Raw genomic sequence first — 113330 nt, forward strand, 5'->3', positions numbered from 1 at the left:
CGAGACCGCGGTGTTCGAAGGCCTCACCGAGGATGTGCGCAATCTGATTTACCGCCGTGTTCAACAGCGTGGAGAAGCTACGCTCCTCCCCCGGCTTGGAGTCACGCACGAGGATTAAGAAACCATCGGTCTCCTCCTCCACGTACGTCAGCAGTGCCACCACGCCCTGCTCGATGCGCTGGCGCCACGAACCCGTCTGCAGTGATTCCGTGACGACCTTCTCCAGTGCCACGAGCTCACGGTCGATGACGACGGCGTACAGGCCTTCCTTGCCGCCGAAGTGCTCATAGACCACCGGCTTGGACACGCCGGCGCGCGCGGCGATGTCTTCCACGCTGGCACCATCGAAGCCGCGTTCCGCGAAGGCCGCGCGCCCAATGGAGATCAACTGCTCTCGGCGCTCACGCCCGGTCATCCTTTGTCGAACCATGCCTTCTACTGTATCTCCCCCACCGGACATCGCCCTCACCAGCCAAGAGCGCCGGCAGCAACGCGAAGGTCGGCCACCTGTTTAGGTCTCGTGTGCACCCGTCAGGTAACATGTCCCCCAGCGCTCACTACAGTGTGCGCAGTTTCCCCATGGTGTAATCGGCAACACTACGGTTTTTGGTACCGTCATTCTAGGTTCGAGTCCTGGTGGGGAAGCCAATTCGCACAGCCCGTCTACCTGTTTCCATGCAGGTGGCGGGTTCTTGCGCTGGCGATACTTCGGAACCTGTGGAAACCGCTCCGGGCACTTACAGACCAACAGGTAATCGCAGATGTAGCGCGCCGCATCAATAATATACTCGCCCACTGAGCAGAAACCTTTGACCACGTGGTCGAACGTGAAGATATCCCGTATCTTGACCCCCATGTCCGGTGCCTCTGTTTCACTGCAGGATGAGGATGACAGTGCTGTCCGCGAGCTTGACCACGAGCCGGACAAATTCGCTGCCGACTCGTCACTGAACAAGCAGGAAGAACGAGAAAATCGAGGAGAGGATACCAGTGACTACCCCCGACCAAGTCGCTATGTACCCCACCCAAGATGGTAAAGCACACGTAAGACTCCAACTAAAAGACAACGACGCCTAGCTCACCCAGAAGCAGATGGCCGATCTCTTCGACGTCACCACAGCTTCCGTCTCGCACCATATTCAGTCAATCACACGCTCAGGCGAATTAGGTGCAGAAGCTACTTTCAAACAACTTTTGAAAGTACCAGGTCAAACCAGGTCCGTTAATCACTACAACCTAAACATGATTCTCGCCGTTGGCTACCGCGTACGAAGTCCACGCGGCTCGCAATTTAGAAAATGGGCCACAGAAGTTCTACGGGAATACCTCACCAAAGGCTTTGCCATCGACGCTCAAAAACTCAAAAACGATGGTGCTGACACCCACTTCGACGAATTACTTGAAACCATTCGAGAGATTCGGGTCTCCGAACGCCAATTTTTCCGCAAAATCTGTGACGTCATAGCCGCAACCAGCGCTGACTACCAGGAAAAGAAATCATTTAAAGAAGTCCAACAATTCTTCGCAGGGATTCAAAACAGACTCCACTTCGCCCCCACGGCCGAACCGCAGCAGAGCTAATCTGGGAACGCGCAGACCACACTAAGCCATACGCCGGGCTCACGACGTGGGGCGGAGAATCGCCCCCACAAAAGCGACATGGGCATTGCGAAAAACTTCCTTAACGAAGACGAAGCTAGGCGTATGCGCAGGCTCACCACAATGTATTTGGACTATGCAGAAGACCAAGCCGAGATGGGAAAACCATGCTCTTGAAGGATTGGGTGGAAAAACGGAAGCCTGGCTCATCTTCAACGAACGCGAAGTCCTCAAAGGATATGGGAAGAGGAAACACGAGCAGGCAGTACACAAAGCCGAGGAAGAATGGGATGCTTACCAACCCCAACTCGATTCTAAGGTCAACGAAATAGACATGAAAGCTCTAGAAGCCGAAATCAAGACCTTGAAACGGGGTGAGGATTAAATTGATTAATCGGGCACTCCTAAGACACATGATCATCACGCGGTGGCAGTCGCCCGAGAGGTGATCGAGAAGCAGGTTAAGCGGCGTAAAGATCATAGTCCGAAAGCACTATTGCGGACCGAGCAGCGAGGCGGGCAGCTGCGCGCCCCGGGCACCGTACATGGTTCGACGGTGCGATGACACGTATGGAGAAAAGCGAAGGAACATATCGAGAAAGCGCTGGACGAGAGCCTTCGGGGGCTGCGTGGAACTGACCGTATTGCGCAAGTGATAGGTTCAAATCCCGCGAGAACCTATTTACGTTTTCTGCGGCCACGCCGAAAACCCCTAATTTCGGCTCTCCGCGCGATCGATGCCACCTGCGCCGCAGTGTAATTCAGGGGCGCTACACCTGCTCGCGGAAGCACCCACCCGCGCCAATACGCCGTAACTGCCAGGCCAAAGCCCACGAAGGGCGAGACGATCATACCGAGGGCAAACTTATCGAAGTGTGCGAAGGAAGCCATCACGATTCCGGTAAGTACCGCCGGCACGGCATACAGCGGGCTGCCGCCAAAGACCGAGGGAATCTGCCCGGAAGCAACATCGCGCACCATTCCGCCACCCACTGCGGTCAGAACACCTAAGAAGACGCAGGCAATAAATGGCATATCGTAGGCCAGCGCCTTCACGCAGCCAGTCGTGCACCACACACCCAAGATGACAGCATCCGCGTGCTCAAGGAAGATCTCCCAGACCTTGCCTTTTAGATCCATCAAGAAAGCAATAAGCGCACCCACGCATGCCAGAGTGAGATACCACGGATCAGAGATAGCGGCTGCTGGGCCATGAGAGATCAGCATGTCACGGATCATGCCGCCAGCCAGCGCCGAAAAGAGCGCCAGAAAGACGAAACCAATAATGTCGAATTCCCTACGGCGTGCAATGGTGCCACCAATAATGCCGTTGAGCACCACACCGATGAGGTCAAAGACCTGGTACAGGGAATGGATGAGCGGGTCGACGTCCTGAATCACAGATACTGACCCTAGCGCACTACTCACATAACGATAGTGAATTTGTTGCAGTTCATTATTGCTACCCCCGTGCCGCCTCAAAGTGCCTTACTCAGGCGCCCTTGACGGCCACCGTTTCCAAAAGTGCAGACCTGGAAGTGCATTCACGCAGGTGGGCGTCGTGAAGCGCCAACGCACTGCTTGTCGACGACCAGCAGATCTGCACTTCCAGGTCTGCACTTTTGCAAACATCGAAACCGTCTACACCGCTAGCAGGCCGTGCCTACGAGAGAATCGTGAACGGTTAGGCCTTCGCCTCCGGCGTCGCATAGGGGCTGCGGGAGGAGTCCACCACTTGGCCGGCATGTGCGGAGTGGGCGGTGGCGGTTTGGTCGAAGACTAAGGCGGCGGGTTTGACGCGCACGTCGGGCTTCTCGCCTTTGTTGACCATGACGTACTGCCCCATCATTCCCTCGTCCTCATGCAGCAGCATGTGGCAGTGGTACATGTACGGGATGGTCTTATCCGGGAAGTGACCGAACTCCACCAGCAGGCGTGCGGTGACCTTCGGCGGAAGGTTGACAATGTCTTTCCAGCCGGAGTTGAACACATCCATCTTCTCGTCGCCGTCCCACTCCAGAACCTTGAAGCGGGCGTTGTGGATATGGAAGTTGTGCGGCCAGTCAGAGTTCTCATTGGTCACGGTCCAGATTTCCGGGGCTTCGTGATCGATGACGGTATCCACACGTGCCATGTCCATCTGCTCACCGTTGATCATGAAGGTGTTGAGCACGAACTCGCGCTCTTCAAGCCCCTCCGTGGACGGGGTCTCCGCCGCGGCGGGGTCAAGGGTTGCCGGCAGGGCGGGTGGTTCCGAGGCGTTTTCCGCCGGCCCGGAAATGGTGAGCAGGTCGAAGGAATCTTGGAAGCCGAAGTCGGCCGCGTCCTTGTCCTTGGGCACCCCAAAATTATCCTTGCGCGGCACCGAGCGCAGCTGGACTTCCTTGCCGGGCTCCAAGTCCACGATGATTTCGGCGCGCTCGCCGGGGCCGAGGAAGAGGGAGTCGACTTCCACGGGGGCGTCGAGAAGCCCCGTGTCCGTGGCGATGACGTGGAAGGGACCGTTGCTGAGCTCCAGTGTGTAGAAGCGCATCGAAGCACCGTTGAGCAGGCGCAAGCGAACCCGGCGCGTGGTGGCGTCGAAGCGCGCATTGGTGATGCCGTTGACCAGAGGCGTGGTGCCCAGAAGGCCCAGAGTGTTATCGCTCTTTTCATCAATCTGGCCATCGTCGGTGAACTTGGCATCCATGATGACTACCGGGATGTCGTCCACACCGTAGTCCTGCGGCAGGTCCAGGTCATCGGCCACATCGTCACCGATGAGGAACATGCCCGCCAGCCCGCGGTAGGCATGCGTGGCCGTGGCCATGTGCGGGTGCGGGTGGTACCACAGCGTGGCCGCGGGCTGGATGATCTCCCACTCGGGCTTCCAGGTCTTGCCCACCTCAATCGGTGAGTGCGGGCCGCCATCCGAATAGGCCGGAAGCTTCATGCCGTGCCAGTGCACCGTGGTCATCTCAATGAGGTCGTTGGTGATTTCCGCGCGGACTTTCTCGCCCCGCCGAGCCCGCAGAGTGGGGCCCAAGAAGGCGCCGTTGAAGCCCCACGTCCGCGTGCGGTCGTTGCCGGGGAGGATCTCCGAGTAGCCGTCCTGGGCGGTGAGTTTGAATACGCGCGTGCCGTCGACGACCTCCCCTTCCTCCACGGGCGGGATGGGCAGGGCACGCGGCTCGCCGTCGTAGCCCAGCGGCTCCGGTTGATTCTTCGACCCCGAAGTGGAGCAGGCGCTCAACCCCATCACGGCGGCACCGGCAACAGTCAGCACGGAACCCTGGACAAAAATACGGCGGGATACTGTAGGGCGAGCGGAGATAGACATGCCTCCCAGGATAGAGATCAGGTGAACCTTAGACCCCGGATTGGAGCGAGCCGGGCTTAAGATCACAGTCATGGCTTCGCGTTCAGCATCTCCCCACGGCTCCTCACCGTCCGAAGAGTCCGCCAATGCCCGCCGCTTCGTCTGGTCGAATGGCCTGCAGGGAGTGGGCGATCAATTGCTCTCCGGAAAGACGGTCCTACCCTGGCTGTTTAGCGTGGCCGGGGTGCCGGGCTTCTTCACGGGCCTACTGGTCCCCTTGCGCGAGTCCGGCTCCATGCTCCCGCAGGCGGCGCTGACCCCGTGGGTGGTGTCCCATCCAGCACGCAAACGCCTGTGGGTGCTGGGCTCGGTGGGCCAGGGTCTGTGCGCGGCGATCATCGCGGCGGCTGCGGTGCTTGTCGACGGCCCCCTCCTCGGCCTCATCGTCTGCCTCGCCCTGGCAGCTCTCGCCGTGCTGCGCGCGCTGTGTTCGCTGACCGGCAAAGACGTGCAGGGCCGCACCATCTCCAAGGGCCACCGCGGAGTAGTGACCGGCCGGGCCACGCAGCTCGGCGGCGCGGTCACCTTGATTACCGGTGGCATCCTCGCCGTGCTGGGCGAGCTCCCGCGCTGGGGTTTGGCGGCGTTGCTGGCCATCGGTGCGGCCACGTGGTTCTTGGCGGCAGCAGTCTTCCGCACCATCGAGGAGCCGGCGCCGGATGACGCCGGTCAGAAAGGCCTGAACCGCAGCTGGTGGACGGATACCTGGAAGCTATACACCCAGGATTCCCGCTTCCGCAGCTTCGTCAACGTTCGTGCCCTGCTTTTGGTGTCTGCCCTGTCCACCTCCTTTATCGTGGTGCTTTCGCAGAGCATCGGTTCGCAGGCTTTGAGCGGGCTCGGCGGCTTCGTCTTGGCCTCGGGCTTGGCCAGCCTCGTGGGTGGCCGTGTATCCGGCGTGCTCTCGGATAAGTCCTCCCGCTTGGTCATGTCCTGGGGTGCGGGTGCCGCAGCGATCATCCTGCTGGGCATCGTCGCGTGTGCCGCGTGGGCGCCGGCAGCGGTAAGCATGTGGGCATTGCCTCTCGGTTTCTTCCTGGTCAACCTGGCGCACACTGCCATTCGCGTGGCGCGCAAGACCTATGTGGTGGACATGGCTGGCGAAGACAAGCGCACCCGCTACGTCGGGGCTGCAAACACCATGATGGGTGTCATTCTCCTCGTGATTGGCGGCATCTCCGCCGTGATCGCGCTGGCTGGTCCCTCGGCAGCCATTCTGTTCTTGGCCTGCATCGGTCTGCTCGGCGCCTGGCGTGCCCGGGCACTTCCGGAGGTCTCACGCGAAAAATAGAACGCAGGCGTTATGATGAAAAAAGTAAGTCCTGACATCCCCAATCACAGGAGAAGCACACACTCGTGGCTGAAGTAACGAACTGCGCCGCCATCGTCCTTGCCGCAGGCGCAGGTACCCGCATGAAATCCTCAACCCAAAAGACGTTGCATGAGATTGGCGGGAGGTCACTTCTCGGCCACGCCCTCCACGCAGCCGCTGGCTTGAACCCGGAGCACCTCGTGGTCGTCGTGGGCCACCAGCGCGACCAGGTCTCCCCTGCCGTCGATGCCATCTCCGAGGAGCTGGACTGCGAGGTCTCCCAGGCCGTCCAGGAAGAGCAGAACGGTACCGGTCACGCCGTCCAGTGCGGCCTGAGTGCGTTGCCTGACTTCGACGGCACCGTCATCGTGACCAACGGTGACGTTCCGCTTCTGCGCCCGGAGACACTGCGCCAGCTGCACGAGACCCACACCGGCCAAGGCAACGCCGTGACCGTGCTGTCCATGCCCCTGGAGGATCCCACCGGTTACGGCCGCGTGCTGCGCGCCGAGGATGGATCGGTCACCGCCATCGTGGAGCAAAAGGATGCCTCCGAGGAGCAGCGCGCGGTGCGCGAGGTCAACTCCGGCGTTTTTGCTTTCGATGGAGCCGTGCTTCGCGACGCCTTGACGAAGCTCAACTCCGACAACGCCCAGGGCGAGCTTTACATCACCGATGTGCTGGAGATCGCCCGCGAGGGAGGCCACCGCGTCGGCGCGCACGTTGCTGTCGATCCGGAGGAGCTCTCCGGTGTGAATGACCGCGTGCAGTTGGCCGCGGCCGGTCGCATTCTCAACCGCCGTGTGGTCGAGGAAGCCATGCGCGGCGGCGCCACCATCGTCGATCCCGATACCACTTGGATCGGCGTCAACGTGACCATTGGCCAGGACGTTGTCATTCACCCCAATACCCAGCTGTGGGGTGCGACAACCATCGCCGATGGTGCTGAGGTGGGCCCCGACACCACCCTGACCAATATGCAGGTGGGCGCTGGCGCCAGCGTGGTGCGCACACACGGCTTCGACTCCGTCATCGGCACCAACGCTCAGGTGGGCCCGTTTACCTACATCCGCCCGGGCGTCATCGTGGGTGAAGAGGGCAAGCTGGGCGGCTTCGTCGAGGCGAAGAAGGCGCAGATTGGCCGCGGCACCAAGGTGCCGCACCTGACCTACATCGGCGATGCCACCGTGGGTGATTACTCGAATATCGGTGCCTCTTCCGTCTTCGTCAACTACGACGGCGTCAACAAGCACCACACCACCATCGGCAGCCACGTGCGCACCGGATCGGACACCATGTTCATCGCCCCCGTCACCGTCGGTGATGGCGCCTACTCCGGTGCGGGTACAGTAATTAAGGACGACGTTCCCCCGGGAGCGCTCGCGGTCTCCGGCGGCAAGCAGCGCAACATCGAAGGTTGGGTGCAAAAGAAGCGTCCGGGCACGCCGGCAGCGGAAGCCGCCGACAAGGCACAGGACGCCCAGGCTGACGATCAGACCACTAACTAACGACAAGTAAAGGGATATCTACTGATGACTGGCAAGGTTACCGGCAGCAGCAAGAACATGATGCTCTTCACCGGGCGCGCTCACCCGGCGTTGGCTGAGGCTGTGGCCAAGGAGCTCAAGACCGATCTGGTTCCGACCACCGCCCGCGATTTCGCCAACGGTGAGATCTTCATTCGCTTCGAGGAGTCCGTCCGTGGTGCTGACTGCTTCGTGATGCAGTCCCACACCCAGCCGCTCAACAAGTGGCTGGTAGAGCAGCTCATCATGATTGATGCGCTCAAGCGCGGCTCTGCTAAGCGCATCACCGCCATCCTGCCCTTCTACCCGTACGCGCGCCAGGACAAGAAGCACCTCGGCCGCGAGCCTATCTCCGCCCGCCTAGTGGCGGACCTGCTCGCCGCTGCCGGTGCCGACCGCATCGTGTCCGTGGATCTGCACACCGACCAGATTCAGGGCTTCTTCGATGGCCCGGTCGACCACATGCACGCCATGCCGATCCTGACCGACTACATCAAGTCCAAGTACCCGATGGACAACTTGGCCGTGGTCTCCCCCGATGCCGGCCGCGTGAAGGTGGCAGAGAAGTGGGCACACGAGTTGGGCGATGCCCCACTCTCCTTCGTCCACAAGACCCGCTCTAACACCGAAGCCAACAAGACGGTGTCCAACCGCGTCGTCGGTGACGTCGAGGGCAAGGACTGCATCCTGCTCGATGACATGATTGACACCGGTGGCACCATCGCGGGCGCGGTCCGCGTACTGGAGGAGGCCGGCGCCAAGTCCGTGGTTATTGCCTGTACCCACGGTGTCTTCTCCGACCCGGCTCGCGAGCGCCTGTCCGAGTGCGGCGCTGTCGAGGTCATCACCACCGATACCCTGCCGCAGTCCACCGAGGGCTGGGACAACCTCACTGTGCTGTCCATCGCCCCGCTGCTGGCTCGCACCATCCACGAGATTTTCGAGAACGGTTCTGTGACCACGCTGTTTGAGACTCACTAGATTTGGTTCTGCGACGACGCTGCTGCTAAAATCTTGTGCGTCTCGGCGAGGGAGAAATCCGTTATCGACGCGATAGCACAAGTTAAGCAGTGAATCTTGTATTAAGCCTGCGATGACTCGTCCAAGACGTCCATCGGCAGGCTTTTGTCGTATCTACACGGTTCTTCATGAGCCCTTGCCGCACAACGATACTTTAAGGAGATTTACTTATGGCTTCTGAGCGCCCCGTATTGAAGGCTGAAGTCCGTTCTGAGTTTGGCAAGGGCTTCGCTCGCCGTCTGCGCGCTGCAGGCAAGATCCCGGGCGTTGTCTACGGCCACGCCGTCGACGTTCTGCACTTCGCCGTTGACCGCCTGGAAATGACCGCACTGGTCCGTAACCACGGCGTCAACGCCGTGTTCGAGCTGGAGCTCGAGGGCGAGCAGCACCTGGTCATGGTCAAGCACGTCGACCAGAACGTCCTGACCTTCAACATCGACCACATCGACCTGCTCTCCATTAAGCGTGGCGAGAAGGTTGAGGTCGAGGTTCCGGTTGTCCTCGAGGGCGAGCCGGCTCCGGGCCTCATGTCCATCCAGGATGCCGACGTCCTCCTGGTCGAGGCAGACGTGCTCAACATTCCGGAGGAGATCGCCGTGTCCATCGAGGGTCTCGAGGATGGCACCGTGGTCACCGCTGGCGACATCACCCTGCCGGAGGGCACCACCCTCGTGGCCGAGGAAGACACCGTCATCGTCTCCATCTCCGAGCCGCAGGTTGATGAGGAGCTCGAGGCTGCCGCTGAGGCTGCCGAGGACGGCGGCGCTGAGGCTGGCGCCGAGTCCGCAGACGAGGGCGCCGCCGAGGAGAAGGCCGACGAGGAGTAAAACTCCCCTCTCCTTATCACTCCTCATTCTCTAGCGCACCGCTGCCTGCATTCTTTCTCACTCCCTCCCCTACATACCGAGGGGGTGAGCGTGCAGGTGGCGGTGCGCTCTTGTGTCTTCACCCCAGCGGCTTAGAATGGCTGCGTGACTTCTTCTCCTTTTCTCGTCGTTGGCCTAGGAAACCCCGGGCCGAAGTACGCCGGAACTCGCCACAACATCGGCTTTGACGTGGCTGATGAACTAGCCCACGAGCTATTCGCTTCCTTTTCCGTTCACAAAAAGACAAACACGGATGTCGCCGAAGCGCGACGTGGCGATACCAAAGTGATCGTCGCCAAGCCGCGCTGCTTCATGAACTTGTCCGGCGGTCCCATCAAGGCACTCGCCCAATACTTCAATGTTCCTCATGATCACATCATCGTGATCCACGATGAATTGGAGCTCGACTTCGCCACCATCAAGCGACGCCTCGGCGGCGGGGACCACGGCCATAACGGCCTGCGCTCCACCACGAAGTCCCTGGGCACCAAGGATTATCAGCGGCTTTCAGTAGGCATCGGCCGCCCGCCCGGCCGTATGGATCCGGCCGCATTCGTGCTCAAGCCGTGGACTAAGCAGGAGGCCCACGAGATTCCCATCATCTGTGCCGATGCCGTCGATGAGATTCTTCGCGCGTTAGACTAGCCGCCATGAAGCTCGCTACTCTCCGCACCAGTTTTGGTACTTGCGCTATCCGCATCGACGGCCCCAACGTGGGCACCGAGCTGGATTATGAGGACGTCGGAGAATTGCTCGCCAGCCCCGATTGGAGCAAGGCCGCGCAGCTGTCCGGCGAGCCTGTGGTTTTCAACGATGCCGACCTAGCCCCCGTCATCCCGAACCCGGGAAAGATTATCTGCGTTGGCGTCAACTACGCCAAGCATGCCCGGGAGATGGGGCGCGAACTTCCCACACAGCCCACACTCTTCATCAAGTTCCCGGAGGCCCTGACCGGGCCCTTCGACGACGTTTATGTCCCGGCCTATGCCACGAAGAAGCTGGACTACGAAGGAGAGCTCGCCGTGGTCATGGGACGCCGCGCGCACCAGGTGAGCACGAAAGATGCGCTGGATTACGTGGCCGGCTATGCCATCATGAACGACTACACCCTGCGGGATTATCAGCGCGCCACCACGCAGTTCCACGCCGGCAAATCCTTCTACCGCACCGCCGGCTTCGGGCCGTGGTTGACCACGGCTGATGAATGGGCCCCGGGCAAGGCCGCGCGGCTCACCACGACCGTCGACGGCGACGTGCGCCAAGACGACAACACCGATGACCTCATCTTCTCCGTGGCCGAGCTCATCGCCTTCTGCTCCTCCCTCTACCCTCTCAATCCGGGCGATGTCATTGCCACCGGCACTCCGGAAGGTGTGGGCTTCGCGCGTGGTGAGGAGGCGCTGCTGGGCGACGGCTCCCGCACCCGCATCAGCATCGAAGGGCTCGGGGCAATTGAGAACACCACGCGCTTCGGTGAGCCCCCTGCTGCCGGTGGCTGCGGCGAAGGCTGCACCTGTCACGGCCGTTAACATTCAGCCATATCCAGGCTCTTCAGCGAGCACGCTCTGATTTCGATACGGTGGGACACCACATTTCCCCTGATTGACTGAGGAGGATGAGCCTCGATGACTCTTCATTCCCGTTTCACCGCCGCCGGCATCGCACTCTGCGCCAGCACCGCGCTGGTGGGGTGCTCGTCGGATAAGGAGGCCGAGCCCGCCCCGACGCCGACTCCCGCGCCGGTGGAAACCGTGACGGAAACGGCCACAGCGACGGGCACGGATGCTGGCGACGATGACCGTGATGACGACCACGACGATGATGACGCTCAGCAGCCTGCCGGCACGGCTGGTGCCGGGGCCACCGGCAACGCAGAGGGCTCCGGCATGCTCAGCGGCGATGAAGCATTTGAGAAAGCCTTAGCCCACGCCGGCGTTGATGCCCGGGCCGTCACCGAAAAGGAAGTCGACTACGACGATGGTGATGACGGCAAGGGCCCGCACTGGTAGATCGAGTTCAAGGCCAACGGCCAGGAACACGAGCTCGATGTCGACGCCGCCAGCGGCGCGGTGATGCAACACGAGGTTGACTGATCGCCAGTCTGATCCCCAGCTCCATCCCACACACATCTCTAACCCCTGCGGTTAGGCATTTCCCCAGCTAAGAGGTAAATTTAAAGGTATGAGTTCACAGTCTAAGAAGTCTGCCACCAAGCCGCCGAAGCTAGACAAGCAAGCCTATGAGGACGAGCTCAAGCGCCTCCAAGCAGAGCTCGTCGAGATGCAGCAGTGGGTCGTTGAGACCGGCGCCCGCGTGGTCATTATCATGGAAGGCCGCGACGCCGCCGGCAAGGGTTCCGCCATCAAGCGCATTACGCAGTACCTGAACCCGCGTACCTGCCGCATCGAAGCTCTGCCCAAGCCGACTGACCGTGAGGCGGGCCAGTGGTATTTCCAGCGCTACATTGAGAAGCTGCCCACCGCCGGCGAGATCGTCATCTTCGACCGTTCCTGGTACAACCGCGCCGGCGTGGAGCGTGTCATGGGCTTCTGTTCCCAGCAAGAATACGTGCGCTTCCTTCACCAGGCTCCGCTGCTGGAGCACATGCTCATCGAGGATGGCGTCATCCTTCTTAAGTACTGGTTCTCCGTTTCTGATGAGGAGCAGCTCGCACGCTTTAAGTCCCGCCGCAACGATCCGCTGCGCCGCTGGAAGCTCTCCCCCATGGACTTGCAGTCCATTACCCGTTGGGAAGACTACTCGCGTGCCAAGGATGAAATGTTCGTCCACACCGATACCCCGTCCTCCCCGTGGTACACCGTGGAATCCGAGGACAAGAAGCGCTCGCGCATCAACGTGATCAACCACATCCTCAAGATGGTTCCGTACCAGCACGTAGAGCAGGATGTTCCTGAGATCCCAGATCGCCCCGAGCTCGAGGCCGAATACGTACGCCCGCCGCGCAATGAATTTGCCTACGTACCAGATGTCGCAGCCGATTTGGAGCGCGACAAGGTCAACGGCAACGGCTCCGGCAAGAAGCAGGGAAAGAAAAAGAAGGGCAAGAAGGACAAGAAAAAGAAGTAGTACTTTCGGCATGTACTACCATGGCCGTCTATGAGCTCTTCCCGCACCGCGCGTACCTTCCTGTCCTCGGTGCATTTGGGGGACGCGCTACTCGCAGGAGTCGCGGGGCTCGTAGCGGCCTTTTATTGTGCCTTGGCGTTTTCCTCTTCCGGAACGGTGGAAGTACTCGAGGCTCTCTTGTCGCTGCTGTTCATACCGTTCTTCCTCGTGTGGCGCTCGAGGCCAATCGTGAGCGCAACAGGATTCCTAGTTCTGCTCCTGGCCTGGGCTGTCATATGGATGAACCAGCTCCCCACCAATAGCGGCCTCACCCCGTGGGCGCTGACCGCCCCCATGGCCGTGTACACCACCTCGCGGTACATCACCCAGAAGCTGGTTCCGCGGGTGGTCCTCCTCATCACCGCACTCGGTACCTTTATCTCCCCCTTCATGTGGCGCATCGACACTGAGACTTACCTTCTGCGCTATGAGGTAGACACACCCTTCCTTGCCATGGTGGTGGCCCATTGGGCAGTGCTGGGCAGCACGTATTTCATCGCTGCCCGGTATTTTGACCGTGATCGCCAACGGGAGATACTAGCCCGCGAGCGCTTCCACCAGGCACAAGAAGAAGAACGCCTCCTCATTGCACGGGAACTGCACGATGTCCTTGCCCATTCCCTCACCCTGATTAAGGTTCAGGCTAATGCAGGCATCATTGCAGCGACTGCGGACTCCGGCGCGGCTGAAGAAGCACTTCTTTCGATCCGCGATAATGCGGATACCGCCCTGCGCGAGGTTCGCGGAATCGTCGCTGCCTTGCGCTCACCCCGACCCACGGCTCTGGAGCCTGCTCAACAACTTGAGCACATCGAAGGAATCCTCGAAGGCTTCCGCGCTGCTGGGCTGAAAGTCGACGCAAACCTCCCAGCTGAATACGCCGTGCCGTCGTTGGTGCAGATGGCATTGGTGCGCATTACCACGGAGGGCTTGACGAATGCTCTGCGCCATCAGGGCGTCGGCACGCATGTCGTGGTTGAGCTTGTACTTGATGACGCCGCCGCGCTCACCCTCACCTCCACCAATCCTCATCCCACGCCAAGCAACGTCGCGGGCAGCGGCGTGGGCTTAGTCGGAGTGGCGGAACGAGCTCGTTCGCTTGGCGGTCGCCTCGACTATTCCGGCGATGCTCATTCCTTTTCCTTGCACGCACAGATACCGATGAAGGAGACCAAGGATGCCACACAGCAGATCTAGAATCCGCGTCTTATTGGCCGATGATCAAGCAATGCTGCTCTCAGCGTTGTCTACCATCCTCACTGCGCAAGAAGACATCGAGGTCGCGGCAACCGCTGCCACTGGGGCGGACGCCGTGACAGCAGCACTAAGCCACCACATTGATGTGGCTATCCTCGACATTCGCATGCCCGGCATGGACGGCATCGGAGCGGCTCAAGCCATACTCGAGCGCAAGCCCGAGTGCCGCATCATCATGCTCACCACATTCAATGATGAAGAACTCGTGGCGCGGTCCATCTCCGCTGGCGCCCACGGCTTCCTGCTGAAGGATGCCGACCCAGAGGTTCTTGTGACCGCCGTTCGCAACGTGGCGCAAGGAGAATCGGTGCTGGCCGCCGGGGTAACCGGCCCAGTGCTGGAGGCTTATCGCTCGGCGCTGACGCGCGAAAACCTCAGCGCCCAGGAACGCCAAGGACTCAGTCTTGTAACACGCCGCGAGATGGAAGTGCTTTCGCTCATCGCGCGTGGTGCTACAAATGCGGAGATAGCCGCCGACATGGTCATCGCAGAAACCACGGTGAAAACTCACGTCTCCGCGCTCATGTCTAAACTCGCCGCACGTGACCGAGTGGCCCTCGTTCTCTTAGCGCAGCGTGCTGGGGTTGCCTAAGCTCCTACCACGGTAGGAGGTCTGCTCGCTGAAGACCATCATGCAGGCGGATTCCTTTATGATGAGCCCCGGCGATACTGCATTTTATGAATTGCGATATCTCTTTTGAGCACATCTCGAAGTCTTTTGGTCGGCAACGAGTCCTCGATGATGTTTCCTTCCGCATCTCCCCGGGCCGCGTGCATGCGCTCCTCGGGCGCAACGGGGCAGGAAAATCGACGCTCTTTTCCATCCTCTTAGGTCTCCTGCCGCCTGACTCAGGCTCCATCAACGTGGCGGGCCAACCTTGGAACCGCAATGTGCTTCGCCGCATTGGTGCCTCAGTGAACGGGCCAGCCTTTTATGGCCATCTTTCTGCCTCGGCGAATCTTCGCGTTCACGCTCGACTTCTGGGCCTTCCTGATTCCGAGATTGACCGGGTTCTCTCCATCGCTGGGCTCAACGGCGTTGGCTCCAAGAAGGCGAAATCCTTTTCCACTGGTATGAAGGCCCGCCTGGCGTTAGCACAAGCTCTCCTCGGCGATCCAGAGGTACTTGTTCTTGATGAGCCCCAGAATGGCCTCGATCCCCAAGGCATCAAGGAATTGCGAGAGCTACTACAACAACTAGCCGCAGCTGGGCACACCGTTATCGTCAGCTCCCACCAACTTGGAGAGGTCCTGCACCTTGCCCATGACATCACCGTCTTGGCCGAGGGCACGATTCGCTATTCCGGTTCCCTGCACGAGCTAGCTCCACGTGGTCAGTTGGAGGAGGAATTCTTCCGACTTACCTCACCTGGCCACCCCTCCCAAGCGCCTACCAACCGGGGAGGAGAGTCACGTGCCTAAGCACACTACTGATCCTCGCCCGAGTTACCTTTCAGCAGAACTACTGCGCAGCCGTGGAAGCACCTTACAGTGGTTGCCTTTACTTGCTCTACCGCTGGTCATCATGACGGTGATCTTTTCATCTATGGCATCGGTGCACAGTGATGCCACAGGCGTCTTGGCTTGGCAATCCTTATTTGTTACCGGCATGTACGCCCCACTTGTTGCGCTATTCGCTGCGGTCCCAGAACACCGTGAGGCCGTTACCCGCAGCGGCGGGACGCAGTGGAGAAACCTCAACCCGCGTCGGGAGAACGCTGTCCGGCTTCTCGGCGTCATTGCCAGCATTGCGCTCTTCCACATGCTGAACTTTGGTGGTTCCTGGCTCGCTGTCGCCATCCAGGGGCGCGAGAACCACGAGCTTATCCTCGTCGCCGGGCTTTATTCTTTCCTTGGTGCACTTGGCATTGCCGGGCTTTCCGCTGCCTGTGCCCGCCGACTGGGCTTCGCCTTTACACTGGTTGCTGCGGCCTTGTGGCAAATGCTCAGCATCCTTCCGAGCACTGTTGAATCAGGCAAGTGGTGGGCCTTTCCCCCAGCATGGCCGCAACGACTGCTTTTACGCGCATTGCGTATTCACCAGAACTCGGTGCCTCTTGAACCACACGACCCACTTCTAAGCAGCAGTCCACTACCGGCTTTCATATTGTGCGTCATCCTCGCCGTGCTCGGAGCATTAGCCGCAGTCTACACGCCGCGACGATACCAGCCAATGTTCTCGCTGCGACACCGTTTCACGCGTTCTACAAAAGCCCAGGCTGACGCCGACGTGGCTGATACCACCGTGGAAAAAGCCCAAGTATGGCAGCCTACGAACCACCCACGTGCGGCGGCACAGTCCTCGCTGTGGTCTACGCTGCTAGGACTCCACCGTGCAGCTTTTAGCCCAGCGGTGTTCTCTTGCCTGATGCTCAGCATTCTGGCGCTAGGCTTTGTCGCCCTGCTCTATCCCGCTAACTACGTCGAAGGTTTCTTTTACTTCTTTCTGCTGCCGGTCGGCGCAGGTATTTTGCCTGTCCTCGTATGGCCGCGCATGTCAGATTCGTGGCCGCTGGTGTATATGGAAACACGGTTCGGCACATCCGGAATCCTCATGTGGTTTTTGTCCGTCATCGTGGCGGTTTGCGCTGCCGCATGCCTGACCAGTGCACTCGCAGGTGGCGATATCGCTGCCCAGCTTCTGGCTTTCCCCCTGGCGGTTGGGGTGGGCTTTGTCATCGCGGCCGTATCACTCATACTGGTGATTCGCCTCGGCATCGTGAGTGCTATCGCCCTCACAATCGTAGGGACGATCGTCTCCATCACGTTAGGCGGCGATGTCTTGGCAGAAACCGGCCTATGGATCCTTGCCTTCCCCGCCTGGCCTTTGGTTGCGCACTCACCTTTGCGCTATGCCGTCGCTGTGATGTTGGCCGCAGTGCTCGGTGTGGCTGCAACATTGCGCGCACGGCATTTACTCCATACTCGAGCGCTATCTTCCCGCTAAACCGACCAATCTGACGAAAGTCGCCCGGATTTTTCAATCTCAGCCCCTACTTTTGGCAAATCGGGCAGTTGCGTGTTTGAAACATCCTGGCAAAGCTAGGTCGCAAACCAGAGCAGGCCCTCAAAACAGCAACACCGCCCGCGCCATGCAGCGCGGGCGGTGTTCTTGTTCTAGCTCTTAGAGTTCAGAGACGTCAACGCGCTTCGGGTAGACCACCGGGCGGGCACCGGCCATGTCCTCGACGATGCGGATGACCTGGTTGGAGTAGCCGAACTCATTGTCGTACCACACGTAAAGCACGAGGTGCTTGCCGGAGGAGATGGTGGCGAGACCATCGACCACACCGGCGTGGGTGGAACCAACGAAGTCAGAGGACACAACTTCCGGAGAAGCGATGTAGGAGATCTGCTGGCGCAAGTCAGAGTGCAGGGACACGTTGCGCAGGAAGTCATTGACCTCGTCGCGGTCAGCTTCCTTCTCCAGCTCGAGGTTGAGCACAGCCATGGACACGTCCGGGGTGGGAACGCGGATGGCGTTACCGGTGAGCTTGCCCTCGAACTCCGGCAGAGCCTTGGACACGGCCTTGGCTGCACCGGTTTCCGTGAGCACCATGTTCAGGCCAGCTGCGCGACCGCGGCGGTCACCCTTGTGGAAGTTATCGATGAGGTTCTGGTCGTTGGTGAAGGAGTGTGCGGTCTCCACATGGCCATGAACCACGCCGTAGCGGTCGTTGATGACCTTGAGCACCGGGGTGATGCCGTTGGTGGTGCAGGATGCGGCGGAGAGGATCTGGTCGGAGTCCTCGATGTCGCCGTGGTTGATGCCGTAGACAATGTTCTTCAGATCGCCCTTGCCCGGAGCGGTGAGCAGCACGCGAGCCACACCCTTGGACTGCAGGTGCTGGGACAGTCCCTCACGGTCGCGCCACACACCGGTGTTGTCGACGACGATGGCGTTGTCGATGCCGTACTTGGTGTAGTCAATGTCCGCCGGGTCATTGGCATAAACCATCTGAATCTTGGTGCCGTTGGCCCAGATGACCTCGTTCTCCTCGTCAACAGCGATGGTGCCATTGAAGGCACCGTGGACGGAGTCACGGCGCAGGAGGGAGGCGCGCTTGAAGATGTCAATGTCACCCTTCTTGCGCACGACGATAGCGCGCAGGCGCACGCCGCCGTAGGCAGCCTCGCGGGCGATGAGGATGCGAGCCAAGAGGCGGCCGATGCGACCGAAGCCGTAGAGAACGACGTCGGTGGACTCCTTATCCACACCGGCGCCGACGAGATCCACGAGGGTCTCCTCGAGGTAGTTGCGCAGGTTATCGGAGCCGGACTCTTCGAAGCCGGTAGCCAGGCGGCCAAGGTCAATGGAAGCGGTGCCCAGGTTCATCGAGCACAGTTCCTTCACAATCGGCAGGGTCTCTGCGGTGGAAAGCTCGCGCTCAGCAATGCGGCGGGCGTAGCGGTGCGCCTTGATGATGTCGATGTCGGTCACGCCGATGAGCAGGCGGCCGTAGATAGAGGTGACAACGTTATTGTTGCGGTGCAGCTGGTGGATGAGCGGGATCATCTCTTGGGCCAGCTCCAGGCGCTCGTTCCAATCCTCGTGCCCAATGTGCGCGTTCGAAGTCACGTGCTTTGTATCCTTTACTCGTCAAAAAGGGTGTAAAACTCTGTCCATCCGTAAATATTAACCGTTATTCATGCCCGTTTGGGTGTAGTTGAGCGAGGATCTCCGCCACACTACCCCCGCCAAGTTTCATTACATCGACACCTACGAGGCAATAGTCCACGTCCGCGTCAAGCTGGGCGCGACGAGGTTTCAGTAGCGCGTTGAGGTAGGGGTAGACCAAAGGCAGGTCCGGGTGTGCCCGCGTGTAGGCGGTCTCCAGCCCGCGGGCGTAGCGCCCAGAGAACGCGCGGGTGGACACCGTCTGGCCACCGCGACGCAGAAGGCCACGGTTGTGTTCACTCGTTCCCGCCTCCTCGGAGAGCAGGAAGGCGGAACCACAGCTGACTGCTTTTACCCCCGGCCAGGCCAGGGCCGTGGCAACATCTTCCGCCGTGCGCAGACCACCCGCGGCAATGAGCGGAAGGTCCGTGACCTGGTGGACCGCCGCGACGAGTTCCTCGAGAGGGCGCTGATCGGGTTCCGCACTCGGGTCCCACACACCACGGTGCCCGCCAGCTTCAGGGCCCTGCACGCACAACACATCGATGCCGCGGGCGGCCGCGGCCTGCGCCTCCTCGGGGTTGGTGACCGTGGTCCACGCCTCTGCCCCAGCGTCATGGATGCGCGCGACCTCGTCCTCGCTAAAGACGCCGAACATCGACCAGAGCACTGCTGCCTCACCCTCCAGCGCGGCGTCGAGCTTGTCCTGCCAGCCGAAGTTGAGGGAGACGTCGCCAAGCACGGCGCCCTCTTCGGCGGCGAGGGACCGTGCAGCCGCGAGTTCCGTTTCGGTCAGCGCGCGCTGCGGGTGAAAGATATTGACCCCGAAGCGCGTACCGGCACACGCAGCGATGGCCTCCCGCGCGGCGTCGACGGAGCACGTCCCCAGCCCCAGCGCGCTGAAGGAACCAGCGGCGTCGGCGGCGGCGACTAACTCAGGCGTGGTGGGCCCGCCCGCCATCGGGGCAGGTAGGACAGGGCAAGTGATAGTCTCAAGAAGTTGACTCATGGTTACCCAGCCTAAAGAAAACCATCAAGGGAGTAGTTGTGTCTGCCATCCGTGACTTTTTCACCCGCCGCTTTGGCCGCGCCGGCGAAGCACCGAATAAGAAAACACAGAAGGCCGCCGCCTCCGGACTTAATCCCTCGGATTTAAGCGCCGAGTGGCTCATCGTGGGTTTGGGTAATCCCGGCGCGAAATACGCCGCGACCCGCCACAATGTGGGGTACATGGCCGTGGATGATCTCCTCGCCGAATCTGGTGACATGCTCGAGCCTGTCACCGGACACCAACTCAGCGCGGCGCAGCTCGAGCTCGGAGGCACGAAGGTCGTAGCGCTGCGCTCACACACCTACATGAACCTCTCTGGCGATCCCATCGCCCCGTTGGCCACGCTGCTGGGCGTTGCGGCAGAGAACATCATCGTCATCCACGATGAGCTCGACCTGCCCGCCGGCAAGGTGCGTATTAAGAAGGGCGGCAACGAAAACGGCCACAACGGCCTTAAGTCACTGAGCGAGCGCTTGGGCACGCGCGATTACCTGCGCGTGCGCATCGGTATCGGGCGCCCACCCAAGGGTGGTTCCATCCCGGATTGGGTGCTCGCGCCTGTCGACGCCAGCGCTGAGCTCGATTCCACCATCGCCACCGCCGCCGAGGCCGCCCGCCTCATCGTGACAGAGGGACTCAGCAAGGCCCAGCAGGAGATCCATTCCCGGGCGAAATAAACCCCGGCGCAGCGGCGCTCAACGCCCTACACTGTCCAAGTATGAGCCGCGCGAGCAAGAACCTGCCTTCTAGTCATGACCCTCGAACAATTGTCATTACCGGTGCTTCGAGCGGGGTGGGCGCGGCCGCTGCCCGCATCCTTCACCAGCGCCGCCCGCAGGATTCGCTCGTGCTCGTGGGCCGGAACCCGGAAAAGACGCAGGCCGTAGCCGAAGAAATTGGTGCGGCCTTTCACGTGGCCAACTACGAGTCTTTGGGCCAAGTTCGCCGTCTCGCGGAAGAGCTAAGCCAGTACCCACAGATTGATGCCTTGGGCAATAACGCCGGCGGCATGTTCGACGGCCCCTTCGCCACCGCCGATGGCTTCGAGCGCACCTGGCAGATCAACGTCGTGGCTCCTTTTCTTCTGACCTCTTTATTGCGCGATACCCTGCGGGCCAGCGATGCCACCGTGGTGCAGACCGCCTCTTTGGCCAACGTCCTGTATTCCGCTTTCGATCCCGGTGACCCAAACACCTTTGAAAAATTCACCGCGGAGCGCGCTTACGGCAACGCCAAGTTGGGCGATATTCTTCTGACCCGCTACCTCGACTCGCATGGTCTGACCTCCGTGGCCTTCCACCCGGGCATTTTGAATACTGGCTTCGGGCATAACTCAACGAGTAGGACAAGCAAGCTCTATTCGACCACTGCGGCTCAATACGTCTTAGGCAAGGCGGACAAGGGCGGGGAGAACTTGGCCTACTTCCTCAGCGGCACCCCAGGCATCCATTTCGAATCCGGCGAGTACTACAACCAGAAGCGCAAGCCAGGCCTGCAGCGGCCGATTGCGAAGAAGCTCTCCGTGGCCCGGCGCGTCTTTGATGATCTGGGCCGCCAGCTCAATGTGGAGTGGTAGCAGCCAGCGGCTAAACTAGCCCGCATGAGTATTGCCTCCGAAGCTTCCCGCCGCCGCACATTCGCCGTCATCGCCCACCCGGATGCTGGTAAGTCCACGCTGACGGAGGCGCTGGCGCTGCACGCGCACGTCATCAACGAAGCCGGCGCGGTGCACGGCAAGGGCAACCGCAAGTCCACGGTCTCTGACTGGATGGAGATGGAGAAGGAGCGCGGCATTTCCGTGGCCTCCTCCGCGCTGCAGTTCGAGTACGCGCCCGAGGGCCACGAGGGCGAGCCCTACATGATCAACCTGGTGGACACCCCGGGCCACGCGGACTTCTCGGAGGATACCTACCGCGTGCTCACGGCGGTGGACGCTGCCGTCATGCTTATCGACGCCGCCAAGGGCCTCGAGCCGCAGACCCTCAAGCTCTTCCGCGTGTGTAAGGCCCGCGGCCTGCCGATCGTCACGGTGATAAACAAGTGGGACCGCGTGGGACGGGAACCGCTGGAGCTTGTCGACGAAATCGTCAACGAAATCCAGCTGCAGCCCACCCCGCTGTACTGGCCGGTAGGTATCGCCGGCGACTTCCGCGGCTTGGCCCACATCAACGATGACGGCGAGGCCGATGAGTACGTGCACTTCCTGCGCACCGCCGGTGGTTCCACCATCGCCCCGGAGGAGCACTACGCGCCTGAGGATGCAGCCGCGAAAGAAGAGGACGCTTGGGAGACGGCCGTGGAGGAAGCAGAGCTGCTGGCTGCCGATGGCGCCCTGCACGACCAGGAGCTCTTCGAGCAATGCGTGACCTCCCCGCTCATCTTCGCCTCTGCGATGCTGAACTTCGGCGTGCACCAGATTCTGGATACGCTGTGCGCCATCGCCCCGGCTCCGCGCTCCCGCGATTCGGATCCGCAGGCCATTGAAGCGGCCACCTCCGCCATCGACGAGGTACGTGAGGTTACTGACGACTTTGCGGGCGTCATCTTCAAGGTGCAGGCGGGCATGGACCGCAAGCACCGCGATAACTTGGCCTTTATGCGCGTGGTCTCCGGTGAGTTTGAGCGCGGCATGCAGGTCAACCACGCCCAATCCGGCCGCAGCTTCTCCACCAAGTATGCGCTGACGGTCTTCGGCCGCACGCGTGACACCGTGGACACGGCTTACCCGGGTGACATCGTGGGCTTGGTCAACGCCGGTTCCTTGGCTCCCGGTGACACGATTTACACAGGCAAGAAGGTACAGTTCAAGCCCATGCCGCAGTTCGCGCCGGAGTCCTTCCGCATCCTACGCGCGAAGTCTTTGGGTGATTACAAGGCATTCCGCAAGGGCTTGGACCAGCTGGCTGCGGAGGGCGTGGTCCAGATTCTGCGCAACGATACGCGTGGCGATGCCGCCCCAGTCATGGCCGCGGTGGGCCCCATGCAGTTCGAGGTCATGCAGGCTCGCATGGAGGTCGAGTACAACGTGGAGACCATCACCGAGCCCATCCCCTACTCCGTGGCGCGCCGCACCGACGCCGAATCCGCGCCCGAGTTGGGCCGCCAGCGCGGCGTGGAGATCTTCACCCGCACCGACGGCGAGCTCATCGCGCTCTTTGGTGATAAGTGGAAGCTGGCCTTCATTGAGAAGGAGCACCCGGAGCTGACCATCGAAACCCTCGTGGCGGATTAGGCACAGCGTTTCCCTTAACTGCTGAGGAATTCCTTCCACGCCGGCCATTCCGCATAGGTCTGCGCGCGCCCGGCTTCATAGTTCGCGCGCAGCTTAGTCACCGAGCGCTCGGTCGAAGCCACCTGCATATCCTCTGGGAAGAAAAGCTGTGCACGCCCCTCCTTTTCCAGCTCCAGAAGCCGCTCCTTGGAGGCGTTGTACCGGGGCGGCCGGGCAATCATTGACTCCGCCACGGCAGGGTACTTTCGGAAGATTCGTCGCAGCGCCGCGGGCCGCCCTACCTCAGGCCGCACGTAGCCACGCGGTTTCGAGCCAAGGAACAAGAACTTTTCAAAGCCGGCCTTCTCCGCCTGCTCGATGAGGATGCCACCGGATTCCCCCATCGCACCGTCGACGTACGGTGCGCCATCGATAACACGCATCGGCATGATCAGCGGCAACGTCGAAGACGCGCGAACGCGCACCATCAGGTCCTCTTGTGTCTTTATGTCATTGCGCCCCCAGTACACGCTCTCCCCGGTATCGGCGCGCGCGGCGGAAATACACATCTGCGCCGGGTTGGCCTGAAATGCTTCCCAGTCAAAGGGCATGTCCTGATCGGCGGCCTTCTCATAGATGAACTCCGCATTGAAGTAGCCGCTACCGCGCAGCAGCGAACCCAGGCCACCGAAGCTGGGGTTCTTGGCAAAATCCACGAAGGATTCTTCCGAGCGGCTCACGTCGCGGGAGAGGAAGTTCACGGTGTGTGAAGAGCCCGCGGAAACACCTCCAACCCAGCCAAATTCCACCTCCTCCTTTAGGAGCTTGACGATGCACGCGGCGGTATAGGAATTGCGCATGCCGCCGCCTTCAATGACGAGTGCTGTATCTTTCGCGTCAATCACAGTGCCCGATGGTACCCCCGCGCTAGGATCGCGCCATGGGATTGTTTTCTGCGGTTAAGAATGCCGTCGACAAGCTTGGCGGCTCCAGCACTGTCCGTTTGGCCTCCCCGGATCCCCACGCCGTCGAGGTTTCTTTCGATCATCTTTCCCGTGCACACTGCGAGCGGTCTCATCATCCTGGTTACCTCCCCTGCCGGTGCGCAGGTGCTCAGTGAGGTGGCGCGCTCCGGCGAGCCCGCGCAGTTGCGTGGCCCTCAGACCACGGTGCATCTCTCCCCCACGACTAGAGAACAGCGTCCCGTCCACGACCCCAAGAAGGGATGGGCCATCCCGTTGTCGCTTGCAGAAAGAGAGACGCTGTCCCAACTCAACGCCGAGCCCGGCGATTATGAAATATCCGAGTCACTCGCTGTGTCCGTCGAACTCACCCCTGAAGAAAGCTAAGCCAGACATGCTCATCCTCCCCTTCCAAGGGCACACGCCCCGCATCCACCGCAGCGCCTGGATTGCACCGAATGCCACCATCATCGGTGACGTCACCATCGGGCCCGATTCTTCCGTGTTCTATGGCAGCGTGCTGCGCGGGGATGTTGGTGCCATTCGCCTTGGCGCCCGCGTCAATATCCAGGACAACTGCGTCATCCACGTCGAAACCACTGCGCCGTGTGTGCTGGAGGATGACGTCACCGTGGGCCACATGGCCATGCTCCACGGCACGCGGGTGGGCGCGGGCACGCTGGTTGGAATGAAGTCTTCTTTGCTTTCCGGCTCCACCGTGGGCACAGGCTCTCTCATCGCCGCCGGCGCGGTGGTGCTCGAGGGCCAAAACATTCCCGCCGGCGCCCTAGCCGCCGGGGTGCCCGCCAAGGTGCGCCGTGCGTTGAGCCCTGAGGAATCCGCCGCCTTCATCCCGCACGCCGCGCGCTACGTCGACATTGCTAAGAATCAGGCGCCGCTTGGCGACGCCCTCCCCCTCGACGACGTCCTCTACGACTAGCACCGCAACTGCCGTTGTTGACAAAACTCCCGAGCCCGCCGCAAAAACTGACCAGAACTTTGGCAACTAGGGCAGTTCACTTTTGAACTCTTGCCCACCAGCCGGCTCGTTATAGAAGAGCAACGAGACCCATCACCACCAGGAAGGCGGCCACTCCGTAGCCGCTCCAAAGCGCAACCGCTGCGGAGTTCTCCCGCGCCCACGCGAAGGCGCGTCCGGCCCAGGAGTCTGGCTTCGCCCGCACAAGCGCGATGAAAAGCCCGCACACCGTGGGCAAGGACAGCGCAAAGGTGGCGTAGAAGAAGAGGCCACCGTATTTAACGGTGTTGCTGAAATCCCCGGCAGCAAGGTGCATCAGCCCATAAAAGAAGGGTACGGAGGTCAAGGACTGGATAACACCCATGGCGTAGCCCACCACGACAGTCTTGGCCGAGGGCGTGCGCAGTGGGCCGAGGAGTTTCTGCACCATGTCATTGGGTTCGCCCTTGGAGCGCCAGGCCAGAAGGCCCAGCCCCAGGCCGATGACCACTAGACCCCAACCAAGCAGCGGTGATTCCAGCGCGGCGGCCACCTTGTCCTGGATACCGACGAAGACGAACATCACCACAGCAGCGGCGGTGAGCACACCGATCCAGTCACCGACGATGACGAGGGCCGCGATCTTGCGGTAGCTCCCCCGCGGAAGCATGATGCCGATGGCCACCAGGATTCCGATGAGAAGCGCGTTGACGGAATCGGCGAAGGCATTCAGCACGGCTTCAAGCATGCGGGCTAGTCTACAGGCTCTTAGAGAACATTCATCTACTGTTTACCCCGCGCGCCCCCGACGCAGGCAAGCAAACGGTATGTTCGAAAAAGTGTGCCACGTAACGCACCCCAAACTTACGCGTGTCAACATAGACTAGGCCCCTGCTGGTACAGCACGTTTTGACCCCGACCCAAGAAGTGGAGAGACAAAAATGAAGGTAGCGATTCTCGGCGGAGACGGCTTCTGCGGTTGGCCCGCTTCCCTCTATCTCTCCGACCAAGGCCACGAGGTCATCATCGTGGATAACCTCTCCCGGCGTGCCATCGATGAGGAGTTGGGCGCGGAATCCTTAACACCCATCGCCTCCATTGAGGAGCGCCTGTCCGCGTGGACCGAGGTCTCCGGCAAGACCATCGGCTTCCGTAACCTCGACGTGGCCCAGGACTACGACGGCTTGCTGGAGTTCCTGAATACCGAACGCCCGGATGCGGTGGTGCACTTCGCTGAGCAGCGCGCCGCCCCCTATTCCATGAAGAATTCGCGCACCAAACGCTACACGGTGGATAACAACACCAACGCCACCCACAACTTGCTCGCCGCCATCGTGGAATCTGAGCAAGATATCCACGTCGCCCACTTGGGCACCATGGGTGTCTACGGCTACGGCACCGCCGGTATGAAGATTCCGGAGGGCTACCTGGATGTGCAGGTGGATGCGGGCGAGAATGGCGTCGTCAAGCAGCAAATCCTCTACCCCTCCAACCCGGGCTCGGTCTACCACATGACGAAGGTCCTGGACCAGCACCTGTTTGCCTACTACGCCAAGAATGATGAGCTGCGCATCACCGACCTACACCAGGGCATCATCTGGGGCACGCACACTGAGCAGACCCAGAAGGACGAGCGCCTCATTAACCGCTTTGATTATGACGGTGACTACGGAACGGTGCTCAACCGCTTCCTCATTCAGGCCGGCATTGGTTATCCGCTGACCGTCCACGGCACCGGCGGACAGACCCGCGCCTTTATTCACATTCGTGACATGGTGCGCTGCATCGAGCTAGCCCTGCAGAATCCGCCGGCACGCGGGGAGCGCGTCAAGATCATCAACCAGATGACCGAAACCCACCGCGTGCGTGACCTGGCAGAACTACTGGCGAAGATCTCTGGTGCGGAAGTGGCTTATGTGCCGAACCCGCGCAAGGAATCCGCAGAGAATGAACTCCACGTCACCAACGACACGTTCCTCGAGCTCGGCCTGGAGCCGACCACTTTGTCGGAGGGGTTGCTCCACGAGGTGGAGGAAGTCGCGCGTAAGTACGCCGACCGTGTTGACCGCTCCAAGATTCCAGCCCAGTCGCTGTGGACGCGCCAGCAGCACGCTGGTGTTCCCGAAGCCTTGGCCAACGGCGCGGACGCTGCGGAGGCTTAAACCTTCGTGCGCATCGCTATCGTTACCGAGGTCTTCCTGCCCAAGATCGACGGCGTGGTCACCCGCCTGACGCGCACGCTGGACCAGCTGGCCGCGATGGGCCATGAGGTGCGGATTTTTGCCACAGGCAAGGCCCCTGACACCTATGCCGGCTTCGAGGTCACCCGCATCCCCAGTTTGTCGCTGTGGGTCTACCCGGAGATTAAATTCGGTTTGCCCTCGTGGAAATTCTTCAAGGAAATCCGGGATTTCGATCCCGATGTCATCCACGCGGTCAATCCCATTTGGACCGCGGCCCTCGGCGTCTTTGCCGCGCAGCGCGATGCCGTACCGCTGGTAGCCAGCTTCCACACCAATGTCCCCGAGTACGTTGAAGCGCTGGGGATTGGGTGGACTAGGCCGCTGACCGAAGCCGCGCTGAAGTATCTGCACAACCAGGCTGCGGTGAACCTGTGCACCTCCGGCCCCATGGTGGATAAGGCTCGGATGATGGGGATCCGCAACGTGCAGCTGTGGCCCAAGGCTGTTGATACGCAGACCTATCACCCCAGTCGCGCCACGGAACAGATGCGCGAGCGCCTGACCGACGGTAACCCGGATTCCCCGTTGGTGACCTATATCGGCCGCGTCTCCAAGGAGAAGGACTTGGAACGCCTCGATCACGTGATGGAACTGGTGAGGGCACAGCTTAGCGACGCCCGCCTGGCCATCGTCGGCGATGGCCCCGCCTTGGAGGAGCTCAAGTCCAACTTCGATCCTGCGCACACCGTATTCACGGGCTACCTCTCCGGCGAGGAGCTCGCCGCCGCCTTCGCCGTGGGGGATGTCTTCCTCTTCCCCTCCGCCACAGAGACCTTGGGACTCGTGGCTCTCGAGTCCTTCGCCTCTGGGGTTCCGGTCATCGGCACGAATGCCGGCGGCATCCCCTTCGTTATCGAAGAAGGCGTCACAGGACATCTCATCGAGCCCGACGCTGACGACACCGCGTGGGCCAGCGCCGCTCTCGGCCTCCTGCGTGATTCCTCCCGCCGGGCGCAGATGGGACAGGCCGCCCGCCGCGAAGCTGAAAAACATTCCTGGGTAGAATCCACCCAAGCCCTCCTTCAGGCCTACGAGGAGGCCATCGAGCACCCCTTCCGCAGGAATACAAACTAGTCAAGGAGACCCATGGATTCAGCCCAGAACCTGTACTCCGCTGGCGCCTTTATCCAAGCCGGCATCGACGCCACGTTTGCCTCACGCCTAGGCGTCGTTCGCGACGTCGAGGTGAATTTCATTCCCACCGATTCCGTATCAGCAGCCTCGGAGGAAGGGCAGCCAGACCTGGATCAGCGCGCCGTCGTGCGTTTTAGCACTGATTCCGGGGTCTATGATTTCGATGGACTGCGTCTTGCCACCATCCACAACGGGGAGCTTCGCTGGGCCACCGGCATGGCAGAGCACGCACCGCAGCCGGAATTCCACGGGCCACAACCTGACTCTGCCCTGCTGCGCGGCTTGGCACGACGGCTGGTGGGCGACCGGCCTGTTGTCCGCGTCCCACAGGGCGATGGCGAAGCATTGGTCGCCGTCGATTTCGCGGAGATTAACCCGGATCCTCGGGTGAGCATCCTGGCCGGAATTGAGCACTCAGGGGACGTCGCCGGTGGGGTCGACGAGCGCCTAGCCACCGCCGAGTTGTCCTCCTACCTGGGCATTCTGCAGAGCCACGCGGAAAATCTCGCGCTTTTCCACGGCTCCCGGATCGTAGGTCTCCCCCAGGCCCCGGGCCGCGTTGGGCTCAGCGCGCGCGAGGTGTTGGCCGACGCCCACTTCCTCGCCACCGAGCACAACTTCTTCTTGGAGGCCCGCTTCCCCAACCTGTGGGCGGACCTTGATCCTGTTACGTCGCGGACCGTGGTGAACTCCGATTACGGCTCGCTCACGGTGCCCGCGCACCTCATCGCGACGATCGACGCCTCCACGAACGCCTTCACCTGGGCCTGGGCAGATGAGCTGTCCAGCTCCATGTCCGCCCAAGCAGCGGCGAACCTGCGCCGCTTCGGATATGACCAGGCTATCCCCGAGTTGATTCGGGCCCGCGTGTCCATCACTGAGGCACGCTCTGCACGCTTGCCACAGCTGGCCATGCCAGTTCTGGGCCTGTGGACCTTGCTGCCAGTGCAGCTTCCCGACGGCCGCCAAGGCCTCGCGCTGTCCGATGCCCCCGCGTTCCACCTCCCCGCACCGACTCCGGCGGCCACGCAAGCCACCCTCAACGTTGCGGTGCCGGCAGGCGTGGACGAGCAGCGGGCGCGCGCTGCCTACCACCGGGCGCGCCCCCTATAAGTGCTCGGACAGCGCTGAGTGCGTGAGCGGCTGGGAGCGTTAGGAGTTCAGCACGGCGCGGAACTCCTCGACGTCAACCTCCTCTGTGGTGGCCGGGTTAAACGCTGCGTCCTGGGTCTTGTCCACTAGTACCGCGCGCACGCCCTCAGAAAAGTCGGGACGGCGGTACATGTGCATGCCCAGCTTGAGTTCCAAAAGGAGGGCCTCGCGAATGTCGTCGACACCGGCCTCTGCCTCATAAAGCTCGTTAGCCGCGATAATGGCAGCTGGGCACGCCCCTGCCATAAGGCGGCGGACCTCACCGGCAATGAGCGGGCGCTTGTCCAGCTCCGCGGAGATTTCCTCCCACGTTGGCAGGGCAAACGTCTCCTCCAGGTCCTTGGCCACCTGCTCCAGCGGGGCGGGCTCTTCGGGTGCGGGCAGGGCGAGGTCCTCCAGCGCGGCATCAATACCGCGCTCAATGGCGGCCTCAATCAGCTCGTGTGCATCCTTGACAACGTGGGTTGCCACGCCAGTCCACAACATGTCTGCGGCATACATGCGGTATCCACTAAGACCCCAGAACTTGGCCAAGCCCGGTGAGGCGATACCGCGGGTGCCCACCATGCGCTGGGCCGCATAGGCCACACCGACGTCGGTGACATAGCCGATGTTCATCTCCGGCATCGAGGCGAAGGCCTTTTCCGTCACCACGCGGTGCGAGCCGTGCAGGGAAATGCCCAATCCACCGCCCATGACAACACCGTCGATGACGGCGATATAGGGCTTCGGGAACTCTGCGATATCACCGTTAGTGAGGTACTCGCTGGCGAAGAAGGCATCGACCTCCTCCAGCTTGCCTTCCGCGATTCCCTCCCGCGCGTGACGCACATCGCCGCCCGCGCAAAATGCCTTAGGGCTATTGGAGTAAATCAGGACCTGCTCAATCTCATCGTCCTGCGCCCACGTTTCGAGGGAGCGGCGGATGATATCGATCATGTCCGGGGTCAACGAGTTCAGGGCCTTCGGCCGATTGAGTTCGAGGACTCCGGTATGGTTGCGGACGGAAACGAGTACTGGATCAGTCGTAGTCATGCGCACCAGTGTTCCATATCACACATGTTTCAGCCACCTGTTTTTGAGGCTGGTTTTAACATCGACCCCTGCTTCTAAACCCAACCTTCAGATTGGTGTGAATTTCTTGCTCCCACAGCTTGTTGCTCTTGACATGGACGGCACCCTCCTCGATGCCCACGGTCAGCTGCCCGCAGACTTTTCAGAGCTTGAGGAGCTCGCCACTGCCCGCGGCTGCGAGCTGGTTCCGGCCTCGGGACGCCAGCTGGCCACCCTACAAGACATGTTCCCAAAGGGTGGCACATTCATTGCCGAGAACGGCTCGGTGATTTTGCGCGGCAGCGAGATCATCGCCACCTTCCCGCTGCAGGAAGAAACCGTGCGCGCGGCGCGCGAGGCCGCAGCCTCCATCAGCGAGGCACACACCGTCGTTCTCTGTTCTCCGGAGACCGCCTACGTGGCGCGGGATGTCACGCAGGCAGCACGCGCGGAGATTTCCAAGTATTACAAGGCGGTCACGTGGGTCGACGACTTGGACGACGTCCCCAATAGCGACATCATCAAGATCGCCATCTTCTGCGAATCCGGTTCCGAGGCTCACCTCTACGAGCCGATTCGTCGCGCCGTACCGGAGGACAACGTGGCGGTATCGGGCAAGGTCTGGCTCGATGTCATGGCCCGCGGCGTGGATAAAGGCGCAGCCTTGCTCAAGCTCGCTGAACTTGCCAACGTTCCAATCACCGCCACCGTGGCCTTCGGTGACTACCTCAATGACCTCGAAATGCTGCGTGCCGCTGGGACGGCTATCGCCATGGACAACGCGCATCCGAAGCTGAAGGAAATAGCGGATATTATCGCGCCTGCCAATACCGACAATGGTGTGAGCACGGTGCTGCGCCAGCTTCTGCGCACCTAACACGCTCCCAGGAAACCTTCCCGATTCTCTGCCACCACCCGAGTAGGATTACCCCGGTTCCCTAGACCCCCGATCCCTTACGTGTGGAGTGTTCAGTGAAGAAGTTCCTGCGATCCCCTGGGCCCCGTGTCCCTCGTCGGGCCACGGACACCTCCCTTGAGCTGGACCCGGGGTCCCTCCCCAAGGCATCCGCTGTGCGCAAGGCCAAGCTGCACAAAGCCCGCGAGGCCGCCGAGGAAACCCCCTCGCCGCGCCGCCGCCCGCTCCCGCGCGCTACGCGGCCACAGCGTATTCAATCTACCCGGCCGCAGTGCGACGAACAGCCCCGTCCGGCTCAGCCTGTCGAGCGGATCGCCAAGGCCGCTTCGCAGCCCCCAGCTCAGCCCACACCCGCCGAGAGTTCCCCCGAACCACGGCCTGAGAATGAGATATCGCGCGCCTTGGCGCGGCGCTCGCAGCCCGTCGGCACACCGACGAGCAAGCAGCTCAAAACACCACGCCCCTCCCGGGAACAGCGCCAAGCCGCGCGACAGGACAACACGAAGGGCGCTGACACTCCAGCGGTGCCAAAGGAATCTGCCACCGTCACGCGCCAGCGTCGCGCGCGCCTGCGCCCGGTACCGGGCTTGGATGGGCTGCGCGGTCTCGCGGTCTTGGCGGTCGTGCTCTACCACTTCTTCGGGGATCTGCTCCCCGGCGGATACCTCGGCGTGGATATGTTCTTTGTCCTCTCCGGCTTCCTCATTACCTCGCTGCTCGTGCGCGAATTCGCCGTGAGCGGGCGCATCAGCCTCACCGACTTCTGGGTCCGGCGCTTCCGGCGTATCCTTCCGGCTGCGCTCGTCGTCTTATGCCTGTGCACGGCCCTCGTCGCCATGATTGGCGGGGACCTCGCCGTGGGGATCCGGGAACAATTCTTGGGGACCTTCTTCTTCGTCAACAACTGGACCCAGATCGCCACCAGCCAGACCTACTTTGCACCCAATGAGGTGCAAGTCTTTGCCCACTACTGGTCCCTAGCGGTTGAGGAGCAATTCTACCTCCTGTGGCCCCTACTGATGTTTGGAGCTTTTGCTCTGTCGCGGCGCCAGCCCAAGCGCCTGCCCATCGCGCTTTCTCTTGTCCTCGCCGCCGCCTCCGCTGCCGCGATGGCGCTGCTGTTCACTCCGGGCGAAGACCCCACACGTGTTTATTACGGCACCGATACCCATGCCTTCGGCCTCCTCATCGGTGCGCTGTTATCCCTTCTACTCACCTCGACGTCTAAGGAGGCAAAGGCGGACTCGTGGGCGTCGACAAGCATGGGTGCTCTCGCCGGCACCGTCGGAGCCCTCGCCCTGGTTGGTTACCTGGCGCAGCTGGTGTGGATGGGCGCGGACCTTGAGTTCACCTACCGCGGCGGCCTGGTCCTCACCAGCCTCCTCGGCGCGGCAATGATCTGGGGCGTGGTGCGTGAGACCGGACCGCTCACATGGCTCTTCCGCACCCGGGTGATGCGGTGGCTGGGCCAGCGCTCCTTCTCGCTCTACCTGTGGCATTGGCCGGTGGTGATGATCCTCCGCGAGCTGTCTGATGCCCCGGCGTGGCTGCTGGGACTACTCGCGCTTCCCGTGTCCTGCCTGTTGGCTGAGGTGACGTATCAGTTCGTGGAAAACCCCTTCCGCCGCGCCGGATATGTCGCCACGTGGCGCACCTATTGGGCTTCGCGCCCCACGGTGGCCGAGATGAAAGACGGTTTCGGCAAGGCCATGTGGCCTGCCGTGCCCGCCATGGTGATCCTCTCGGCGCTGGGCGTGGCCTATGGGCTGGTCACGTCACAGGACCAGACCGAGCTCGAGCGAGAATTGGAGCGCATGTCCCATGCCAATGAGCAGGCAGCGGCATCGGCCCCGGCAACACCAACAGAGACCAAGAAGCCTCCAGAAAAGCGCGCACTGCCTGCGGGCACGGCGATCAATGCGGTGGGTGATTCGGTCATGCTTGCTTCCTCCGAAGCCCTCAACGAGCGTTTCCCGGGGATTCTCATCGACGCGGAGGTGTCCCGCCAGTATGCCGAGGCGATTGCGGAAATCCGGCAGCTGAAGGAGTCCGGGCAGCTACGCTCCACCGTCTTTGTGGGGCTGGGCACGAACGGACCGGCGGCAGACGGCGAGATAGACGAGCTCCTCACCATTCTCGGTTCCGATCGCACGGTCATCCTCGTCGTGCCCTACGGCGAGCGCGACTGGATGGGGCAGGCGCGCGCAGAGATTATCGAGGCTGCAAAGGAGCACGACAACGTCTACGTGGCCGACTGGTGCGGCAGGGCCCAAGAGAACCCGTCGCTGCTGTACGACGACGGCGTGCACCCACAGGCCGAGGGCGCAGCGCTGTATGTGCAGGCGCTTTCCGACGCCCTCGAGCAGTACTCCCGCGGAGAAAAATCCATCACCACGGGCTGCTCGCTCTAGCCTTCGGCCGCTCTCGAATCAGCTGCTCTCCAATCAGGGCAGTGCGCTAGCAGCATTGTCCCAGCAGCACTGCCAAAGTTGACAAAGTTCTGGCCAGATCCTGCGGCGGGAGCACATGTTTTGGCAACTCGGGCAGTTGACAGGATTCGCCTCTAGGCCCGAGCACATAGAAAACGGCCGGGGATGTGCCTCCCCGGCCGTTTTCTATGTGCCGATGCTTGTGCGCTTCCGGTGTTACTGAAAGCTGCTCAATCTCCTAGACGGAAAATTCAGCCATCTTATCCCATTGCGTTTTACCTGGGATGTGAGTATTGATGATGTCCGGCGTCTCCACCAGGTACTTCGGCAGCTCCTCGCAGGAGCGCTTGAAGTGCTCAGTGTTGACGTGGTCAACGTCGGTGCCGTCCTTGTAGGACTCGAGGAGCAGGAAGCGCTGCTTGTCTTCCGGATCGCGGAACCACTTGAAGTCGATGCAGCCGGGCTCAGCCTGGCAGGCCTTGGTGTACCAGTCGATCTCGTCGAGGAAGGTCTCGGCGTACTCGGGCTTGACGTGGAACTGTACGTTGATCAAAATCATGGGCCCCACTGTAACCTTCTCCACGAAAACGTGCAGAAGGCCCCGCCAATGGCTGAACTGAGGTAGCCATATTCCAGCAGGGCCTTATAAAGAGCCTCTCGGGAGGATTATTTGTTGAAGAAGTACTCCGCCACGTAGACGTAGGTTCCGTCAAAAGCTTGGGCGACGCCGAAGCCGGTGCCATCCGTCTTGGTCACGGGCACGTCGCGGTTGAGCCAGTCCACGCGCTCCTTGGCCTCAGATTCGGTGAGCTTGTAAATGTTGCCGCTGCCCTCCTCCAGGTGGGTCAGCCCATCGCCTGCGTTGTCGTGGAAGGTGACCTTGCCAGCTGCTGCCTGGTTTGCCCACTCCTGCGCGATGTTCTTGGCGTTGGCATCCTCGTGGTGGCCCTGCTTGAGCAGGTGGGCGTGGGTAGCACCAACGAGTTCGCCGGCGACGGACGGGGTCGGCTTCTTAATGAAGCCCGGCAACTGGACATTAAACTGCTTCGCCAGGTCATAGGCCTGCGCAGGCAGCTCGATCTCTAAAGAGTTGACCTGCTCAACGGCCTGGGAAGACAGCTGGTTTACGTCCTGCAGCTGTGCGGAAGAGGAGTTAACCGGGGCGGCCTGGGCAGCGGACACCGACAGAGCAGTGGTGAGGGTAGCTGCCACGGCGGCGGTGGCGGACATGCGGGAAACACGACGGAAAGAATTCATGCCTTCCACCGTGCCACAAAAATGCTTCGGCGGAAAAAGACTTCCCGCTCATGTGGGATTTTCGATACCACTTTGTTATCACTTGCCGGTGGCTGCATGCCGACATGGAAGAATAGCCAAGGCTGGCTTTAGTATGGATTTTTTAACGAGTATCCGAAAGGTGATCACTGTTGCTGGACGTCTTAACCGGTTTCGCCATCATTTTTGTGGTTATCGGCGTGGGCTTCATCATGGCTCGGCGCGGCGTTATCGGCGAAGGTGAGGCGCGCCTGCAATTCAATCGCACGGCGTTCTGGGCGGCGACCCCAGCGCTGATCTTTTCCAGCGTGGCCACCTCTGATACTGCGGCCTTTGCCTCGCCGGTTGTCGCTGTTATCGCGATAGCTTCGGTCGCCACGATGGCCTTGTATTGGGTGCTGAGCGCGTTATTCTTCCGGCGCAGTGGAGCGGAAACCATGGCCGGCGCAGCCGCAGCCAGCTACTACAACTCTGTGAACATCGGGCTGCCGATCGCCACTTATGTCATCGGTGATGCCACTTTTGTGGTGCCCGCGCTGGTGCTGCAAATGGCAGTCCTCTCGCCCTTCATCATTGCCGGCCTCAACGCCCAGGGAACAAGCCTGCGTTCGATTTTAAGTTCCGTGGTCTCAGGGTTGACAGCCCCAGTGGTCATCGCGGCGATCGCCGGCTTCATCGTGTCCGCCGCAGGCTGGCACGTCCCCGACGTCATTATGGCTCCGCTCGAGATCCTTGGTGGTGCCTCCATCCCGATGATCCTGATGAGCTTTGGCGCCTCACTCACCGGCGACGGGCTGTTAGCCGTTGACCGCCTGCCGACGATTACCGCCACGGTTCTCAAGCTCATTGCTATGCCGGCGATTGCGCTGGCGGCCGGCTTGGCGTTGGGGCTGAGCGGCAACGAGCTCTACACAGCGCTGATCTTGGCCGCGCTTCCGACCGCACAGAACGTCTACAACTATGCCGCGACCTACCAGTCGGGAGAAACGGTGGCGCGCGATACGGTCTTCCTCACCACCTTCCTCTCGCTGCCGGCGATGCTGGGCATCGCGGCTCTCTTCGGGTAGGGCTGGGCCTACCCCTCGAGCTTCTCCCCCAACTCCAGCCATTCCATTTCTAGCTCTTCGCGCTCAGAGGCAATGGCCTTGAGCTCGGAGTCGAGCTTCGCTAGCTCACCGCTGTCCCCCTCACCTGAGGACATCTTCTCTGCAGCCACCGCCATCTTTTCGTTCAGCTTCGCCGTCTTATCGTCGAGCTTGCCCATCTTGCGCTCCAGCGCATTCATCTTCTTGGTCAGCTCGCGCTCTTCCTGGGAGCTCAACCGCTTGGCCGGGGCGGCATCCGCGCTCTGCTCGTCAGAGTTCTTGGAGGCTTCTCCTAAATCAAGGACGCCGCGGGCGGTGGCGGCCTCCATCTCCTGACGGCGGCGCAGGTATTCCTCGATTCCGCCCGGCAGGTTGGTGAGCTTGCCATCCCCAAACAGCGCATAGGTGTTATCCGCGATGCGCTCGATGAGGTAGCGGTCGTGCGAGATGACCACCAAGGTGCCCGGCCACGAGTCCAGAAGAGACTCCAGCTCCTGGAGAGTATCGATGTCGAGGTCGTTCGTGGGCTCGTCGAGAAGCAGCACGTTTGGCTCCGCCATAAGCACGCGGGTCAGCTGCAGACGGCGGCGCTCACCGCCGGAGAGGTCGCCGACCGGCGTGCGCTGGCGCTTGGCGGAAAAACCCAGGCGCTCCGCGAGCTGGGACGCGGACAGTTCCTTCTTGCCTAGGTGAACGTAGGTGGCGACGTCTTCGACGGCGTCGAGAAGCCGGCGCTCCGGATCCAGATCATCGAGCTCCTGGCGCAGCCAGCCCAGGCGCACCGTCTTGCCCTCGATGCGCTTGCCAGCGGCAAGCTCGACTTCACCAGCAAGGGCGCGCAGCAGCGTGGTCTTGCCCGAACCGTTAACACCAACGAGGCCGATGCGCTCGCCCGGCGCCAAGCGCCAGGTGAGGTGATCCACGAGCGTGCGACCGTCCGGGGTTGTGACCTTTGCGTCCTCGAGCTCAATGACGACTCGTCCCTGGCGCTGCTTGGAAAAGGCCATGAGCTCGACCTTGTCGCGCGGTGCGGGGACGTCGGCGATGAGTGCCTCGGCTGCCTCGATGCGATAGCGCGGCTTCGAGGTACGCGCCGGCGCTCCGCGACGCAGCCACGCCAGCTCCTTGCGGGCCAAGTTCTGCCGGCGCTGCTCAATAGCATCGGCTTGGCGGGCGCGCTCGGCGCGGGCAAAGGTCCAGTCGTTATAGCCACCCTCGTAGGCATCGACGACACCGTCGTGCACCTCCCAGGTAGTGGTGGCCACGGTGTCGAGGAACCAGCGGTCGTGCGTGACGACGACGACCGCTAGCTTGCGCGAAAGCAGGTGGCTGGCCAGCCATTGCACACCTTCGACGTCGAGGTGGTTGGTCGGCTCATCGAGCACCACGATGTCGAGGTCTTGAACGAGTGCGGCAGCCAGGTTGACGCGGCGGCGCTCACCACCGGAGAGCGAGCCCACAGGGGTGTCTAGCCCTAGGTCAACAATGCCGAGGCCGCCGAGGACATCGCGCACCTTCGCGTTGGATGCCCACTCGAAAGTCTCCAAGCCCAACGGCTCAATGATGGCTTGGGCGATGGTGAGCGATTCTTCTAATTCAAAGCGCTGGGTCACCACCGCCATGCGCAATTCCGAGTTGTGGGACACGCGGCCCGAGTCTGGGGATTCGATACCGGTGAGAACTTCCAGCAGCGTCGTTTTGCCGCCGCCGTTGACGCCGACGATGCCGATGCGATCACCGGTTTGCACGCCGAGGGAGACCCCGTCCAGCAGGGTCTTAAGCCCAAAGGACTTGGTTACGTTTTCAAGGTTAATGAGGTTCGCCATATCGAGTGTTCATCTTAGTGCCTCGGCGCGGTTACCCCCGCACCATTACCTTTATTGCTATTGATTTTCACTTCCAATACTCTGGCGCACTATGAAAAAAGAACGTCTCGCCCTGTGCGCCGCACTTTCCGCCACGATCCTCACCATGTCCGCTTGCTCCTCCCCTGACAGCGAGGAATCCACGTCGCCCTCCAGCGCTGAAGCCTCCCACGCGCATGCCGAGCACGACGATGACCATGATGGGGAGCACAGCCATGACGGCTTCGAAGCCGCGGAAGGTGAGACTGAGGTAGCTGAGCTGCCAAACCGTATCCTTCTTTCCCACAAAAACGGCCTCACCACGCTCGACGGCGAAACCGGTGAGGTCATCGAGAGCGAAGATCTGAAAGCATTCCTCCGTCTAAGCGATGCCGGCGATAACCGCCACATCATGGTGACCAAGGGCGATAGCTTCCTCACCTTCGACACGGGGCGCATCACCAAGCCCCACGGCGACCACAAGCACTACTACGCGGCGCAGCCGCAGCTTCTCAGCGCAGCCATCGACGCACCGCACGCCGGTCACGTGGTTCACCACGACGGCTTTACCGCGCTCTTCTCCGACGGCGATGGTGTGGCACGGATTTACAAGACCGAGGACATCGGCAAGGAAGACGCCAAGCCCGTCAACACCGTCGAGACAGGCGCTGCGCACCACGGTGTGGCCGTCCCGCTGAAAGACGGCTCCGTGGTCACCACGAAGGGCACGGAAGACGAGCGCCACACCATCCAGCACCTCGACAAGTCCGGCAAGGTCCTTGCGGAAACCACTGAGTGTCCTGGCGTCCACGGCGAAGCTGCCGCCGGCAACGGTTCCCTTTTCTTCGGCTGCGAGGATGGGCCCGTCGTCTTCGACGGCACCGAATTCCACAAGATCGACGTCTCCGCTTACGCGGGCAAGGACGGATACCAGCGCTCCGGCAATTCTGCGGGTTCGGAGGAATCCAACATCATCTTGGCAGACAACAAGACCGACAAGGATGTCGACTTCGAGCGTCCCACCTCAGTGACCCTCATCAATACGGAGGACTACTCTGCCAAGAAGGTTGAACTGGGCGAATCCTATTGGTTCCGCTCGTTGGCCCGCGGTCCCCTGGGCGAGGCCTTAGTCCTCACGACCGACGGCAAGCTCAACGTCATCGACCCGGATTCCGGCGAGGTAACAAAGAAGATTGACGCTATCTCCCCGTGGAAGGAAAACGAGGAGTGGCAGCAGCCGGGTCCGATCCTCAAGGCGGCAAACGGCTATGCCTACGTCACCGATGCGAACAAGCAAGAACTGGTGGTCCTTGACCTCCTCGGTGACCAGGAGCCGCAGCGCTACAAGCTCGACTTCAAGCCCGTGGAGATGGCCGTCCTCTAAGGACCGCTACCTACAGCGCTGGCGCTAGACCAGCGTTGCTCCGGTTGCGGGGCCTGCGGTCACCAGGCCACGGGTTCCGCGGTTATCGGCGCAGACCTGGGCCACCACTTCCTGTGCGGTCTCCTCGTCCTCGCAGAGGAAGGCACAGGTAGGCCCAGACCCGGAAACGATGCCCTTGAGGGCGCCGGCGGCCTCACCGGTGTCGAGAATCTTGCGTAAGTCCGGACGCAAAGAGAGTGCTGCCGGCTGGAGGTCATTGTGCATCACCGCGGCAAGCTCGTGGGGGTTGCCGCCGACGAGGGCTTGGCCCACGGCTTCCGTGTCCAAGTGCGGTGTGCTTCCACGGCCGGCAGCGCGCAGCTCATCCAGCTTGCGGAAGACAGTGGGTGTGGACAAACCCTCCGCATTGGTGATGATTGCCCAGATATAGCGCCCGCGCGAGAGCATCGGGGTCAAGAGTTCGCCGCGCCCGCGCCCCAAGGCGGTGCCGCCCATGAGGGTAAAAGGCACGTCGGAGCCCAGTTCCGCGGCGAGTTCGTAGAGCTTCTCCATGCTGAGGGCTTCACGGCCGAATTCGGTGCTCAAAGCTTGGTTGGCCAAAAGCAAGGCGGCCGCGGCATCAGCGGAGCCACCGGCCATGCCCCCGGCGGCGGGGATGTTCTTTTCCATCGTGAGCGTGCCGGCAGCTGGCAACATGAGGTTGTGAGCCACCAGCTCTACCGCGCGCCACGCCAGATTCTCGGTTGACGCCGGCACACCCTTCGCGTGGTTGCCGGTGACCACCACGCTGCTTTCCTCGCCCCAGCGGTAGCTAATGCGGTCATGCACGTCGAGGGACTGGAAGACCGTAGCCAGCTCATGGAAACCATCCGCGCGTGCCTCCCCCACCCCCAGGTGCAGGTTGACCTTGGCGTGGGCGCGCGCCTGCCAGATCTGCGGGGAGTCGTCTCCTGTCCTACTCATGAGGCTTCCGCCAATCGGACGAAGTCCTCCACGCCCAGCTTCTCACCGCGCAGGCGCGGATCGATATCCGCCGCGCGCAGCGCTTCCTCGGCTGCTGCGGCGGAACCATAGAAACCTGCCAGGGCGGCGCGAAGTGTCTTGCGGCGTTGCGCAAAGGCGGCGTCGATCAGCGCGAACAGACGCGGGCGCAGTGACTCGTCGAAGGGGCGGGTGCAGTCGATGCGCACCAACCCTGACTCAATCTTAGGTGCCGGCCAAAACACGTTCTTGCCAATCGTGCCGGCCTGGCGAACCGGTCCATAGAAGGATGCTTTCACGCTGGGGATGCCATAGACCTTGCTGCCCGGCGCGGCGGCGAGGCGCTCAGCTACTTCCAGCTGCACCATGACCAGGACACGACGAATGGATGGATAGACCTCCAGCAGGTGGAGCAGCACCGGCACCGCCACGTTATAGGGCAAGTTAGCTACCAAGGCGGTCGGCTCCCCCAACTCCCCTGCCTCAACGGTGAGTGCGTCCTTCTCCACCACGGTGAGGCGATCCGCAAAGTTGGCTGCCCGCGCCGCCACGGTATCTGGGAGCTTGCCTGCCAGGCGCGGGTCAATCTCCACGGCCGTCACGTGCTCGACTTCACCCAGTAGTCCCAAGGTCAGCGAACCCAAACCAGGGCCGACCTCCACCACGCGGTCCTCCGGTTGCAGGTCCGCGGCAGCCACGATGCGCCGGATGGTGTTGGGATCATGCAGAAAGTTCTGGCCCAGCTTCTTTGTCGGCGTCACGTCGAGCTCAGCGGCGAGCTCGCGGATCTCCACCGGGCCCAGCAAGTGGGGTTGTGTCATGTCATCCAGACTAATACGCAGGGCGCTGAAGCTTTAGCGCAGGCCGAGCTTCGAGGTGCAGGCGGGCCATGCGCCCCAGCCCTGTGCGGCCTGAACCTTCTGGGCCACGGCGATCTGCTGCTCGCGGGAGGCCTGCCAGGCCTGCGGGGCGTACTCGGTGCCGCCAAAGGCAGCCCAGGTCGACGGGGTGAACTGCAGGCCGCCGGAGAAACCGTTACCGGTGTTGATGGACCAGTTACCGGTGGCCTCACACTGTGCCAAGGCATCCCATACGGAGCCCTCAGCAACGGCCGGTGCGGTGGACTTCGGCTTGGTACCGCGCGCGATGACTGCGGCGACGGCCTCGGTGCGCACGTCTTCCTTGATGATGTCGTTGGACTCTTCCGCACCGTTGACCTTCACAATCTTGCGGGTCACGGTGCGCGAGCCTGGGGTGCCCTCCTCGCGGACTTCCTCAGTGCCTTCTTCCAGCTCCGGGTCATCAACGTAGGTAGCTGGTGCGTCGAAGTCCTCCGTCTTCTCCTCTTCGGAGATGTCCACGCGGTCCACGGTGATGGCCGTGCCGGCCTTGACGGGAGCGTCAAGGTCCGGCGACACGCGGTCATCCTTGCCCACGGTGATACCGCGGGCTTCTAGCACGTCCTTCACGGTCTTAGCCGCAACGCTGGCGTAGGACACAGAGCCACCGTCAGAGAGCTTAATGATCTTCGGGGATACCACCTCAAGGTTCATTCCCTCAGTCAGAACCTCATCATCCTCGACGGTCTTGGAACCGGAGGTGATAGCAGCGCCTGGGACGATGCCGTCGAGGCCGCCCAGCAGGTCAGACACGGTGAGGTCAGTGGAGGACATCTTCGTCTCCACGCCATCGATGGTCACCGCAACCGGCTTGGCGGTGCGAACGGTAATCAAGTCACCATCGGAGACCTGCTCAGAAAGCGCCGGGTAGACAACGTCCTCCCCGCCAACGCTCACACCTGCGGCCTCGAGAGCCGCGTTAACATCGCCGGCGAAGGTAGCCAGCTGGGTGGTCTCACCGTTGATGTCGAGCGTGATGTCCTTCTGAGAACCGACGGCAACGACACCACCCACAGCCAACGTGCCGAGCACACCGCCGGTGGCCATGCGCAGTGGCAGGGAGCGGGAGTTGTTGATTCGCTTGATCTGCTTCTTCGGGGACATAAACCTTTACTCGTCTCTGCGTTGCTTCGTGCCCAGAGAGGTCTTTGAACTCTCCTCAGCACCTGACGTGGCGTGCGAATGCACGCCAGCCGGCAACATCAAGGCCGGACTAACTTTGGATAACGATACGGTAACAGAGCGTAACGATCGAGACGTTCTCACACGCCGCCACCACTGGCAACACACTCGTCACACCAAACACGCGCGCCACCGTTGAGCAGCACCTTTGCTTTGAGTGAAGATCATCACACTCCGAAGACCTCGGCGAAGGTTTCAGCCACCTCTGCGGCCAAGTCCTCCACTTCTTGGCCGCGCGCCTGCGCCACGCAGCGGTACGTATGACCAATCAACGAAGGTTCATTACGCGCACCACGGAAGGGCTCCGGGGTCATGTACGGCGCGTCCGTCTCAATGAGCAGCTGCCCGGCTGGCGCGAGCGCTGCGGCTTGGCGCATCTCCTCGTTGCGCTTGAACGTCACGTTGCCGGCGAAGGACAAAACGTAGCCACGCTCCAGAGCCTCCTTGGCCACATCAAGTGGCGAGGAGAAACAGTGCAGCATGACCTTCGGCGCCTCAGCGCACTCCCCCAGCACGCGCATGAGATCCTCATCGGCCTCGCGGTTGTGGATCATCAGCGTCTTGCCCACCTTCGCTGCCAACTCGGCGTGCCAGTGAAGCGCTTCCTCCTGGACGTCAAGCGGCGCAGTTCGTTCCGGCTCATGATAAATCCAGTAGGTATCCAGACCCGTTTCCCCGATGGCCACGCAGCGCGGGTCCGCAGCCATTTCGCTCAGGCGCGCACGGGCGGCCTCGTCGAGTTCATGCGCCTTGGTGGGATGAATAGCGCAGGCCGCGTACACGTTGTCGAATTCCTGCGCCGCGGCCAAAGCCTTCTCCGCCTCCGCTAGGCCATCGCCCACGGTGACGATGCGCTCAACACCTGCGGCACGGGCACGCTCAACGAGGTCGGCGTCAGCGTCGCGGCAAGAGGCGAGGTGCGTGTGGGCGTCGATAAGCTGGCTCAAACCTTCGGCGGGAACGGGCATGGGGCGTGGCTTCTTCTTAGACATGGCTGCGAGTGTAGTCTTGCGCGCATGATAATCCGTGAAGCGACGGACGCCGACGTCCCCGCAATGACCGCCACCTTAAACTGGGCCATCCGGGAGACCCACTTCATCTTTCGCAGCGAACCCGCCACAGTGGAAGAGCGCACCGAGTATCTCCACCAGCTGCGCCGCGAAGCCTGTCCTTGTTTCGTGGCTTTCGATGACGATGGCGCGTACTTGGGCTGGGCACTCTACCGCCCCTACCGCGATCCTAAGGTGTGGCTGGGCTGCTACGAGACGACGATCTACGTTGATCCCACCGCCCACGGCCGCGGGGTAGGCACGCGCTTGCTCGATGCAGTCGTTCAGCATGCCCGCGAGGCGGAGCAGGTCCATACGCTGCTGGCACTCATCGTGGCGGACAACGTCGCATCCATCAAGTTGCATGAGAAGTTCGGCTTTGCCACTGTAGGAACGTTAAAAGAAGTCAGCCGCAAAGCTGGGCGCTGGATAGACCTCACCCACTTGCAACTCATGGTTTAAGGAACATCATGCACGTACGTCCCGCAGAGCTTGCCGACGCCCCCGCAATCGCCGCCATCTATAATGCCGCCTCCGCCGCGAAGCCGGCCACCAACCTAGTCACGTGGCAGGAGTCCGTCGAGGACCGCGAAAAGTGGCTCGCACAGATGGAGGAGGAAGGTTTTCCCGTCTATGTGGCGGTGAACGATGACGAAATCATTGGCTGGGCCGCCTACTTCCAGTTTGTCACCCCAGCTATCTACTACGGCACGGCGGAGGATTCCATCTATATTGCGGAGTCCGCACGGGGCAAGGGCGTGGGCAGCGAGCTCATGGACACGCTCATGGACCACGCGAAGGAAAATGACTACGTGGAGACGATGATTACCTACATCGTGGACACCAACGAGTCCTCCATTGCCCTGCACAAGAAGTTCGGGTTCGTGGAAACCGGCCGCATGCCCAATATCCACACCAAGGACGGCGTGCGCCTCGGGCTGGTGCACCTGCAGCGCGACTTCGACCGCTCCTAAAGCGGTTTGATGGCCACTAACTCAGGGAGGCGCGTGCCAGCCGCCCCACCACCAGTGACGGCACTGCCATTGTTGCCAAAGATCTGGCCAGATCCCGCGGCGAGGCGAGAAACTTTGGCAACAACGGCGACTTCGGCTTGAGCAACTCACCCTGCGCTACGCGGTCACAGACGGCAAACGCGTTAAGCCGGCGCTGCCTGAAGCGGCACAATATCGTCCAGCTCGGCAAGAATTTTGTCCTCTGCGACATCCAAGTCGTAATGGGTCTGCAACCCCAGCCAGAACTGTGGGGACATTCCAAAAAACTTGGCAAGGCGAAGAGCCGTATCGGCGGTAATAGCCCGCTTTCCGTGGACGATTTCGTTAATACGTCGAGGCGGGACCCCTATCGAAACAGCGAGCTTGTGCTGGGTAATCCCCATTTCCTTAAGAAAATCTTCCATCAGGATTTCACCTGGGTGCACTGGGGGGAGCTTTTTAGTGGTAGTCAACGATCTCAACCTCCTCTGGCCCTAAAGCGGTCCACCGGAAGCAGATCCGCCATTGGTCATTGATACGAATACTATATTGACCCCGCCGATCGCCCTTCAACGCTTCGAGCCTATTCCCCGGAGGAATCCGAAGCTCATCTAGCCTCTGCACATAGCCCAATTGCCTCAGTTTGCGAAGAGCTACCGAGTGAATACGTGAATCTATCGAGGACACCCTCTCTCGATTCCATAAGCGCTCTGTATCCCTATCCGCGAACGACTGAATCATAAATGCACCATACCCCCCATAACGCGACACGTCAATAACGCGAGGCGTTAACTCTAACTAACGCTGCAATACAAAAGTTACCGCAACTAAGGAGGACCCCGCTAGGCAGCGAGCTCGTCATCAATGTAGACCCGCCTGGTCGCGCGCAAACCCGCCATCAGCATGCAAAGGCTGAGCACCATCAGCGCAATCAGGACGGCCGTCCAGTTACCGGTAGCGCCGCGCACAACGCCCACGAAAAGCGGCAACAGCCCCGCCAAGATGTAGCCGCCTGGCTGGACGAAACCAGAAAGGCGCGCGGTCGTCAGCGCACTCCGAGTGCGGGCGGTGAGCAGCGCCAGCGCCAGCGGGAAGCACATACCGCCGATCCCCATCAGGCAGGCCCAGGCGAGCGGGGCGACGTCGGCAGCCACAAGGACCCCACCCCACCCAGCACAGGTGCACAGCGCCAGCACAATCGGTACGGGTGTTAGGCGGTCCAGGCGAGAAATTAGCCAGGGCATGATCACGCCGCCGGCGATGTTAAAGACACCGATGACAGCAAGTGCCACACTGGCGGTATCCTCACTCACGCCCTTCTCTACCAGCATGCGCGGCAGCCAACCCATTTGGACATAGGCCATGGAGGACTGCAGCCCGAAGAAAAAGAGCATGGCCACCGCCGTGGGCGAAGTGTACATGGGCTTTGGCGCGCCGGCACCGTCGATCGCCCCGTGGGCGACGTCCTTGCCAGCCTGCGGCAGAACCACTATCCACGCCACCAGCTGCGCGATGGCGGGCAGGCACCAGATCCACAGCGCACCTTGCCACGTGCTTTGCGTCACCGCGGACAGCGGGCCAAGGGCGCTGGATACGCCCAGCATCGTGGTGTAGGTGGTCATCAACGCCACCAGCGTGCGGCCCGAACCATGTTGCTTGATCCACGCGGGAAGCAGAACGTTGGCTAGAGCGATGCCGCCGACAACGCACAGGGTCAACGCAATAAACAGCGGGAAGCTGCTCACCCACGGACGCAGCGCCAGGCCCACCACTAGGGCCAGCGTGCCGCCGGCCAAGGTACGGCTGAGCCCGCCCCGCCGAGCAATGGGCACGGCGGCCAAACCCATGGCCGCGAAGCACAGCCCCGGAAGTGCGGTAAGCAAACCCGCCTGGCCGGAGCTGATTTCAAAGAAATCTTGGATTTGACCCAGCACCGGCGCCACCGACGCGATGCCCGTCCGTAGGTTCAGCGCGGTCAGGCAGACAACAACAAAGAGTAGGACGGGCGCCAGGGAGCGCCGAAACGCCGAGCCCACGCCTTTACTTCTGAACCGGGGCCCACTCCGGGCCGGTCTCACCAAGCTCCGGGTCGAGCTTAGCCACCAGCGGCTTGGGCTTCTGCAGCGTCGTCCCCGGCGTAATGTCGACACGCTTCCACGCAGCCTGCTGCGCCGCGTAGTCACCGGTGATGATCGGGTACGGGTGGTTCTCCGGCGGGAGGTCTACGCCAACGAGTTCAACCGGCATATCATCCACCACGTCTTCAATGCGCGGCTGTGCGGCCCAGACGCCCTCACGTCCCAGGGTCTCGTGCACCTTCTGTGCGGTGAAGGGCAGGAACGGGGTCAACATTACGTTGCAGTCGGAGACCACCTGCAGTGCGGTCCACAGCACGGTGGCCAGACGCTCGCGCTGGGTTTCATCCTTGGCCAGCTTCCACGGCTCCATCGCCGCGACATAGGCATTGGCCTCGCCGACGACGTGCATGATGGCGGTCATGGCCTGCTTGAACTTGGACTGCTCGAGGAATTCCGCGGCGGTGGTGAAGGTCTCCTCCGCCAGTGCCAGGATGTCCTTGTCTGCCTGCTCCAGCGCGGCCGGGGCCGGGACCTCGCCGAAGTTCTTGTGAGCCATCGACACGGTGCGGTTGACCAGGTTGCCCCAGCCGTTGGCAAGCTCGTTGTTGATACGGCGCACGAACTCATCCCAAGTGAAGTCGGTGTCGTTGTTTTCCGGACCGGCAACGGCGATGAAGTAGCGCAGCGCATCCGGGCCAAACTCCTCGAGGAAGTCCTTGACGTAGATAACGACGCCCTTGGACGAGGAGAACTTGGAGCCGGACATGGTCAGGTATTCCGAAGACACAATCTCCGTGGGCAGGTTGAGCTCACCGTAGGTGTGCAGCTCACCGCCCTTGGAGCCCTTGCCCGCGTAGCCCAAGAGCTCTGCTGGCCAGATCTGGGAGTGAAAGGTGATGTTGTCCTTGCCTTGGAAGTAGTAGTGGCGTGCCTGCGGGTTCTGCCAGTAGTCCTTCCAAGCCTCCGGGTTGCCGGTGCGGTGGGCCCACTCGATGGAGGAAGACAGGTAACCAATCACCGCATCGAACCACACGTAGAGCTTCTTCGCGCCGTTATCCTCCCAGCCTTCGACCGGAATGGGAATGCCCCAGTCGATATCACGGGTCATGGTGCGCGGGCGCATATCCTCCAACAGGTTGAGGGAGAATTTGAGGACGTTCGGGCGCCAATCCTCGCGGCTCTTCAGCCACTCTTCGAGGACGTCCTTGACCGCAGGCAGGTCCAGCAGGAAGTGCTCGGTATCGATGAACTCCGGGGTTTCACCGTTGATCTTGGACACCGGGTTGATGAGATCTACCGGATCGAGTTGGTTGCCGCAGTTATCGCACTGGTCACCGCGCGCGCCGTCGGCGCCACACAGCGGACAGGTTCCCTCGATATAGCGGTCGGGCAAAGTGCGCCCTGTGGACGGCGAGATCGCGCCCTGGGTGGTCTCCTTAATCATGTAGCCGTTCTCGTACAGGCCCTTGAACAGCTCCTGCACCACCGCGTAGTGGTTGCGTGTGGTGGTGCGGGTAAAGAGGTCATAAGACAGGCCGAGCCCAGCCAGGTCGGTGACAATCTGGCGGTTGTAGCGATCCGCCAATTCACGAACCGTCACGCCTTCCTTATCCGCCTGCACGAGCAACGGGGTGCCATGCTCGTCAGTACCGGAAACCATGAGGACGTCGTTGCCACGCATTCGCTGGAAACGGGCGAACACGTCGGAAGGAACACCGAAACCCGCCACGTGTCCGATGTGGCGGGGTCCGTTGGCATAGGGCCAAGCAACATTAACGACAACTGTCTCAGTCATGGCCCCTACTCTATCGAACACCCCCTCACCGGCAATGCAGTGAGGGGGTGTATGAGAGAAATGCTCGCGCCAGAACTAGTTCTTGTGGCTGTGCTGGCGGCGGCGGGCCTTGTAGGCCTGTTCGCGCTGGAACTCGCGGTGCAGGCGACGCTCACGCGCCAGCTTGCGCTGGAAGGCCTGGGACTCGCGGTACTCGCGGTAAATTACGTCGTTGCTCAAGTCCTTGTAAATAGCGAACATGAGGCCGACGAGGATGAAGAGGAATGGCAGCGCCGCCACGATGGTGACGTTCTGCAGGTTTGACAGGGCATTCTCGCTCGACAGCAGCAAGGTCAGGCCGACAGCCGCAGTGAGCACACCCCATGCCGCGGACAGCCACGGCTTGGCGGTGGTAGCGCCAGACTGGGACATCGAGCCCATGACTGTCGACGCCGAGTCGGCCGACGTAATGAAGAACGTGGCAAGGAGCAGGGCGGCGACGATGCCCGCGATGAAACCACCGGGGAGGTTCTGCAGCAGGTTGAACAGCTCCTGCTCGGCAGACTCACCGGAGATGGAGTTGCCGTTCTGCTCCATGTGGATGGCGGTACCGCCGAAGATGGCAAACCACACCGTGGAGACACCAGCCGGGACGAGAAGCACACCAACGCAGAACTCGCGGACGGAACGGCCGCGCGAAATGCGGGCGAGGAACATGCCCACGAACGGCGACCAGGAAACCCACCAAGCCCAGTAGAAAATGGTCCAGGTAGATAGCCACTCGCCAGCGTTTCCGTTATCGGACTCAGCGGTACGAGCGATCATCTCGGTGAAGTTCGCCAGGTAGTTACCAATGGAGCCTGGGATCTGGTTCAAAATCGACACGGTTGGGCCGAAGACGAACACGAAGATGGCCAGCAGAGCCGCCAAGACCATATTGGTGTTAGAGAGGTACTGAATACCTTTGCCTACACCCGACATGGCCGACAGAATAAAGGCCAAGGTCAGCACGAGAACGATGCCGATGACGACGTTCTGCGTGGGGTTCTCAATAATTCCGGAGGCCTGCAGGCCTGCCTGAATCTGCATCGCGCCGAGGCCCAGCGAACAAGCGGTGCCAAAGACGGTGGCGAAGATGGCCAAGATATCAATGATCTTGCCTGCGAATCCGTCGGCGGCGCGCTGGCCAATGAGCGGCACGAAGGCCTGGCTCAACAACTGCTTGCGGCCAATACGGAAGGTGGAATAAGCGATGGCAAGCCCCACGATGGCGTACACGGCCCATGGGTGCAGGGTCCAGTGGAACATGGCCGTGGCCATTGAGGTTCCTACCTCATTCTCACCATGGCCCGGAACGCCGTTCTTAAAGTAGTTGAGCGGCTCGGAAGCACCATAGAACATCAAGCCGATGCCCATGCCGGCAGCGAACATCATCGCAATCCAAGAGGCCGTGGAGAATTCCGGTTCCTCGTTAATCTTGCCCAAACGAATGGTGCCGAACTTCGAGGCCGCAACGCAGATAACGAAAACCACAAAGATGGTCCCGAAGAGCACATAGGCCCAGCCAAAGTTGTTGACTACAAAGTTCAGCGCGCTACCGGAGAAAGAAGCAAAGCTGTCTGGTGCCGCCAAGCCCCATGCCACGATGGCAGCGATGAGCAGACCAGCAAAGCCCACAATGGTCCAGTCGATCGGCGAATCGATGCCGCCTGGGCCAAACTTCTCGTCCTCTTCCTCCTCCATTGGCGCGGGAGCCGCCTCAGGATTGAACGCCTTGTTGGTGAGCATGTCCTGGAGCTGGCTCGTGGCCGAGGCCTCCTCGAGGCGCTCGTCGACGGTGCGGTATTCCTCTACCGCGGCCGGCGAGCTCTCGCCTTGGGGCACAGCCGAAGACACCCCCGTATCCTTTACATTGTCTGCATTCGTCGAGTCTGTCATACCTCCCGACCTTGGTGCTGTCTCATCAACTAGTCAAACTAAAACGGAAACAAAAAGACTATTCACCACATGCATTTCGGGCATATAGCGTTCCTAAAGCGTCTCTCACGAGCTTCTTTGAACGACCGCTATTCCACCGCAGCTGCCGAATCTGTACCGCAACTGTGCAGCTTGCCAGCTTGTTCGGAGGCATTTCCGAGGTATGGCATCCCTACCGCGCATGCCGCGGCCACGCCGGGTCACATAACGATGCCATAACGATTGGCCCAAAAGAGACGGGCATCACCAGAATTTATTGTTAAAGCTCAGCCGCGCGCGGCGAGGTATGCATCATAGAGTTCGCGGTTGGACCACTCGGTTCCCGCTGCTGCCTGCTTGCAGGCATCCTTGGCCCGCACGCCCCGCTCAACCTCCGCACGGACCTGCTCCACGAGGGTCTCCAACGACACGGGTGCGGCATCCCCGCCCTCGATGACGACGGTGATTTCACCCCGCGCATACTCCTGCGCCCACTCGGCAAGCTCGCCCAAGGTGCCACGCTTGATTTCCTCATAGGTCTTCGTTAGCTCGCGACAGACCGCAGCGCGGCGCTCCGCGCCGAGGATCGCTGAGGCGTCGCCAAGCGTCTGCGCTAGACGGTGCGGGGATTCAAAGAAAGCAATGGCACGACGCTCCCCCACGAGGGACTCCAGCCAGGCTTTACGCGGTCCGGGTTTGCGCGGCGGGAAGGCATCGAAGAGGAAATGCCCCACCCCCAGTCCGGAAAGTGCAAGCGCAGTCGGCACCGCCGAGGGCCCCGGAAAACAGGTCACAGGCACATCCGCTTCCACCGCAGCGGTGACGATGGAGTGCCCAGGATCGGAGACCAGCGGCATGCCAGCATCCGACACCACGAGAACCGTGCCCGTCCGGGCAGCGTTGACGAGCGCGCGCGAGCGCTCCTCTTCGTTGTGGTCGAAATTGGAAACCACCTTGCCGCGGATCTCTACCCCCAGCGCCTGGGCCAGGTTACGAACGCGGCGGGTGTCCTCCGCAGCGATCACATCCGCGTGGCCCAACGCCTGCATCAATCGGGCAGAAGCATCACCGGGATTTCCCAGCGGCGTGGCGGCCAGGATGACTCCACGCGGCAGGGGTTCAAGCTGAAGACTCATACCCCCAGCATGGCACACGCACGCTAGACTCTTCCGCGTGAGTATCGCTATCCCTACTGATCGATCTGGCCACACCAGCCGCGCGCGCGTCCCCGCCGCCCGCGGCATCCATACCCGGCCAGCTCCCCCTGCTCCCCGGCACTACACCTGGACCAAGGCCGACACGATCAGCACCGCTATCATCGCTGTGCTGGCATTCATCACGCGGTTTGCAGGTCTCACCGCACCGGTCTCCGAGGGAACTCCCGTCTTCGACGAGAAGCATTACGTGCCGCAGGCATGGGACATGGTCACCAGCTGGCACAACCTCTTCCTCGGCGGCATCGAGTCCAACCCGGGCTACGGCCTGGTTGTGCACCCACCGCTGGCCAAGCAGATTGTCGCGATATCGGAGGCCATCTTCGGCTACACCCCACTGGGCTGGCGGGCCATGGCCGCGCTCTTTGGCGTGGGCACCGTGCTACTCACCATGGCGCTGGCACGCCGCTTGTCCGGTTCCTGGCAGGTGGGCTTCCTCGCCGGCCTGCTCGCCATGTGCGACGGCGTGCTGCTCGTGGCCTCCAAGTTCGGAATGCTTGATATCTTTCAGGTCTTCTTCATTGTCGCCGCCGCCTGGGCCTTGGCGCGGGATCACCAGCAGATGCGCGAGCGCCTGCACGCCGCCTTCCTGTCAGGCACGATGGGGGACTCGGACTTCGGCCCACGATTTGGCTTCCGGTGGTGGCGTTTTACTGCCGGCGTTTTCCTGGGTCTAACGCTGGCCGTGAAGTGGTCCGGCCTGTACTACATCATGTTCTTCGGTCTCATGAGCGTTTTCTCGGATCTCGCTCTGCGCCGCTTGTATGGTGTACGCCGCTACATCTTGGGCACGCTGGTACGCGATACCCCAGCAGCCCTGGCCTCACTCGTTGCGGTCCCCGTAGCCCTGTATGCGTGGTCTTGGCGCGCCTGGTTCGCCGATGAGACCGCCGTCTACCGCCACGCGAAGGTTGACGGCACGATCGAGGATGGCTCTTGGTTGCTCCACCTCCCCGAGCCTCTTGCCGGTTGGTTCTACTACCACTCCTCTGTGCTGGAGTTCCACGCCTCCTTGACCTCCTCAGGTGGCCACAGCCACCCCTGGGACTCCAAGCCATGGGCTTGGCTGGTGGCTGCACGCCCCATCCTCTACTACTCCTCCACGGACATCTCTTGCGGGGACGGCGGATCCTGCCGCAGGATGCTGTACCTCTTTGGTACCCCGGTCATTTGGTGGCTGGTCATCCCGGCGGTGCTGTGGGGACTGTGGTCCTTGCTCGTGCGACGCAACCGCGCCTTCCTCATCCCGCTCGTGGGTGCCGCGGCGGGTTTCCTGCCCTGGCTCATGGTCTTCGACCGACAGATGTACTTCTTCTACGCCACGGCGTTCATTCCGTTCGTCATCGTGCTGATCTCCCTGGCTTTGGGGCAAATGATTGGACGTGGACGGGTTCTGCAATGGCGCTGGCTCACGGAGCTTTTTGGGGCCGCGATGCCGCTGGGCACCTTCCTTACCGTATGCTACGCCGCGCTCGTCGTGGCAATGTTTGCCTACTTCTCCCCGATTCTCTACGGCTACCTCATCCCGGATTCTTGGTATCACTCCATGATGTGGCTACCGTCCTGGACCTAAGCCCCTGGCCCTACCCCCTCTGGCCCAAGCCACTTAGGCTTGGGCCCTTAGACTCGGCCTCGTAGACGTGGCCTTTAAGGCTTAGCGCGGGTTAGCGGACAACGTCCTATACACGTCCCGTAGCAAGAAGCCCCGGTCGGCCGCCCACGCCCACCCCAGGCTGGCCGTTGCGAGACCGGTGCCGATGAGGATATAAACCTGCTCCGCGACAACGCTGCCCAAGGCAAAGTCGCGCATGGTAAAGCCGCACAAGAACGCGAATATCGTGCAGACCACCGGCAGCAATCCAGGCGCTGAGGCTGGGCGCCAGGCGGCAAAAACTAAACCGCTCGCCAGACCGAAGCGCAGCGCCGCAGCCTCCATCAGAAGGTGTGCGCGCTCCGGGTCGGCCCCTTCCGCGAGGGTTCCTTCACTGCCCAGGGTGGTCAAGCCGGAAGCACTGACGACGACCACGATCGCCCAGATCAGAAACGCCACGGCCAACACTCCGAGAGCTACCCGAGCCAGCGTGAGCGATGCCTGCCGCGCGCTGGAGGCCCGCTGCCACTCCGGCTCCACGCCAGCCAGGATGACTTCCGACAAGTCCTGCGGCGGCAGGCCCTCAGGCTCCACGAGGCTCAGTGAGCGAGACAAGGCCGCCGCCTTCTCCCGGAAGGCGGCACACTCCGGGCAGCCGGAGACATGCGCGTCAATGACATCGGGCGCCAGCTGCGGGGCTTCCCCATCGAGCTGCGCGGAGATCGCCGCTTGCACCTGCTCATGCGTCAGCACGGCTCAACACCCCATCCACACTCGCCCGGCCGGAGCCGAAGACAACGATCATGAGCAGCGACACGATGAGAACCAGCGGGTACTCGATGCCACCATCGGCGGCGAAGAGGCCATTGCCCATATGCACGAAGTACAACGCACATGCCATAAGCAGCGCCAATGCCCCTGCCACAAAGGTGGTGAGCAGGCCGACTACGAGGGCCGCCCCGCCCAGCATTTCTGCGAAGGCAGCCAAGTACGCCGAGGTCTGCGGTTGCGGAACTCCCCATGCGGAGAATTGACCGGTTACCTCGTCCATGCCGCTAAAGAACATCTTGTCCACACCGTGCGCGACGAAGATAACTCCCAGCACCGCGCGGAAGATGAGCAGCGCGGCATCGCGTACGGCGGGTCTATTCATGGTTCATAGACTACCCTGGATGACCACCTCCCTCCGAAAGGACTCCCCTCCTACCATGCACATGTGGACCTCGCTGGACACTCCGCTCGGCCGTCTTCTCCTTGTCTCCTCTAAGCGGGGTTTGTCACGGGTGTGTTTCCCCGGTGAATCCCCGGATCTCAGCGGTCTGCAGCGCCTCCCCGATGGCCCTACCAGCGCCCGACACCACAGTTTTGCGGACGCTGGTGTTGCGGGAGCTAGTGTTGCGGGGGCCGACGCTCTCGTCGCCGCTGCCCAGCAGATCACCGAATACTTTGCGGGCACGCGTAGGGACTTTGAGCTGCTTCTCGACGTCCCCGCATCCCCACACACCTTCCGCGACCGCGCGCAACGTGCGCTGCGCGATATCCCATTCGGTGAGCGCTGGACCTATTCGCGCCTCGCTGCTGCCGCCGGTAGTGCGCAGGCCGCCCGCGTTGCTGGAAGCGCCTGTGCTACGAACCCGCTTCCCATCGTGGTGCCGTGCCACCGCGTCGTTCCTGCAAGCGGCAGCCTCGGTTCCTATCGTGGGGGCACAGCCGCGAAGCAGATGCTGTTGGAGCATGAGGCCACGCTCTGCGGCACGAGGCCGTGAGAGCCGTGGGAACCGATGAGCGGATTCTGCAGTCTAAAAAGGCATGACTAGTACACAGATGGCAAACGATACGAGACTTGTTTATGACTCCGCGGGGCTTGGCCGCCCCGCCTGGGCAATGACCTCCCCGCTTCTCCAGGAGTATTACGACACCGAATGGGGTATGCCCGTCCATGAGGAATCCGCCCTACTGGAACGCCTCTGCCTGGAAGGTTTCCAGGCCGGGTTGAGCTGGGAACTAGTGCTGCGCAAGCGCGAAGCCTTCCGCGCTGCCTTTGTGGGCTTTGATGCAGACCTACTGGCCAGCTTCGGGGAGGAAGAAGTCGAGCGCCTCATGAACAATGCGGGGATCATCCGCAACCGCTTGAAAATCAACGCGGTGCTTAACAACGCGAAGGCCACGGTGGCCTTGCGGGAGACAGGCGGGCTCGATGAATTCATCTGGAGCTTCCTGCCCGCTGACACGATTGCGCCGGAAAGCGAAGAGGATATTCCAAAATACACGCAAGAAGCCTTGGACATGTCCAAGGCTTTGAAGAAGGCCGGCTTCAAATTCGTCGGCCCAGTGACGTGTTTCTCCCTGATGACGGCCATCGGGATGGTTGACGCCCACCTAGTAGGCTCCCATCGCCGCGGCACATCCGGCATCTGGCCGGCCTAGGGGCCGGGTGGATTAACCAACTCGGCGGGCTGCTAGGTCATCGCGGCGCTGGCGTGGAGAAGGATGGGGACCGTCGAAGCCACCGTCGCTATCGCCCTCCGAGTAGACGGGCAGGTAGTCAAAGTCCGGGCTTTCATCATCGATTTCCAGGATGAGCGCGCCCGGGCGGCGCAGGTTGGGTGGCAGTGACTCGGCGGGGTTCTCCGCATTACGCACACCCAAACGGGCGCGGCGCAGGTGGTAGACGCGGCGGCGCAGCAGCTCCCGCTCGCGGCGCACCTGGGCGCGCAGGGCCACCAGGTAAACCATGGTCATAACGCCGGCAATACCCGCCAGCCACCACGTCCAGCTTCCCACAACAATACCCAGGCACACCGTAGCTACCACTGCTACCGCCAAGCCGATGAGCGTGCGCTGGCGGCGCTGATAACGCGTGGCGGAGGCTTCCTTTTCCTTCACCGGATCCCAACCGCCGCGGCCTAGGCGGCGCTGGGCGAAGGCCAGTTCCTCGGCGGACAACTCGGTATCGCTTCCGCCCATTTCCTCGTCCTCAGTCTCAGCAGCAACAAGGTCCCCGCCCTGCGGGACGGCGTCCGAACCTTCCTCTGCGCCTTCGACATCAGTGCTCTCCGCTTCAACCGCTGCTTCATCGGCGCTGTTCACATCCGCCGCTGCCGGTGCTTCCTTCACCGCGTCGATGGCACCCGGATACATCAGATCAACCGGCGAAGTATAGGTCTCGTCGAAGTCATAGGCATCCTCGGCCACGCCGGCGTTGGCAGGAGCCGTGAATACCTCCGCGGCATCCGCCTCAACGTTCTCAGCCTCCTGCTCCGACCCATGATCATCCTCGGCAGCGTCGTCGGAATCGTCCTCGAGCTCGAAGTCCGTCTCGGCGTCCTCAGCTTCTACGACTTCGCCATCAATCGTGTCCGCCACTACGGATTCGGCAGCGCTCTTTCCTTCGCCATCGCCCTGGAGCGACTCCGCGGTATCAGCAACCCCCTCGGCCTCAACCAGCTCATACTCGGCTTCCTCATCGCTGGCCTCCGCTGCTGCCGGGGCGTGCGGGCGGATGTCCTCCTTGCCCAGGCGCGGTTTACGGCGGCCCGGCACGGAGCCGGAATCTCCTTCGAAGAGCACGCGGGTCTCTTCAAAGGCCTCACCTGTGTGGCTCATCGGACGCTGCGAGCGCAAAAGCAACGGAGCGAGGATGAAGAGCCACAGCACGATTACGAGAATGATCGGCACGGCAGTCATCATGTGGCTGAGTCCCACTTTCAGGGGTCGACGAAAAAAGGGAATATAACTAGGCCCCTACTCTAGCTGCCCAACCCCGCCCCGTGGGCACCAACGAACCCCTAAATTACAAGGTTGTTACTCAAGTGAAAGCAGAGGTAGTTGACCTAAACAATCCCCGGTCTAACACGGGCTTAGCACCTGCTAAGCCAACAGCTAAGCCACCTGCTACGCCCCCGCGATTCGTCCCGCCGCACGGAGGCGCTCCACCGCCCCAGAGGCAAAATCCTCGCGATTAAGAGCCAAAAAGTGATGGTCCCGCCACGCGCCGTCGATATGCAGGTTGCGGCGCAGGAACCCTTCATCGCGGAACCCGTTGCTGTGCAGCACCTTGCCTGAAGCGGGGTTCTCCGGCAGATAGGTCGCCGTCACACGATGCAGCCCCACACGATAAAAGGCATGGTCCACGCCAAGAGCACAGGCAGCAGTAGCCACGCCCGCACCGTGCACCGCGGAATGCACCCAATAGCCAATCCAGCATTCGCTGACCCCTCCATGCTGGATATTTCCTAAGGTCAATTGCCCACAGAAGTGGCCATCAACCTCAATGACCAGCGGCACCACTGTCCCGGCCCGGGCCGAGTCACGCAGAAACATCAGGTGATTCCACCAAGCCGACTGGGAGTGCGCCGCATCCCACTCCGTCGGCAGCGTCGGCTCCACCGGTTTGAGGAAATCCCTATCCTCGATGCGCTGCCGTCGCCACGCCGCACCGTCCCTCCGCAACAGCGGGCGCAAACGTAGCGTCGCCCCGCGCGGGAAGACACGAGACTCCCGCAGCCGTACCGCGGGTGTAGCTTCTGGCCAGCCCGGATGATCGGGGTTGACCCCACCGGTGGCGGGAGTAGAAAAGCGCCCCGCGGCGGTACCAAAAGGATCAAGCATGACGTGTGTGCCGGCGGCTAGCTGCGCTGGGTCAGGAACAGGACGTCCACCACGTCCCCGGGACGGATCTCTGTCACTTCCTCCGGAATGCGGATCATCGCGTTCGCTTCCGAGAGCCCTGCGAGCAGGTGCGCCGGCGCACCCGCCGCACCGCCCAGTCCTTCCACCAGATAGTCGGAGGTTTCGGCATCCCGCATGAGCCGGGCGCGGATGTAGCCGCGGCGTCCCGGGCGGGATTCCATGTGGTTGAGCACGCGTGCGCGCACCACGCGGCGTTGGCCGCTGCGCTTGCCCAGGGAGAGACGGATCAGCGGGCGCACAAAGACCTCAAAGATAACCAGCGCGGACACCGGGTTCGAGGGCAGCAGGAAGGTCGGGATGCGCTCCTCCCCCAACAGACCGAAACCCTGGACCGATCCTGGGTGCATGGCTACGCGTGAGGTATCTACATCTCCCAACTCATCAAGGACCTCGCGGATTTCTTCCGAACCCGCGCCACCCACGGCACCGGAGATCACCAGCACCTCGCTGCGCGCCAAGTAGGTTTCCAAAGCCTCGCGCACGCGACGCGGCTCGCCGGCGGCGATGCCGACGCGGTGCACGTCCGCGCCGGCCTCCTTCGCGGCCGCTGCAAGCGAATAAGAGTTCACGTCGAAGACTTGACCCAGGCCGGGCTCGCGGTCGACGTCGACAAGCTCCTTGCCAAAGGACACGATGGTCACGCGCGGGCGGGGGTACGCCAGCACCTTCGAACGCCCCACTGCCGCGAGCAGGCCAATCTGCGCTGGGCCCAAGATGGTACCGGAGGATACGGCAACATCCCCGGGCTGAATATCATCGCCCACGCGGCGCACGAAGTCCCCTGAGCGCACCGGGCGGTGCGAGGTCACGCGCTTGCGGCCACGGTCGGTCCACTCGAGGGGAAGGACGGCGTCGGCAAGCGTCGGCAGAGGCGCGCCCGTGTACACGCGCACCGCTTGCTTGGGCTGCAAACGCAAAGGCTGGCGTGACCCTGCAGGAACCTCCCCCACTACAGGCAGGGAACGCTCAATCTCCGTCTCCGTGGCGGGTGCATACGCATCCTCAACGTCGTGGCGGGAGCGTGCCTTGAGGGCTTTTTCTCCCCCGACGTCCACGGCGCGCACGGCATAGCCATCAATGGCTGCTTGCGGAAACCCCGGGAGCGGCTGGTTTGCCTGCACCTCCTCCGCGCACTTGAGACCTAGGGCATTCGCGATGGCGATGCGTACCGGCTCGGGAGTCATCGCTGCATCAAGAATGAACGCCATCTGGTCATCGACCGAACGCATGTACCGCCTGCCTTTACTCTGGGGTATGTGGGGCCTAAAGGGATGGAAGTTACTGGAGTAGAGCTTAGCGCGCTAGGCGTGCGAAGGCTTAGCCCTTCAGCCCCTTTTCTTCTTCGTAGTCCTCCACAATCTTCTTGATCGCCTTGTAGAGTGCAGGACCGTACTTCTCATCACGCAGACCAAAGTCAACGTTGGCCGGGATGTACCCACCCGGGTTGCCCAGGTCGTGGCGCTTGCCCTGGTGAACTACGACGTGAACGGGGTGGCCTTCCTTAATGAGGAGTTCAATGGCATCGGTCAGCTGCAGCTCCCCGCCCTTTCCTGGCTTAATACGGCGAAGGGCATCAAAAATCTTCCTGTCGAGCAAGTAGCGCCCAGTGGCCACGAGGTTCGAAGGCGCATCGTCCGGATCCGGCTTCTCCACCATGCCCACAACCTTCTTCACGCCCGGTGCATTGGTGTCCTCGACGTCGAAGACGCCGTAGTTATAGGTCTCTTCGCGTGACACCTCGAAGGCGCACAGCACGCTGCCGCCCAGGGCGGCGCGAACCCGGGCCATCTCGCCCATGACGGTGGCCGGCAGGACAATGTCATCCGGCAGCATGACGGCGAAGAATTCTTCGTCATCCTCCAACACGGATTCCGCCAAGCCCACCGCGTGGCCCAGGCCCAGCGGTTTTTCCTGCTCCACGGAAATCGGGTGGATCAACTGAGCAGCACTCTTGACCTTGGCCACTTGCTCGTCTTTGCCGCGGGCGTCGAGGGTCTCGACGAGATCGGGGAACTCATCGAAGTGCCGCATCACTTCCTGCTTGTTCGGCGCGGTAATCACCGCAAGGCGCTGGGCGCCCACGGATGCGGCCTCTTCCGCAATGAGTTCAATACCCGGCGTATCAACGACGGGGAGCAGCTCCTTCGGTACGGTCTTGGTGGCGGGCAAGAAGCGGGTGCCCATGCCAGCAGCGGGAACAACGACCGTAGCGATCCCGGTGTGGGAATCCTCGTGTGCAATAGCCATAAGTTCCACTTTACAATGCGCCCTTCCCGCTCCCGTGCTGCGCTACGCCGTCCCGCTATGATTGACAACCATGACGACCTCCCCCAAGGACGCCTTAAGATCCTCACTCCTGAACGCTCGGCGCGAGCGCAGCGCCGAGCAGCGCGCTGATGACAACGCCGCGTGGTGCGCCGGTGTGGGTGAATTACTCACTCCTGCGATGCGTGTTGCCGCCTACCACCCCCTGGGCACAGAGCCGGGTGGCCCCGACTTCGTGGAGACCGTGTCCGCACTCTGCAAGGAGGTCTACCTTCCCATTTCAGGCAAAAACGGTGAGCTCTTGTGGACGCTGTATGGCGGGCCGGAGGCCATGCGCCCAGGGGCATTAGGGATTGCAGAGCCCGTCGGGCAGCGCCATAGCAGCGAAATCCTGGCGCACCTCGACCTCATCTTGGCGCCCGCAATGGCGGTGAGCGAGTCAGGCATGCGCCTCGGAAAAGGCGCCGGCTACTACGACCGCGCACTCACCCCGCTTCCCACTGGGAACCCGCCTGTCGTGGCTCTCGTCCACTCCAGCGAGGTCCGGGACGTCCCCTTCGAGGAACACGACCGTCCCGTCGATGGCATCCTCACCGAGCGCGGGATGCGCTGGCTTTAATCGGCCCCTTCTCAGATTCCATGCCGCCGCCTGGGAACCGCGCGGGTCGGAGCGCAGTCTAAAAAGGTATGGACTTTCTTCACGTTCTGCGCACCCCCGGGCATCGCCGCAGCGTTCTTCTGCGCCGCGTAACGGCCGCAGTCTTGCTCGTGGCCGCGGCGGCCAGCGCGCTCGCTTCTACCCGTGAGCAGCCGCGCGTGGTGGTCATGGCCCGGGACGTCGCCGCCGGGGAGACGCTGGCACTTGGCGATGTCTCCGTGGCCCGCGTCCCCTCCTCCGCTCTCCCCGCCACGGCGTTGGGGAGCAACCCGGAAGATGCGGTGGGGCGAGTTCTGGTGGCGGCGGCCAGCGCCGGCGAAATACTTACCACCACCCGGCTGCTCAGTTCGGACCTCATCGCAGACTTCGGGATGGAAGACGGCCACCTTATCCCACTCACGCTCGCCGAGCCAGACGTTGCCCGCAACCTCCATCACGGCGATACGGTCAATATTGTCGGTGCCCTCGACGGTGGTGACGACGCTTCCCTCCCCGCCCGCGGTTCAACGATTGCCCGTGGCGCACGCGTCGTGTCGGTGGGTGCCGGCGGAGAGGATGCCCGCACGCACACACTCCTCGTTGCGCTACCAGCCGAAGCAGCCGAAGCTGTGGCAGCCGCGTCACTGGCACAACCGCTCACGGTTGTCATTGTGGGCGATCGCGCCCACAGCTAGCTTGACCTGTGAGAATCGCCGCATTTATGTAAAAAGGTTGTTAGAGAATGTTGCCGTGACACGAAAACTCTGCCTACTATAGGCACATCCACTCAGGCGCTTTATGCTCTTGCAGTCTCGCGACTGCCGCGCGACCCCGCGGCACCACCTGCAGGATGGCGCACAAAAGTGGCTTTCGCTATTCCAGTATTTCCACATGCTTCGTCTTACGTTGGCGCCCCTGCGCATCTAGGGCCTCTCTCAGAGAGCATTATGGCTCTATGCCTGCTTTTCTCCGATTTTTCCGAACAGCGCGCCTACGCACAGTGCGGACTACTCAGTAGCAGACACTTAAGACACACGAAGCACCTACCCCCGTAGATAGGACAACCACCACCATGCTCAAGGGCTTTAAAGATTTCATCCTGCGCGGCAACGTCATCGAGTTGGCCGTAGCGGTCATCATCGGTGCCGCCTTCACCGCGATCGTCACCTCCATCACCGATCACATCATCCAGCCGCTGATTAACTCCCTCGGCTCCCCAGACTTTGGTGGCCTGGGCTTCGCAATTACCGATAGCCCGGAGACCTTCCTGGACTTCGGTGCAGTCATCACCGCCCTTATCAATTTCCTCATCGTTGCCGCTGTCATCTACTTCGTCATCGTTGCTCCGATCAACGCCGTCACCGAGCGCGCTAAGCGCCGCCAGGGCGTTGACCCGGAGGAGCCGGCTCCGACCACCGAGCAGCTGCTCGGCGAGATCCGCGACCTGCTCGCTGCTGAAAACGGTGGCACCACCACCAACAAGCCTGACTCCAGCATCTAAGCCAGCAGCCCCAAGCCTAAAAATCCCGCAGAACCGGCATTTCGCCGAAGTTCTGCGGGATTTTCTTTTGCCTCCGCCCGCTGCTCACGCACTACTGCGTGGTGCCAAAATGCGGCGGCATGTTCTCGCGGTAGAAGGCCTCTCCCGTGGCCTCGTCCTCGCTGTCACCACCGGGGCCGCCTGCGTCCACCTCAAAGCTCACGGTGCGCAGCTCATCGGCCCCTGCGGCGGAAGAAGAGCCAGCAGCCCCAGACATTGGCCCGTGAGGAACATCGAAGCTGCGATCGTAATTCTCGGCCGTCGACGGACGCTTCACGCGACGGCGCGCCCGCGGGGTACGCGGTGTGGAATCAGCCATTAGACGCTGGACTTCTGCAGCTGATCGACGAGGTGGTGCACCAAGGGGGTCAGCGTAGCCATGCCATCACGTACCGCCGCGCGGGAAGATGCGACGTTGACGATCACCGTTGAACCAGACACTCCCGAAATGCCGCGGGATGTGCACGCATCCACCGCACCGCATGCTTGGCCGGAGGAGCGCAGGGCCTGGGCCACGCCAGGGACCATTTGGTCCAGCACCGCGCGAGTCGCCTCTGGGGTCTTATCGCGCGGGCCAACGCCCGTGCCACCAATCGTGAGGACCAAGTCAACGCCCCCAACCACGCCGGTTTCAATCGCCTGCCGGATCTTGGACTTCTTGGAACGAACGATCACTGCGCCGTCGACGGTGAAATCAGCTTCAGCCAACAGTTCGCCCGCCAAGCGCGACGTGTCCTGCGCTGCATCATCTGGGTGGTCGGTGACGATCACGACGAGCGCGCGGCGCGGTGCTTGCACACTTTGTTCTTGTTCGCTCGCGATGAGGAAAGCGTCATCTGGTTCGGTGACATCATCGAGTTCGCGTGAGGCATCGCGCCCCAGCAACTCAGTTGCGTCGGTGTTTTCTGCCACGGAGGTTCTCCTTAAAGGTAGGGGCGGAATCTTCCGGTAGTGGTTTCTTCACAAGGTCTCAGGGTGCGGTGTTCGTGCGGCGCTCACGCACCGCCCAAGTATTTGTTAACTTACTCGCTTGCCAGAGTTACCTCTACCTTTCTCACATCTTCGCTGTCTCGGCTCCGTACCTCCAAGGTCACGGTCGCGCCGAACTCCTGGGAACGGGTTGCCGCGATGAGGGCATCAGAGCTTTCAATAAGCCGATCGTTGACGCGGGTGACCACGTCACCAGACTTGAGCCCCGCCTTATCGGCTGGGCTATCGCGTTCGACATCGACGATCTCCGCACCAAGGGTGTCGCTTTGCGCGCGGACCTTAACGCCCAAGGTTGGGTGCTTGACCTTGCCATTGTTGATGAGCTCATCGGCCATCCGCTTGGCAAAGTTGGAGGGAATAGCGAATCCCAGACCGATGGAACCGCCCTCGGAATTCGAGCCACCCGATAGCGAGGCGATCATCGAGTTCATTCCAATGATGTTGCCTTCCATGTCCACCAAGGGGCCACCGGAGTTGCCGGGGTTGACGGCGGCGTCGGTCTGGATGGCGTCGATCAGCGAGGACTCCCCACCTTCCTGCGAAGCACGGACGGGACGGTTCTTGGCCGAGACAATTCCGGAAGTCACCGTAGCGTTGAGTCCCAGCGGGGAACCGACGGCAACGACCTCTTGCCCCACCGCGGCAGCGTCCGAATCACCGAACTGCAGGAAGGGAAGCTCGTTAACGTCATCAATCTTGATGACAGCAACGTCCGTGGTCGCATCCGAGGCCACAAACGTGGCGCTATGGCGGGAACCATCATTCATGGTCACTTCCAAGCGCCCGCCTTGATCCGCGCCGGCGACGACGTGGTGATTGGTCAACACGTAGCCGTCCGGGGAAATAATCGAGCCCGAGCCCTCGGCACCGCCGGAGCGGGTAATGGAGTAAATGGATACCACTGCTGGAAGTACCTTCGATGCCACGTCCTCGACGGAGCCGTCGGCAGGCTCTTTACCGGTGCTGTTGGCCACCGGCTGGCGCTCCAAGACCTCATTGACCGTCGAGGTGGAGGACTTGTCCTTGCCCACCGTTCCGACCACCACGCCGGTAACACCGCCGGCAGCGATGAAGGCTACGAGCATCATGGACAGCGCGGTGCCCAGGCCGACCTTGCGCTTGGCCTTAGGCTCATCGCTCGGTTCCACGACCCGTACGCCTGCCCCCTCTTGGCCGCCGAAGAACTGGTTCTGATTACCAGCATGCGCCGCAGTGTAGCGCTGACCGGCATAAGGCTGTGTTCCCTCCTGCGAGTGCTGCCCTGCCGAAGGCTGCTGTGCTGCCAAACGCTGCTGACCTTGTTGACCGAATCCATAATTCGAACCGCCATACGGCGCCTGCGCCCCGTAAGGCGCCTGGGAAGGCTGGTTGCCAAAAGAAGAAGCCTGGGCTCCCTGCCCCGCCTGGCTTCCGTAGGGCGACTGTCCGCCTTGCCTCGATGTATCCGACCGCGGCTGATTCCAGCCATTCGATTCACTTCCCGCAGAAGGTACCTCGCCTCGCTGCTGTGATTGTCCCCGTCCGTCAAAGTTCTGCGGGCTATCCATGGGGTTATCCATGTTCGAATTCCTCATATTCATGTCAGGTAGTGTGCACCATCGCGCTGGCGCGTATCTGATACTAATCTGCCAGTGTGCTACGAGAAGCTGGACGTTTCCTGTGCGCCTTGAGCTGGGGTGATCCCTGGCACACTAGCCCTGATTGAACCACCGCTCCGCAAAGATATGGCCGCGGTCGTTGCGCTCTTTCGGTTGGCTGACCGCGGGGTCGTGTAGCTGCCCCGCTGACTGCTGCTCAGCGGAGAGTTCGGACTGGAAATCGTAGGGCAAGTCTTCCAGCCCGTCCACCAAGGCATCACCTTCGGTGGGGTGCCCGGGCAGGATAACCTCCATGCGCGTTCCGCCGTCCGCGGAATCCTTGATGGTGATCTCTCCATTGTGCCTCTCCACCACGGATTTCACGATTGCTAGGCCCAATCCTGATCCCGGCATGGCACGGGCTTCAGCAGAACGGTAGAAGCGCTCAAATACCTTGTCCCGTTCCTCCGGAGCGATGCCGGGGCCAGAATCGTCAACGCGCAGGCGCACCTTGTCAGGGGCGATTTGCCGCATGGACACGCGCACGGTCCCCGTCGGCGGGGACCACTTCGCAGCATTGTCCATAAGGTTGAGGGTGGCACGGCCCAGCGCAAAAGGATCGCCGTCGATCATCCACGGGATAAACCGCACGCGGAAGTCCACGTCAGGACGGCGGCGCTTGGCGCGGTTGAGCGAATTCTCCAACACTTCGTGCAGCTCAACGGGCTCCGGCTCCTTCTCAGTGGCGTCCTCGCGCGCTAGGTCAACCAAGTCACCGATCAGGGTGGCCAATTCCGACATCTGCGCCATTACGTCATCTTCGAGGTCGCGCCGGTCTTCCTCACTGATGCCAAACCCGCCACCGGACTTATTGAGCATCATGAGAAGCTCAATGTTCGTCCGCATGGACGTCAGCGGGGTCTTAAGCTCGTGGCCGGCATCAGCCACAAACTGTGATTGCTGCACGCGCGCGTGCTGCAGGGCGGAAAGCATTCGGTTAAAGGACACAGTAAGTTGTGCCATTTCATCGTTGCTCTCCACGGCAATCGGCCGCAGGTCATTGGTCTGCGTCACGTAATCAGCAGCCCGCTTGAGGCGAGCGATCGGCTCCATGCCGGTCTTGGACACCACCATTCCCGCGAAGACGGAAAGCAGCACGCCAAAGGCCACGATAATCAGCAGCGCGGAGCCCACCGCGGACACAATCTCCTCCGTGGGACCAAGGTCCTTGGCCAGGACTACCGTGGCGCCACCTTCCTGGGACTTGGCCAGCACGCGCTCACCACCCAGGGTGCGGATGGAGCTTTCCATGGTGTCCCCGTCCGGTTTAAAGTCCCCACCCACCGGCAAGGCGTCACCATAGGAAAAGGTAGCTGCTGGCGGAGAGATAGAGACCCGAGTCGAAGGATTGTAGAGCTTAAAAGAAGCGATCTCCTGATCGATATTCTCCACGAAGCGCGGATCCTGTGCCTGCTCCATCAGCACGTCCGCTTGCTGCATGATTTGCTTGTCGACGCTCGCCGTCATCGACGCCGCAACCAACCAGTAGGTCACCAACGTCATCACTGCCACCGAGACAGCGACAACGACACCAGTAACCAAAGAAAGGCGCCACCGAAGCGGCGCCCGCGAAGCCCAGCCGCGACGACCTGACAGGCCCAACCACGCCGTGGAATCTAGGTCTTCAGAAGGCACCGCGTCGGGCGCGGGCCTCCGCAAAATCACGCGATAGCCTCCCTCATGACATAGCCGACGCCACGCACGGTGTGGATAAGTCGCGGCTCGCCATCTTCTTCGGTCTTCTTACGCAGGTAGCCGATGTACACCTCGAGAGCGTTGCCTGAGGTAGGGAAATCATAGCCCCATACTTCTTCCAGGATGGTGTTGCGGGAGAGCACCTTGCGCGGGTTCTCCATGAGCAAGCGCAACAAGGCGAATTCGGTGCGCGTCAGGGAAATCTGACGGTCGCCACGAGTGACTTCACGCGTATCGGCATCGAGCTTGAGGTCCTCAAAACTCAGCTGGGTTTCAACGGGCTGCTGCTTGCTGATCGACTCCGCAGCAGCACGACGGACCAGGGAACGAACACGAGCCAAAAGCTCTTCAAGAGCGAAAGGCTTGGGCAGGTAATCGTCGGCACCCGCATCGAGCCCTGCAACGCGGTCAGACACGCCATCACGAGCCGTGAGCACGAGGATTGGACGGTCCCAACCCTCACTGCGCAAGGTTCGGCAGACTTCCAAGCCGTCCATGTTCGGCATCATCACATCGAGGATGAGCAGTCCTGGGTTCTCCCTGTGGACCATCTCGACAGCCTCTACGCCATCGGCGGCCAACATTACGTCGTAGCCATTAAACTTCAAGGAGCGGCGAAGCGATTCGCGTACGGCCTGCTCGTCATCCACGACAAGAATCTTCATGTTTCCAATTATGTCCTATCTAAGGCGCATTCACGAAGTGGGCCTAGTTCTTTCGCCCCCTTAAATCACCCCTTAAGATTTTATTCACCCCACTACCCGTGGCATCAGCGAACGCCCAGACAAGAAAGGCACCGCAGCCGAGCACTGCAGCCTCGAGAATGAGTCACTGCAGCGGGCAACTAGGCCAACACAAATGCCCCGAGGGATTCACTCAGAAAGGGTGAATCCCTCGGGGCAGAATTCGCAGCCTTGAGGCTTAGAAAGCCTTAGAACTGCTCCACGTCGACCAGGCCGAGCTTGGCGGCCTTCACCAGACGGCGCGGGATGCGCACGGTCTGGCCGTCGATGGTGACTTCCTGGAGGGCGACGTTGTCAGCCTTCCACTGGGAACGGCGAGAGTGGGTGTTCGCGCGGGACTTCTTAAACTTAGGAGTTGCCATCTTTTCCTATCCTCCTTACGCGTTCTTCTTCTTGCGGCGAGCCATTGCACCGAAGCGCTGGTTGAACTTCTCAACGCGGCCAGCGGTATCCATAACGCGCTGGGCACCGGTCCAGAACGGGTGGGACTCAGCGGTGACGTCAACGACGATGAGCGGGTACTCGTTGCCGTCTTCCCACTCAACGGTGCGATCGGAGGTAGCGGTGGACTTGGTCAGGAAGGAGTGGCCGGTACCGGCATCCTTGAAGACCACCGGGTGGTAATCCGGGTGGATATCTTTCTTCATATGTCGATTCCCTCAGGGTTGAACTACGGGTCGGTTCCTTCCGCAACACATCTCCGGCGTGGAAGGAAGTGTGAAAGGATCGTGCCCGAGTTGGGTCTCTATACTTACAAACTGTGCGGCTCGTGCCGACAACTTGACATATCCTACAGGCCACCAGCATTAAAACCGAAATCGCTCTGGCCGCCACCGCCGCGCTACGCCGGACAAAATCCACAACCACACCCGTCACCTGCCTCTTCGGCAGGAACGCGCCATAGATCAGGTATAGATCAGAGGTATCCAAACCCGCCCGCATGCCGGCGGTGATTAGGTTCTGCAGGCTGTGGCATGTAAGATTTCCCCTTGCTGTTGTCAAAGTAATCGTTTTACGCCCTCATCAACTGGTGTTCAACGGATTAAGCCTCCTGCTCAACCTCACTTTTTCGAGCGCCGCGCCTCACCGCGGAAATAGGCACTCCGTTAGTCGCTTTCGATGTGGGCGGCTAGGAGAAAGAAGACCCATGTCGGCTATTTGCCAGGTAACGGGCCGCAAGCCGGAATTCGGCAAGCAGGTCTCACACTCGCACCGCCGCACCTCGCGCCGTTGGAACCCCAACGTGCAGCGTCGTCGGTACTACCTGCCCTCTGAGGGCCGTACCATCACCCTGACCGTTTCCACCAAGGGCATGAAGATCATCGACCGCGATGGCATCGAGTCCGTCGTGGCTAAGATTCGCGCACGTGGGGAGAAGATCTAAAGATGGCACGTAATGACATCCGTCCAATCATCAAACTGAAGTCCACTGCGGGCACCGGTTACACCTACGTGACCCGTAAGAACAAGCGCAACAACCCGGATCGCATCACCTTGAAGAAGTTCGATCCGATCGTCCGCAAGCACGTCGAATTCCGCGAGGAGCGATAATTTATGGCTAAGAAGTCAAAGATCGCCAAGAACGAGCAGCGCAAGGAAATCGTCGCCCGCTACGCGGAGCGTCGCGCTGAGCTCAAGGCAATCATCAAGAACCCGAACACCCCGGACGAAGAGCGCCTCGAGGCGCAGTTCGAGCTGAACCGTCAGCCGCGCGACGCCGCCCGCGTCCGCGTCCGTAACCGCGACTCCGCTGATGGACGTCCGCGCGGTTACCTCCGCAAGTTCGGTCTGTCCCGTGTCCGTATGCGCGGCATGGCTCACCGTGGTGAGCTGCCGGGCGTTCGCAAGTCCAGCTGGTAAAGGGGTACCCATACAATGGCTGTCAAGCGTAATAACCACAAGAAGTTCCGTATGGAGCAGACCCGCCGCCCGAAGAAGAACCCGCTCAAGGCCGAGGGCATTGAGAAGGTTGACTACAAGGAGATCAAGACCCTGCGTCTGTTCATCTCCGACCGCGGCAAGATCCGCTCCCGTCGCGTCACCGGTCTGACCCCGCAGCAGCAGCGTCAGGTTGCTACTGCCGTCAAGAACGCACGCGAAATGGCTCTCCTGCCGTTCACGTCCCGCTAAACACTAGCTGGTTTCAACAGCGCACTTTTGCCGCTGTACTCGTGACTCACTAGGACAGGACAAAAGAGCTTTCAGGCCGCCGCCTCCTTCCCCACCTCGGGGTAGGCAGGCGGCGGTCGTCGTTTTCGCGGTTAGGGCGGTTGCTCTGCCGCCCCACAAATTCCCAGTGCTACATTGAAGAGCTAGAAAGCCCCTGACGGAAAGGCAACTAACACCTGATGCCGCTGCACGAATCCCTTACCGATCTCAGCGAACTAGCCGCCCACTGCCACTCCCCCGCCCATGCGCGTGGACTATTGGAAGAAGCCCAGGACCTTCTGCGCAATGCCACCGCCCACCGGGCTGACGGGGTCGAGCTTGCGGCGTGGTTTTCCCGCGTGGTCACCGATATTGTTCGCTCCCCAGGCCTTGCTAGCCCTGTGCGGCTGACAGGCGCTGCCGCCCGCGGGGATCTTCTCCCTTCACTTCCCATCACCTGGCTGGGCGCCGACGAGCAGCTGGAGCAGGTCATCATCGAGGCTGGCTTGCCCTGCGGCGCAGTCGCGGAATGCGCCTCAACTCGCGCTGATGCCGGCCTGCCGCTGGGCACCGGCGGCGAGGAGGAACTCTATGCCGAGGCTGTATCGCAGCGGCCAGCGCCCCTCAAGCTCGTGGACGGGCTGCCGGACCGCTCCGCCGAGGTGTCCATTCGCCGTTCCCTACTCGCCCCCGTTTCGGCCATAGCCCGCTGGGCAGCGCCGGCTCCTCGACCCACCCCTGACCGCCTTGCCATTGGCGTGGAGCGCGAATTGCTCACCTCGGCCGAGGCAGAAGGCCTGAGCCTGGCGTGGGGCACGGGCGTCGCGCTGGAATTGGGGCGGTGGTACGAGGGCGTCGACAAGCACAGCGTTATTCTCGAAGACCTTCCGCCATTGGACCGCACCGCCTACGGCTCGGCGTGCCGCACAGTCTCCGCTGCCGTCGAATCCATAATGATCCGGCAGGGTAATGTGGTTAGCTGAAGTCAAAGCTACGCTTTGACGAACGCCGTTCGCGGCGGGGTGTACGATTACTGACTTGCCGTCAGTTATTGCATAAGTTTTATCGAAGGGAGTCCGCCTCATGGCAGGTAGCGTTGGCAGGCCAAGGAAGAATAGCCCACGCCGCCGGGGAAACACCGCGCGCGAGGAAATCCTGGATGCCTCATCCGAGCTCTTCACCACCCAGGGCTTTGCGACAACCTCGACGCACCAGATCGCCGATGCCGTCGGTATCCGGCAGGCATCGCTGTACTATCACTTCCCTTCCAAGACGGATATCTTCCTCACCCTGCTGAATTCCACCATCGAGCCCTCACTCGAGCTCGCGGAGGAGCTCGCGGCCTCGGATGCAGCGCCGGCGCAGCGCCTGTGGTCCCTGGTCGCCGCGGAGTCCCGCCTGCTCTTGACGTCGGCGTGGAACGTGGGCCGCCTGTACCAGCTTCCGGTGGCTAACTCCCCGGAGTTCGGCGAGTACCACGAGCAGCGTGACCGCCTCAAGGATCACTTCCGCACTGCCGCCGCTGGCATTGTTGGTGATGATGACCCGCGCGTCGAGCTTCCTTTCCACATCGCGCTCTCCGTCATTGAGATGCGCCCCAACGATGGCACCGCGCCTTTCGACGCCTCGCAGCGCGTGCCGGAGCAATCCGCCATGCTTGCCGACGCCGCCCTAGCCGTCCTCGGCACCACCCCTCCCGACAACGCCGAAGCCACTACCTTGGAGCTGCTGAAGAACCGCAACGACTCCATTTCGGCAGCCGCCGCTGCCGCGGCCGACCGCAAGAAGACGACGCGCTAACGACCGTGCCGGATGGCGTAATGCGCCAAGAAGGTCTTATACGGTTTATAGGCCTTTTCGCCGTCCGCCCGAAGACTGTCCACGAGGCGATCCATCTTGTGGTTGGTTTTCTTTTCGGTCCAGTCCAGAGCCTCAGCAATCTCGCGCACCGAGGGAATATCGGCATCAGTTGAGCCCGGCTTCTTGAGGTAGCTGGCTAGCTGGCGCAGTAGCTCCTCCTGCTCATCGTTGGGCACATGGCGGGTGCGGGTGCGCTCCTCATCGAGGTCCTGCTCGCGCTTAGTCCGACGCGAGTAGTTCTTGTTTTCGACATCGATGTAGAGCTCATAAGGGCATTCCGGGGTTTCAAACGTAATTCGTGACGGGCCCGGCGGCAGGGCCGCCACCGAGCGCGGGCCGAGATCGATGCGGGAGAATCCCTTAACCCCGCGCAGCTCGATGCGCAGCGGAATGTGGCTGCCTACGTTGCAGATCATCCAGCCTTGACCGCCGTACCACAGTTGGAAAAGCTGACGGTGCAGGGTGAGGTCCCCCTCGCCGACCCGGAAGTCACCAGCGCGGCCGACGACTACTTCCTCGCCTGGTGCCATGACCAGCACGCCGCCGATCAGGTCATCGATGCGCAGCCTGGGCCCCCGGGGCGCGTCGTGCGATGGGAGTGGCTGTTGCTGGCTCATGGACACCTCCGTAGGCGGCTGGACGATTCGCGCACATCGCCTTTCGGCTCGGCGATATGCCTCAACAATGCCCTACAGTGTAGCGGCTCTCACCACAGTACTGCGGGGACAAGCCGCTTGCCCCCAGCCTGTTGGGGACTATGACACGATGGCCCATGTCACCACGAAAATGAGGATGATGACAACAACGGTGACTGTGATGATCAGAGCGTTCTGATTATCCTTTGCGGCTGACTTGGCAGCTCTAGGCTCTGCCGCTGCACGCTTGTGAACGGTAGCCCCCGGTACCGCAGGAGTCACCGGCGTGGAGGGAGATACCGTCCCGGGTGAGGCGACAGGGTTAGCGGGAGCCACAAAACCGGTCGGCATAGCCTGCTCGACAGACCCAAAGGAACCGGCAGGTCGCGGCCAGTATTGCGTCGGCTGCCCAGGGGTTTTTGCCTGCCGTGGCTGCGCGGGTTCCGTCGCCTGGTTGGTGGTGGGCTGGGAACGGGAGACGTCGTCAAGCGCGGCAATGAAATCCCGGGCGCGCGCATAGCGTTGCATGGGCACGCTATCCAGCGCCTTGTTCAGGACAGTCTGCACCTGAGTCACCACCCGTGCGGTGTCCTTCGCCAGGAACGTCGTGAAAGCATCACTAGACAAGTCCGGGATGCGCCGCTGCCCTTCCCACTCACTGCGCGGCATCGTGTCCTTAAGGTGATGCAGCGTGAGCATCTCGAATGCAATAAGCGCTAGCGAGTAGTCATCCGCGCGCGCCGACATATCGTCATCGCCATAGGCATGACCATTATTTTCCGGGGCCAGGTACTTTTCAGTGCCCACGATGTGGCCAACCTTCGTCAGACGGGATTGCCCCTCTTCGATGCTGATCCCGAAATCGCTGAGCACGGCAGGCGGCAGGCTGCCCGGGGTCTTGCGCAACAGGATATTTGCGGGCTTGATATCGCGGTGTACCCACCCGGGATGTAGCTCGTGGTGCATGTAGTCCAGCGCCGAAGCAATCGGCGTGAGGTAGTAGACCACCTCAGCCACGCTAAACCCCCGGCCTTCCTGCGCGCGTTCCCGGATGGCGTGCGCCAGGGTTCCGCCGTCGATGAACGCCATCATCATGACGTCGTCACCGCGCGGCGTGGACTCCTTGGAATAGAACTGGACCACTCCCGGGTGACTGCCAATCTTGGTCAGCGCCTTCATTTCGTTGTTGAAGCGGGCGCGGGAGGCTTCATCGCGGACATCATCCAGCAGCACCTTGACGGCAAGCTCACGAGAAAGATCCGGATCGGTGGCATGGAAGACCTGCCCCATGCCGCCTTCACCCAGCAGGTACACGTTGGTGTACCGCTTCTGCTGGGTCAGCCATTGCACGAAGTAGGAATTAGTCACCGCCCCATTGCACCATATGCACAACCAAGCATGAGGGTGCCATGTCCCATCGCCCCCAAATGGAGGGGACTTCACCGTGGTTCAGTCAGGCATGCGGGAGCCAGTTATGCTACCTGTTGTTCTCTATAGTTTTCCAAGGACCCTATGACCACCCCAGGATTTGGCACTAACCCCTACGAGCACACGAGCCCTGTGCACGGCGGGCCTCAGCAGACCCAGCCCGACCAGCGCAACCTCGTTCCGATCATCTGCGCGATCGCCATCCTTATCGCACTCCTGATTTCCGGTGCCGTGATCTGGAATCACGTCCGCTCCACCGGCCAGGAAACCCCCAGTACCGCCGAATCCTCGGAGCAAGCGCAATCCTCCGCGGAAGAAACCGCACCAGAAGACGACGAAGAAGAGGACACGGAAGGCGCGCCGAGCGAGGAAGCACCAGAGACCTCAGCCAGCCCTGGAGCTGCTGACGTCCCAGAGGGCCTAACCGCGGCCGGCTGGTCCGACTACCCGGAGGCGCGTTGCCAGCAGGGCGAGGACATGGTCTTCGCCGCCGCAGGTTCCGATCCGGTTTCGCACATCGTTATCTGCGAAAAGCAGGACTCGCTCTTCTACCGCGGCGTGTGGTCTAGCGGTGCCGCTTTCGGACCGGCCCGGGGTGAGGGCAGCTCCTATACCGCCTCCATCCTCGACCCCACCAGCGGTGAGGACACCGGTTCCGTACTCACCATCCGCGGCACGGACTATGACATCGATGGCGAGGCCGGGACCTTCGAGGATTACTGGCCGCGCTAGGGGTCCTTAGACCGCGCCTTGCTGACAACCTGCATCGGGCCATTCCACCTCGGCGGCGGCGAGTTGCTTGACTAGGCGCGTGAGCATCTGTTGGGCTTCTCCGTAGTCCCCGGATTCGGCCTTGGCATAGATGGCCACCGCCACCGTGTGCCCGCCCAGTGAGACAAGCCCCATCTGGCGGGCTTCATAGGCCCCGTCCTCGGCTGGACCCCAGCCGCCCTTCATGACTGATCCTTCGAGGGTGCCCAGCCCATACTGCTGTGCGGGATCGGGCTGTCCCATGGCTGCCAGAACGGGGTCAGTGCCCTGCTGACATCCCAGGGCGGCGACAAACTCTGCTTGCTCGGCTACCGGCCACTGCGTTTGGCCAAATGCACTAAAGCCGGGGCGCGGTGGCGTGGCGGGGACAGTAGCCGTGCCGATGATCTCCTGGGTTGCCTGCGCGGCGTGCTCTCCCCCGCCGAGTGCCTCCCAGAGGGAATCGGCCGCGGCATTATCGGAAAAGGTAATCGCCCGCGACACGGTCTCCGGATCGGCCACGCCGGCGCGCTCGGCGGCAATGGCCAGCGGCACCTTCGCTGTGGACCATGCGGACTGCGGGTCTGTGATGCCTGCTGCGGCGACGGTATCTGCGCCGGCCACCGCGATTCCGGTCCCCGGGTTGTCGGCAGCGATGGCTTCGAGGGCTTCGTGGATGTCGGAGGCCTCAATCACGGGTGGCTCCTTTTCGGGGGTGGACTCAGGCAGGGTGGGCTGGGGGCTGCTCGCTGCCGTGGGTTGCTCCGGCGCGGAGACATCGCCGATGGTGCAGGCGCTTAGCGACGCCACCGCAATCCCCGCGATCACCACTCGTGCTGCTGCATGTTTCATCATTGACCGCCTGCGTATTAGAGGATGTACACAACCGCATTGTTGCCACCTTTGCAGGTGACAAATTCACCGTTATCGGAGCAATCCATTGTGTAGTTCTGCTTGGTGGTTGGGCTGAAGGCCTCAATCGTGGCGTCGTACTCATGGGTATCCACCCAGTGCTTGACGTACTCGTCGCGCACAGCGTTGGCGAATGGTTCCGACGTCACCTCAGTGCCGCGGTAGACGCTGTTGAAGTTGCCGCCGGGCTCATTATTCCGCGCGGCGTCGTTCGCCGGAATCGCCCCCGCAGGCAAGTCGGGGTGCTCCGGGCGTTTCTGTGAGGCGGAGCTCGTCGTAGTTTCCTCCGTGGTCTTTTTTGCCTCATCCGCCGCAGAAACCGTCTCTTGGGTGTCGTCGTTGTCCTCGGTGAGCTGCGCCGCGGTGGTCAGGGGTGCATCAGCCTGAGTTCCCGTGCCGCTATTTTTAAAGAAGATAAGGTAGGCCAGCGCGGCGATGACGAGCAGCACCGCCAGGATCAGCACGGCGATGAGCACATACTTTCCGCCGTTGCCGGAACCACGGTGTGCCGGCGCGCTCTCCGGGTAGGCAGTGGAATAGGCAACCGGTTGTTGTTCGTACTGGCCGCCGCCCTGCGCTGCTGACTGGGGCGGGAATTGCTGGGTGGGAAACTGCTGCTGGGCGTAGTTGCCTTGCGCTCCGGATTGGGCGAAGGGGTTGGAGTAGTTGCGCTCACCTTCCTGCGGGAAGGCGGGAGGGTGCACGGGGCGTTCCTGGGTGGGCGGGGCCTCAAAATCCACAGTGTCCGGGTGAGTTTCCTTGCGGGAAGGCTGTGGCTGGCCACCATTTCCTTGCGGGTGCTGGGAGCCGAATCCGTGGTTGCGATCTGAATCAGTCACCGGGGCCTCCGTAGATCTAGACATGTCAAGTGCGCCCTGTGGGCACGTTTCTATCTTTACTATCTTTACACAGCCGCACTGGTGACGGTGGCGTTCGAACGTGGCGGGGAGTACTCCCACGGGAGTGTCCCTCACACCACACAGACGGTGTCACAGAGTTTAGATTGTTAGAGGTACCTCTTTGCTCCACCTTCCTGCGCACGGAAAGGCTGTTATTCTCCCGCCATGACTTTTCCTACCGGCCCTTCGGGCACGCCGCCGCATAACTCCGGCCCTTCCGGCTTCGGTTCCCCCGGGTTTGGCCGCCCCGGCGGTTCTCCCGTTCCACCCGGCCAGCCACAGGCTCGCCCGGGTGGCTTTGGCAACACACCGCCGTTTGGTGGGCAGCCCACTGGCACCCCGGCGCAGCCTTCCTTCGGTGGTGGCGCGCCCACGCCACCGCCCCAACCCCAGCCGCCCCAGTACTCCGCGCCTGCTCCTCCACAAGGCAAGGGGCGCTTCAGCGGCGCTATTGCGGCGCTGATTTCCCTATTCATCGTGCTGACCGTGGTCCTCGGGGTGGGCGCGTGGTTTATCTGGGGCCGCGAGTCCACCGACGATGCGCAGGCCGGTGGCTCCCCTGAGCCGACGACGACCGCCTCGCTCGCGGGAGCTCCAATCACCACGGCCGGGCGTATCGATACCGACTTGGAAGCAGGCGGCGTAGTCATTGCCCGCACGTTCTTCCCGGATTCCTATGTCTCGCAGTCCGGCAGCACCAACATCGCTGACGTGCAGCTGAGCGAAGGACACAGCCAACTTATCGCTGTCTTTGGATTTAGCGATGACCGCGCAAATACGAACGTTGCCAGTGCCACCGTTACCGTCAACGGCGCTGACGGTGCTGAGCTGGCCTCCTTCGAGGTTCCAGCAGAGGAAGCTCTCGAAATGCCCATCAACATCGCAGATCACCAGGATCTGCGCTTTACTTTTACGTATAAGGACGCCAGCGGCAATCCCGCGGACAACACTGGCTTCGCGGTGGCTTCGCTCCACGCGCAGTAGCGCGCACCGCCGGGTCATCACGCCGTGGCGCCGAAGCTGCCCTTGTTGCCAAAGTTATTGCCTCTGACCGCGTGGCGGCGCATAACTTCGTCGTTTAGGGCAGTTGTTGTCCTCGAGGGAAAAGCTTCCGTGCATGCGAAAGCCGCCTCCCCTTCCCGCGCAGTGGTGCGCAGGAATGAAGGAAGCGGCTGTGTGCTGCCCATGGCAGCGCCTTTGCCAGGCTTAGTGGAAGAAGTGGCGAGTGCCGGTGAAGTACATGGTCACGCCAGCCTTCTTGGCGGCCTCGATGACCTCTTCATCGCGGATGGAGCCGCCCGGCTGAACCACGGCCTTGACGCCGGCGTCGAGGAGAACCTCCAGGCCATCGGCAAACGGGAAGAAAGCATCGGAAGCAGCGAAGGAGCCCTCGGTGCGGTTGGCACCGTCGGCCAGCGTGTTAGCACGCTCCACCGCGAGCTTGGCGGAATCGACGCGGTTGACCTGGCCCATGCCCACGCCCACGGTGGCGTTGTCCTTGGCCAGCAAGATGGCGTTGGACTTCACCGCACGAACGGCGCGCCAAGCGAACTCCAGCTGCGCCAGGTCGGACTCATTCAGAGCCTCACCAGCAGCCAGGGTCCAGTTGGCCGGGTTATCGCCCTCTGCCTGGTAGGTATCCGGCTCCTGGGTGAGCATGCCGCCGGAGATGAACTTAACTTCCTCCTTGGGCGCTTCATGCTCTGCCTGCAGCACGCGCAGGTTCTTCTTAGCCTTGAGAACCTCGATGGCGCCTTCCTCGTAGGACGGAGCCACAATAACCTCGGTGAAAATCTCCTTGACCTGCTCGGCCATCTCCACAGTGACCTCGCGGTTCACAGCGATGACTCCGCCGAAGGCGGACATCGGATCGCAGGCGTGGGCCGCGCGGTGAGCAGCCGCGATGGACTCCTCAGACACCGCGATGCCGCACGGGTTGGCGTGCTTGATGATGGCCACGCACGGGCGCTCGTGATCCCAGGCGGCGCGCCAGGCGGCGTCGGCATCCTGGTAGTTGTTGTAGCTCATCTCCTTGCCGTTGAACTGCTTCGCGTTAGCCAAACCAGTGGTACCGATGCGGGTCACGGTTGCCTTCTGGTGAGAGTTCTCGCCGTAGCGCAGCGGGGTGGTCTCCTCGCCCTCGCTGAGCTGATCGACGAACCATGCGGACACCGCGGCGTCGTAATCAGCGGTGTGCAGGAAGGCATCGCGGGCCAGACCACGGCGCTGCTCCAGGGTAAAGCCGCCGTTGGCCACCGCGTCAGCCACCTCACCGTAGCGAGCCGGATCCACAACCACAGCAACAGACGGGTGGTTCTTGGCAGCCGCGCGCACCATGGACGGTCCACCGATATCGATCTGTTCCACGCAGCCATCAAAGTCAGCGCCGGAAGCCACGGTCTCACGGAAGGGGTACAGATTCACCACGACGAGCTGGAACGGATCCACCTCCAGCTCCTCCAGCTGCTTCAGGTGGTCCTCCTTGCGGGTATCCGCCAAGATCCCCGCGTGCACGCGCGGGTGCAAAGTCTTGACTCGACCCTCGAGGCATTCCGGGAAGCCGGTGAGCTTCTCGACGGGCGTGACCTCAATGCCCAAGTCCGCGATCTTCTTCGCGGTGGAACCGGTGGAAACGATCTCCACGCCGGCCTTATCCAGGGACCGGGCAAGGTCCTCCAAACCGGTCTTGTCGTACACGCTGATGAGTGCGCGCTTGATGTTCTTACGATCTTCGCTCATGGTACGGGGACTTAAGCCTTCCTTGCGGTAATGAGAGGTAGTTAGAGCTGAACACTGAGTTCCTCGCCCTTCACGCGCGTGGCGCGAAGGACGGCAACGATGAGTTCTCTTTCGACCACTTTGATGCGCTCGTGCAAGCTGGCCTCATCATCCCCCGGCAAGACCCGCACGGGCTCTTGGGCAATGATGGCACCGGTATCGACGCCGGCATCTACGAAGTGGACGGTCGAGCCTGTGACCTTGGCGCCATAAGCCAGCGCATCGCGCACGCCGTGCGCGCCTTTGAAAGCGGGCAAGAGCGCGGGGTGGGTATTGATGGTGCGACCTTCGAAGCGATCCAGAAAATCCTTCCCCAGGATCTTCATAAACCCTGCAGAAACAACAACGTCTGGTTGCGCAGAATCCACTGCGGCAACCAGACGCTTATTCCATTCGGCGCGGTTAGCACCCATCTCTACGACCTCGGTGGCGATTCCCGCCGCCTGCGCGCGCTCGATGCCTTGGCAGGGCACGTCCGCGACGACCTTCACGACGCCATAGCGCTCATCCTGGCCATCGAGGATGGCCTGGAGCAAGGAACCGGTTCCAGAAACAAGAACCACGACGTTAAGGCGGGCAGAAGCAGCGGGCTGGTGCGGTGTAGTCACGCGCTACAGCCTAGCCGCTGCCGCCCTGAACCGGGGAATTTTACTCCTTAGAGGGGGCCTCGTCCTCTGCCTCAGACACGTCTTCTTCCTCTGGTTCTGCATCCTCGACTGGTTGCTCGTCGTCCCCCTCGGCCTCGGTCTCCGGCTCGCTGTCCTCTTCCACGTCATCCTCGGGTTCAGGCTCGGTCTCGGTCGTAGGCTCTGCGGCAACGGCTGTGTCGGGGGCGTCGTCAAGCAAAGCAGAAACCGGCACAGCATTCGCCGTGATGACCGGTGCTTGCACGGCCTCTTCAGTCTCTGTGGGCGCTTCAGGGGCAGCCTCCGGGGCAGCCGCGCGGCGCGCACGCCACGCCGTCACTGCCTGCGCCGTTGCGAATGCACACCCCACGACTAGGCACCATAGACAGCTCAGGCCCACCGCGGTCCATATCTCGGGACCGGTGTAGCCGTACACCCCCAGCGTGCCGGACACGCCGTACACAGCCACGAGAGCGGCTACCGCACCGGTAACGGTAGCCACGAGCGCAACCTGGAAGGAGACCAGGGCGCGGCGACGGTAAAACGCCACCACTGCCGCAACGGCGGGAACAATCAGCAGGACAGCAGCCCAGGAACTAATCGACGGTGGAACTGCGGCAGCCAACGGCAGCGGTGGAAGCGGAACCACGTGGCCGCTAAAGAGGCTCACGCTGGTGCCTTCACCGATGTGCAGCTCCGAACCGCTCAGGACCGCTCCCGCAGCAACGGCAGCGTTCGGGAGGTAGAGAACGCTCAGCAGGAAAAGCCCGGCGGTTCCCAGTGCATTAAGGACTGGATACTCGGCGAGCATCTCTGATTGACGCGACCAACCGACTCCCCACAAGACCACCACGAGAATGAAACCAGCGGCAAAAAGGTATCCGAGGTAGCTCAAGCCTATCTGGGCGGCATCGACGAACACGCGGGGGACCCCGCTGCGCTTGGCCAGGGCCTTCCACAGGCGTGGGCCCATTCCACCAATGAGGGCGACCGCATGCAATAACAACATGCGGGGAAGCACACGGTACAGCTCCGGAGGGGAAACATCGTAGACCTTGCCAGCGTCCCACAGCATCAGCCATGCGATGACAGTAAGGGCTAAGGGAACCAGCAACACGCACACGCTCAAAACGATGAGGTCGTTAATGCTCGCCTTATCCTTAACCGCCGCCCGCACGCGCCGCCCCACCAGCCAGGCTAGGAGCAGCGCAGGCAGAACCGGGATAAAGCCCACGTCAATACCGCCCGCGCGAATAGGCGCAAGGTTAAAGACCATCCATGCTTCCCCGACGATGGTGGGCAGCCATGCCGACGGGGAACTTGTCAGAAGCAGTGCCGCGATAGCGACCACGAGAATGCCCAGCACGACGACGAGGTTCGGAACGCCAACGACGATGAGCATGCGGCGGATACGCCCGCGGAGCGTGGTCGGGGCCTGCGCGCGGCGGGCGCGAGCCTTGTCGGACTCGACCCCTTTGATGCGCTGCGCTGGATCTCGACGATCTCTGCGGTGCCCGCGCTCAGAGTGCTCAGCACTATCACCGCGCCCACGCACGTGCGCGCGTGGGCGCGCTGACGATCTGGACTGGGGACTCGTGTTCTTATTCATCGGCGTCCACTTTGCCACGGCCCCCTCCCCCACCGGGGGTGGCGCGGCGAGGTAAGCGCTAAATGGTGCGGGACACCCCCGAAGGAAAACTTCACGAGTGCGCACTACTCATGCCGACCACGGAAAGCCCCGGCGACTCCACGGAGATTGATTCACTTCATTCACAGGAATCAGCTGTCGTTTCATTATGTGCGGCTCTTCCCAGATATCCAGAAGAAAAACCGCAATCTGGCTTGCTCTGCATTCGCCGAGACGCTACTGTTACATCTCGTTGGTAACAGGAAGGTCACAATCGGATAACCACCCAGATTGAAACGTAACGTTTGCTCTGGGCGGGCGATAGTGAATTGAGGACGGAAGAAGAGTTCATGCGAAGCAAGACTCAGCGAAGCGTAGGACGCCACCGCAAAATCACCACCGCACAGACCGCGAAGGGACGTCTGGCAGTGATGACTGTTGCGGCAGGCGCTGTATCCACCGCAGGCGTTGGCGGCGCAGCAGCAGGTACTATCCAATCCGCTGGCGCCGGGGAAACCAAGGCACAGTCCGTCGACTACACCCTGCAGGCAGATACCGATCCGCTGAAGAACGCGCAGGCTGCCGTCGAAGACGCAGCCCCGCAGATCCTCGCCATCGCCGAGTCCAAGCCGGTCGCCGACCTAGCTACGCAGCTCGATAAGGCCATCCAGGCCGCCGATGCCCGCGCCGCCGCCGATGAAGCGAACCGCGCGCCGACCATCGCCCGCCCGGCAGAGGGCACTTTCACCTCCGGCTTCGGCCCCCGCTGGGGCTCCTTCCACTCCGGCATTGACATCGCAAATGCCGTGGGCACCCCCATCCTCGCCGTTATGGGCGGCACCGTCATCGACTCCGGTCCGGCCTCCGGCTACGGCCAGTGGATCCGCATCAAGCACGATGATGGCTCCATGAGCGTCTACGGCCACATGCAGACCCTCGACGTCGCCGTGGGCGAGCGCGTCCACGCTGGCCAGAAGATCGCCGGCATGGGCTCCCTGGGCTTTTCCACCGGTTCTCACCTGCACTTCGAAATTCACCCCACCGGCGAGGGCGCCGTGGACCCGATTCCGTGGCTCGCAGAGCGCGGCATCAACATCAGCTAAGCCACGCTTTTAAATCCTTCCTCCAGCGCTAAGGCGGTATAGGGCACTGTTGCCCTATACCGCCTTGTGCATTCCCCCACCTTCCACCCCCGCCTGCCCCAACCGTTGACCGGACAGAAGGTTACCCAGTAACTTACTGGGTATGTACCGAAAGATTTCCTCCCTTGCCCTCCGCCAAGGAGGTGACCATGTCCGTCAAACATTCCGTGCTTGCGCTGCTGAGTGAAGAGCCCGCTACTGCCAGCCACATCAAAAACCGCTTTGCTGAGACCTTCGACAACCTCTGGCCGCTCAACATGGGCCAAGTCGCCCAAACGTTGAGCCGTTTGGAGCGCGATGGTCTCATCGCCACCGACGGTGAGCTCACCGGCCCCACGGGGCGGCGCGCCACCAGCTATGCCATCACCCCCGCCGGCCGCGAAGAACTCTCACAGTGGTGGATGTCCACCTTGCACAACGACGCCATCGAGCGCGATGAGCTCGTGCTCAAAGTATCGCTTGCAGCGCGACGCTCCGACGTCGACGTCATTGCCGTCCTCGACGCCCAGCGGTTTGCCACCGTCCGCCAACTGCGTGAGCTCAACCGCCAAGCCTCGGAACTGCCTGCAGAGCGCAGCGCCCAGCGCTTGGCTGTTGAGCGCCAAATCTTCGACCTGGAATCTCTCTCACGCTGGCTCGACCGCGTGGAATCCCTAACCAACCCAACCACCACCGAGGAGGCCCCGCGATGACCCCCAACTCCGTGCCCACGACCCAGCACATGCCGTTTCCTCTCGAGCTCGAAAACATTACCTGCGTCTTCGGCAGCGGTGCCCGCCAGGTCACCGCCTTGGATTCCGTGAACTTGCAACTGCAGCCGGGCGAACTGGTAGCCGTCATGGGCCCTTCTGGTTCCGGTAAGTCCACGCTGCTCAACGTTGCGGGCCTGCTGCAGCCGCCAACATCAGGGCGCGTGCTTCTCGACGGCGCCGATGCCTCCCAGCTCTCCAAGGCCAAGGCAGCTATCGCTCGCCGCCGACACCTTGGTTTGGTATTTCAGCACTTCAACCTAGTGTCTTCCCTCACCGTCGGTGAGAATGTGTCCCTCCCTCTTGAGCTAGACGGACTTTCGCCTGCGCAGTGCCGCGAGGCCGCTGAGGAAGCTCTCAGTGAGGTCGGCCTCGACGGCACCATCGACCGCTTCCCGGAAGAAATCTCCGGTGGCCAAGCCCAGCGCGTGGCCATTGCCCGCGCGCTCATCGGGCCACGCAAGGTGCTGCTTGCGGATGAGCCCACCGGCGCCTTGGATACCTCGACGGGCGAAGAGATCATGAAGGTCCTGCGCGCACGCATCGACGCCGGTGCCTCCGGCATTTTGGTTACCCACGAGCCGCGTTTCGCGGGCTGGGCCGACCGTGTCGTCATGGTTCGCGACGGGCGTTTGACCGGCGAGGAGGTGCATTAGTATGTCCGGCATTAATGCCGCCACCCGCCCGACGAGGCGCGACCTGTGGCGTCACCCGTGGCGCACGCTAGCCGCCGTTTTGCTCATCGCACTGCCAGTGGCACTCGTGATTGGAATGGCGCTCTTTGATAATTCCTCCGGTCGGCTCTCCGCGGCCTTGAGCTCACCCGAGCGGCAGATCAGCGCCGAGCGCTCGGACATTAGCAACGAAGACGTACCACGCTTGGCTGCCGAGGTGCTTCCTGAGGGCCTCAGCGTCAGCCCGGTCACCACTTTTTCTAGCACGTCACTAATCCATAATGGGAAGTCAACCAACTCCTGGGTAGATCAGTTCGACGCGGAGAATCCGCCGGAGCCAGCACAGGAGGCCGTCGATAAGTTCAACCTCGGCCCCAACCAGGCAGTTCTATCGCGTTCGACCGCGCGCAAGATCGACGCCTCCGTGGGGGACGTTATCACCGTGCGCACCAACGCCCTCAGCAGTGACCACCAAGCCACAGTCGCGGCCATTGCTCCCGAAAACTATGATTTTGTCACCTCCCCCACCCTCAATGAGGCCCTCAGCGACCCTTCTTTTACAACACGCACCACCTGGGCCATCGTGGGTGATACAACGCTGACCAAGGAGGATGCCGACCGTGCCCGTGAAGCCGGGCTGGAAATCTGGGCACCGGAGCTGCGGGATACGGACCGGCCCGATTCTGAGCCGGATTCCTTTGGCGGAATCCTGAGCAGTATTCTTTTCGTGCTCTTCTTCTTTGGCCTCTACGCCATCGCCGGATTGCTCATCCTTTTCCTTCTCACGCCCGTCTTCACACTGGCTACCGGACGCAATACACGCCTGTACGCGCTGATGTCGAGCCAGGGCGCACTACCGCGCCACATCATGTTCGCGGTGATGGCTTATGGCCTACTGATGGGGCTTATCGGCGCCACCATCGGCGTGGTTGTTGGCCTGGCAGCTTCGTGGGCGTGGTGGGCAGCCCGCTACCCGGACTTTGCCGCACGCCCGCCCTTCCTAGCTATTGGCCTCGCATGGCTCGTGGCGGTGGCAGGCTGTGTCATTGTCTCCATCGTTCCCGCGTGGTTGGCGCAACGTGGTGCCCTCTCCACTGCAATCCAGGGAGCTGCTCCCGACCGCCTCTTGCGCTTCCGGCGGTGGATGGCCATCGGCCCTGCATTCCTGCTTCTGCTCGTGTTATTCAGCTTCACCCCCTGGGGACAGTACATCCCCACGGTGCTAGCCCTCTTCGGAGTCATCGCAGTTGCCGCGTCTGCCCCTGCCTTGGTCTTCCTATGCTCCCTGCTGTCTCGCCGCGGCCCACTCGCGTTGCGTCTGGCTGGACGCGGCCTGACTCGGCGCAGCATGCACGCCTTACCGACGTCCATCGCTCTCGTGTCAGTCGCCTTCGTCGCCTCCCTGTTTGGCGTGGGCATCATGACGGATAGCGCAAAGACCACCGCTGAGGAAAAACTCGTCATGCCGCCCACTACTGCGCTGATTGAGGAGACGACCTTTGACCAACCAGCGCAGGTTTCTACGCCAGAAGAACGCGCGGCGACGGAGGCGATCCTGCAGACCACCACTGCCCGCACGTACCCCTTCTATGTGTTCCCCTCGTGGACGACGTCTTTCAGCCTTCCGGAGGATGACACTTTTTACGAGCTCACCACCGAGTTTGATTACCAGTGCGAGCAGGTCGATTTCAGCAAGCCGGTTGAGAGGGCTGTGTTCGTGGATAATCAGGGGCGGCGCACCGATGATTCCGAAGAGGCTCGCCAGGAGTGTGCGCACGAGTTGATGACGTCATTTCCTTATAACCCGTTGATCTATCAAAGCAGGATGGTTCAAACCGATTCTTCCCAGCTTGAGCTCTGGCAGTTCGACTCGGAGGAGGAACGACGCGCAGCGGCACAGACGTTGGATGCCGGCGGCATCGTGCTTCCCCACAGCAGCCACGTCGGCAATAACACACGCGGCACGGTGACCGTAAAAACCTATAACGGCATTGACAGCCCAGAACCGAGCGGGACACAGGACGCGGATCTGCCGGTTGTGGAGGCCCTGCCTACCGCGGCCCGCGATGTGGTCTTGATTAGCCAGCAGGCAGCAGAGAAGCTGAACATGGAGCCCTTCTACGTGGGCCAAGCCCTCGCGTTCGACGAACCACCGAGCGAGCCAGAGCGCGAAGAGCTGCGAGACCTGACAGCAAGCGCTTCGCAGTCGCAATACTCGCTAAGCTTCGCAGTCTCTACTCCCGAGAACTTCCGCTACTACCTGGGCCTCGGAATGGGGATCGTCTGCCTCATCGTGCTGGCGCTCATCATTGCCAACGCTGCAAGCAGCATGCGCCAGGAAAGCACCGTGCTGCAATCCATCGGCGCCCACCCTTCGCTGATGTCCAAGGTGGCAGCATGGCAGACGTGGATGCTAGCTACCGCAAGCATGCTCTTTGGTGTGGTCGCCGGACACCTCGGCACATACTTCTTTGCCGATAGCTCCGGATACACCTTCTCGACGCCGCTCCATGGCCTGCGCCCGCAGGACTACTTCACCCCGGATTGGTGGCAATTCCTCGCTGTGCTCGTCGTGCCGCTGTTGGCTGCCGCCCTCGCGGCTGCGATCAACCGCAGCGACAAGACGGCCCCACTCACCGCGCGGGATCGCAGCGAATCGCGTTCCCTAACTTAAAAGCGCTGACCTAGTAGCAGCGCCCACAACCCCAGCGCTCTTGGCTGAAAGATTGGCCGAGAGCGCTGCACTTTTCACCCCCCAAATCTCACCCCCATTCTTTAAACCTCTACTTTACCCCTGTAACAATTTTCACTTCTTTCACATGCGCAACACGCTGGGCTGTTCGATAGTTTTTCGAACAATCCCTGGATTTACCTGCATTTTTAAGCGTTGCGCAGGGTGGCCCCGCGGGATAGTTTGTATCTCGTTGCCACACAGCCTCAGCACTCGGTTGCAACCGCACCGGCGTGTCGCGGGCTTTAAGGCGCACTGCGGCTGATACGGCCGCTTCCCTATTGCTCACAGGCTTCCGCCGCATACCCAGCGGGCCACAGCAGGACTTAAGGACGTGAAGTTATGAAGCGCACGCTCAGCGCACTCGCCGCCGTGGCGGTCAGCACCGCCACCGTGACGACCCCAGCGTTCGCCGCCGAACCGGCAGCAAGCGTGGACGTCTCCGACGGGTCCTCCAAGGACCCGTCCGCTGCCGACGTCGAAGTCAAGGAAGAATCCAAGGCCGACCTCTTCAAAGCCGTCTCGGGGCTGCTCATCTCGACAGCCGGTGCCCTCAACGGGGCATCCGTCCCAGAGGTCAACACCACGCAGGACGGCTTCGAGATCGTCCTCGATCCCTCCAGCATTCCTGGTCTCGCCGAGGCCTTCGCCCCGCAGGGCGATCACTCCGGCCTCACCCCTACTCGCGGCCAGGACGCGGACGGTAACACCGTGGTCTTTCCGACCTCCGGAACTTTCACCTCTGGATTCGGCCCGCGGTGGGGTTCCTTCCACAACGGCATCGATGTGGCAAACCCCATTGGCACCCCCATCTACGCTGTCATGGACGGCGAGGTCATTTCCTCCGGCGCTGCCCAAGGCTTTGGCAACTGGATCCGCATCCAGCACGACGATGGCACCATCACCGTCTATGGCCACATGCCCAGCGACCAGCTGCTGGTCGACGTCGGCGACCGCGTCGAGGCCGGCGACCAAATCTCCGTCATCGGCAACGAGGGCCACTCCACCGGCCCGCACCTGCACTTCGAGGTTCACCCGGGCGGCGGCGCGGCCGTCGATCCGGTGGACTGGTTCAGCGAGCGCGGCATCCTCATCTAAAGCATCAGAGCTTTTCCATCGGCACTCCGCCGATGAGCATGAGGCGAACCTTGCCCGCTGAACCGAAGTCCACGGTGACCGTCGCCCGCGCGCCGGTCCCGGAGGCCTCGATGACCGTGCCCAGCCCGTATTTCGCGTGGTTGACGCGGTCCCCCACAACTAAATTGAGATGGTTATTCTTCGGCATCGACGTTGCCGAGGCCGGCTTGCGCGAGCGCTGCGAAGGGGAAGACGCAGCGCTCCGCGAGCCATAGCCGCCTCCACGGAAGAACCCGCTATCCGAGCCAAAGGTTCGCCCGTATTGGTAGGAATCATCTCCGCCCCACGCGCCAGACAGCGAGCTGTCTGGTTCTTCACGGCGCCAGTCGATGAGGTCCTCTGGGACCTCGGCGAGGAAGCGACTGGCCGGGTTCGTCACCGGGTTACCCCAGGACGAACGAAGAATCGCGCGCGTGAGGTAGAGCTGTTCCCGAGCACGCGTAATACCCACGTAGGCAAGGCGGCGTTCTTCGCTCAGCTCCTTCGGGTCACCCAGGGAGCGCATGTGCGGGAACTGTCCGTCCTCCCAGCCAGTGAGGAAGACGACGGGGAATTCAAGGCCCTTCGCAGTGTGCAGCGTCATCAGCGTGACCACTCCGGATTCGTGGTCCGGAATCTGGTCCGCATCCGCCACGAGCGAGACCTTCTCAAGGAACGCCTGAAGCGAGCCCGGCGCGGCTTCACCTTCTGCTAGCTCGGGTGCTTCTTCTGCATCCGCACCCATGAATGCCATCTCATTAGCAGCCTCAGAGCTGAACTCGCGGGCCACCGAGACCAACTCGTTGAGGTTATCCAGGCGCGCACCATCCTGCGGATCGTTGGAGTTCTCGAGCTCCGCGCGGTAGCCGGTGGCGTCAAGAAGCGCGTTGAGCAACTCCCCCAAATCCGGCTGGCCCGTCACCTCATTGACCATGCCCGGAATCTGCGCTCGTACGCCTTCCATCATCTCGTTGAATTTGGTTACGGCATTCACTGCCCGCGTGCCGAGTCCGGCTACCTTGCCCTCCGCCGCATCACGGAGAGCAGCACCAAAGCTCACGCCAAGGTTCTCCGCGTGCAGGGCGATCTGCGCCTGCGCTTTATCACCAATAGCGCGCTTAGGCACGTTGATAATGCGGCGCAAGCTCACCGTGTCATCCGGATTATCCATGATGCGCAGGTAGGCCACCATGTCCCGGATCTCGCGGCGCTCGTAGAAGCGCGTGCCACCGACCACCTTGTACGGGATGCCCGAGCGCACGAAAATATCCTCCAACGCGCGCGAGGCATTGTTGGTACGGTACATCACCGCAATATCGGAATACGCCGTACCTTTATCCGCCAGGGAATCAATCTCCGAGGCGATATACCGTGCCTCATCGTGCTCATTATCCGCCACGTAGCCGACGATCTGTTCGCCCTGGCCGTGGGCGGTCCACAGGTTCTTCTCGCGGCGGCCCTCATTCTTCGCGATGACCGCGTTCGCCGCGTTCAGAATGGTCTGCGTCGAACGGTAGTTTTGCTCCAGCAAAATCGTGTGCGCCTGCGGGTAATCCCGCTCGAACTCCTGGATATTCCTGATGGTGGCTCCGCGGAAGGCATAAATCGACTGATCCGAATCACCCACCACGCACAGTTCCGGAGCATCCGGCGGCAGCTCGCCCCGGCCCACCAAAGCCGAGACCAATGCATACTGCGCGTGGTTGGTGTCCTGGTATTCGTCGATAAGCACGTGCTTAAAGCGGCGACGATAAAACTCCACCACCTGCGGGTGCTGATTAAAGATGCGCACTACTTCCCCGATGAGGTCATCGAAGTCCACCGCGTTCGCCGCGCGCAGGCGGCGCTGATATTCCTCGTACACGCTCGCCACGGTGAGCTCGAAAGGATTCTTCGTCCTCTCTGCCTCCGCGCGCGCCTGCTCCGGGGAGATGAGCTCGTTCTTGCGGTTGGAAATCTGATTAGCCAGAACACGCGCCGAATACTTCTTCAGATCCAGCTGCATGTCCTTCGCAATCATGGTGAGCAGCCGGCGGGCATCATCGCCGTCATAAATGGTGAAATTCGTGTTCAAGCCCGGTACGAGCTGGGCGTTATTGCGCAAGATACGCATGCAAATCGAGTGGAAGGTGGACACCCACATCCGCTCCGCGACGGGGCCAACAAGCTGGCCGACGCGCTCCTTCATCTCCGCGGCTGCCTTGTTGGTAAAGGTAATGGCGAGGATCTGCCAGGGGGCCACCCCGCGCTCCCGCATAAGGTACGCAATGCGGCGAGTCAACACTGCAGTCTTGCCCGAGCCCGCGCCGGCCACAATAAGCAGCGGCGAGCCCGAATGTTTCACGGCCTCTTCCTGCTGCGGATTTAAGCCCTCGAGCAACGGATCAGAGCCCTGACCGGAAGGGGCGTCGACGTTGCTCTCGGGCACAGGAAACAGGCCGCCGGCGGAAGAATCGGAAGACGAACGGGGGACGAAAGGAGATTTGTTATTCATAATGCTCTCCAACCTACTAGCACCACCGGACATTGCCCCTCACCGCACTTCTGGTCGACGTGAAAGCTGGTAATTCCCCTTTTCTCCCGGCGTGGTGGCACAATCTGATGTCATGAGCTCTTCACATCCTGGCAACGCAGACTCTGGCTTGAGCCCTGAGCACCAAGACCCCAACGTCGTGGACAATGGGCTCGACATTCGCATGCCGTCGGGCACCGATGACCCGCTGAGTGATGCCGAGATTCAGCGCTACCGCGAAGAGATCAACCGCCTCGACCGCGTTATTCTCGACGCTATCAAGCGCCGCACCGACATTTCGCGCACCATTGGTAAGACGCGAATGAGCTCAGGCGGCACCCGTTTGGTGCATACCCGCGAAATCGCGATCCTCAATGAGTTCCGCGACGAGCTCGGGGAGGAAGGCCCCGCCATCGCCTCCGCCCTCCTGCGCTTAGGGCGCGGCAAGCTCGGCTGATCAAACGCCGCACGGACCAGTCCCCAGCACTCGCGCCCTTAAACATACGGTGGGTTAGGCTCGCGCCATGCGCTTTTCCTCTCGCCTGGCTGCGATTCTCGCCGCGGCCACCGCTGCGTCCGTGTTATCCGCCTGCAGCACCTCTTCTTCCGCTGAGACCACCATTTCCACCACGACGCTCGATCTTCCCGCCGTCAGCGACTCCGACCGCAGGCAGGGTTCCGCAGCATCCGGAACAACGCAAGGCTTCGAGGAGCCCCTCGACGGCGATGCGCTCTGGGATAACACCACCGAAATCCCTCAAGCGGAGCGACCGGAGCCCCGACGTAACCTGATAGCTCCTGAAGCTGCCGATTACTTCATGAGCCTGGGGGTGTTGACGCCGGGTGCGCCCATCTACAACGGCACAAACGGTGGCCGGTGCTCCACCGGTCATTTCGCTGGCGATGGGCAGCGCCTCTTTATCCTCACCGCCGGGCACTGCGGGGACACGGGCGACACCTTCTATTATGAGGATCAATCCGGCAGTACGGTAGAGATAGGCCAGATGGTAAAGAAGGCCCGCAACACCAACACCGATAGCATCAACTCGGCCGACATTGCACTGATCGAAGTGTCCAACCCAGCCGCCGAAGTATCTACCGCACCGGCCTTCAATGCGCCTTTGGCCGGTTGGATGAGCCTCGAGGATGTCACGCACAAGAAGCCCACGATGTGTTTTGCCGGTTCCGCGGGAGGCGCTGCCTGCGACGATTTCATTGACCGCTTCGAAAACCAAGGACTCTTCACCTTTGGCAGCGAGAGCGTACCCGGAGATAGCGGCGGTCCTGTCTACGCTTCCATCGACGGCAAACTGTACGCGGTAGGTGTCTTGTCCTTTGGCAACTACGATGATTACACCGGCCCCGAAACTGGTGCCATGGAGATCGGAAACACGATGGAGCAATTCAACCTGAAGCTCTACTCCTAGCTCAACGCAGTACGGTCTTCTGCCTCGGCAGCGAAGGGATTTCTGGACTACGGTGGACACAGTAAGTTTCATGTCTGCTACCTGCCAGAAAGGCTTTTGCAATGGACATCACCGCTCAGCCGCAGTGGGCCGCGCTCACCTCGCTTTTTGAAAGCAAGAAGGACCTCAACCTGCGTGAGCTTTTTGCCAACTCCGCTTCCCGCGCCGAAGACTATTCTTTCGACGCCGCGGGCCTGCACGTGGATCTGTCGAAGAACCTCATCGATGAGGAAGTCCTCACCGCACTGGTGGACCTCGCCCGGGCTGCCGACGTCGAGGGGCGCCGCGACGCCATGTTCGCCGGCGAGCACCTCAACAACACCGAGGATCGCGCCGTGCTGCACACCGCGCTGCGCCTGCCGGTGGAAAAGGACTTGAGCGTCGACAGCCAGGACGTCGCTGCCGACGTCCACGAGGTGCTGGGCCGCATGCGCGACTTCGCCACTGCGCTGCGCTCCGGCAAGTGGCTTGGCCACACCGGACACACCATCAAGAAGGTGGTCAACATCGGCATCGGCGGCTCCGACTTGGGCCCGGCCATGGCCGCGAAGGCCCTGCGCTCCTACGAAGTGGCGGGCATTAGCGCGGAGTTCGTCTCCAACGTCGACCCGGCGGACCTCGCCGCGACTCTCGACGGCCTCGACGCCGGCTCCACCCTCTTCATCGTGGCCTCCAAGACCTTCACCACCCAGGAAACCCTGGCCAACGCTCACGCCGCGCGCCGCTGGTTGATTGAGCAGTTTGATGGTGACGAGTCGGCCGTCGCCAAGCACTTCGTTGCGGTCTCCACCAACGCGGAGAAGGTCGCGGAGTTCGGCATCGATCCTGAGAACATGTTTGGTTTCTGGAACTGGGTGGGCGGGCGCTACTCCGTCGATTCCGCCATCGGCCTGTCGCTGATGTGCACCATCGGCCCGCTGGACTTCATGCGCTTCCTCGAGGGCTTCCACGCCATGGATGAGCACTTCCGCACCGCGCCCCTGGAGCAGAACGTTCCGGCGCTGATGGGTCTGCTCGGGGTCTGGTACTCCAACTTCTTCGGCGCGCAGACCCATGCGGTGCTGCCCTACTCCGAGGACCTCGGACGCTTCCCGGCCTACCTGCAGCAGCTGACCATGGAGTCCAACGGCAAGTCCGTGCGCCGCGACGGCACCGCCGTGAGCGCCGGGACCGGTGAGATTTACTGGGGCGAGCCGGGCACCAACGGCCAGCACGCTTTCTTCCAGCTCATGCACCAGGGCACCAAGCTCATCCCGGCGGACTTCATCGGCTTTGCCCGCCCGAAGGAGGACTTCCCCACTGCGGACGGCACCGGTTCGATGCATGACCTGCTCATGGGCAACTTCTTCGCGCAGACCAAGGTCTTGGCCTTTGGTAAGACGGCAGAAGAGATTGCCGCTGAGGGCGTGGACGAAGCCCTCGTACCGCACAAGGTGATGCCGGGCAACCGCCCCACCACCACGATTCTGGCGGAGGAGCTCACCCCGCAGACCCTCGGCGCGCTGATCGCGCTCTACGAACACATCGTGTTCACCCAGGGCATCATCTGGGATATCAACTCCTTCGACCAGTGGGGCGTGGAGCTGGGCAAGCAGCAGGCCAACGACCTGGCACCGGCAGTCTCCGGCAAGGAGGAGGCCGCATCCGGCGACGGCTCCACCGATGCTCTCATCGGTTGGTACCGCAACCACCGCTAAGCACTGCTTGGCGACGTCCCCCGGCCGAACGGTCGGGGGTTCACCCGTTTGTAACGGGCAATCAACATGTAGGATCGCCAACGCCGCGGAGGCCCTGTGGACGTCCGCGTGAGGATTTACCTATCGGGCGGCCCCTGTGGGCTCGCCCGCGCGGCAGTTTACCCGCCGGGCGGTCCGAGTCCGCGTTGCGCAGCTTGATACGCAGCCTGGGCGGTTATCGGTTCTCCCCAGGGAGGGATGTAGTCCACATCGCCGCGTAGTCGGAAGACATATCCAGCACCTGTTGGTTTCTCTGGGTCATCGTCATTAATGCCGTTGTGATAGGCGCACAACATGGTCAGATTCGGCGGGTTGGTAGCCCCTCCTGCCTTCCACGGCACAAGGTGATGCACCTGAGCATAATCAGCGGGCTTATTGCATCCCTTCCTGGCACAGGTCGGATGTTCGGCACTGGCCATCATGCGCTGCTCAAAACCGGCTAAGCGCTTCATGCGGTGCAGCCACACCGGCCCAATCGTGGGGTGGATGAGGGTGACGTAGCCGATCTCGGCGAACTTGTAGTTCAAGAACTGCGTGCCGGTCATACGGCCGCCGTTGGTCAGCTCAAGGACGATGTCATCACCGTCGCCGGAGACAATCTTGTCGAGCTTGTCCAAGGTAACGACCACGCTGGTGAGAACAGCAGGTTTGGTTCCGCCGTGGGATTTATTGAAGAAAACGTGCCTGGAAGCGTCAAGCAGGTTGTCCTTGTTGATGGATTCCAGCACACCGCGCATCTCGGTCACGGTCATGGGGTCATCGGTAATGGTCAGCGAGTGCGGACCATCAGCGCGATAGGTCATGCGCACACCAGGTGTGGGCACGCGTTTGGGCTTGAGCTCTTTTAAGCGCTTGGCCGCCACGGCTGGGATGTTCGGTGCTGGTGTGCCGGCGAGCTTGACCCGTAGGTTCCAGGCATGCAGCTGGTTCTTCAGCTTCTTCGTGTAGGACTCAATGAGGCTCAGCGTGGCCAGATCATGGCGTTGTTCGGCGGCTCGGCTGCGGGCAGTGCGTTGCTTACCCGTGAACTTGGTAGCGCCGAAGTAGATGTGGTTCAAGCCAGCCAATTCGGCGGCATCGGCAGGTGAAGCGCCGAGTGCGCGCAAGCGTTTCTCGCCTCCTACCGCCTGCTCCACCAAAGAAATCCCCGAGTTACGGTAGGAGAAATAGGTCTCTAAATCCCCCATGCCTCAGAACACTAAAGCACCCTAGGCAACCCCGCAACCGGAGACAGAGATTTTAGAGCTTGATCATCGACTCCCAGCCAAAGGGGATGTGGTCAGAGTCCACGATCTTGCGGCCGAACGGGAAGCACGTCACTGGGATCATCTTCAGGTTGGCCAGAGCCACCGGGATGCCCACGATGGTCACGGCCTGCGCCGCTGCAGTGGTGACGTGGCCGATGGCCAGCCACAGGCCAGCGACAAGGAACCAGACAACGTTAGAGAACCGAGACATGCCACCGGTACCTTTGACCGGTTGAATGACGGAGCGCCCAAAGGGCCACAGCGCGAAATTCGCCATACGCATCGAGGCCACACCGGCAGGAATCGTCACGACGGGGATGCAGGCCAGGATGCCGAGGAGGAAGTAGCCCAGTGCGAGGACAAGGCCACCAGTTGCCAACCAGATGATGTTCAAAATGATCTTCATGCATCCCAGCCTAGCGACGCGGCTGGCAGTGCGGGCACCACCAGATGACGCGCTCTAACTCCCCTTCATCGCCGCCGGCGTCCACACCACCCAGCGTGGATTTCTCAATGAGCGTGCCGCAGCGTCGGCAGCGCTGACGGTTGCGTCCGAAGACATAGGTGGTCTCCCCTGCCCTTTTCACGCCGGTGGTCACACGTACCGGCGAGTCTCGGTTGGCCCAGATGAGGCGGCGGGAGATGGTGAGGATCTGGGGGACGTCGACAAGCGCTACCGGTGTTGCTGGATGAACGCCGGCTAGGAAGCAGATCTCGGCGCGGTATTCGTTGCCCAAGCCTGCCACGTTACGCTGGTCCAGGAGGGCCGCGCCGATGCTGCGCTCGGGGCGCAACTCGATGCGGTGTACGGCCTCCTCAAAGCCGCCTTCCGCCCATTCTGGCGCGAGGATGTCGGGGCCTAGGTGCGCCATGCGCTGCTCAAACTCGCGGGATGGAAAGACCTCGACCAGCCCTAGCCAGTGCCCCACCAGCTCAATATCACGCGGGGTGTTTTCCATCTGTAGCACCACGCGGGCGCTGTGGCCGGGCTTGCGCCAGCGGTCCCCGGCGTAGTGGATGGCCCACGTGCCTTCCATCTTGAGGTGGGTATGAAGGATGAGCTCACCCCCGAAGTCCATGAAGAAGTGCTTGCCATAGGGCCAGACCTCCTCGCACACCAGCCCGTCGAAACGCACGGTGGCATAGCGCGGCACGCGCAGGGAGGAGGAGGTTACGCGCCGGCCTTCCATGAACTGCAGCCGATTCGACAGCTGCAGTACGGAATCACCCTCGGGCACAGCAGAACCTCCTCACCAAACGGGTGCCTACTCTACCGGCGCATCCTTTCCCGCACCGAATGCCAACGCGCCCGGTTCCCACGGGGTAACCACGTGCTGGCGAGACAGGTCTTCAATCTTCTTCACACCGAGCAGCTGCAGGGTGTTCTTGAACTCCTCTGCCAACAGCTCAATGACGCGGTCGACGCCTTCCTTGCCGCCGGCCATCAGCCCGTAGAGGTAGGCCCGTCCGATGAGGACGAAGTCCGCACCCAGTGCCAGCGCAATGGCGATGTCGACGCCGGACATCACACCAGAGTCGTAGATGATCTCCACGTCCGGGCCTACCTCCGCGCGCACGGCCTCAAGGGCCTGGAGAGTGTTGACCACGCGGTCGAGCTGGCGCCCGCCGTGGGAGGACACCACGATGCCGTCGGCACCAAGGTCAATGACCTTGTGTGCATCCTCAGGGTTGACGATTCCCTTGACGAAGAGCGTGCCCTTCCACTGTTTGCGAATCCACGCGAGGTCCTCGAAGTTGAGGCCTGGGTCAAACATGGTGTTGACCAGCTCGCCTAGTGTGCCGGTGGTCGAGGTCAGGGAGGCAAAGGTGACCGGGTCCGTGGTGAGGAAGTTGAACCACCACTCGGGGCGCCACGCGGCGTCGAAGACGGTGCCGGCGGTCAGGCGCGGCGGGATGCGCATGCCGTTACGGGTATCGCGCAGACGCTGGCCCGCCACGGGCGTATCCACGGTGACCACGAGGGTGTCATAGCCGTTGGCGGCAGCGCGTTCGATGAGTTCCTGGCAGGCGGAGTGATCCTTCCACAGGTAGAGCTGGAACCAGCGGCGCCCGCTATTGCCTTGCGACGCTGCGACCTCCTCGACCGAGCGCGTGCCCATCGTGGACAAGGTGAATGGGATTCCCGCATCGCGGGCAGCCTGGCTGCCGGCGTCTTCGCCCTCGGCATGCATGAAGCGGGTAAAGCCGGTTGGCGCGATGCCGAAAGGCAGGGCCGCGGGCTCGCCGGCGATCTCGGTGCTCAAGGAGATGTCGTTCGCACCGTTGAGCACGTTGGGCATGAGGCGCACATCACGGAAGAAGTCGCGGGACTCTCGGTAGCTGACCTCGTCGCGGGCTGCACCATCGACGTAGTCGAAGGCCGCCTTCGGGGTGCGGCGCTTGGCAATCTTGCGCAGATCCCACACATCAGCGGCCTCTGCCAGGCGTGCTGCCCGGCGGTCGAGGTTGGGTGCTTCGAACCGCATGAGGTTCTTGAGCTCGGACACGTTGGGCAGTTGGCGCTTTAGCCGCATGGAAACAAGACTCCTTTTCTATTGGGCTATCAGCTTTTGAGGTTAGACCCATGAAAAGCCCGTGGGCTAAATGAAGGTGAATATCATTCAGCGGCGTCGACGGCGCGGGCGGAAACCACCTGGGCTTCCCGGCGTAGTCGATGGGCCACCAGACTCAGTGGAATCCTCCGGATCATCGAAGGACAGCTCCTCCATCGCCTCGACGGCGCGGCGCCCACCGCGACGTGCGGGACGGTAAGGTTCAGCGGAGCGCGTGGCTTCTCCAGATTTGCCGTGCTGTCCTGCACGGCCGGAAGAGGCGGTGTGGGCAGAGCCAGTAATCCGCACGCCCTTCGGGGTCAGTGCCGCGCCCAGTGCGCGCAGCTCACCGCCCAGCTTCGACTCGAAGATGGGCCGCCCGTTCGCTTTCTCAATGACCAGCTTGTTCAAGCGCCCGGCGGCCACCAGCTCGTTGAGGCCTGCAAGCACTGCGGCTAGTACCTCGGTGCGCTCGATTCCCTCGGGCAAAGCGTTGAAGAACGTGGTCAACGTCTTTCCGCCCCGGGTCAGGTGAGCCACCGGCAGTCCATCCATGAGCACCACCAAGGCACCCGCGGCGCGGGTGGGGCGGGCCGCGGATTCGCCGGCATCGGTAGTGGGCCAGGGCAGCGCCGCACCATAGGGGTTGGCAGGGTCGGTCGCGGCCAGGACATAGGCCTGCGGCTCGCGGGTTCCGGAGGGCCAGCCCGTAACATCGGGGGAATCATCCACCCCGCGCAAGCGGTCAATGACCGCAGGCGTGGAGAACTGCGCGGCACCCAGTCCTTCAATGACATAGCCGCGCATCGCCTTGCCGGATTCCTCGAAACCGGAGAGCACCTTATAAGCCAGGGCGAAACCTCCCAGGACGTCCTCGGCAACCACAGAGCCACGGGTAAGCACGCCGTAGCGGTCCAGCCAAGCCTCGCCGTGCGCGATGGAACGCGACGTTGCATCCGTCGCGGCGGGCACGGCCAACGACCACCGCCCCACCACGTCGGGCGCGGTCGGTGCGCTGGAGACGTTATGTGCTTGCGCAAAGGACGTGCGCCCCATGCGCAGGCGCGAGCGCGATGGCCGACGCCGCGCGCGATGCGCCGTACGCCCGGCGCGCCCACCTGCTGCCAGGTGGGCCCGGATAGGAGCGAAGGAATCGGGACTGACCAGACCTGCCTCCACCAGTCCCCAGAGGGCCTCGCGAACCTCCTCAGCGGTGCCGCTGAGCTGCGGTTGAATATCGGAGATGAGGTAACTGCCGCCGCCCTGTAAAGCCTCCAGCAGTTGGGTTTGCAGCATGGAAACACCAGCCTCCTCGGCGGAGACCTGCAGGGCGAGCTGCGCGGCATAGTCCGCCGGCAACAGCATGATCCAGGGGTCATTGGAGCCAGCCTTGCCCGCGCCGAGGATGAGGACCTCGCCGCTGGCGGTGAGCTCATCGAGCATCGTCGGCGAATAGTCCCCCACTCGCGCAGGCAGGATGAGGCTCTCCCAGGCCGAGGCCGGCAGGCGCACCCCGGCCAGCTGCTCAATGACGGCAAAGACGCCGTCCACCCCGCGCAGCACAGGGCGCCGGCCCACCGGGGCCACCTGCTGCCAATCCGGGAGGAAGCGCCCGAAGGCTGCAGGCGAGACCGGCTGCGTGGCCGCCCGGGCTGCCGCCAGCGAGCGCGAGCGGATGAGCTTGAGAACTTCAGACGCGCAGTATTCCTGTTCCTCCACGCCTTGCCGGTAGTGCCCCGCCAGGATGGAGTCCAGACCGTTGAGCGTCGAGTGCGCCACCGCAGCCGACAGGCCAAAGGCCTCCTGTACATCGCGCGCCACAAACGGCCCGCGCGTGCGCGCCCAACGGCTGACCAGCTGATCCACGGCATCGGTAATCGTGGCCTGCTGGGCGGGGATACCGGGTGGGACGGGGATGCCCAGGCCGTCGCGAAGCAGCGGCGCATCGAGCGCTTGGGCAATATGTTCGCGGCCGTTGATGCGCACCCGCATGATGCGCGCGCCCAGCGCATCGAGTGCGCGCAGAGGCACCGTGGCGTGCGCACCAAACTCCTCGACCGGGATGGGGCCCAGCACGCGCAGGAGGTCCGCGACCTCCTCGGTGGTGCGCGCCTGGCGTTCCAGGGTGGTGCGCTGTAGCTGGGCATGGACCTCGGCGATGATGGAGCCGTCGAGAAGCTCGCGCAACTCCACCGTGCCCAAAAGCTTCGCCAACAGCGCCGGGTCCAGCGCCAGTGCCGCCGCGCGCTTTTCCGCCAGGGGCGAGTCCCCCTCGTATATGAATGCGCCGGTGTAGTTGAACAGCAGCGAAGATGCGAACGGCGAAGGCTGCTCCGTGGTGACCTCCGCGATGCGAATGCGACGGTGCGCCAGCTCCCGCATGACCTCCGTCAGCGCCGGCAGGTCATAGACATCCTGCACGCACTCCCGAACGGTTTCCAGGATGATGGGGAAAGAGGGGTAGTTGCGGGCGACGTCGAGAAGCTGCTCTGCGCGCTGGCGCTGCTGCCACAAGGGCGCGCGCTTGCCCGGGTTACGCCGCGGCAGAAGCAGCGCTCGCGCCGCGCACTCCCGGAAACGAGAAGCAAAGAGCGCGGAGTTTCCCACCTGCTCGGTGACGATGTCGGCGATCTCATCGGCGTCGAAAAGAAACAGCGCGGCATCCGGGTCCGCCTCACCCTGCGGCAGGCGCAGCACGATGCCGTCATCGCCCGCCACGGCCTGGGCGTCCATACCGGTGCGCTCCGCCACGCGCTGGCCCACCGCCAGCGCCCACGCCGCATTCACCGGCCTGCCAAACGGGGTGTGCAGCAGCACGCGCCAATCCCCCAGCTCATCCGTGAATCGCTCTAGCAGCAGCGTCTTCTCATCCGGGATGAGCCCGGTGGCCTCGTTCTGCTCGTGCAGGTAGGCGGCGATGTTGCGCCGCGCGTTCTCATCGGCGCCGCGCACCACGGAGGGGTCCGAAAATGCTTCACGCCGGAATGCCCCCAGCGCCTTACCCAGCTCATAGGGCCGCCCCGCGGAGTCACCGTTCCAGAAAGGCAAACGCCCCGTGTGCCCCGGCGCGGGTGTCACCAGCACCTGGTCGCGCGTAATCTCCTCCACGCGCCAGCTCGTCGCGCCGAGGGTGAAGATATCCCCCACCCGGGTTTCATAAACCATTTCCTCATCGAGCTCACCCACGCGGCGCGGCGCGGAACCGGCCTCACCAGTTCCCACTAGGAACACCCCGAACATGCCGCGGTCCGGAATGGTGCCGCCGTTGGTCACCGCCACACGCTGTGCGCCGGGGCGCGGGGTCAGCACGCCCGTCACACGGTCATAGACCACCCGCGGTTTCAACTCCGCAAAATCCGTCGAGGGATACACACCACTCACCAGGTCCAGCACGGAGTCGAAAACCTCGCGCGCCAGGTCCTTATAAGGCCAGGCGCGGCGCACGGTGTCGTACCATGTGTCGGCCTCTAGTCCCTCACTCGTGCCCGCGCTTGCCGACGCCACCACCGCCGCCACCGTCTGCTGTGCCAAGACATCCAACGGGTTGCGCGGGGAGTGCATTTCCTCGATGAGGCCCTCCTCCATGCGGGCGACGGTGAGTGCTGATTGCACGAGATCCGCGCGGTGCTTGGGATAAAAGGATCCGTGCGAGACCGCGCCGACGGAGTGCCCGGCGCGGCCCACGCGCTGCAGGCCCGAGGCCACCGAGGGCGGCGATTCCACCTGCACCACCAGCTCCACCGCGCCCATGTCGATGCCCAGCTCCAGGGAGCTCGTGGCAACCACGGCCTTGAGCGTGCCTTCCTTGAGCATCGTCTCCGTCAGCGCGCGCTCGTCCTTGGACACCGAACCGTGGTGCGCCCGGGCGATAACGGCAGGTGCCTTCCCGGCGACGTCGACCTGTTTCATCAGTTGGGCCGGGTCGCGCCGGGTGGCTGGGCTCAAGGAATCTGGATCGTGTTCCTGGGCATAGAGCTCGTTGAGCCGGCTGGTAAGTCGCTCGGCGGTGCGGCGCGAGTTGACGAAGACAAGGGTGGAGCGCTGCTCCATGATTTCGGCGTAGAGTTCTTCCTCGATGAAGGGCCAGATGGACTTCGCTGTGGGCAGTGCAGAGTCTCCTACCCCGCCCTCTTCCTTGCGTTGCGCGTTTACGCGCAACGCGTCTTGGGGGCCTTGGGTGATGCCAAGGGGGTCGTCGACAGTCGCCTCCCCGATGGGCGAGCCCTGCTCCGGGGTGGGCAGGTCCGACATGTCCTCGACCGGCACGTGGACGTCGAGCTGCCAGCGCTTCTTGGCGGGCGGTGCGATGATGTCGACGGGACGGTCGCCGCCCAAGAAGTTGGCGACAGCACTCAGCGGGCGCACCGTGGCGGAGAGCCCAATGCGCTGAAACTCCCCGGCGATGAGCGCGAGGCGTTCCAAAGTCAGGGCCAGGTGCACTCCGCGCTTGGTGCCGGCCAGGGCGTGGATCTCATCGATGATGACAGTATCCACGGTCTTCAGAATCCCCGCCGCTTTGGAGGTAAGCATGAGGTATGCCGATTCCGGCGTGGTGATGAGGATGTCCGGGGGCTTGCGCACTTGGCGGGCACGCTCGGCTTGCGGGGTATCGCCGGAGCGGACTCCCACAGTGATATCCGGCACGTCGAGGCCTAGGCGCTCAGAGGTGCGGGCGATGCCGTTGAGCGGGGCGCGCAGATTATTCTCCACATCCACGCCCAAGGCCTTTAGTGGTGAGATATACAGCACTCTCACGCCATCATGAGCTCCCTCGCGGGAGGGCTCAGTACTCAGCGGCAGGGCGGTCTGGCCTTCGCGCTCCACCAAAGAATTCAGCGCCCACAAAAATGCCGCGAGCGTCTTACCGGAACCGGTTGGTGCTACAACCAGTGCGTTCGCGCCGCCGGAAATCGCCTCCCACGCCTGCTCTTGGACCGGGGTGGGGGCAGCAAATACGTCGGCGAACCAGCCAGCAACCTGCGGGCGGAACTTCGCCAGAACGTTTTTGGACATGCCCTACTGTATCGCGCGCGCTAATCTGGTCACTATGACCGTTGAGATTTCTGATTCCCGTCTAACCAACTCCCTCGCCGATGGCTGTGGCGAGATCCTCAAAGGCGTGCGCAACGGTGGCCTGCTGCGCGGCTTGGCGCTGGGTGATGCCGGCGATGAAGCCGCTCAGGAATGGATCGCCCGCGTCCTTGAGCAGCACCGCCCGCAGGATGGCGTCCTGTCGGAAGAGGCTGCCGATGACTTGAGCCGCTTGAAGAAGGAACGCGTCTGGATCATTGACCCGCTCGACGGCACCAAGGAGTTCGCCACCGGCCGCCAGGACTGGGCCGTTCACATCGCGCTGGTCGAAAACGGCACCCCTACCCACGCGGCAGTCGGCATGCCAGACATGGGCGTGACCTTTAAGTCTTCCGAAGTGCGCGCGGTGACCGGCCCGCTGTCCAAGAAATTCGTGGTTTCCCGCAACCGCCCGCCGAAGGTGGCGGATTACGTCGCGGAGAAGATGGGCTTTGAGACGGTCGGCGCGGGCTCCGCAGGCGCGAAGGCCATCCACGTGCTGTTGGGTGACTATGACGGTTATATCCACGCCGGCGGTCAGTACGAGTGGGACCAGGCCGCCCCGGTGGGCGTGGCCTTGGCCGCGGGCCTGCACTGCTCGCGCCTGGACGGCTCCCCCATCAAGTTCAACAATGAGGACACCTTCATTCCGGATCTTTTAATCTGCCGCCCCGAGCTAGCAGACGAGATTCTGGAGCACGCCGCCGCCTACGCGGAGGCCAACGGCGGGTACTAGGTTTCTTGTGTGGTGTTCCCCTCCTACGCAGCGCCGCTAAGTCAAAGTCCCAACTCGTCTGCAAGACGAGCAACCATTCGAGCATGAAACTCGTGGTAGTCATTTAGTGTGTCTTTGCCGAGGTAACCGAAAACCTCGGCATTAATCACGCCAATTATCTGTATCCACGCCTCAAGCGCCTTTTCCATGACGTCAGCGGGAAGTTCCACATCAAGCTCCTCAGAGGTCGCCGCAAGGTCTTGCGAGAACTGAGATGAACGCGGTTCTAGCTCTTTAACCGAGGCCTCAGTTAACAACGCGGCCAGACGCCTACTAACTTTCGTACCCGCGCCCGTTGTCTCTGAAGCAGGCGCTTCGTATCCAATGATGGGTGTGCCATAAATAAGCGCCCACCTTTGAGGAAACTCCAAGGCCCACGCCCTCATAGCAAACACAAGGCGCAGGAATCTGTCCCGCGTCTCGGTAGCCTCACCGATTCCTCGCGCGACGGCATCATCAAGTGCTTCAAACGCATCAACGATCAGCATCGTTAATAGGTGGGCCCTGTCGGGCACATAGCGGTAGATACCCGAAGAAACTATCCCCAAATCACGTGCAATTGCACGAAGATTCAAGGCTTCTGGGCCGCCTTTATCAAGCTGCTCCCGCCCTACCTCAACAATGCGCAACATCGTCTGTTCGCGAGCACGCGCTCTTGGGGTCATTGACATATAGAAACTATATCAACAAGAAAGAGAGCACTGCTCTTGAATCTGAGTAACTGCAATTATAGAATTAGAGAGCACTAGTCACTATTTAGAGCAGAGGTCACCTAATGCATTTTCTCATCACCGGGGCAGGCCCCGTGGGCCGATCACTTTCACGCGAACTCGCTAAAAGAGGGCACACATGCACAATCATGACGCGACGGCAGCCCCATTTCGCCGCCAGTAGGAACGTGCAGTTCAAGAAAGGCGATGCAACACACAGTGACGCGTACCCAGAAAAGATCGACGGAATTGCCCACTGCATCCATGCCCCATACGACGCACAAAAGTGGCGCGACCTGCTCATTCCAGCTGAAGAAACCGTGCTAGAGGTAGCCGCCCAACGGGGCATCCCCGTTGTCTTTCCCGAATCGATGTATGGGTTCGACCAGACTTACGAGGTAATTTCGCCTGATACTCCCCTCACCCGATCTCGCAATGGAAAACCCGGTGTTCGAGCGACCCTAATCGAGAACCGCTTAGCCTCCCCCTCGCGCACTACCTCGGTAATCGCGGCCGATCTGTACGGACCAGATGCCGGCCCCGGATGCGTCTACCATCAGCTCATCATTGGGAAGAAGCGTCCCCTTGCTCTTTTTAACGCACACGCTAAACACTCGGTCACGTATCTTCCAGACTTTGCACGAGCGTTGGCAGACGCACTTTTAGATGATTCGACACCCCCAATAATTTCCACACCTTGCGCTCCCGCTCTGACTCAAGCTGAGTTTGCTCGACGTGCCGGATGCCAACACTCCCCCATCACTATTCACCCATGGATGCTGAAAGTAGCTGGCGTTGCCAGCACGGGCCTCCGAGGACTGAAAGAAATGAGATACCTGTGGGACCGTCCCTCAATTCTTACCGGCGCCACGTCCTCATGGCAGGCGACCCCAACCGACGAGGCTCTAGAGGTTATTTATCAAGCCCAGCTGTCGAAATAACAAATCTCATCACCAGTACCCCTACCGCTCTACCTAAGATTTCTCCAACGTTCTACACTTGGACATCATGAGTGACACTCCCACCGCTTCTTCAGCCCTCACAACACCATATGAGGACCTCCTGCGCCGCGTCCTGGAAGAAGGCGCTCCCAAAGGCGACCGCACTGGTACCGGTACCCTCTCCCTGTTCGGTGCCCAACTTCGTTATAACTTGGCGGAGTCTTTTCCCCTGCTGACCACCAAGAAGGTCTACTTCCACGGCGTGATTGGTGAGCTGCTGTGGTTCTTGCGCGGCGAATCCAACGTGACGTGGCTGCAGGAGAACAAGGTCCGCATCTGGAACGAGTGGGCCGATGAGGACGGTGAGTTGGGCCCTGTCTACGGCGTGCAATGGCGCTCCTGGCCCACGCCGGATGGCCAGCACATCGACCAAATTCAGGCCGCCCTGGACACGCTCAAGAACAACCCGGATTCCCGCCGCAACCTGGTCTCCGCGTGGAATGTCTCTGAGCTGGACAAGATGGCGCTCATGCCCTGCCACCTGCTGTTCCAGCTCTACGTCGCTGACGGTGCACTCTCCATGCAGGTCTACCAACGCTCCGCGGACATGTTCTTGGGCGTTCCTTTCAACTTGGCCTCCTATGCCGCGCTGACCCACATGTTTGCACAGCAAGCAGGCCTGAAGGTGGGCGAGCTCATCTGGACCGGCGGCGATTGCCACATCTACAACGACCACATCGAACAGGTCAAGGAGCAGCTTTCTCGCGAGCCCCGTGCATACCCGCAGCTCAAGCTCCACAAGGCGCAGGACATGTTCTCCTATGACTTCGATGATTTTGAGGTCATCGGCTACGACCCTCACCCCACCATCAAGGCGCAGGTGTCCGTTTAATGCTGGGCGCAATCTGGGCCCAGTCCCTTGACGGCATCATTGGTGACGGCGTGGTCATGCCCTGGCACGTGCCGGAGGATCTCAAGCACTTCAAGGAAGTGACCATGGGCGCGCCCGTCATCATGGGCCGCAAGACATGGGAATCCCTCAACCCCAAGTTCCGCCCGCTGCCGGGCCGGGAGAACATCGTGCTGTCCAGCCGCGAGCCCGACGAGTGGTCTGCGGGCGCCACCGTGGTGGATAGCATCGACGCCGCACTCGAAACCGCGCCCGGCGACGCCTGGATCATCGGCGGTGGCCAACTTTATAGCTCCGCCCTCGACCGCGTGGATACAATCGAGCTCACCCTCATGGGTGTACAAGTCGGCGATGCCTACGGCGCAGATGCCGTACTCGCCCCGAGCGTTCCGGAAGAATTCAGCCTATCTGCCGATAGTGACTGGCTGACCTCCGAATCAGGCCACCTCACCATTCCCGGCCAGCCCCCGAGCGAGCTGCCCATGAAATACCGATTCCTCACCTACGACAGAAAGGCTGCTGCATAATGGCAACTACCCCCGAAACCACTGAGCACGTCACCATCTTCTTCGCTGACTGGTGCCCGTTCTGTGTAAAGCTGATCAAAAACCTGGACCGCACCGAAACCCCATATGAGCTCGTCGATGTCGAAGGTGAGAACACCGACGACATCAACGCCTGGATTGAATCCGTCAACGACGGCAATCGCATCGTTCCAACCGTCCTCTACTCCGACGGCACTCACGCCACCAACCCTTCCGCCAGCGAGGTTCGCGCCAAGTACGCGGAGCTGGCCGGCGAGTAGACCCAAGGCGACGCATTTACCGCCGCCTAAAGCAGGGCTGCTAATCTTACTTAGGTGCGCAACGCACCCCCGCCCCAGTAGCTCAGGGGATAGAGCACGGCTCTCCTAAAGCCGGTGTCGGAAGTTCGAATCTTCTCTGGGGCACGCTGTGAAGTCTCGAGACATCGTTCCGGTCGGTGTCTCGAGATTTTTAGTTGCCCCGACTGGGGTTGAGTTCGTTGTCTTTCTAGTTGTAGTAGATCTTTTCTTCGGTGAGTGTGTAGGCGGCGATTTGTGCCCCAGTGATGGCTATTTTGACGTCGACGTGGTTGTCGATGCAGACCATGGTGATTGGTTCCCCGCCCCATCTGCGTCCGATGTAGAGGCGGCGTAGTTTGCCTCCCCATCGCAGGGTTGTCTTGCCGTTGGTGCCGATTTTGTCGGTACTTAGTCGGTAGTCGTGGTCTGGTTTGATGTCTACTTATCTGCATTCACCCCCATTAAGGGTGAATCTTCAGATCAAAACTTGAAATGTTTTATAAACAGTATTACCTAACTTAGGCAAGCCTTACCTTTCCTGCTGTTCATAAATCGAGGTTTACTATGACCCAACAGTCCTCTACGCCCGCACGGAGTGCAAGCTCATCCAGTGGGTCGACGGCACGTTTAAACACCAGAGATCTCATCAACGCTGGCATCTTTGCTGCACTTTACTTTGTAATCACCTTTGTAAGCGGAATGATTGGATTCGCAGGACCACAATTCATGTTTATTGGATGGTTCATCGCGGCAATCGCAAACGGAATCGTGCTAGCGCTTTATGCCGCCCGCACGCCCAAAATGGGTGCTTTCACCCTCGTCGGTGGTATTAACGGACTAGCATTCATGCTCACCGGACACTACTTCTGGACCCTGCTGGGAAGCATAATTCTAGGGTTTATCGCGGATTTGATTATTACAAAAAGCCACCTCAGTATTGCCAAATCCTTCCCTATTTCCTACAGCGTCTTCTGTGTCTGGATTTCTATGCCTTTTATCCCGCTAATTCTGGATACGGACTCCTACTACGTCGATATCGCAGACCAAATGGGTCAAGAATATGCCGATGCCATGTCGGATATCTTCCAGCCATGGACCATTGGAGTACTGGCCATTTGTGCGCTCATCGTCGGCTTTATCGGAGGAAAGGTCGGAGTTCGCGTCAGCCGCAAACACTTTGAAAGCGCTGGTCTCCTGTGAGCCTGCAAAAACAGGGCGTGCTTCATCGATCTTCGATCGATCCACGGACCGTGCTGCTTTCTGTTCTAGTAATCAATGCGGTAGCTCTCAGCCACGGCCACCTACCGACACTGCTGATTTCTATCGCTTTCAGCTCCATCGCACTAGCTACAGTAAAACCACACTATGGTCTTATTTGCCTGTTCGCTTTTGCATTATCCTATCTAGGGTACTGGGGCCTATTACAGCTTCCTGGCTCCACATTTTTCGCTTTTTCAGCGGCAATTTTTTCGTGGCTAAGCCGTTTTGTCATCAGCATGTCCATCGGCACATTCGGCTTGCTCACTCTCACACCATCCACGTTGACCTCAGCACTGCGGGACCTGCGTTTACCAGGCTGGGCCACCATTCCACCGGCGGTATTCCTGCGCGTTTTGCCGATCATCGTGGCAGAAGCCAAAGCCATCCGCGATGCCATGGTCCTTCGGGGTCTCCAGCCTGGAGTAAAAAGCTGGATCACACAGCCCACACAATCGTCCGCGATGTTGATCATCCCCTTATTAGGTGCCGTCGTCCGCGCTGGTGATGAGCTCGCTGCCTCTGCTCTTGTCCGGGGATTGGGAGGACCCGCACGCCCAACCACCACCGCCGATCTTTCCTTCAAGCTTGTCGATGCAACTGCACTAGCTGGGTTGGGCCTCGTTGTTGCCTCTGTCTGGCTTCCCACGGAGGTCCACTTATGAACGAACGCAGTATCGCAACCAGTGTAGACGCCCACAACGTTTCTTTTACATATCCATTGGGAGCTCGGCCAGGCATTCAAGGTGTATCTGATGTGTCTTTTTCTGTCTCTCCAGGACAGTGTCTACTGATTACCGGTGATTCCGGATCGGGAAAGTCCACGGTACTCAAGTTGATCAACGGACTCATCCCCCATTTCAATCCAGGAGAGCTACTAGGCACCATCACTATTATAAAGGATGACCAGGCTTTTACCCCTGCGGAAGAACCGCTGTCCCGAGCCATCGAGTTCAGCGCCTCAGTATTCCAGAATCCAAGGACACAATTTTTCACTGAAAGCGTCAATGCAGAATTGGCCTTCGGGCTAGAAAACCTTGGTGTAGATCCCAAAGAAATTGAGTCGAGGATTCAATCAGCGGTCGAGCTACTAGGCATTAACGATCTTCGGGGCCGGCGATTCAAAGAATTATCCGGTGGGCAGTTACAAACCATGGCATGCGCATGCGCGCTTGTGTCCCCGGGCAGTCTCGTGCTTCTCGATGAACCCACGTCCAATCTCTCTATGGAAAGCATCGATATTCTTGCACGCGTGCTACACCGCTTGAAGGAATTAGGCACAACGATCATTATCGCTGATCACCGTCTCTTTTTCTTAAAAGATATCGCTGACCAAGTTATTTACTTGACTCAGGGAAAAATAACGCGGAGTTTCCGCGCTCAGGAGTTTTATGCCTTAGACGAACCCGAACGCAAACAATTGGGGCTACGCAGCTTACACCATGTTCCCCTGCCCGCGAGCGTGCCGGTACCACCCACGCTCGAAAACGCCGATCCCCAGCGGAGCGGACTCGAGCTAAGCAACATCTGTTTTTCTTATGGCGCACATGAGGTATTAAACATTGACCACGCATTTTTCCCCAGCGGCGAAGTCACCGCCTTAATCGGGCCCAACGGCGCTGGAAAAACCACCCTCGCCAGGATCATTTGTGGTCTTGCTTCTCCCAAACGCGGCGGTAGTCTCCGTTTGAACAGCAAACGAGTCGGAGCGGCTGCCCGCAGACGTGCCGCGTACATGGTGATGCAAGATGTTGGCCGCCAATTATTCGCAGCCACCACCGAAGAAGAAGTCACGCTCGGACTGGCAAAGAAGAAGCGGGACCACATCGATGTCAATGAGATTCTCCATCGCCTCGATCTGGCAGGAATGGCCCAACGGCATCCGCAGTCTCTGTCCGGTGGGCAACGGCAACGCTTAGCCATAGCTTCAGCCCAAGCCGAGCAAGCAGCGATCTACATCTTCGATGAACCTACCTCTGGCGTGGGCTGGCGCCAACTGCAATCCATCTCTGCGCTACTTCGATCTCTTGCAGCAAGCGGAGCAGTGGTCATCGTCATCACCCATGACCACGAATTCATCCAAGAATCAGTCACCAGAATCATCGATATGACTGACATCAACAAGAATTGAGAAAGAAATGTCTGAACTAAAACAAAGTTCCACAGAATCAAGCGGAACCCACGCACCAGAATCACACGGTGCGTCACCGGAAGAAGAGGCTCGCGCAAAACTAAAAGCCGGCCAGGTCGCTCTAAAAAAACTACTGGCCCCAGTGCAAACAACCATCTACTTCGCACAGTTTCTCGCGCTTATATCCTCGGTACTCGCCGTAGCACCCTACGTCGCGTTGGTGGCACTGGGAAATGCTCTAATCGACGGCAATACTGATGACGTCGCGTCCATTGTGAAATGGCTACTTGCTGCATTTTTGGGCCAGCTATTCTTCTATTTCCTTGCCCTTGCAATCACCCACTTCGCTGATGCAAAGCTGGTGGGGATTAACCGGCGCCGAATTATTACCGCTATTGCGAAAGCACCACTCTCGTGGTTTAGCCAGACTAATTCCGGCAAAGTCCGCAAAGCCGTCGAGGACGATACGTTAACTCTGCACACCCTGACAGCCCATGCTCCTGTAGAGAAGGTCGCCGCGATCTTTACGCCCCTCGCGCTTCTGGTTTATGCCTTTATCTTGGATTGGCGCCTTGGTCTACTTTCTATTGCCACTGTGCCCATTTTCCTAGCAATCCAAGCATATTCAATGAAAGATATGGGCACAAAAACTGCGGAAATGGATAATTATCTGGGTGAGGTCTCTGCGACTGCGGTGGAGTTCTCCGAAGGTATTTCCGTCGTCAAGGCTTTCGGCACCGTTGGCAAAGCCCACGCTCGATATCGCGAAGCTGCCCAAAAATTCGCGGAATTCTATTACGAGTGGGTACGTCCGCTTCTGCGTGTTTCCGCAATCTCAGAGTCTGTGGTGGCGGTTCCTGTCCTCATCCTTATCAATCTAGGAGTGGGTTCCCAGCTGATAGCTGGTGGCTATGTCACGGTCGCTGAAGTCATCGCAACAACGTTAATTGCGCTGGTGCTCCCGGGCACGATTCAAACCGTCGGCCAAATGATGTGGTCTTACCAGCTCGCTGGCAATGCGGCGTTGCGCCTTGATGAAGTCATGACAATTTCCCATGTGAAAGAAGGCCAAAAGAGCCTCGACGCCAATAGTCAAGACATGGAGGTGGAGTTCCATAAGGTCAGCTTTAGCTACGCCCCAGACACACCAGTCCTCCAAGACTTTTCTGCGCAACTAAATGCAGGCACTGTCACGGCATTGATTGGCCCCTCCGGGTCTGGCAAATCCACAGCAGCAACGATGTTGGCGCGTTTCCAGGATCCAGATTCGGGCACAATCACTATCAACAACGTGGATATCCGTGATCTCACTTTCGACAGTTTGTACCGCACTGTGGCTTTCGTCTTACAAGATCCTCACTTACTGCGTATGAGTATTCGGGAAAACATTCGCCTTGCACGCCCAGAAGCCCGCGATGAAGAGATCTGGCAAGCCGCAGAGGCTGCGCACATAGCTGCTGATATTCGCGCTTTACCGGCTGGGCTCGACACCGTTGTTGGTGAGGACACCTCTTTATCCGGTGGACAACAGCAACGCATTTCTATTGCCCGGGCAATCATTACCAATGCCCCAATCTTGATCCTAGATGAAGCTACTGCGGCAACTGATCCTGACTGCGAAGCAGAAATTCAAGCAGCTCTAGCCACACTCGTCAGAGGCAAGACCGTCTTAGTCATCGCCCACAAGCCGGAGTCCATCCAAGGAGCAGACCAAATAATCTGCCTCAAGCCTATGAAGGATAATTCTCATGTCTAATGCCACTACGCCTGTTAGTTCGCGTCTTCGTGATCCGCTACTCACTCGCAGTGTCAAAAAGCTGCAAAGTCCTGTAGGCCATAAGCTCAATAAAAGGTATGCTTGTCTATCGCTTATCGTTGGCGTGCTTGATGGCCTCGCCGTTCTCACGCTCGTGCCACTTACAAAGGCACTCGATGGGGATACGACGATCGCACCATGGATGTGGACGCTTTTGGCAATTGCGCTCGTAGCTTTTGCGCTACGATTTTTCGCAACCATGGCCTCTTACCACACGGCCTTGGATTTCATCCGAGCCGCGCACACGACTGTGGGCGATAAATTAGCAACGCTACCGCTCGGCTGGTTCGTACCGGCTAATACCGGCGGCCTATCTCGCCTCGTTTCAGATCGCTTTATGGTGGCGGCCGAGACCATTGCGCATATTCAAGGAACGATATACCGCGATAGCGCGGCACTTGTCACCTTGTTAGTAGGAGCGTGTTTCTGGAACCCGAAGCTGGGCTTGGTCCTTCTTATCATCGCACCATTGGCGCTCGTGGTGATGCAGTTGGCTGCATGGATTCGTGAGAAAGCATCGAACCGCGCACTGGGGCCGAGTAAAGAGCTCTCCCAGCGCATCGTAGAATTTGCTAACCGTCAACCAGCCCTGCGCGCGGCAGGACAATCACAAGTTTTTGCGCCACTAGAGCAAGCGCTAGAAATCGACCATAAAGCACGAATACGCGAGCTATGGGTATCCACATTAGCTTTGCTACTCAACGGCATAGTAGTGCAGATCTTCATTGTGGCTCTCATTATGGTCTCCGCGGATCTTGCCGTTGAAGGCGCCCTATCGCCACTAGAAACAATTGCGATCATCGGAATCAGCTTGAGGTTTACCCGCACGCTTGAGCAGCTGGGTTCTTCTTTCGTCGGTTTAGATGCCGGCCGTATCGCGCTCACAGAAACTGAGCTCATCACCGATGCCCCCTCCCTACCGGAACCCACTACTCCGCGCCCAGGCGATGGTTCGGGAAGTGTAGAGCTGCGTAATGTCACGTTTGGATACGGCGATAAACCAGTATTGGTAGATATCGCTTTCCATGCTCGACCAGGCACCGTTACCGCCATTGTCGGTCCTTCTGGCTCCGGAAAGACCACAATTGCGCGCCTTATTTCGCGATTCTGGGATGTAGATTCCGGGGCGGTGATGGTTGACGGCGTAGATATCCGCGAGCTTGGAACCGAACAGTTAATGTCCAGACTGTCCATGGTTTTTCAGGATGTCTACCTCTTCGACGACTCGTTAATCGCTAATATCCGCGTTGGTCGTCCCGACGCCTCCGATGAGGAAGTCTTCCGCGCAGCTGATCTTTCAGGCGTGACTTCTATTGCCAACCGCCTAGGGTGGCATACTCCTGTTGGTGAAGGCGGGCGGCTTCTATCCGGTGGTGAACGCCAGCGTGTATCTGTAGCTCGCGCGCTTCTCAAGCAAGCGCCGATTGTACTCTTTGATGAGGCGACCTCCGCGCTCGATGCAGAAAATGAGGCAAACATTCTTGCTGCGATGGACGAGCTACGGGAGCAATCTACTTTTATTGTCATCGCCCATAAGCTGGATACAATCAAATCTGCTGATCAAATCGTAGTCTTGGATGAACACGGGCAAGTCAGCCAGCTAGGCACGCATTCTGAGCTTTCCGATGTCCCCGGTATCTACCGTCACTTCTGGCAGCAACGCAAAGCAGCACGCGGGTGGAGAATCAGTTCGGGACGCGATTAACGCGGGCACCGAGATCGGCGTTGTTTGCGGGGGCACCCTTCTCCGCCGCAGCACGGAGCACCCTAAGTGCACCGACAAAGCTCGAAGCGAAGAATGCAGTAGCGGCTACGAGCGACCACTGCGCGGCGTTGGCCATGCCTTCGCTTAAGGCCCACACCACTGCCCCAGGCGCACGGTGGTTTGCGTTGCGGAGGCTTGCCCGGAGTCATCGACGGGAATATCCCGCAGCATCGTGCCGGTCAGCTGCGCGGAGGCGAACCCTAGGCCCAAGCCGTACAGGGTCAGCGGCGCGGCGATGATCCAACCATTC

108 protein-coding genes, 2 tRNA genes and 2 pseudogenes (2 of these 112 only partly in view) are annotated in these 113330 nt (G+C 61.3%); 62 read left to right on the plus strand and 50 right to left on the minus strand.

All coding sequences use genetic code 11. The features are described 5' to 3' along the window. On the minus strand, positions 1–430 hold the 5' portion of the coding sequence (locus HMPREF2932_RS00445; RefSeq protein WP_046648318.1) for a TetR/AcrR family transcriptional regulator. Its footprint begins 179 nt before the window's first position; 430 of the gene's 609 nt are visible here — the first part of the coding sequence; its start codon is at positions 428–430; its stop codon lies beyond the left edge, outside the window. Between the two features lie 143 nt (positions 431–573). Here HMPREF2932_RS00445 and HMPREF2932_RS00450 point away from each other — a divergent pair. The 3 genes and pseudogenes from HMPREF2932_RS00450 to HMPREF2932_RS13755 all read left to right on the plus strand — a co-directional run bounded on the left by HMPREF2932_RS00450 (position 574) and on the right by HMPREF2932_RS13755 (position 1984). Further along, a tRNA-Gln gene (locus tag HMPREF2932_RS00450) sits at positions 574–648 on the plus strand. Positions 649–1242: 594 nt separating this feature from the next. Continuing rightward, positions 1243–1776: pseudogene (rhuM, locus tag HMPREF2932_RS13665) on the plus strand (RhuM family protein). Then, positions 1736–1984: a DNA-binding protein gene (locus HMPREF2932_RS13755; RefSeq protein ID WP_070754594.1), complete on the plus strand. Its 249-nt coding sequence runs from the start codon at positions 1736–1738 to the stop codon at positions 1982–1984. The pseudogene rhuM and the gene HMPREF2932_RS13755 overlap by 41 nt, the downstream one beginning before the upstream one ends. Positions 1985–2277: 293 nt before the next feature. Here the strand turns inward: HMPREF2932_RS13755 and HMPREF2932_RS00465 are convergent, their stop codons facing one another. Both HMPREF2932_RS00465 and HMPREF2932_RS00470 read right to left on the minus strand, forming a co-directional pair. Continuing rightward, positions 2278–2997 (minus strand): trimeric intracellular cation channel family protein, encoded by a 720-nt coding sequence (locus HMPREF2932_RS00465; RefSeq protein WP_246818597.1) that lies wholly within the window; start codon positions 2995–2997, stop codon positions 2278–2280. A gap of 286 nt (positions 2998–3283) precedes the next feature. Then, positions 3284–4918 carry a multicopper oxidase family protein gene (locus HMPREF2932_RS00470; protein WP_070510522.1) on the minus strand — a complete coding sequence of 545 codons (1635 nt, stop codon included), beginning with the start codon at positions 4916–4918 and terminating at the stop codon, positions 3284–3286. Positions 4919–4988: 70 nt separating this feature from the next. On the opposite strand from HMPREF2932_RS00470, the gene HMPREF2932_RS00475 reads away from it, so the two are divergent. The 12 genes from HMPREF2932_RS00475 to HMPREF2932_RS00530 all read left to right on the plus strand — a co-directional run bounded on the left by HMPREF2932_RS00475 (position 4989) and on the right by HMPREF2932_RS00530 (position 17011). Next, positions 4989–6248: an MFS transporter gene (locus tag HMPREF2932_RS00475; protein WP_071409364.1), complete on the plus strand. Its 1260-nt coding sequence runs from the start codon at positions 4989–4991 to the stop codon at positions 6246–6248. Between the two features lie 65 nt (positions 6249–6313). Next, the gene (glmU, locus tag HMPREF2932_RS00480) at positions 6314–7777 is read left to right on the plus strand and encodes a bifunctional UDP-N-acetylglucosamine diphosphorylase/glucosamine-1-phosphate N-acetyltransferase GlmU (protein WP_071409365.1); all 1464 of its coding nucleotides are present in this window, start codon (positions 6314–6316) and stop codon (positions 7775–7777) included. 24 nt (positions 7778–7801) lie between these two features. Next, complete coding sequence (locus HMPREF2932_RS00485) at positions 7802–8776, plus strand: ribose-phosphate diphosphokinase (protein ID WP_049154279.1); 975 nt, start codon at positions 7802–7804, stop codon at positions 8774–8776. A gap of 209 nt (positions 8777–8985) precedes the next feature. Continuing rightward, the gene (locus tag HMPREF2932_RS00490; protein WP_049154276.1) at positions 8986–9642 is read left to right on the plus strand and encodes a 50S ribosomal protein L25/general stress protein Ctc; all 657 of its coding nucleotides are present in this window, start codon (positions 8986–8988) and stop codon (positions 9640–9642) included. Positions 9643–9786: 144 nt separating this feature from the next. Further along, positions 9787–10326: an aminoacyl-tRNA hydrolase gene (gene pth, locus HMPREF2932_RS00495; RefSeq protein WP_070510332.1), complete on the plus strand. Its 540-nt coding sequence runs from the start codon at positions 9787–9789 to the stop codon at positions 10324–10326. 5 nt (positions 10327–10331) lie between these two features. Then, positions 10332–11210, plus strand: a complete 879-nt coding sequence (locus HMPREF2932_RS00500; RefSeq protein WP_071409366.1) for a fumarylacetoacetate hydrolase family protein — start codon at positions 10332–10334, stop codon at positions 11208–11210. Between the two features lie 96 nt (positions 11211–11306). Next, entirely contained in the window at positions 11307–11690 is a 384-nt protein-coding gene (locus HMPREF2932_RS00505) for a hypothetical protein (protein ID WP_246818593.1), read from the plus strand. Between the two features lie 172 nt (positions 11691–11862). After that, positions 11863–12768 (plus strand): polyphosphate kinase 2, encoded by a 906-nt coding sequence (gene ppk2, locus HMPREF2932_RS00510; RefSeq protein WP_070447108.1) that lies wholly within the window; start codon positions 11863–11865, stop codon positions 12766–12768. Between the two features lie 30 nt (positions 12769–12798). Beyond that, positions 12799–14004: a sensor histidine kinase gene (locus tag HMPREF2932_RS00515; protein ID WP_071409367.1), complete on the plus strand. Its 1206-nt coding sequence runs from the start codon at positions 12799–12801 to the stop codon at positions 14002–14004. Further along, the gene (locus HMPREF2932_RS00520; RefSeq protein ID WP_070546173.1) at positions 13985–14656 is read left to right on the plus strand and encodes a response regulator; all 672 of its coding nucleotides are present in this window, start codon (positions 13985–13987) and stop codon (positions 14654–14656) included. Before HMPREF2932_RS00515 ends, HMPREF2932_RS00520 begins: the two co-directional genes overlap by 20 nt. Before the next feature lie 86 nt (positions 14657–14742). Then, the gene (locus HMPREF2932_RS00525; RefSeq protein ID WP_049154265.1) at positions 14743–15486 is read left to right on the plus strand and encodes an ATP-binding cassette domain-containing protein; all 744 of its coding nucleotides are present in this window, start codon (positions 14743–14745) and stop codon (positions 15484–15486) included. Further along, entirely contained in the window at positions 15479–17011 is a 1533-nt protein-coding gene (locus tag HMPREF2932_RS00530; protein ID WP_083295520.1) for an ABC-2 family transporter permease, read from the plus strand. Before HMPREF2932_RS00525 ends, HMPREF2932_RS00530 begins: the two co-directional genes overlap by 8 nt. Positions 17012–17188: 177 nt before the next feature. Here HMPREF2932_RS00530 and HMPREF2932_RS00535 read toward each other — a convergent pair whose 3' ends face one another. Beyond that, positions 17189–18643 carry a glyceraldehyde-3-phosphate dehydrogenase gene (locus tag HMPREF2932_RS00535; protein WP_071409368.1) on the minus strand — a complete coding sequence of 485 codons (1455 nt, stop codon included), beginning with the start codon at positions 18641–18643 and terminating at the stop codon, positions 17189–17191. Between the two features lie 64 nt (positions 18644–18707). Then, positions 18708–19691, minus strand: coding sequence for a nitronate monooxygenase (locus HMPREF2932_RS00540; RefSeq protein ID WP_071409369.1), 984 nt, complete (start codon positions 19689–19691; stop codon positions 18708–18710). 38 nt (positions 19692–19729) lie between these two features. Here HMPREF2932_RS00540 and pth (HMPREF2932_RS00545) point away from each other — a divergent pair, with 38 nt between their 5' ends. The 3 genes from pth (HMPREF2932_RS00545) to HMPREF2932_RS00555 are packed head-to-tail and all read left to right on the plus strand — an operon-like array spanning position 19730 to position 22965. Continuing rightward, the gene (gene pth / locus HMPREF2932_RS00545) at positions 19730–20410 is read left to right on the plus strand and encodes an aminoacyl-tRNA hydrolase (RefSeq protein WP_071409370.1); all 681 of its coding nucleotides are present in this window, start codon (positions 19730–19732) and stop codon (positions 20408–20410) included. A gap of 41 nt (positions 20411–20451) precedes the next feature. Beyond that, positions 20452–21309, plus strand: coding sequence for an SDR family NAD(P)-dependent oxidoreductase (locus HMPREF2932_RS00550; protein WP_070515901.1), 858 nt, complete (start codon positions 20452–20454; stop codon positions 21307–21309). A 24-nt stretch (positions 21310–21333) separates the two neighbouring features. After that, the gene (locus tag HMPREF2932_RS00555; RefSeq protein ID WP_071409371.1) at positions 21334–22965 is read left to right on the plus strand and encodes a peptide chain release factor 3; all 1632 of its coding nucleotides are present in this window, start codon (positions 21334–21336) and stop codon (positions 22963–22965) included. A 14-nt stretch (positions 22966–22979) separates the two neighbouring features. On the opposite strand, the gene HMPREF2932_RS00560 is transcribed toward HMPREF2932_RS00555, so the two are convergent. After that, positions 22980–23849 carry a patatin-like phospholipase family protein gene (locus HMPREF2932_RS00560; RefSeq protein ID WP_049154251.1) on the minus strand — a complete coding sequence of 290 codons (870 nt, stop codon included), beginning with the start codon at positions 23847–23849 and terminating at the stop codon, positions 22980–22982. Between the two features lie 150 nt (positions 23850–23999). Here HMPREF2932_RS00560 and HMPREF2932_RS00565 point away from each other — a divergent pair, with 150 nt between their 5' ends. Next, positions 24000–24293 carry a hypothetical protein gene (locus tag HMPREF2932_RS00565; protein WP_141756272.1) on the plus strand — a complete coding sequence of 98 codons (294 nt, stop codon included), beginning with the start codon at positions 24000–24002 and terminating at the stop codon, positions 24291–24293. Positions 24294–24300: 7 nt separating this feature from the next. Continuing rightward, the gene (locus HMPREF2932_RS00570) at positions 24301–24846 is read left to right on the plus strand and encodes a gamma carbonic anhydrase family protein (protein ID WP_071409372.1); all 546 of its coding nucleotides are present in this window, start codon (positions 24301–24303) and stop codon (positions 24844–24846) included. A gap of 109 nt (positions 24847–24955) precedes the next feature. Here HMPREF2932_RS00570 and HMPREF2932_RS00575 read toward each other — a convergent pair whose 3' ends face one another. Continuing rightward, on the minus strand, positions 24956–25612 hold the full coding sequence (locus tag HMPREF2932_RS00575; protein WP_071409373.1) for a hypothetical protein: 657 nt from the start codon (positions 25610–25612) through the stop codon (positions 24956–24958). A 193-nt stretch (positions 25613–25805) separates the two neighbouring features. On the opposite strand from HMPREF2932_RS00575, the gene HMPREF2932_RS00580 reads away from it, so the two are divergent. From HMPREF2932_RS00580 to HMPREF2932_RS00590, 3 genes are read left to right on the plus strand one after another with little or no spacing between them, the layout of a single operon-like run. Then, positions 25806–27026 carry an NAD-dependent epimerase/dehydratase family protein gene (locus HMPREF2932_RS00580; protein ID WP_071409374.1) on the plus strand — a complete coding sequence of 407 codons (1221 nt, stop codon included), beginning with the start codon at positions 25806–25808 and terminating at the stop codon, positions 27024–27026. A gap of 6 nt (positions 27027–27032) precedes the next feature. Further along, positions 27033–28181 (plus strand): glycosyltransferase family 4 protein, encoded by a 1149-nt coding sequence (locus HMPREF2932_RS00585; protein ID WP_070546183.1) that lies wholly within the window; start codon positions 27033–27035, stop codon positions 28179–28181. Between the two features lie 12 nt (positions 28182–28193). Then, positions 28194–29354: a DUF6882 domain-containing protein gene (locus HMPREF2932_RS00590; RefSeq protein WP_070681872.1), complete on the plus strand. Its 1161-nt coding sequence runs from the start codon at positions 28194–28196 to the stop codon at positions 29352–29354. Positions 29355–29393: 39 nt separating this feature from the next. Here HMPREF2932_RS00590 and HMPREF2932_RS00595 read toward each other — a convergent pair whose 3' ends face one another. Then, positions 29394–30428, minus strand: coding sequence for an enoyl-CoA hydratase/isomerase family protein (locus tag HMPREF2932_RS00595; RefSeq protein WP_070510383.1), 1035 nt, complete (start codon positions 30426–30428; stop codon positions 29394–29396). A 97-nt stretch (positions 30429–30525) separates the two neighbouring features. Here HMPREF2932_RS00595 and HMPREF2932_RS00600 point away from each other — a divergent pair, with 97 nt between their 5' ends. Together HMPREF2932_RS00600 and HMPREF2932_RS00605 are read left to right on the plus strand one after the other, a co-directional pair. After that, a complete protein-coding gene (locus HMPREF2932_RS00600; RefSeq protein ID WP_232761096.1) occupies positions 30526–31323 on the plus strand; it encodes an HAD-IIB family hydrolase in 798 nt (265 codons plus the stop codon). A 95-nt stretch (positions 31324–31418) separates the two neighbouring features. Then, positions 31419–33773, plus strand: a complete 2355-nt coding sequence (locus HMPREF2932_RS00605) for an acyltransferase family protein (protein WP_246818594.1) — start codon at positions 31419–31421, stop codon at positions 33771–33773. Between the two features lie 256 nt (positions 33774–34029). Here HMPREF2932_RS00605 and HMPREF2932_RS00610 read toward each other — a convergent pair whose 3' ends face one another. Together HMPREF2932_RS00610 and HMPREF2932_RS00615 are read right to left on the minus strand one after the other, a co-directional pair. Next, positions 34030–34350, minus strand: a complete 321-nt coding sequence (locus HMPREF2932_RS00610; RefSeq protein ID WP_071409375.1) for a putative quinol monooxygenase — start codon at positions 34348–34350, stop codon at positions 34030–34032. Between the two features lie 107 nt (positions 34351–34457). After that, positions 34458–35048: a hypothetical protein gene (locus tag HMPREF2932_RS00615; protein WP_071409376.1), complete on the minus strand. Its 591-nt coding sequence runs from the start codon at positions 35046–35048 to the stop codon at positions 34458–34460. Between the two features lie 170 nt (positions 35049–35218). Between HMPREF2932_RS00615 and HMPREF2932_RS00620 the strand changes: the two genes are divergently transcribed. Then, positions 35219–36133 (plus strand): AEC family transporter, encoded by a 915-nt coding sequence (locus tag HMPREF2932_RS00620; RefSeq protein ID WP_071409377.1) that lies wholly within the window; start codon positions 35219–35221, stop codon positions 36131–36133. 8 nt (positions 36134–36141) lie between these two features. On the opposite strand, the gene HMPREF2932_RS00625 is transcribed toward HMPREF2932_RS00620, so the two are convergent. Further along, positions 36142–37977: an ABC-F family ATP-binding cassette domain-containing protein gene (locus tag HMPREF2932_RS00625; RefSeq protein ID WP_070510389.1), complete on the minus strand. Its 1836-nt coding sequence runs from the start codon at positions 37975–37977 to the stop codon at positions 36142–36144. Between the two features lie 91 nt (positions 37978–38068). Here HMPREF2932_RS00625 and HMPREF2932_RS00630 point away from each other — a divergent pair, with 91 nt between their 5' ends. Beyond that, a complete protein-coding gene (locus HMPREF2932_RS00630; RefSeq protein ID WP_070510391.1) occupies positions 38069–39379 on the plus strand; it encodes an NHL repeat-containing protein in 1311 nt (436 codons plus the stop codon). A gap of 24 nt (positions 39380–39403) precedes the next feature. On the opposite strand, the gene HMPREF2932_RS00635 is transcribed toward HMPREF2932_RS00630, so the two are convergent. The 4 genes from HMPREF2932_RS00635 to HMPREF2932_RS00650 all read right to left on the minus strand — a co-directional run bounded on the left by HMPREF2932_RS00635 (position 39404) and on the right by HMPREF2932_RS00650 (position 43433). Further along, positions 39404–40342: a 4-(cytidine 5'-diphospho)-2-C-methyl-D-erythritol kinase gene (locus HMPREF2932_RS00635; protein WP_046646939.1), complete on the minus strand. Its 939-nt coding sequence runs from the start codon at positions 40340–40342 to the stop codon at positions 39404–39406. Next, on the minus strand, positions 40339–41181 hold the full coding sequence (gene rsmA / locus HMPREF2932_RS00640; RefSeq protein WP_046646940.1) for a 16S rRNA (adenine(1518)-N(6)/adenine(1519)-N(6))-dimethyltransferase RsmA: 843 nt from the start codon (positions 41179–41181) through the stop codon (positions 40339–40341). The genes HMPREF2932_RS00635 and rsmA overlap by 4 nt, the downstream gene beginning before the upstream one ends. Before the next feature lie 33 nt (positions 41182–41214). Next, complete coding sequence (locus HMPREF2932_RS00645) at positions 41215–42363, minus strand: resuscitation-promoting factor (protein WP_071409378.1); 1149 nt, start codon at positions 42361–42363, stop codon at positions 41215–41217. A gap of 245 nt (positions 42364–42608) precedes the next feature. Beyond that, complete coding sequence (locus HMPREF2932_RS00650) at positions 42609–43433, minus strand: TatD family hydrolase (protein WP_046646942.1); 825 nt, start codon at positions 43431–43433, stop codon at positions 42609–42611. A 24-nt stretch (positions 43434–43457) separates the two neighbouring features. Between HMPREF2932_RS00650 and HMPREF2932_RS00655 the strand changes: the two genes are divergently transcribed. Together HMPREF2932_RS00655 and HMPREF2932_RS00660 are read left to right on the plus strand one after the other, a co-directional pair. Beyond that, positions 43458–43952, plus strand: a complete 495-nt coding sequence (locus HMPREF2932_RS00655; protein WP_080975046.1) for a GNAT family N-acetyltransferase — start codon at positions 43458–43460, stop codon at positions 43950–43952. Positions 43953–43960: 8 nt separating this feature from the next. Beyond that, entirely contained in the window at positions 43961–44464 is a 504-nt protein-coding gene (locus HMPREF2932_RS00660; RefSeq protein WP_070701588.1) for a GNAT family N-acetyltransferase, read from the plus strand. Between the two features lie 182 nt (positions 44465–44646). Here HMPREF2932_RS00660 and HMPREF2932_RS00665 read toward each other — a convergent pair whose 3' ends face one another. From HMPREF2932_RS00665 to rsmI, 6 genes are all read right to left on the minus strand, one after another. Then, positions 44647–44907: a HigA family addiction module antitoxin gene (locus HMPREF2932_RS00665; RefSeq protein WP_046646945.1), complete on the minus strand. Its 261-nt coding sequence runs from the start codon at positions 44905–44907 to the stop codon at positions 44647–44649. Positions 44908–44941: 34 nt separating this feature from the next. Continuing rightward, a complete protein-coding gene (locus HMPREF2932_RS00670) occupies positions 44942–45223 on the minus strand; it encodes a type II toxin-antitoxin system RelE/ParE family toxin (RefSeq protein WP_046646946.1) in 282 nt (93 codons plus the stop codon). Between the two features lie 101 nt (positions 45224–45324). Continuing rightward, complete coding sequence (locus HMPREF2932_RS00675; protein WP_071409379.1) at positions 45325–46518, minus strand: MFS transporter; 1194 nt, start codon at positions 46516–46518, stop codon at positions 45325–45327. 4 nt (positions 46519–46522) lie between these two features. Beyond that, complete coding sequence (gene metG, locus HMPREF2932_RS00680; RefSeq protein WP_071409380.1) at positions 46523–48355, minus strand: methionine--tRNA ligase; 1833 nt, start codon at positions 48353–48355, stop codon at positions 46523–46525. Between the two features lie 75 nt (positions 48356–48430). Beyond that, positions 48431–50272, minus strand: a complete 1842-nt coding sequence (locus HMPREF2932_RS00685; RefSeq protein ID WP_071409381.1) for a BCCT family transporter — start codon at positions 50270–50272, stop codon at positions 48431–48433. A 305-nt stretch (positions 50273–50577) separates the two neighbouring features. Next, positions 50578–51426 carry a 16S rRNA (cytidine(1402)-2'-O)-methyltransferase gene (gene rsmI / locus HMPREF2932_RS00690; RefSeq protein ID WP_049154218.1) on the minus strand — a complete coding sequence of 283 codons (849 nt, stop codon included), beginning with the start codon at positions 51424–51426 and terminating at the stop codon, positions 50578–50580. A 43-nt stretch (positions 51427–51469) separates the two neighbouring features. Here rsmI and HMPREF2932_RS00695 point away from each other — a divergent pair, with 43 nt between their 5' ends. Then, the gene (locus HMPREF2932_RS00695) at positions 51470–53077 is read left to right on the plus strand and encodes a dolichyl-phosphate-mannose--protein mannosyltransferase (protein ID WP_369799706.1); all 1608 of its coding nucleotides are present in this window, start codon (positions 51470–51472) and stop codon (positions 53075–53077) included. A gap of 81 nt (positions 53078–53158) precedes the next feature. Here HMPREF2932_RS00695 and HMPREF2932_RS00700 read toward each other — a convergent pair whose 3' ends face one another. Together HMPREF2932_RS00700 and HMPREF2932_RS00705 are read right to left on the minus strand one after the other, a co-directional pair. Continuing rightward, positions 53159–53848, minus strand: coding sequence for a zf-HC2 domain-containing protein (locus HMPREF2932_RS00700; RefSeq protein WP_046646951.1), 690 nt, complete (start codon positions 53846–53848; stop codon positions 53159–53161). Then, on the minus strand, positions 53835–54248 hold the full coding sequence (locus HMPREF2932_RS00705) for a DoxX family protein (RefSeq protein WP_046646952.1): 414 nt from the start codon (positions 54246–54248) through the stop codon (positions 53835–53837). The genes HMPREF2932_RS00700 and HMPREF2932_RS00705 overlap by 14 nt, the downstream gene beginning before the upstream one ends. A 19-nt stretch (positions 54249–54267) precedes the next feature. Between HMPREF2932_RS00705 and HMPREF2932_RS00710 the strand changes: the two genes are divergently transcribed. Together HMPREF2932_RS00710 and HMPREF2932_RS00715 are read left to right on the plus strand one after the other, a co-directional pair. Next, on the plus strand, positions 54268–54861 hold the full coding sequence (locus tag HMPREF2932_RS00710; RefSeq protein ID WP_371326333.1) for a methylated-DNA--[protein]-cysteine S-methyltransferase: 594 nt from the start codon (positions 54268–54270) through the stop codon (positions 54859–54861). A gap of 43 nt (positions 54862–54904) precedes the next feature. Beyond that, entirely contained in the window at positions 54905–55522 is a 618-nt protein-coding gene (locus tag HMPREF2932_RS00715; RefSeq protein ID WP_080975044.1) for a DNA-3-methyladenine glycosylase I, read from the plus strand. 12 nt (positions 55523–55534) lie between these two features. On the opposite strand, the gene glpR is transcribed toward HMPREF2932_RS00715, so the two are convergent. From glpR to HMPREF2932_RS00735, 4 genes are all read right to left on the minus strand, one after another. Continuing rightward, entirely contained in the window at positions 55535–56785 is a 1251-nt protein-coding gene (glpR, locus tag HMPREF2932_RS00720; RefSeq protein WP_071409383.1) for a divisome protein SepX/GlpR, read from the minus strand. Between the two features lie 204 nt (positions 56786–56989). After that, positions 56990–57706 carry a GNAT family N-acetyltransferase gene (locus tag HMPREF2932_RS00725; RefSeq protein ID WP_083295504.1) on the minus strand — a complete coding sequence of 239 codons (717 nt, stop codon included), beginning with the start codon at positions 57704–57706 and terminating at the stop codon, positions 56990–56992. A 17-nt stretch (positions 57707–57723) separates the two neighbouring features. After that, positions 57724–59016, minus strand: coding sequence for a molybdotransferase-like divisome protein Glp (glp, locus tag HMPREF2932_RS00730; RefSeq protein WP_071409384.1), 1293 nt, complete (start codon positions 59014–59016; stop codon positions 57724–57726). An 88-nt stretch (positions 59017–59104) separates the two neighbouring features. After that, positions 59105–60034, minus strand: coding sequence for a UTP--glucose-1-phosphate uridylyltransferase (locus HMPREF2932_RS00735; RefSeq protein WP_071409385.1), 930 nt, complete (start codon positions 60032–60034; stop codon positions 59105–59107). 70 nt (positions 60035–60104) lie between these two features. Between HMPREF2932_RS00735 and HMPREF2932_RS00740 the strand changes: the two genes are divergently transcribed. The 3 genes from HMPREF2932_RS00740 to mscL all read left to right on the plus strand — a co-directional run bounded on the left by HMPREF2932_RS00740 (position 60105) and on the right by mscL (position 62190). Next, positions 60105–60671 carry a 5-formyltetrahydrofolate cyclo-ligase gene (locus tag HMPREF2932_RS00740; protein ID WP_049154209.1) on the plus strand — a complete coding sequence of 189 codons (567 nt, stop codon included), beginning with the start codon at positions 60105–60107 and terminating at the stop codon, positions 60669–60671. A 68-nt stretch (positions 60672–60739) separates the two neighbouring features. Further along, the gene (locus HMPREF2932_RS00745) at positions 60740–61384 is read left to right on the plus strand and encodes an SAF domain-containing protein (RefSeq protein WP_070510403.1); all 645 of its coding nucleotides are present in this window, start codon (positions 60740–60742) and stop codon (positions 61382–61384) included. Positions 61385–61761: 377 nt separating this feature from the next. Continuing rightward, complete coding sequence (gene mscL / locus HMPREF2932_RS00750; RefSeq protein ID WP_071409386.1) at positions 61762–62190, plus strand: large conductance mechanosensitive channel protein MscL; 429 nt, start codon at positions 61762–61764, stop codon at positions 62188–62190. A 91-nt stretch (positions 62191–62281) separates the two neighbouring features. Here mscL and HMPREF2932_RS00755 read toward each other — a convergent pair whose 3' ends face one another. From HMPREF2932_RS00755 to HMPREF2932_RS00785, 7 genes are all read right to left on the minus strand, one after another. Then, complete coding sequence (locus HMPREF2932_RS00755) at positions 62282–62548, minus strand: hypothetical protein (RefSeq protein ID WP_049154202.1); 267 nt, start codon at positions 62546–62548, stop codon at positions 62282–62284. Further along, the gene (locus tag HMPREF2932_RS00760) at positions 62548–63141 is read right to left on the minus strand and encodes a MogA/MoaB family molybdenum cofactor biosynthesis protein (RefSeq protein ID WP_046646961.1); all 594 of its coding nucleotides are present in this window, start codon (positions 63139–63141) and stop codon (positions 62548–62550) included. The genes HMPREF2932_RS00755 and HMPREF2932_RS00760 overlap by 1 nt, the downstream gene beginning before the upstream one ends. Before the next feature lie 110 nt (positions 63142–63251). Next, the gene (locus HMPREF2932_RS00765; RefSeq protein WP_246818595.1) at positions 63252–64799 is read right to left on the minus strand and encodes a S1C family serine protease; all 1548 of its coding nucleotides are present in this window, start codon (positions 64797–64799) and stop codon (positions 63252–63254) included. A gap of 111 nt (positions 64800–64910) precedes the next feature. Next, positions 64911–66521 carry a HAMP domain-containing sensor histidine kinase gene (locus tag HMPREF2932_RS00770; RefSeq protein ID WP_049154199.1) on the minus strand — a complete coding sequence of 537 codons (1611 nt, stop codon included), beginning with the start codon at positions 66519–66521 and terminating at the stop codon, positions 64911–64913. Beyond that, entirely contained in the window at positions 66518–67216 is a 699-nt protein-coding gene (locus HMPREF2932_RS00775; RefSeq protein ID WP_049154197.1) for a response regulator transcription factor, read from the minus strand. The genes HMPREF2932_RS00770 and HMPREF2932_RS00775 overlap by 4 nt, the downstream gene beginning before the upstream one ends. Positions 67217–67482: 266 nt before the next feature. Then, a complete protein-coding gene (gene rpmF, locus HMPREF2932_RS00780; protein ID WP_010187615.1) occupies positions 67483–67656 on the minus strand; it encodes a 50S ribosomal protein L32 in 174 nt (57 codons plus the stop codon). 15 nt (positions 67657–67671) lie between these two features. Next, positions 67672–67941, minus strand: a complete 270-nt coding sequence (locus HMPREF2932_RS00785; RefSeq protein ID WP_005530151.1) for a type B 50S ribosomal protein L31 — start codon at positions 67939–67941, stop codon at positions 67672–67674. A 500-nt stretch (positions 67942–68441) separates the two neighbouring features. On the opposite strand from HMPREF2932_RS00785, the gene rpmB reads away from it, so the two are divergent. The 6 genes from rpmB (at position 68442) to HMPREF2932_RS00815 (ending at position 71242) form a co-directional block, all read left to right on the plus strand. Further along, the gene (rpmB, locus tag HMPREF2932_RS00790; RefSeq protein WP_010187623.1) at positions 68442–68678 is read left to right on the plus strand and encodes a 50S ribosomal protein L28; all 237 of its coding nucleotides are present in this window, start codon (positions 68442–68444) and stop codon (positions 68676–68678) included. Positions 68679–68680: 2 nt separating this feature from the next. Further along, positions 68681–68845 (plus strand): 50S ribosomal protein L33, encoded by a 165-nt coding sequence (gene rpmG / locus HMPREF2932_RS00795; RefSeq protein WP_010187624.1) that lies wholly within the window; start codon positions 68681–68683, stop codon positions 68843–68845. Positions 68846–68848: 3 nt separating this feature from the next. Beyond that, positions 68849–69154: a 30S ribosomal protein S14 gene (rpsN, locus tag HMPREF2932_RS00800; protein WP_010187625.1), complete on the plus strand. Its 306-nt coding sequence runs from the start codon at positions 68849–68851 to the stop codon at positions 69152–69154. A gap of 15 nt (positions 69155–69169) precedes the next feature. Continuing rightward, complete coding sequence (gene rpsR / locus HMPREF2932_RS00805) at positions 69170–69424, plus strand: 30S ribosomal protein S18 (protein ID WP_010187626.1); 255 nt, start codon at positions 69170–69172, stop codon at positions 69422–69424. 218 nt (positions 69425–69642) lie between these two features. Then, on the plus strand, positions 69643–70425 hold the full coding sequence (locus tag HMPREF2932_RS00810; protein ID WP_071409388.1) for a hypothetical protein: 783 nt from the start codon (positions 69643–69645) through the stop codon (positions 70423–70425). Positions 70426–70525: 100 nt separating this feature from the next. Continuing rightward, positions 70526–71242, plus strand: a complete 717-nt coding sequence (locus tag HMPREF2932_RS00815; RefSeq protein WP_070545568.1) for a TetR/AcrR family transcriptional regulator — start codon at positions 70526–70528, stop codon at positions 71240–71242. Here HMPREF2932_RS00815 and HMPREF2932_RS00820 read toward each other — a convergent pair. Together HMPREF2932_RS00820 and HMPREF2932_RS00825 are read right to left on the minus strand one after the other, a co-directional pair. Continuing rightward, positions 71239–71919, minus strand: a complete 681-nt coding sequence (locus tag HMPREF2932_RS00820) for a hypothetical protein (protein WP_071409389.1) — start codon at positions 71917–71919, stop codon at positions 71239–71241. The genes HMPREF2932_RS00815 and HMPREF2932_RS00820 overlap by 4 nt on opposite strands. 138 nt (positions 71920–72057) lie before the next feature. Then, on the minus strand, positions 72058–73305 hold the full coding sequence (locus tag HMPREF2932_RS00825; RefSeq protein ID WP_071409390.1) for a serine/threonine protein kinase: 1248 nt from the start codon (positions 73303–73305) through the stop codon (positions 72058–72060). A gap of 144 nt (positions 73306–73449) precedes the next feature. Here HMPREF2932_RS00825 and HMPREF2932_RS00830 point away from each other — a divergent pair, with 144 nt between their 5' ends. Continuing rightward, positions 73450–74097 (plus strand): hypothetical protein, encoded by a 648-nt coding sequence (locus HMPREF2932_RS00830; protein WP_071409391.1) that lies wholly within the window; start codon positions 73450–73452, stop codon positions 74095–74097. Positions 74098–74103: 6 nt separating this feature from the next. On the opposite strand, the gene HMPREF2932_RS00835 is transcribed toward HMPREF2932_RS00830, so the two are convergent. Both HMPREF2932_RS00835 and HMPREF2932_RS00840 read right to left on the minus strand, forming a co-directional pair. Further along, a complete protein-coding gene (locus HMPREF2932_RS00835; protein WP_070681906.1) occupies positions 74104–74970 on the minus strand; it encodes a hypothetical protein in 867 nt (288 codons plus the stop codon). 14 nt (positions 74971–74984) lie between these two features. Next, positions 74985–75866, minus strand: a complete 882-nt coding sequence (locus HMPREF2932_RS00840; protein WP_071409392.1) for a hypothetical protein — start codon at positions 75864–75866, stop codon at positions 74985–74987. A 225-nt stretch (positions 75867–76091) separates the two neighbouring features. Between HMPREF2932_RS00840 and HMPREF2932_RS00845 the strand changes: the two genes are divergently transcribed. Next, the gene (locus HMPREF2932_RS00845; RefSeq protein ID WP_071409393.1) at positions 76092–76910 is read left to right on the plus strand and encodes a flagellar basal body-associated FliL family protein; all 819 of its coding nucleotides are present in this window, start codon (positions 76092–76094) and stop codon (positions 76908–76910) included. 222 nt (positions 76911–77132) lie between these two features. On the opposite strand, the gene purH is transcribed toward HMPREF2932_RS00845, so the two are convergent. The 3 genes from purH to HMPREF2932_RS00860 are packed head-to-tail and all read right to left on the minus strand — an operon-like array spanning position 77133 to position 80957. After that, on the minus strand, positions 77133–78665 hold the full coding sequence (gene purH, locus HMPREF2932_RS00850; protein WP_071409394.1) for a bifunctional phosphoribosylaminoimidazolecarboxamide formyltransferase/IMP cyclohydrolase: 1533 nt from the start codon (positions 78663–78665) through the stop codon (positions 77133–77135). 41 nt (positions 78666–78706) lie between these two features. Further along, the gene (gene purN, locus HMPREF2932_RS00855) at positions 78707–79312 is read right to left on the minus strand and encodes a phosphoribosylglycinamide formyltransferase (protein ID WP_071409395.1); all 606 of its coding nucleotides are present in this window, start codon (positions 79310–79312) and stop codon (positions 78707–78709) included. 40 nt (positions 79313–79352) lie between these two features. Continuing rightward, positions 79353–80957, minus strand: coding sequence for a cell division protein PerM (locus HMPREF2932_RS00860; RefSeq protein ID WP_246818596.1), 1605 nt, complete (start codon positions 80955–80957; stop codon positions 79353–79355). A 350-nt stretch (positions 80958–81307) separates the two neighbouring features. Here HMPREF2932_RS00860 and HMPREF2932_RS00865 point away from each other — a divergent pair, with 350 nt between their 5' ends. The 5 genes from HMPREF2932_RS00865 (at position 81308) to HMPREF2932_RS00885 (ending at position 87351) form a co-directional block, all read left to right on the plus strand. Next, positions 81308–82060, plus strand: a complete 753-nt coding sequence (locus tag HMPREF2932_RS00865; protein WP_046646979.1) for a M23 family metallopeptidase — start codon at positions 81308–81310, stop codon at positions 82058–82060. A 188-nt stretch (positions 82061–82248) separates the two neighbouring features. Continuing rightward, the gene (locus HMPREF2932_RS00870) at positions 82249–82791 is read left to right on the plus strand and encodes a PadR family transcriptional regulator (protein ID WP_070510433.1); all 543 of its coding nucleotides are present in this window, start codon (positions 82249–82251) and stop codon (positions 82789–82791) included. Continuing rightward, positions 82788–83504 (plus strand): ABC transporter ATP-binding protein, encoded by a 717-nt coding sequence (locus tag HMPREF2932_RS00875; RefSeq protein ID WP_071409396.1) that lies wholly within the window; start codon positions 82788–82790, stop codon positions 83502–83504. Before HMPREF2932_RS00870 ends, HMPREF2932_RS00875 begins: the two co-directional genes overlap by 4 nt. A 1-nt stretch (position 83505) precedes the next feature. After that, a complete protein-coding gene (locus HMPREF2932_RS00880) occupies positions 83506–86196 on the plus strand; it encodes an FtsX-like permease family protein (protein ID WP_071409397.1) in 2691 nt (896 codons plus the stop codon). Between the two features lie 399 nt (positions 86197–86595). Further along, positions 86596–87351 (plus strand): M23 family metallopeptidase, encoded by a 756-nt coding sequence (locus tag HMPREF2932_RS00885; RefSeq protein ID WP_046646982.1) that lies wholly within the window; start codon positions 86596–86598, stop codon positions 87349–87351. A gap of 4 nt (positions 87352–87355) precedes the next feature. Here HMPREF2932_RS00885 and pcrA read toward each other — a convergent pair whose 3' ends face one another. Next, positions 87356–89863, minus strand: a complete 2508-nt coding sequence (pcrA, locus tag HMPREF2932_RS00890; RefSeq protein ID WP_071409398.1) for a DNA helicase PcrA — start codon at positions 89861–89863, stop codon at positions 87356–87358. Between the two features lie 112 nt (positions 89864–89975). Here pcrA and HMPREF2932_RS00895 point away from each other — a divergent pair, with 112 nt between their 5' ends. The 3 genes from HMPREF2932_RS00895 to pgi all read left to right on the plus strand — a co-directional run bounded on the left by HMPREF2932_RS00895 (position 89976) and on the right by pgi (position 93044). Next, positions 89976–90338 (plus strand): chorismate mutase, encoded by a 363-nt coding sequence (locus tag HMPREF2932_RS00895; RefSeq protein WP_070510536.1) that lies wholly within the window; start codon positions 89976–89978, stop codon positions 90336–90338. A gap of 67 nt (positions 90339–90405) precedes the next feature. Beyond that, complete coding sequence (locus HMPREF2932_RS00900) at positions 90406–91308, plus strand: trypsin-like serine protease (protein WP_046646986.1); 903 nt, start codon at positions 90406–90408, stop codon at positions 91306–91308. Between the two features lie 101 nt (positions 91309–91409). After that, complete coding sequence (gene pgi, locus HMPREF2932_RS00905; RefSeq protein WP_071409399.1) at positions 91410–93044, plus strand: glucose-6-phosphate isomerase; 1635 nt, start codon at positions 91410–91412, stop codon at positions 93042–93044. Between the two features lie 158 nt (positions 93045–93202). On the opposite strand, the gene HMPREF2932_RS00910 is transcribed toward pgi, so the two are convergent. The 5 genes from HMPREF2932_RS00910 to HMPREF2932_RS00930 form a co-directional block, all read right to left on the minus strand. Continuing rightward, on the minus strand, positions 93203–94270 hold the full coding sequence (locus tag HMPREF2932_RS00910) for an HNH endonuclease signature motif containing protein (RefSeq protein ID WP_071409400.1): 1068 nt from the start codon (positions 94268–94270) through the stop codon (positions 93203–93205). Between the two features lie 52 nt (positions 94271–94322). Beyond that, positions 94323–94736: a YccF domain-containing protein gene (locus HMPREF2932_RS00915; protein WP_049155174.1), complete on the minus strand. Its 414-nt coding sequence runs from the start codon at positions 94734–94736 to the stop codon at positions 94323–94325. Between the two features lie 10 nt (positions 94737–94746). Beyond that, positions 94747–95568 (minus strand): DNA-formamidopyrimidine glycosylase family protein, encoded by an 822-nt coding sequence (locus HMPREF2932_RS00920; protein WP_071409401.1) that lies wholly within the window; start codon positions 95566–95568, stop codon positions 94747–94749. A gap of 27 nt (positions 95569–95595) precedes the next feature. Continuing rightward, positions 95596–96864, minus strand: coding sequence for an alpha-hydroxy acid oxidase (locus tag HMPREF2932_RS00925; RefSeq protein ID WP_071409402.1), 1269 nt, complete (start codon positions 96862–96864; stop codon positions 95596–95598). A gap of 87 nt (positions 96865–96951) precedes the next feature. Beyond that, complete coding sequence (locus HMPREF2932_RS00930; RefSeq protein WP_071409403.1) at positions 96952–101895, minus strand: Lhr family ATP-dependent helicase; 4944 nt, start codon at positions 101893–101895, stop codon at positions 96952–96954. A 34-nt stretch (positions 101896–101929) separates the two neighbouring features. Here HMPREF2932_RS00930 and HMPREF2932_RS00935 point away from each other — a divergent pair, with 34 nt between their 5' ends. Next, positions 101930–102688 carry a 3'(2'),5'-bisphosphate nucleotidase CysQ gene (locus tag HMPREF2932_RS00935; protein WP_187357582.1) on the plus strand — a complete coding sequence of 253 codons (759 nt, stop codon included), beginning with the start codon at positions 101930–101932 and terminating at the stop codon, positions 102686–102688. Between the two features lie 41 nt (positions 102689–102729). Here the strand turns inward: HMPREF2932_RS00935 and HMPREF2932_RS00940 are convergent, their stop codons facing one another. Beyond that, on the minus strand, positions 102730–103398 hold the full coding sequence (locus HMPREF2932_RS00940) for a TetR/AcrR family transcriptional regulator (RefSeq protein WP_071409404.1): 669 nt from the start codon (positions 103396–103398) through the stop codon (positions 102730–102732). Between the two features lie 104 nt (positions 103399–103502). Between HMPREF2932_RS00940 and HMPREF2932_RS00945 the strand changes: the two genes are divergently transcribed. From HMPREF2932_RS00945 to HMPREF2932_RS00965, 5 genes are all read left to right on the plus strand, one after another. Further along, a complete protein-coding gene (locus HMPREF2932_RS00945) occupies positions 103503–104378 on the plus strand; it encodes an NAD-dependent epimerase/dehydratase family protein (protein WP_071409405.1) in 876 nt (291 codons plus the stop codon). Positions 104379–104445: 67 nt separating this feature from the next. After that, positions 104446–105270: a thymidylate synthase gene (locus HMPREF2932_RS00950; RefSeq protein ID WP_049155187.1), complete on the plus strand. Its 825-nt coding sequence runs from the start codon at positions 104446–104448 to the stop codon at positions 105268–105270. Continuing rightward, positions 105270–105815: a dihydrofolate reductase gene (locus tag HMPREF2932_RS00955; protein WP_049155189.1), complete on the plus strand. Its 546-nt coding sequence runs from the start codon at positions 105270–105272 to the stop codon at positions 105813–105815. Before HMPREF2932_RS00950 ends, HMPREF2932_RS00955 begins: the two co-directional genes overlap by 1 nt. Next, positions 105815–106093 carry a glutaredoxin domain-containing protein gene (locus HMPREF2932_RS00960; RefSeq protein ID WP_049155191.1) on the plus strand — a complete coding sequence of 93 codons (279 nt, stop codon included), beginning with the start codon at positions 105815–105817 and terminating at the stop codon, positions 106091–106093. The genes HMPREF2932_RS00955 and HMPREF2932_RS00960 overlap by 1 nt, the downstream gene beginning before the upstream one ends. 71 nt (positions 106094–106164) lie before the next feature. Beyond that, a tRNA-Arg gene (locus HMPREF2932_RS00965) sits at positions 106165–106237 on the plus strand. A gap of 21 nt (positions 106238–106258) precedes the next feature. Here the strand turns inward: HMPREF2932_RS00965 and HMPREF2932_RS12945 are convergent. Next, a pseudogene (locus HMPREF2932_RS12945) lies at positions 106259–106535 on the minus strand (IS481 family transposase); the annotation flags it as partial. Positions 106536–106675: 140 nt separating this feature from the next. Between HMPREF2932_RS12945 and HMPREF2932_RS00975 the strand changes: the two are divergent. From HMPREF2932_RS00975 to HMPREF2932_RS00995, 5 genes are read left to right on the plus strand one after another with little or no spacing between them, the layout of a single operon-like run. Then, positions 106676–107311 carry an MptD family putative ECF transporter S component gene (locus HMPREF2932_RS00975; RefSeq protein ID WP_049155193.1) on the plus strand — a complete coding sequence of 212 codons (636 nt, stop codon included), beginning with the start codon at positions 106676–106678 and terminating at the stop codon, positions 107309–107311. Further along, entirely contained in the window at positions 107308–108033 is a 726-nt protein-coding gene (locus HMPREF2932_RS00980) for an energy-coupling factor transporter transmembrane component T family protein (protein ID WP_010187692.1), read from the plus strand. Before HMPREF2932_RS00975 ends, HMPREF2932_RS00980 begins: the two co-directional genes overlap by 4 nt. Then, positions 108030–109499: an ABC transporter ATP-binding protein gene (locus HMPREF2932_RS00985; RefSeq protein WP_070517049.1), complete on the plus strand. Its 1470-nt coding sequence runs from the start codon at positions 108030–108032 to the stop codon at positions 109497–109499. Before HMPREF2932_RS00980 ends, HMPREF2932_RS00985 begins: the two co-directional genes overlap by 4 nt. Positions 109500–109506: 7 nt before the next feature. After that, on the plus strand, positions 109507–111255 hold the full coding sequence (locus tag HMPREF2932_RS00990) for an ABC transporter ATP-binding protein (protein ID WP_071409406.1): 1749 nt from the start codon (positions 109507–109509) through the stop codon (positions 111253–111255). Further along, positions 111248–113020, plus strand: a complete 1773-nt coding sequence (locus HMPREF2932_RS00995; protein WP_070545080.1) for an ABC transporter ATP-binding protein — start codon at positions 111248–111250, stop codon at positions 113018–113020. The genes HMPREF2932_RS00990 and HMPREF2932_RS00995 overlap by 8 nt, the downstream gene beginning before the upstream one ends. A gap of 144 nt (positions 113021–113164) precedes the next feature. On the opposite strand, the gene HMPREF2932_RS01000 is transcribed toward HMPREF2932_RS00995, so the two are convergent. Then, positions 113165–113330, minus strand: partial view of a hypothetical protein gene (locus HMPREF2932_RS01000; RefSeq protein ID WP_070517043.1) — the 3' portion only. Its footprint extends 68 nt past the window's final position; only the last 166 of its 234 coding nucleotides appear in the window; its start codon lies off the right edge, out of view; the stop codon is at positions 113165–113167.

The sequence above is a fragment of the Corynebacterium sp. HMSC074H12 genome, from assembly GCF_001813755.1.
In the GTDB taxonomy this organism is placed as follows: domain Bacteria; phylum Actinomycetota; class Actinomycetes; order Mycobacteriales; family Mycobacteriaceae; genus Corynebacterium; species Corynebacterium hiratae.

Bases quoted from the DNA above. Each gene is read 5' to 3' on its own strand.
- HMPREF2932_RS13755 (WP_070754594.1), top strand. From the start codon at position 1,736: ATGCAGAAGACCAAGCCGAGATGGGAAAACCATGCTCTTGAAGGATTG.
- HMPREF2932_RS00470 (WP_070510522.1), bottom strand. From the start codon at position 4,918: ATGTCTATCTCCGCTCGCCCTACAGTATCCCGCCGTATTTTTGTCCAG.
- HMPREF2932_RS00475 (WP_071409364.1), top strand. From the start codon at position 4,989: ATGGCTTCGCGTTCAGCATCTCCCCACGGCTCCTCACCGTCCGAAGAG.
- HMPREF2932_RS00485 (WP_049154279.1), top strand. From the start codon at position 7,802: ATGACTGGCAAGGTTACCGGCAGCAGCAAGAACATGATGCTCTTCACC.
- HMPREF2932_RS00490 (WP_049154276.1), top strand. From the start codon at position 8,986: ATGGCTTCTGAGCGCCCCGTATTGAAGGCTGAAGTCCGTTCTGAGTTT.
- HMPREF2932_RS00500 (WP_071409366.1), top strand. From the start codon at position 10,332: ATGAAGCTCGCTACTCTCCGCACCAGTTTTGGTACTTGCGCTATCCGC.
- HMPREF2932_RS00505 (WP_246818593.1), top strand. From the start codon at position 11,307: ATGACTCTTCATTCCCGTTTCACCGCCGCCGGCATCGCACTCTGCGCC.
- ppk2 (WP_070447108.1), top strand. From the start codon at position 11,863: ATGAGTTCACAGTCTAAGAAGTCTGCCACCAAGCCGCCGAAGCTAGAC.
- HMPREF2932_RS00515 (WP_071409367.1), top strand. From the start codon at position 12,799: ATGAGCTCTTCCCGCACCGCGCGTACCTTCCTGTCCTCGGTGCATTTG.
- HMPREF2932_RS00520 (WP_070546173.1), top strand. From the start codon at position 13,985: ATGCCACACAGCAGATCTAGAATCCGCGTCTTATTGGCCGATGATCAA.
- HMPREF2932_RS00525 (WP_049154265.1), top strand. From the start codon at position 14,743: ATGAATTGCGATATCTCTTTTGAGCACATCTCGAAGTCTTTTGGTCGG.
- HMPREF2932_RS00540 (WP_071409369.1), bottom strand. From the start codon at position 19,691: ATGAGTCAACTTCTTGAGACTATCACTTGCCCTGTCCTACCTGCCCCG.
- HMPREF2932_RS00550 (WP_070515901.1), top strand. From the start codon at position 20,452: ATGAGCCGCGCGAGCAAGAACCTGCCTTCTAGTCATGACCCTCGAACA.
- HMPREF2932_RS00555 (WP_071409371.1), top strand. From the start codon at position 21,334: ATGAGTATTGCCTCCGAAGCTTCCCGCCGCCGCACATTCGCCGTCATC.
- HMPREF2932_RS00570 (WP_071409372.1), top strand. From the start codon at position 24,301: ATGCTCATCCTCCCCTTCCAAGGGCACACGCCCCGCATCCACCGCAGC.
- HMPREF2932_RS00575 (WP_071409373.1), bottom strand. From the start codon at position 25,612: ATGCTTGAAGCCGTGCTGAATGCCTTCGCCGATTCCGTCAACGCGCTT.
- HMPREF2932_RS00580 (WP_071409374.1), top strand. From the start codon at position 25,806: ATGAAGGTAGCGATTCTCGGCGGAGACGGCTTCTGCGGTTGGCCCGCT.
- HMPREF2932_RS00590 (WP_070681872.1), top strand. From the start codon at position 28,194: ATGGATTCAGCCCAGAACCTGTACTCCGCTGGCGCCTTTATCCAAGCC.
- HMPREF2932_RS00595 (WP_070510383.1), bottom strand. From the start codon at position 30,428: ATGACTACGACTGATCCAGTACTCGTTTCCGTCCGCAACCATACCGGA.
- HMPREF2932_RS00610 (WP_071409375.1), bottom strand. From the start codon at position 34,350: ATGATTTTGATCAACGTACAGTTCCACGTCAAGCCCGAGTACGCCGAG.
- HMPREF2932_RS00615 (WP_071409376.1), bottom strand. From the start codon at position 35,048: ATGAATTCTTTCCGTCGTGTTTCCCGCATGTCCGCCACCGCCGCCGTG.
- HMPREF2932_RS00625 (WP_070510389.1), bottom strand. From the start codon at position 37,977: ATGGCGAACCTCATTAACCTTGAAAACGTAACCAAGTCCTTTGGGCTT.
- HMPREF2932_RS00630 (WP_070510391.1), top strand. From the start codon at position 38,069: ATGAAAAAAGAACGTCTCGCCCTGTGCGCCGCACTTTCCGCCACGATC.
- HMPREF2932_RS00635 (WP_046646939.1), bottom strand. From the start codon at position 40,342: ATGAGTAGGACAGGAGACGACTCCCCGCAGATCTGGCAGGCGCGCGCC.
- rsmA (WP_046646940.1), bottom strand. From the start codon at position 41,181: ATGACACAACCCCACTTGCTGGGCCCGGTGGAGATCCGCGAGCTCGCC.
- HMPREF2932_RS00645 (WP_071409378.1), bottom strand. From the start codon at position 42,363: ATGTCCCCGAAGAAGCAGATCAAGCGAATCAACAACTCCCGCTCCCTG.
- HMPREF2932_RS00650 (WP_046646942.1), bottom strand. From the start codon at position 43,433: ATGTCTAAGAAGAAGCCACGCCCCATGCCCGTTCCCGCCGAAGGTTTG.
- HMPREF2932_RS00655 (WP_080975046.1), top strand. From the start codon at position 43,458: ATGATAATCCGTGAAGCGACGGACGCCGACGTCCCCGCAATGACCGCC.
- HMPREF2932_RS00660 (WP_070701588.1), top strand. From the start codon at position 43,961: ATGCACGTACGTCCCGCAGAGCTTGCCGACGCCCCCGCAATCGCCGCC.
- HMPREF2932_RS00665 (WP_046646945.1), bottom strand. From the start codon at position 44,907: ATGGAAGATTTTCTTAAGGAAATGGGGATTACCCAGCACAAGCTCGCT.
- HMPREF2932_RS00670 (WP_046646946.1), bottom strand. From the start codon at position 45,223: ATGATTCAGTCGTTCGCGGATAGGGATACAGAGCGCTTATGGAATCGA.
- metG (WP_071409380.1), bottom strand. From the start codon at position 48,355: ATGACTGAGACAGTTGTCGTTAATGTTGCTTGGCCCTATGCCAACGGA.
- HMPREF2932_RS00685 (WP_071409381.1), bottom strand. From the start codon at position 50,272: ATGACAGACTCGACGAATGCAGACAATGTAAAGGATACGGGGGTGTCT.
- rsmI (WP_049154218.1), bottom strand. From the start codon at position 51,426: ATGAGTCTTCAGCTTGAACCCCTGCCGCGTGGAGTCATCCTGGCCGCC.
- HMPREF2932_RS00705 (WP_046646952.1), bottom strand. From the start codon at position 54,248: ATGAATAGACCCGCCGTACGCGATGCCGCGCTGCTCATCTTCCGCGCG.
- HMPREF2932_RS00710 (WP_371326333.1), top strand. From the start codon at position 54,268: ATGACCACCTCCCTCCGAAAGGACTCCCCTCCTACCATGCACATGTGG.
- HMPREF2932_RS00715 (WP_080975044.1), top strand. From the start codon at position 54,905: ATGACTAGTACACAGATGGCAAACGATACGAGACTTGTTTATGACTCC.
- glpR (WP_071409383.1), bottom strand. From the start codon at position 56,785: ATGATGACTGCCGTGCCGATCATTCTCGTAATCGTGCTGTGGCTCTTC.
- HMPREF2932_RS00725 (WP_083295504.1), bottom strand. From the start codon at position 57,706: ATGCTTGATCCTTTTGGTACCGCCGCGGGGCGCTTTTCTACTCCCGCC.
- glp (WP_071409384.1), bottom strand. From the start codon at position 59,016: ATGCGTTCGGTCGATGACCAGATGGCGTTCATTCTTGATGCAGCGATG.
- HMPREF2932_RS00735 (WP_071409385.1), bottom strand. From the start codon at position 60,034: ATGGCTATTGCACACGAGGATTCCCACACCGGGATCGCTACGGTCGTT.
- HMPREF2932_RS00740 (WP_049154209.1), top strand. From the start codon at position 60,105: ATGACGACCTCCCCCAAGGACGCCTTAAGATCCTCACTCCTGAACGCT.
- HMPREF2932_RS00745 (WP_070510403.1), top strand. From the start codon at position 60,740: ATGGACTTTCTTCACGTTCTGCGCACCCCCGGGCATCGCCGCAGCGTT.
- mscL (WP_071409386.1), top strand. From the start codon at position 61,762: ATGCTCAAGGGCTTTAAAGATTTCATCCTGCGCGGCAACGTCATCGAG.
- HMPREF2932_RS00755 (WP_049154202.1), bottom strand. From the start codon at position 62,548: ATGGCTGATTCCACACCGCGTACCCCGCGGGCGCGCCGTCGCGTGAAG.
- HMPREF2932_RS00765 (WP_246818595.1), bottom strand. From the start codon at position 64,799: ATGAATATGAGGAATTCGAACATGGATAACCCCATGGATAGCCCGCAG.
- HMPREF2932_RS00775 (WP_049154197.1), bottom strand. From the start codon at position 67,216: ATGAAGATTCTTGTCGTGGATGACGAGCAGGCCGTACGCGAATCGCTT.
- rpmF (WP_010187615.1), bottom strand. From the start codon at position 67,656: ATGGCAACTCCTAAGTTTAAGAAGTCCCGCGCGAACACCCACTCTCGC.
- HMPREF2932_RS00785 (WP_005530151.1), bottom strand. From the start codon at position 67,941: ATGAAGAAAGATATCCACCCGGATTACCACCCGGTGGTCTTCAAGGAT.
- rpmB (WP_010187623.1), top strand. From the start codon at position 68,442: ATGTCGGCTATTTGCCAGGTAACGGGCCGCAAGCCGGAATTCGGCAAG.
- rpmG (WP_010187624.1), top strand. From the start codon at position 68,681: ATGGCACGTAATGACATCCGTCCAATCATCAAACTGAAGTCCACTGCG.
- rpsN (WP_010187625.1), top strand. From the start codon at position 68,849: ATGGCTAAGAAGTCAAAGATCGCCAAGAACGAGCAGCGCAAGGAAATC.
- rpsR (WP_010187626.1), top strand. From the start codon at position 69,170: ATGGCTGTCAAGCGTAATAACCACAAGAAGTTCCGTATGGAGCAGACC.
- HMPREF2932_RS00810 (WP_071409388.1), top strand. From the start codon at position 69,643: ATGCCGCTGCACGAATCCCTTACCGATCTCAGCGAACTAGCCGCCCAC.
- HMPREF2932_RS00815 (WP_070545568.1), top strand. From the start codon at position 70,526: ATGGCAGGTAGCGTTGGCAGGCCAAGGAAGAATAGCCCACGCCGCCGG.
- HMPREF2932_RS00820 (WP_071409389.1), bottom strand. From the start codon at position 71,919: ATGAGCCAGCAACAGCCACTCCCATCGCACGACGCGCCCCGGGGGCCC.
- HMPREF2932_RS00830 (WP_071409391.1), top strand. From the start codon at position 73,450: ATGACCACCCCAGGATTTGGCACTAACCCCTACGAGCACACGAGCCCT.
- HMPREF2932_RS00835 (WP_070681906.1), bottom strand. From the start codon at position 74,970: ATGATGAAACATGCAGCAGCACGAGTGGTGATCGCGGGGATTGCGGTG.
- HMPREF2932_RS00845 (WP_071409393.1), top strand. From the start codon at position 76,092: ATGACTTTTCCTACCGGCCCTTCGGGCACGCCGCCGCATAACTCCGGC.
- purH (WP_071409394.1), bottom strand. From the start codon at position 78,665: ATGAGCGAAGATCGTAAGAACATCAAGCGCGCACTCATCAGCGTGTAC.
- HMPREF2932_RS00865 (WP_046646979.1), top strand. From the start codon at position 81,308: ATGCGAAGCAAGACTCAGCGAAGCGTAGGACGCCACCGCAAAATCACC.
- HMPREF2932_RS00870 (WP_070510433.1), top strand. From the start codon at position 82,249: ATGTCCGTCAAACATTCCGTGCTTGCGCTGCTGAGTGAAGAGCCCGCT.
- HMPREF2932_RS00875 (WP_071409396.1), top strand. From the start codon at position 82,788: ATGACCCCCAACTCCGTGCCCACGACCCAGCACATGCCGTTTCCTCTC.
- HMPREF2932_RS00880 (WP_071409397.1), top strand. From the start codon at position 83,506: ATGTCCGGCATTAATGCCGCCACCCGCCCGACGAGGCGCGACCTGTGG.
- HMPREF2932_RS00885 (WP_046646982.1), top strand. From the start codon at position 86,596: ATGAAGCGCACGCTCAGCGCACTCGCCGCCGTGGCGGTCAGCACCGCC.
- pcrA (WP_071409398.1), bottom strand. From the start codon at position 89,863: ATGAATAACAAATCTCCTTTCGTCCCCCGTTCGTCTTCCGATTCTTCC.
- HMPREF2932_RS00895 (WP_070510536.1), top strand. From the start codon at position 89,976: ATGAGCTCTTCACATCCTGGCAACGCAGACTCTGGCTTGAGCCCTGAG.
- HMPREF2932_RS00900 (WP_046646986.1), top strand. From the start codon at position 90,406: ATGCGCTTTTCCTCTCGCCTGGCTGCGATTCTCGCCGCGGCCACCGCT.
- pgi (WP_071409399.1), top strand. From the start codon at position 91,410: ATGGACATCACCGCTCAGCCGCAGTGGGCCGCGCTCACCTCGCTTTTT.
- HMPREF2932_RS00910 (WP_071409400.1), bottom strand. From the start codon at position 94,270: ATGGGGGATTTAGAGACCTATTTCTCCTACCGTAACTCGGGGATTTCT.
- HMPREF2932_RS00915 (WP_049155174.1), bottom strand. From the start codon at position 94,736: ATGAAGATCATTTTGAACATCATCTGGTTGGCAACTGGTGGCCTTGTC.
- HMPREF2932_RS00925 (WP_071409402.1), bottom strand. From the start codon at position 96,864: ATGCGGCTAAAGCGCCAACTGCCCAACGTGTCCGAGCTCAAGAACCTC.
- HMPREF2932_RS00930 (WP_071409403.1), bottom strand. From the start codon at position 101,895: ATGTCCAAAAACGTTCTGGCGAAGTTCCGCCCGCAGGTTGCTGGCTGG.
- HMPREF2932_RS00935 (WP_187357582.1), top strand. From the start codon at position 101,930: ATGACCGTTGAGATTTCTGATTCCCGTCTAACCAACTCCCTCGCCGAT.
- HMPREF2932_RS00940 (WP_071409404.1), bottom strand. From the start codon at position 103,398: ATGTCAATGACCCCAAGAGCGCGTGCTCGCGAACAGACGATGTTGCGC.
- HMPREF2932_RS00945 (WP_071409405.1), top strand. From the start codon at position 103,503: ATGCATTTTCTCATCACCGGGGCAGGCCCCGTGGGCCGATCACTTTCA.
- HMPREF2932_RS00950 (WP_049155187.1), top strand. From the start codon at position 104,446: ATGAGTGACACTCCCACCGCTTCTTCAGCCCTCACAACACCATATGAG.
- HMPREF2932_RS00955 (WP_049155189.1), top strand. From the start codon at position 105,270: ATGCTGGGCGCAATCTGGGCCCAGTCCCTTGACGGCATCATTGGTGAC.
- HMPREF2932_RS00960 (WP_049155191.1), top strand. From the start codon at position 105,815: ATGGCAACTACCCCCGAAACCACTGAGCACGTCACCATCTTCTTCGCT.
- HMPREF2932_RS00975 (WP_049155193.1), top strand. From the start codon at position 106,676: ATGACCCAACAGTCCTCTACGCCCGCACGGAGTGCAAGCTCATCCAGT.
- HMPREF2932_RS00985 (WP_070517049.1), top strand. From the start codon at position 108,030: ATGAACGAACGCAGTATCGCAACCAGTGTAGACGCCCACAACGTTTCT.
- HMPREF2932_RS00990 (WP_071409406.1), top strand. From the start codon at position 109,507: ATGTCTGAACTAAAACAAAGTTCCACAGAATCAAGCGGAACCCACGCA.
- HMPREF2932_RS00995 (WP_070545080.1), top strand. From the start codon at position 111,248: ATGTCTAATGCCACTACGCCTGTTAGTTCGCGTCTTCGTGATCCGCTA.